Raw genomic sequence first — 115,343 nt, 5'->3', positions numbered from 1 at the left:
GAGTATATTTTGAGCATTTTGAGCAGAGCTGCTGACCGATTGCTCACTTATGCGCTGGGTAACTTCAGCGACTATCACCAATCTGGTAGCAGCGTTGCTTACACCCGATGGCAATGGCGGCGCTAGATGGCGGCCAGGCGATAGCCGACGCCGGTTTCTGTCAGCAGGTAGCGGGGTTCTGTCGGGTTGTCTTCGATTTTTGCACGCAGTTGTGCCATGTAGAGTCGCAGGTAATGCGTGTGGTCGATGAATTCTTCGCCCCAGACATCCACCAGCAGTTGGCGGTGCGTGACGACTTTGCCGCTGCTGCGCACCAGGCGTGCGAGCAAGCTGAATTCGGTTTTGGTCAGATGCAGAACCTGGCCGTGGCGTTCGACAAGGCGGGTGGTCAGATCGATGTGTAAGCCATCCAGCGTGTATTCGGTCGTGGCGGCGGGCACGTTGGTTCCCCGGTGACGCAAGGCGACTCTGATACGCGCCAGCATTTCGCCGACGCTGAATGGTTTCGTCAGATAGTCGTCTGCGCCTGCATCCAGCAGGGCAATTTTTTCGGTTTCCTGATGTCTGGCTGAAACGATCAGGATAGGCAGATTGCTTTGCTTGCGCACCTGGCGCACCAGGTCTGCACCGTTACCATCGGGCAGGCCCAGATCGAGCACCATCACATCCGGTAACGCATGTTTTAAGATGGCGCTGGCTTCGCTGATGGAGACGGCGGTTTGCACAGTAAAACCTTCGACAGACAACGATGCCTGTATCAGTGAGCGTATCTCTTTGTCGTCTTCCACCACTAACACGCGGATGCTCATGACAACTCTCCTGCAAGTGCGGGTGGTTGCGCATCTAATGACAACTGCAAGCTGAATTCGCTGCCGCCTTCCTGCGGCTGGTTCAGCACCAGATTGCCGCCATGCACGGTTGCGATGGCCTTGCAAACGGCGAGCCCGAGTCCTGAACCGCGCTGGCTGCTGCGATCGGTGTGGTCGCCACGCACATAGGGTTCAAAAATGCTGAGTTGTTCGTGTTCCGGTATGCCTTTGCCGCTGTCTTTCACCGAGATCCGCATCCATTGCTGATGGTGATCGGCATTGTGTTCATCAGAACCTTGTGTGCTCTGTATGCTGACGTGCAGTTGTATGTCGCCATCGGTATATTTCAGGGCGTTTTCCAGCAAATTCGCCAGCAGTTGCGAAATCAAAACCGGATCGACCCTGACTAATGGCAGTTCTTTCGGCAGTTGAAAGTGTATGCGTTTGTCTGTGTCATGTTGACGCACCCGTGCCAGCACGCTGCCGATGATTTCTTCTATGGATTCCCAATCCCGCACCAGTGATTGCGGCGTGTTTTCCAGCCGCACCAGTTGCAGGGTGTTTTCTGTCAGCGCTGATAAATATCCGGCTTCTTTGATGATGCTGTCGAGCAGGTGTTCTTGTTCGGCTGTGCTGAGTTTGGCATGCTGAAGTTGCAGCGCCGATGCGGCACCAACGACGACGGCTAAGGGTGTTCGTAAATCATGCGAGACCGCCGCTAAGAATATGCCCTGTAATTGCTGGCGCTCTGTTTCGCGTTGCGCAGCCAGAATGCTGGCGTTCAGCCGCAAACGCAACAGCGCCTGCGCCAGTATCGTACAAAGGGCTTCGGCATGCTGGCGGCCGCTGCTGTCATCGCGCGCAACGGCTTGTATGCATACCGCGCCCAGCATTTGCCCGTGCGGATGTTGATCGCCTATGGGTAAATACCATGCATCCAGATCAGACCAGCGGTTGGTGCCTGCGCCGATCACGCTGCCTTCTTTCATGCAGCACACCATGCCATCATGTATGGTCGCCGGTAGCTCATTGCGGCAATGTAGTTTTCCGCTGGCGTCGTTCAGACCAAGCAGGTTGACGCCGGAAAAAGAATCGTCGAATGCTTGTTGCCCTAAGCTGGAAATATCGTCAGCGGTATTACATGCGGCGAGTCGCACCGCCAGATGTTGCAATTGTCGTGCGCGTTGCTCATTCAGGTGCGCAATCTCAGTTTCGCGGCGCAGACCGGATGTCAGGCGGTGAATCACCAAGGCCAGCACCAGCATCGTTATCAGGGCAATGAAATGTTCCGACTGATCTATTCGGAACGTCCAACGGGGCGGGACAAAAAAGAAATTCAGCGCAGCCACCGCGGCGAGGGCGCAGGTGACAGAGTAAATCCAGCTTAGACTGTATGCAGCGATAACGACCGCCAGCACATAGATCATGGATTGACTGGTGAGTGAGACATAAGGGTCAATCAATGCGTTGACGCCGCTGGCTAGTGCCAGCAGTAAAAAGATAGAAAAGCTATCTCTTAACGGGGAGTGCGGTCGCTGCAGGAGTTCAGTGATTTTGTTCATCTGAGCAGCGTACCATAGACGATATTAAGAACGCATCAGGATTTTCTGACTGATTCAATCACGGAAATGTCAGCGCCAGTTGATCGCATCACTGGCGCTGTTATTGCAACTTATGGTTTGTACTGTGGGCCGCTCAGAATGAAGCCGCCACCCTGATAAGTGCTGCCGACATCATCCGCGTCTGGATAGCGACCTGTATCCGGGAATAAATGCGCAAATTTATCTGAGCTGTCTTTTGGTTCGTAGCCCAGATGCGATGCCGCGTGATTGCTCCACCATTTTTCACGATTGTCGGAGACACCGAATACGATGGTATAGCCAACGCGCGGGGTGAAGGCTGCGCAACGCAGTAATTCAACTAAATCGTCATAACTCAGGTAGGTCGTCAGCATGCGGCGATTGGCCGGTGCAGGGAAGGCGGAACCTATGCGTACGCACACGGTTTCGATGCCAACGCGGTCGTAATAATAGCGGGACAGGCTTTCACCAAAACATTTACTGACACCATAGATGCCATCCGGACGCGGTGGCATCGTCGCATCAATGAAATCAGTGGTTTTGTAAAAACCGATAGTGTGGTTAGAGCTGGCGAAAATCACGCGACGGACTTTATGGTGATGCGCCGCCTCGTAAATGTTGTAGGTGCCTTGAATATTGGCACGCATGATGTCTTCAAAACTGGCTTCAACAGAGATGCCGCCGAAATGCAGAATCAGTTCTACATCTTTCACCAGATCCATTACCGCTGCTTTGTCGGCAAGGTCGCACTGGACGACTTCTTCGCCTTCTTGCGCAGCACCAAGATCAGCCAGATCGCTGACACGTAAAATATCCGTCCAGTCTTTCAGTTTTTCGCGCAGAATTTTTCCCAGACCGCCAGCGGCGCCGGTCAATAAGATGCGGTGAAAAGGTTTTGCTGCAACTTGTTGGTTCATAGGGGTCCTCGTTTTTATTTTGTGTAGTGAATCGGGTCAGTAATTGCTTAATTTGATTAACTTGATCCGTTGCAATTGCCGCTGACAGGTAATTGAAATCGGTCTGTCAGCAGCATAGATTGCGATCAGCGATCAACAATCAGGTAATTGGTGCCGGATTGAACAAGACCAGAGCGTTATGCAGTTTCCATTCTTCAGCCCAGGTTTTTTTACCGCTGGCGACATCAAGCATCATATGGAAAAGTTCCCAGCCTATGTCTTCTATCGTGGAGCTACCAGTTGCAATCTTACCGGCATTAATATCCATCAGATCATGCCAGCGCCGCGCCAGATCATCGCGTGTCGCCACCTTAATCACTGGTACAGGAGCCAGACCGTAAGGGGTGCCGCGGCCTGTGGTGAAGATATGCAGATTCATTCCGGCTGCGACTTGCAAGGTGCCGCAAATAAAATCACTGGCAGGCGTTGCTGCGTAAATCAGGCCGCGCTGCTGAAGTTTTTCGCCGGGCGATAACACACCTGAAATTGGCGATGAGCCTGATTTGACGATGGACCCCATGGCTTTTTCAACGATGTTGGAGAGCCCACCTTTTTTGTTTCCCGGGGTCGTGTTGGCGCTGCGGTCAGCTCCGCCACGTTTGAGATAATCGTCATACCATTGCATTTCCCTGATCATGGCATTGGCGACTTCCGGGCTCGTGGCGCGTGAAGTGAGTTGATCGATGCCGTCGCGCACTTCTGTCACTTCGGAAAACATCACGCTGGCACCAGCACGTACTAATAAGTCCGTCGCAAAACCGACCGCAGGGTTTGCGGTCACGCCGGAAAAAGCATCGCTGCCACCGCATTGCACACCAACGACCAGATCAGAAGCAGGGCATACCACGCGCTGACGTTGATTCAGTATCGTCAACTGCGCTTTGGCTTGCCCCATGATGGATTGAATCATCGATTGAAAGCCAACGTGCGCAGCGTCTTGCAGGCAAACAACGGGAGGCTGCGCTTCATTCTTAATCGGGAAACTACCGGCAGGGAATAGTTTGGCTGGTTGTAATTTCTCACAACCGAGGCTGACGACCATTGCCTGTCCGCCGAAATTCGGGTTGCGTGCGATGTTTCTGATGGTACGAATCGGGATTTCTGCACCCGGCGCATCAATCGCAACACCGCAACCATAGGTGTGTTCAATCCCAATAACGTCATCGACGTTTGGGAAGTCCGGCAGCAATTCTGCCTTGATGCGTTTGACTGCATGTTCGACCACGCCTGATACACATTGCACAGTCGTGGTGATGGCGAGGATATTACGTGTCCCGACGCTGCCATCGTCATTCCGATAGCCCATGAAAGTATGACCCTCAAGCGGCGGCAATGGCTTTGGCGATACAGTTGCAATCGGCAGGTTATCCAGTGCACGGGCATCCGGCATGCGTATTAATGTTTCGTTGAGCCACTGACCACGCTTTACATCGGTGTTGGTATAGCCAATCGTCACGTTATAACGCCGGATGGCGCTGCCTTCGGGTAAGTCTGTTAACGCGACTTTATGTCCCTGAGGAACATGATCCACAAGTTCCAGAGCGCAGGGGAACACGGTATGTGCCGGCAGCCCGCCATCATTGACGACGATGGCGACGTTGTCATTGTCGTGCATCTTGATATACAAGGGTTTTTGCTCGGAAGTAAGCTGCATGAAATATCCTTTGCCTGGTTTTGCGTTGGTGTTATTTTTTGACTAGCGCAAAATTTTAAAAAATTGGTCAGGCCAGATGATAACTGGATAGACCGAAATGCGCCGATGTCACAAAATATTTTTATTGGAACAGGTATGCGTAATTTTGTAGATTAGTTGAATTTTTAGAGTTAATTTCATTTAAATTCAATGGTTTATCGCATTTTAACTGGGAGTGCTGCGGCCGTTTCGTTATAATCTTTGGTGCCGAATTTGTGGTGAGTATGCCACTATGATAAATTTTTGGCTAGTCCAGATTGATGTTTTGGTCAGACCAAATTAGAATGGCCTGACCGAACAAAAAATGACTGGCTGTTCTGTTGAATAAGGTCGTCAAAAAATGAATAAAAAAAATAATGTGGGACAGAGCGAGACAATTTCTCATGAGCCGCGCCTGTATCGCGTCGTGGCAGACAAGATTAAGGGATTGATTGCTGAAGAAGAAATCAAACCTGGTGAGCGTCTTCCATCCGAGCGAGATCTGGCAACAAAGCTCAGCGTATCACGCGCGTCCTTACGTGAAGCACTTATTGCACTTGAACTGAGCGGTACGGTTGAAGTGCGTGGCGGTTCTGGTGTGTATGTCAGTCAGGTTGTTGAATCAGAGGCGCATTTGCCTGAAGTCGGTGCCGGGCCATTTGAAGTGTTATCGGCACGGCGCTTGATTGAATCAGAAGTCGCAGCGATTGCGGCACGTGTGGCGACTGATTCGGCGATTGATGACATTTTAAAAGCGGTACTGGAGATGGAAGCGCATCACGCGAATTACGCCAGCAATGAAAGTGCGGACAGGAATTTTCATCTGTCCATCGCCAGAGCAACGGGTAATAGCGCGTTAGTCGGTGCTGTCGAATATTTATGGAATCAACGTGGCCGCTTATGGCACAAATTGAAGGAGCATTTTCAGACAGAAGAATTACGTCATGAAACATTGACGGACCATAGAAACATTCTGGAGGCGATTGCCTCACATGATCCGGCGGCTGCCCGCAAAGCGATGCGGGCGCATCTGGAACGTGTAACCAGAACTTTTTCTCGCGGCTGAAACACTGATAAGGCAAAGACACATTTGCCAGTTTTAGCGGTAGAGACTACCGATTTTTCGACCGGCTGAGACCCCGGTGAGACACTGATATTTTTTGTGTACTCATCTTCGTCGCAGCGGCACGGAGTACGCGAGGTGCTCCAGACAAGTCACTCACCACCAAAACCGGGAGTGACATCGTTGATGAAAAATAGGAGTTTGAGGAGACATTAGAATGAAAAAGAAAGTAACGAGCCGTTCCGCATTTATGCTGAGCAGCGTCAGTATTGCTGTTCTGACGCTGGTCAATCAGGTGCAGGCAGAAGAAATACAAAAGGTAGAAGTCACGGGGTCTTCTATCCGTCGCCTGGCTACCGAGGCATCGTTGCCTGTCACGATGGTGACTGGTGAAGAGCTGGAAAAACGTGGTATGACCACACTTGCCGATCTGATGATGGCATTGCCGGAATCAGCATCGCTGGCACCTTCAAATGCAGGCTCAGGTACAAACATCAATCTGCGTGGTTTGGGTGTTAACCGCACGCTGGTGTTGTTGAATGGCCGTCGTCTGGCGAACGAAGCGATTGCCGATGGCTATGCCAATCTGGACGTGATTCCTATGAGTGCGATTGCACGCGTAGAGATATTGCGTGATGGCGCTTCCTCGATTTACGGTTCGGATGCGATCGGTGGCGTAGTTAACTTCATCACCAAACGCACATTTGAAGGTAAATCGATATCTGCGCAATTGGTACAGCCGCAAAAAAATGGTGGTGCAGATGAGCAGCGTATCAGCGGAACTGTCGGTTTCGGCAACCTGGCACAAGATGGCTGGAACTGGTATGCCACTGTTGACGCGCATCGTCGCAGTCGTCTGGCGGCATCAGATCGCGCCGAATTAAGTACAAATGATATTCTGACGAGTATTGGTCGTGCACCCGCATTGGGTAGTGGCGGGTATTCGATGCCTGCCAACTTCACGACCGCAACAAATAAAAACGCACAAAATCCTTACTACGCTTCAGGTTGCCAATCACCATATTCGATGCAAGGTGCAAAAAATACTTGTATTTTGAATGACGCTGCATACGGTAGTGCTTTGTATGGCAATGAGCAGGTGACGTTCTACACCAAATTCACAAAACGCTTCAATGAAGATCACACCTTGACGGTGGATTACATGCGCGGACAGGAATACATCCTAGGCACTAAAAATCCAACAACAAGTCTGGCTGCGAATGGTGTGACGGCGCAATTACCGTCAAGCAGTAAATGGTATCCGGGCGGCAGTGGTGGGGTACCTGCGGTCGCTGGTCTGAAGGGCGAACCTCTGACTGTCACCTGGAGTGTTGCAGATCTGGGGCTGGCAACAACCAAAGATAAACAAGTGAACCAACGTATCGCCGTGAACGACGAAGGGCGTATCGCCTCATGGGACTACAAACTTGGTTTTGTTTATGGTCACAGTCTGCGTGAAAACTACTATGACTCTGGTTATGTAAGCGGGGCTGATTTACTGAAAGGTATTAGCAACGGCACCCTGAATCCATTTGGTTTACAAGATTCGGCCGGGCTGGCATATCTGAAAAGTATCTCAGTCGATGGCGCCTTGAACCGGCATTCTGTCAGTACATTTACTGGCGTCGATCTGACGGTGTCGCGTGAGTTGTCAAATCTGGCCGGCGGCCCGATGATGCTGGCGCTGGGTACGGACTATCACCGTGATACGACGGAAGATCAAAAGACGGACATCACTAATATTGCAACATATGCAGGCGCTTCGCCATCGTTTGCGAAATCCAGCCGGAATGTCGCTGCGGCTTACGCTGAGTTAGAAGTACCATTGACCAAAGAACTGAATCTGAACTTTGCAGTACGTGACGATCATTTCAGCGATTTCGGCAATACGATCAACCCTAAAGCTAGTTTCCGCTACCAACCGACCAAAGAACTGATGTTCCGTGGTTCTGCTAACACGGGTTTCCGTGCACCGACTTTGTTCGACCGCTATGGTTATCGTTTGCCAGGTGCAACGACAAAAACCGCAGCGAAATGGGATGATCCAGTGCAATGTCCGGGCGGCACGCCAGGCGTCGCGGGCACGGGTAAAGCCTTACCCGGTCTGGTGGCTTCCACGGTCTGTAATACGACCTTGCCTAAGCAAACCGGTAGCAACGCTGATTTGCAGCCAGAAAAATCCAAAGGTTATACCTTCGGTCTCGTGGTTGAACCGCTGAAAAATCTGACAGTATCGGCTGATTACTGGCATATAGAAATGACCGACATGCTGGCGAACTTGCCAGAACAGGTCTATTTCACGAATCCGCAAAAATATGCTGATCTGTTTGTGCGTAATGCAGATGGTTCACTGGCGTTCATCAAAAATGTCACGATGAATCTGGGTGGTCAAAAAGCGTCTGGTATCGACGTTTCACTGGCATATGCTTTCCCGAAAACATCCGCAGGCAATTTTAAGGTGAAACTTGACGGTACTTATCTGACGCAGTTTGATAATCAGCTGGAAAAAGATAGCCCGTATGTGTCGAATATCGGTCGTTTTGGTGCAGCAAGCAATGGCACCACTTCCAGTATGCCTATCATCACTTTCCGTTGGAAGCACACACTGAGTTTATCCTGGGATCGTGGCGACTGGGCATCACAGTTGACGCAAAACTTCAACACTGGTTATCACGATCAGAACCTGGTTGCACCAGAGTATTTCCGTGATATCGAGTCGTATTCCATCTGGAACTGGACAGTGAATTACCGTGGCTTTAAAAACATGGCAATTTCCGCAGGCATTTCGAATCTTCTGAATGCCCGTCCTCCTGTCACTAATCATAACGCTTACACCTACGGTTATCTGAGCAGCGCCGCGAGCCCTGTTGGCCGTGCTTTAAATGTTCGCTTGTCTTACGACTTCTGATAGTGCTTAGTCCCTGGCCTTGCAGGTCAGGGACATTTTAAAAGATGGAAAAATTATGAGTGTTGTGATTAACGAAAAACGCAGAAGCCTGTTGCAAGCAGCATCCAGTGTCGGACTGTTGATGGGCAGTGGTCTGGCCAGCGAAGCCATCGCTGCGACAACGAAACAAGATCCATGGAAACAGGCGCAGGCGATTATTGATCGCTTTGCCAAACCTATCCATTTTCGCAAAGAAGATTTTCTGGTCACCAGTTATGGTGCCAAAACCTGTGAAGTAAAACCGGTAGAAGCATGGGTTTCTTTCGTCGAACGTAAAACCTTGCAGACGCCTGTTGCTGAAGCGACCGATTGCTATCCAGCGATTGCTGCTGCGATTGCTGCCTGCCATGCGGCCGGAGGCGGGCGTGTGGTGATCCCGGCGGGGAATTGGTACTGTGCCGGACCTATCGTTTTGCTCTCCAATGTGAATGTGCATCTGAATGCCGGTGCACACGTTTATTTCAGTAATAATCCGGCGGATTACGCCAAATACGGTAAGTATGACTGCGGCAAAAACGGCAAGCTCTCAATGACGCGCTGGGAAGGCAATGATTGTCTGAATTTCTCGTCTATGGTGTATGCGTACGGTCAGCGAAATATCGCGTTGACGGGTGATGACTGGACGTCGATTCTGGATGGACAGGCAGGTGTTAATTTCACCGACAGTCCGTATTGCTGGTGGTCCTGGAAGGGGCGTGAAAAGCCAAGTTCGGTCGGTGATATTGCACCTGGCAGTGGCGACTGGATCAAGCATCAGAAAGGCGAGACAGAAGTATCTTTGAATCCGCAGAATCCTGTATCGCTGGCGGAAGTCGCGCCGCATCTGACGGAAGAAAAACGCCTGTTCATTCAGGGCGAGGGTGATAAATGGCGTCGTGACTCGAATTATCTGCGGGCGCTGGCGGAAGCCGGAGTCGCCGCTGATAGACGTGTTTTTGGTTTAGGCCATTTCCTCCGTCCACACATGGTGCAGTTCATCAATTGCAGCAATGTTTTGTTTCAGGGTTATCAGGTAACGAATACGCCATTCTGGCAACATAATCCGGTCGGATGCCGCAATATTCATGTCAAAAATATTTACGCCAATAGCGTGGGCCCTAACAGCGATGGCTTCGATCCTGAATCCTGCAACTATGTTCTGATCGAAGATTCGACGTTTGATACTGGCGATGATTGCATCGCTGTCGATGCTGGCAAAGGACCGGATGTCCAGTATGGTCCGTCACAAAATATCGTCGTGCAAAACTGCAAGATGCACAGCGGGCATGGCGCGATGACATTTGGCAGCATTATGTCGGCAGGTATTCAGAACGTGTTTGCGCAGAATCTGGTATTTGAAAACAGCCATTGGAAGACTGATCCATTGAATATTGCGATTCGTTTTAAGTGCAATATGAGTCGCGGTGGTTTCCTGAAAAACCTGCACATCAGGAATATCAGTATTCCGAATGGTATTCGTACGACACCGGCGTTTTACTCAACCTTGCCGGGCTCAGTAATCCCGACGAAATCGGTGGCAACTTCTGCCGGTGCCGTTATTACCATCGACTGCGGTTACGATCCGATCAACGACAATGTCCGTACACGTCCACCTGTGGTGTCCGATATTCACATTTCTAACGTTAATGTAGGTAACGTTGACACCGGTGCAGGGCAATTCTCCAGCTATCAGGCTATCGTTATTCTGGGGCCTGTACCCAGCGATTACAACGGCCCTGCATCACCTGCGCCCAAAATTGTGCCGGTAAAGAATGTCACTATTTCTGACTGCGATCTCGGTAATCCGGTGAATAAAGAGAATCCTATGTATCTCTTTAATGTCAAAGACCTGGTACTGAAAAATGTCCGTGTCGGCGGCACAGTCTACAACAAAACATTGTCTGTCTGACCACTTCCCTGTAGTCAGTTTGGAGCCTCCTCGTGAGGCTCTTTTTTTAAATTGGATGACATCATGAAGACATTACTTCGTGTCGTTTTGCTCGCTTGCTCTGCCCCACTGTGGATTGCTTGTCAGGGGATGGCTCCGGTGGTGAAAGATAGCCCCCCACTTGAAATTATTCTTGTCGGCGACTCCACTATGGCGCCGAATAGCGGATATGGAAATGCATTGTGTGAACGTTTTTTGAAAGAAGTCACGTGCCTGAATCTTGCTAAAGGTGGACGCAGTTCTGGTAGTTACAGGGCAGAAGGTTCCTGGGAGATTGTGATGCAGCAATTGCGCCGTGATACAGATAAGCGTCGCGTGGTGTTGATGCAGTTCGGGCATAACGATCAGCCCGGCAAGCCCGGACGCTCTACCGATCTGGCGACAGAGTTTCCAGTTAATCTCGCACGTTATGTAGACGAGGTCAGGGCTACTGGCGCTGAAATTATTTTACTCACACCACTGACCCGAAGGACATTCAAAGATGGCGTGTTGCCGAATGATTTGCGTCCGTGGGCGGAAGCGAGCCTGCGCATCGCCAGCGAGAAGCAAGTGCCAGCGATAGACCTGAATCAGCAAAGTCATGCACTGGTTGCTGCGATGGGGCAAAGCGAGGCCGACACGCTGGCAATGGTGCCGCCGCCACCTGAAATCGTCGCGCCGACCAGTGGCAGCACACTGGCAACAGTAGAGCGTCAGGGCGCCGCGAAAAGTGCGTTTGACCGTACCCATGTCGGTAAAAAAGGCGCAGCGATTTTTTCTGAGATGGTCGTACAGGCTCTCGTGGCTGTAGATCCTGAAATCGGTAATGGTCTGGACAGGGGGAGTTCAAAATGAGATACAAAATAAAACAGCTGCAGCCACAATTCACAGTAGTTTCCTGCTGTGCCAGTGTGTTGCTGATGATGTCCTGTCTGTTTGCCGCGGATGTCTGCGCGCAGGATAGCAGGCCGTTGAAAGAACCGCTTGCGCCGTCCATCTGTCAATTGTTACCGGCGCAGTTGAACATGAACGAGGTTGATGCGCAGACATTGGCAGCACCTGACACTCAGCGCCTGCAGCAAGCGATCAATCAGTGTCCATCCGGCAAAGCAGTACGTCTGGTCAGACATAGCGATAAAAATTATTTTCTTACCGGCGCATTGCAGATGAAGGCGGGCGTCTCTCTGGTGATTGATGCTGGTGTGGTGCTGGCTGGATCACGCTTGCCTGCTGATTATGATAAAGGTGAGAAAAGTTGTGGCACAGTCGATCAAAAGGGACGTGGTTGTCGCCCGCTGATCAGCGTTACTCAGTCACAGAACGCCGGGCTATTTGGCGATGGTGTGATTGACGGTCAGGGCGGTAAGAAAATCCTTGGCGGTGCAGAGACTTGGTGGGAATTAGCACGTCGTGCCCAGCGTGAAGACTTGCATCAGAACGTGCCGCGCATGTTGGAAATAACGCAGTCGCGTGAGATGGCATTGCAGAGAATATGGCTGAAAAACTCGGCTAATTTTCATGTCACTCTGAATCAGGTGGATGGCTTTACCGCTTGGGGAATCCATATTGATACTCCAGCCACTGCCAGAAACACGGACGGTATCGATCCCATTTCTTCCCGCAATATCACGATCACCAAGAGTTACATTCGCACTGGTGACGATAACGTCGCGATTAAGGCGGGTAATCAGGGGCCGACCGAAAACATTACCATCAGTGATAATCACTTTTACTCTGGGCACGGTATGTCCATCGGTAGTGAAACCAACGGCAATATCCGACACGTGCTGGTCGAAAAACTGAGTATTGATGGTGCTACTTCAGGCTTGCGCATTAAGAGTGACGTGTCGCGTGGGGGGCTGGTGCAGGACGTGACTTATAGGGATATCTGCATACAGAACAGTAAAGCACCGCTGGATTTTGACACGCATTACGGTAAGCGTGCATCGGGTGATCTGATACCGGAATATCGTGATATTCATCTCGAACGTGTGCAAGTGCTGACGCCGGGGAAACTGATATTTCATGGCTACGACGCAACAAGACCGCTCAGAATGAGCGCCAATGATTTAATCGTTCCTGAACAAAGTACGATCGTCAGAGAAAACGCACTGTGGTCATCGGCTGTTGTGCAATCGACGCTGAACCAGAATTTTGCGTGGCAGCCGCTGCAATCAGCGACAAAAAACACTGCCTGCGCCTATGCATTTGTGGCTTATCCTTCGCCATCGCCGACAGATAAACGCCCGCAGTTAAATGAAGCACAGGCTGCTCATTTTTCTTATGACGAAGTTCTTGGTTATGCAGGTTTGCCAGGAAAAGAGCAACGTGATGTATGGGACCCTTTGTCTTCGCCAGTTGTTCATGCGCAGCAGATAACACCCGACTATATTGTCAATGCCAGTGAGCCTGCTGATGGTAAGCACCGTTTTCAGCGCTTACAGGATGCGATCAATCAGATCGTGACAGACGATCTGGCGCATCGCTTACCGGCATCTCGCCGCATCACTGTTCTGGTGGAGCCCGGAGTCTATGATGGACTGGTATATATCCCTGAAACATCCGTCCCTATCAGCGTGATTGGCAGAGATGCTGCCACGACACGTATCCGTGCCAATCTGGATGCCGCGATCACCGGAACACAATATCAAGAGCGTTTCGGGGCGCAGTTTGCACAGGCTCCGGCAGCTATTACTGACATGTTTAACAGCATCCGTATCCGTCCGATTATCGGGACATTTGGTACGGCCGTGCTGTGGGTGAAAAGTCAGGCATTCCAGATGCGTGATATCACCATTGAAAATAGTTATAACAAAACTGGCGCACCGGCACCGCAGGCGTGTGAAGGAGTTGATTGCCCCGGAAATGGCGTGTATGGGAAAAGTCTGATGGTGCATCATCAGGCCTTAGCGATGATGACTGATGGTGTCGACAAAGCTCAGTTTGAACAAGTGCGTCTGCTGGGATTGCAGGATACCTTGTATATGCGCGCCGGCAAATCAGGGCAGACCGCTCGTCACTTCTTCTATCATTCTTATATCGAAGGTGACGTTGATTACATTTTCGGTGATGCGACCGCGTATTTTCTTGAGACGGAGATACGCTCGTTGGGTCCACGCACTAGTTCTTACGTCGCGGCACCAAGTACGAATCTGAATTCACGTTACGGATTTGTATTTAACCGCTGCCGCTTTACCCATGATCAGAGCAGCAATGCGATGGCTGGGAAATTTTATCTGGTCCGTCAATGGTTTCATAATCAGCGTTGCACGCCGTACGGCAAAGTACCTATCGATGGCTATCGTTGCGAAGCAGGAACGACAGATCAGTTTGTCAGTCCGTCTGGCACGATTACCCGTCAGACGATAGAAACGGTCGGAAAAATGATTGTGCTCAATTCTGTGATCGGTGCCCATATACATCCAAGTACCCCGTGGTCCGACTGGAATAAAAATGGCACCTTGCCGTACCGTCCTGCGCAATTTAACAGCGACGACTTCTGGCGAAATTTATCTGCTAGCACCATCAGCCCAACTGCTTTTGGCTATCAGGCTGCACCTGCACCTGCACCCATGCAATTTCTGGGCGAATTCAATAATCAATACGAATAATTTGAGACAAAAAAAGGAAGTACGACATGACCTTGAACACATCATCGGAATCCCTTGCTGACCAGAAGTATCAGGGGCGACGTCGCTTACTGAAGCAACTCGCGGCAATCGGTATCGGTAGCAGTATGCCTTGGGCGGCGGCCAGTGCGGCACAGCGACAAACGCCAGCCGATCCATGGAAAAGAGCTGCAGAAATTATTACGAAGCTGAGTGTTCCATTCCATTTTCGCGAAGTGGATTATCCGATCACACGATACGGTGCAAAAACATGTGAGCTGCAAAAAGTACAGGCATGGAGTTCGTTTGAGGATCAGGGTTTGTTACAGACTCCAGCGGCATCGTCTTTTGACTGTTATTCAGCAATTCGTAATGCGATAGAAACTTGTCACCGCGAAGGCGGCGGCCGCGTGCTGATTCCTGCTGGTGACTGGTTTTGTGCCGGGCCTATCGTCTTGTTATCGAATGTTAACGTTCACTTGCAGGCCGGAGCACATGTTTATTTCAGTCATCAGCCCGACGACTATGCGAAATACGGCGACGTTGATTGCGGAAAAAACGGCAAGTTAAGTATTTCGCGCTGGCAGAGCAATGACTGTCTGAACTATTCGCCCATGATCTATGCGATAGGACAAGAAAATATTGCATTGACGGGTGAAGACTGGACTGCGGTATTAGACGGGCAGGGTGGCGTGCCATTTAATGAATTCGGCGATTGCTGGTGGACCTGGAAAGGCAAGCTGAAAACGCTGAATGCAGTTGCACAGAGTTCCGTGCCGAATTATCGCCCCGGTAAGCCATCCGAAAATGCGGTGAATCCACTCAACGCTAAAACTTTAAAAGAAGTAGCGCCGCAGATCAGCCCGGAACTGCAGGCACTGATACAAGGCAACGACGATAAATGGCGTGCTGACGCCAGCTACCTGCCTGCATTGTCAGAGGCCGGTGTTCCCTTATCCCAGCGTGTATTTGGTAAAGGACATTTCCTGCGTCCGCCAATGATACAGTTTATCGGTTGTCGTAAAGTATTGATGGAGGGGTATGAGGTCAGGAACACGCCATTCTGGCAGCATCATCCGGTGAATTGTCAGCATGTCGTGATTCGACGTGTTCATGCGAAAAGCCACGGACCTAACAGCGATGGTTTTGATCCGGAAGCATGCGATCATGTTCTGGTGGATGGCTGTACTTTTGATTCCGGTGATGACTGCATTGCGATTAAGGCGGGGAAAAATCTGGATACACAATATGGACCATCGCGCCATATCGTGATTCAGAATTGTACGATGCAGAGTGGGCATGGCGCCGTCACGCTTGGCAGTGAAATGGCGGGCGGCATCGAGCATGTTTATGCGCAGAATTTATTGTTTGAAAACGTACACTGGCAAACCAACCCTTTAAATACAGCCATTCGTCTGAAAACGAATCTGAATAGGGGTGGATATCTGAAGCACTTCTATGTGCGTAATATCAAGATTCCCAACGGGGTGCAGACTTCTCCATCGTTTTACACGTCCTTACCGGGCTCACCTATCGCATCGAAGACGGTTGCCACGGCCGCCGGTGCAATTGTTACTTTTGACTGTGACTACACACCAGTCAGTGATAACGTGCGGATACGCCCACCTGTGGTTGAGGATGTGCATATTTCCAATGTCCGGGTGGGGAACGTGAAGACGGCAAAAGGTGAGTATTCCTGTTACCAGTCGGTCGTTATTCTGGGGCCGGTTGCCTCCGACTATAACGGTAGTGCACCGATGCCGGAAGTGTTTCCTGTTCGCGATGTGACGATTACTGATTGTGATTTTGGTACGCCAGCAGCGGGCACGCAGGCAATGTATCTGTATAACGTCAAAGGACTGAAGTTGCGTAATGTGAAGATTGGTAAAGAAGTGATCACGCGCGAGTATTCTGCGTAAAAAAAAGCACATCTGGTTATTTCCCGGATGCGCTTTTAAGAATGGTAGCGGCATTTGTTTTGCCGCTATTTTTTTTGTTGTTGGCTTAACGGCGGATGGCTTTCAAGTTCATCGCTTCTTTTGCCGGATGTATCGTCTTGATTTTTGAAACCTCAGTGACTTCGTCATCCTTGAGTTTAAACACTCTGACCAGTCCTGCCATATCAGCCGCCTGCAATTGCATACTGTCGGCTGCCGCGGCAGCTTGTTCCACCAGTGCTGCATTTTGTTGTGTCACACTGTCCATCTGACGAATCGCTTCAGTAATTTGTATGATGCCAGTGTGCTGTTCTTCACTGGCCATCGTGATATCGCGCATGATAGAGGCAACTTTTTCGATACCGCCGACGATTTGCGTCATTGAGTTTCCTGCCTCTTGTGCCAGTTGGTTACCGCTATTCATATGTGATTGTGAGGCGTCAATCAAACTCTTGATTTCTTTTGCGGCTGAAGCCGAGCGTTGCGCGAGATTTCGTACTTCCGCAGCCACCACGGCAAAGCCACGTCCTTGTTCACCGGCACGTGCTGCTTCGACGGCCGCGTTCAAAGCCAGAATATTCGTCTGAAATGAAATGCCGTCAATCAGACTGACAATATCCACCACCGCTTTTGATGATTGATTGATCGCATCCATAGTTGTCAGCATGTCCTTCATGACCGCGCCGCCACGATTCGCCAGCATCGTTGCATCGATTGTCAGCTGATTCGCATTTCTGGCATTTTCGGTATTTTTTCTGACGGTGCTTTCCAGCTCATGTATCGTCGCCGATGTTTCTTCCAGTGCGCTGGCCTGTTCTTCTGTACGGGAAGATAAATCGAGGTTGCCTGCAGCAATTTCAGAAGATGCGGTGGCAATGTTTTCGGAGCTTTGACGTATGCTGCGCACGGTTGTCGCTAACTGTTCCTGCATGGCGACGATGGCACCAAGCAGGCTGCCAGATTGATTTTTTTCCAGAGCGACGTCGACAGACAGATCATTATTTGCGATCTGACGTGTGATATTGGCGGCATAAGCTGGCTCACCACCAAGGATGGCGCTGATGGAACGGATGATGCGCCAGCCTGAGCCGATCAGAATAATCAGCGCGATCACAAAAATGATCGTTTGTGTGGTGGCTGATTGCCAATAGGTTTGGTTAATATCATCGCTGAAAAAACCGGTTCCTATCCACCAGTTCCATGGCGTGAATTCAACCAGTCCATTTAATTTCGGAGCCAGGCTGCCATCTGGTCGTTGCGATTTCATGCTGACCAGTGCGATGTGGGATTTCGCCAGCTCCTCGCGATAAGCGCTTGCATCGGGGCGACCATCCATGGTCTGCCCTTGGGAAATCGTGCCGACTTTCTTGGTGTCTGGATGCACCAGATTCAAGCCATCCGGTTGCCTGACCCAATAATAACTGCTGCCGTAGCGGAGTTGCGTCAGCGCGGCTTTTGCTTGCTTTTGTGCTTCATCTTGCGTCAGTGTGCCATTCAGTTGCAAGCCATGGTAATGCTTGACGAGGTTTTCACCCATTGCCAGCATGGTCTCGATTTGCATTTCTCTGTCATGCATCAGGGCAGAATATAGCGTACTGAGACTGCTGGCACCGATGGCGGCGATAGCGACAATGGCTGCACCCACCAACATTAATAAACGCGTGGAGATTTTCATATGGGATATCCCTCAAAAAAGTTGGATAGACTGCAAGAATGGCAATGCTGAAAAACGACAAAGGCTGACGCATGCATCGTGTGATGCTGGCGTCAGCCTGATTTATGGCAGAGCCGCTTGTCTGCGGACTACCTGATGTTCAATCGGATTTATTTGTCCCATCCTGAACCGAAAATGTTCGACTGGCCTATGGCTGGGAAGTCGACAAAAGCCTTGCTGCAATCGAGCACCAGATCACCGTCAACCGCCCATGTCGCAACACCATTGACTGTGACGCGATTGTCTGTTGATGCCACGATAGGCAGATTCACACCTTTGATCGTGAGTTGCGCATCAGACATCGTCATACGCATTGCTGATGGTGTATCTGCAACGACGTTGTTCATGCTCATCACCAATGGGAAAGCTGGCAGATTAAAGCCACCGGTGTTCGCCTGGAAACCCTGCAGTTTAATTGCGGAGTCACCCATAATGCGTACATTTTCAAGACGGATGTCATGGAAATTCGGCACCTTAGGACCCGTTGCTGGAAGGCCTTTTGTACTGTAATAAGTAGTGAACAACAGTGCGTTGTCGGCGTCTTTAATACAGATGTTTTTGTAATTAATATTGCTGACTTCACCGCCGCGTGCGTAATCGGATTTTATGCGCAGACCTTCTTCAGAGTGCTGGAAGGAATTGTCGTACACCTCGACATTTTTTACGCCTGCATTGGTTTCACTGCCAATGGAAATGCCATGACCCCAGTAGATGTGGTTATGTGCAATGACTGCACCGGATTTACGGTCGCTACGGACATCACGGCTACCATCAACCGCTGCCAGATTGCTGCCTGCCGGACTTGGGTTAGAAGATCCTTTGATTGCAACGTCGTCGTCACCTGTACTGACATAGTTGTAGACGAAGACGAAGTTTTTCAGGTAGCCATCAAATGCATGCTTTGCACTGGATGTCGTTGATTTTCCTGTTGTCAATGCGACGATAGTCGGACTGGTTGCTGCACCCGGATCAAAGGCATCTGTATTTTTAACATTGTCTTTGGTGTAGGTGTCGCCCGTGTACAAAGGATTGCCGTTACCTGCCGGATTGGCAAATGCCGCCAGCGATGGTGTCTGTACTTTCACGCCCCATACTGTAAAGCCGTCAATACCACTTGGAACAACGTGGAAGTTCGCGCTGTTATTGAGTGTGATGCGATACAGGGTCAGATTTTTCGCATAGTTGAAGACCATCATGCGGAAGTTCGATTGCGAACCTGTACCAGTTGTGCCGTTTTGTACCATATTGCCGAGATACGCCAGATCCCACCATGTCATATTACGGGCTGTGGTTTTCGAGTTGACCGTCGTGCCACCGTTGTCACACGCTGTGCCATCCGCCGCCTGTGTACCTTTTGCATAGTTCGCATAGGTATTGGAGCAGCTCATATCGACCTTCATGATCGGATACAGTTTGTCTGTTGTGACGATCTCTGCATAAGCACGGCTATCAATTGAGCCATCACCGACGACGGCAGAGTTGATCAGATTATTACCATTGATCAACGCAAGACAATTGCTGGAGCTACCGGCTTTGCTTGAGCTGACCGCTGTATTACCGCAGTAAGGGCCTGCCACATTTGGTGCGTAAGCTTTGACGTCACGTGTTGCATACAACGTGGCTCCTTTATCGATCCACAATGTCACGCCAGACGGCAATGTCAATGGGCCTGAAATGAAGCCATTACCCGGGCCTTTACTGTTGACGACCAGTCGTACTGCAAATTTACTGCCGCGATATTGTGGTTTAGCCAGTTCCTCACCGCTGATACCGGCGATGTTTTTATTGGGAACAGCCGCTGCCGTTTGTTGCGCTACCGCGGCGGCATCAGCCGCAGCAATCGCCGCACCGACTTCTTTGTCCACGGCAGCGCCGCAGGCATCAAGTGCACTCTGAATCCGCGCCTGGTCGGGATTAGCGACTGCAGGATCAACCGCAACACCAACACCGGTTTTGGATGGATCTGCTTCTGGCGGCAAGGAACCATCAGGACGGCGCACCAGATTATTGCTCGCTTCCAGAGTCGCGCAAACCTGGGCATCCGTTGGCAATTGTGGTTCTGCCGGTAAGTCTGGATCAAAGGTCGTCGTGCCTACTTTAAAGACCGCGCCGGGTGTGTAGCTGACTGCGGTTGCTGCGTTATCGCTGCCACCACCACCGCATGCTGTCAGAAGGAGAGCTGAAGTGAGTGCCGATAACAGTGCCGTCGTTTTACAGACGCGGCCAGATGTTGTTTCTTGATTTAATTTTTTCATTATTTGGTCTCCGGAAGTGATTTATCAGAAGCGCGCTAACAAACCAACACCGATTGCACGTGGGCTGTTGCCTGGTGCAAAGAAGGCGGTACTGGTTCCCAGATTGTTACTGCGCAGTGAAGACTGACCTAAGTTGGTACTGGCTTGAGCGTTATTGTTGATACGCGTCAGATAGATGTATGGCGTCAGGAATTTATTGAGCTTGTAGGTCGCAGCTAAAGACAGTTGTTTGGATTGGAAATCATCCTCAGCAAAACTGTTGATGCCTTTGAGGCCGTTTAATTTTCCGTATCCGAACAGGAACGATGCGTCACCGTAATCTTGCGCCAGCGTCAGAATGACTGCATCCTGCTTCAGCGTTTTGTCGCGGTTGCCAGTGTAGATCGAGCCGGCCGATGGATTGATAAATTGAGAGTTGCCAAGGCTGCTGCGTTCATAGCCAAAGCCAACCGTCGTTTTTGTTGGCAGCGTGTAGCTGATGACGGCTTTTGCGTAAGATGTGCTGAGTCCTTCCTGTGCATTCAGAATCACACCGTAGCCGCGTTGCAGCATCGTGGAATCGATACCAGTATTGTTCTGACGATCATAAGCAACGCCGATCGCCAGTCTTTCATATTGGTATTTCAGGGCTAAGGAATAACGGCTGCGATCACTGCGACTGGCGCGTGCTTCATCGAAGCCATACGATGCACCCGCCTGAAAGCCAAACAATTCTGGAGATAAATAATGTGCAGAATTTTTCATACGTGATTCACCACGGCTGAAAATGCTGTCCTGATTACCGGTCAGTTGGGCGGATGTGTTGTTGAACACGTCCACACCATGTACTGTCATACCCATATTACCGCCCAGTGCGCTACCGGAGCCAACCAGGCTGCGATAAACAGAGTCACTGTTACCGATCACAAAACGACCGAATTTTTCACTTTGTAAGCCAACGAAGGTATTGCGCGATTCGAGTGTGGCGGTTTGTCCGTTATCGTTGGTTCCTGCTTGTTCAAAGTTGTTCAGGCCGCCTTCAATTTGCCAGATACCTTTGATGTCGCTGTTGACTTCAACGTTGCCTGTGAAACCGATGCGCGAGTTACCATCAGAAATACGACCACGACGCTCATACGGTGTGGCACCACCTTTGGCTTCAACCGACTCAATTTGTCCGTTGATAAAACCATAAATACTGACGAAGTTATTGATTTCCGTCGCAAATGCAGTAGGCGCGGTGCAGGCAATTGCCAGCGCTGCCGCCAGAGTGTTTCGTGTTAGTACAACTTTTTGCATCTTGTTCTCCAGGTGATTACACAAAGTAGGTAAAGTGAATTGATTCGGGTTCGTCAGAACAGATTTGCTGTCTTATTGCGGAAGTGCAGGCGCAGTTGCGCAGCTGATCAGCGGAGGGAAGCCAAGCGTGTTTGAAAATACAACGGACTTTACGGGGGCAATACAGAGATGGATCGAATCTGTATTTCCCGGAAAAAGGAGGGATGTTGAATTCAGAGTTACGACATCGGACAACTATTTGCAATAAAGATAACTAAATCTGGTGTTCTTGGCTAAACTTTCAAATTTCTAATTAAATGTAGTAAAAAAAATAATGCTTTTATGTGAAATAATGTAAGATTTGTTGTATGTTATCGTATCTCATGCCTTTTGGAAACTTTAGTTTTGTATCCGAGGAGCTGAAATATCTGTCAGGTTTGGCGGTAGTTAAAACTGAATACCTGTTTCAGCAATTCCTTGCGCTCCCGGTTTTAGCAGGATAGTTTTTCCCGCCCATTCATCGTTTTGACCCGGCGTCGGGTTGATCGAAGTCACCAGCATCCATTCATAATTCGGACCGCCAAAGCTGCACATCGCCGGTTTTTTCATCGGTAATGCAATCTGTCGATCGACTATGCCTTGCGGTGTGAAACGCAAAATAGCACCGCCATCGTTGGCGCAAATCCAGTAGCAACCATCAGTATCGACTGCGGCTCCATCGGGGCGCCCCGGCAATTCTTTCATATCTGCAAAGAGACGTCGGTTTGACGGTGTTCCGCTATCCGTATCGTAGTTAAATGTCCAGATCAGCTGACTTTGTGGATGAGAATCTGACAAATACATTGTTCTGCCATCAGGCGACCATGCCAGGCCATTTTGCGTCAGTAATCCAGCTATGACGGGCACAGACAATCCGTCGTGGCTGGTGTAGCGATACAGCTTGCCGATATTTCTGGCGGCAGCCATGTCCATCCACATGGTGCCACTCCAGTAACGCCCCTGACGATCACATCTGCCATCGTTAAAGCGTAATCCCGGTTGCGCTTCCGGCAGCGCGACCAGCCGCGTTTCCACTGCATGTATTTCCGCATTCAGTGATAAACGGAATAACCCGGTTTCCATGCCAGCGATCAGATCACCTTGCGCTGAGAACGCAATATTGGCCACCATTTCTGATGTGTTCCAGTAACGGCTCTGCTGCTTGCTGGTGTCGTATTTCCAGACACGTTTCTGGGGGATATCAACCCAGAACCAGGACTGCTGGCTTTCGCACCAGAGCGGGCTTTCGCCTACCACGCAGGATTCGTTGCCGATAACTTCAAGGTTTGCAGATGCTTGCATGTCAATACTCCGGCGTTACAGGTCAGTGATGTCTTTGTGTGCAGGGACTAAGGCTTTCATCACTGCCCACGCCAGCAGATAGGCGACCGCACAGAATGAAAACATGATGGTGTAGCCTGTCTGTATGTGTCCGGCTGCTTTGTAGTAATCAAATAACCAGCCACCTGATTTAGAAATCAACACCCCGCCCAGACCACCAGCCATGCCGCCGATACCGACCACCGAGGCCACGGCTTTTTTCGGGAACATATCAGAAACAGTGGTGAAGATATTTGCTGACCATGCCTGATGCGCAGAAGCACCTATCCCTATCAGTAATACCGGCACCCAGGAGCTGATATAGCCGAATGGTTGCGCCAGCAATACGACCAGCGGAAATACGGCGATCAGCAACATCGCTCGCATCCGGCCTGTGTACGGAGCCATGCCTTGCTTCATGAAATAGCTTGGTAACCAGCCGCCACCAATACTGCCTACCATCGTCATGCTATACAGTACTGCAAGAGGAATGACGATTTCTGTCTTTTGCATTTTGTACTGGACTTCCAGATATTTGGGTAGCCAGAACAGGAAAAACCACCACACGCCATCCGTCATGAATTTACCGAAGACGAATGCCCATGTCTGGCGATAGCTTAACAACTTCAGCCAGGAAGTTTTTTCAGTCGTGACCGCATCACTGACCGGCGCATCATGTTGCTGGATGTAGTCCAGTTCTGCTTTGCTGAGTCGCTTTTGTTTCTCAGGTTTGTCATACAGAATTTCCCAGGCAACCATCCATGCAAAGCCGATTGCGCCGATGACGATGAAGGCTGTTTGCCAGCCGAATTTTTCGGCAATCCAGGGTACGGTCAGCGGCGCCAGAATCGCACCGATATTCGCGCCGGAATTAAAAATACCGGTTGCGAATGAACGTTCATGTTTGGGGAAATATTCAGCGGTCGCTTTGATTGCAGCGGGAAAATTACCTGCTTCACCGAAGGCGAGAACTGCGCGTGACAACATGAAGCCAGCAACCGACACTGGCACGACTGCTAAGCCAAGCGTTGCCAGTAAGTTTGATGTCGCTTCACCGGCGGGAATGGCGTAAGCATGCAATATCGCGCCAATTGACCAGATCGCTATTGCCAGTGTGTAGGCTGCTTTTGTGCCGATTTTATCAATCAGGCGGCCCGCAAAAAGCATGGAAATCGCATAGACGAACTGAAATACAGCGGTGATATTGGCGTAGTCAGTATTTGACCAGCCGAACTCTTTTGATAAATCCGGTGCCAGGAGGCTGAGCACCTGACGATCCAGATAATTCACTGTTGTCGCAAAAAACAGCAGTGCGCAAATAGTCCATCGGTATTTGCCGATTTGATTAGAACTCATCTGAGTGTCTCCTTGTTACTGTATGTCTACGCACATCTGTTTCGTGTGCTTGGTATACCGCAAACTCCCCTAGGCAGCGTTGCAGCAAAGGGGAGCGATCATATTAATTTTTCAGGCTGCCGTCGACCATTCTTGTGAGCTTCCAAGGATTTTCATCACTTAATGCCGGCGGCAAGAGATCAGATGGAATCGCCTGATAGCAGACGGGGCGCAGGAAGCGATCAATTGCCGTGGCACCGACAGACGTACTGCGACTGTTCGATGTTGAAGGGAATGGGCCTCCATGCACCATGGCGTGTGCGACTTCGACACCGGTCGGGAAACCATTAAACAGGATACGGCCGGCTTTCTTCTCCAGACTCGTCAATAATGCACGGGCTGCGACATGATCGTCAGGTGCCGTATGTACGGTTGCAGTTAACTGGCCTTCCAGTTCTTTTGTGACGGCCAGCATTTGCGGCAAATCGTCACACAGGATGATCACGGAAGACGGGCCAAATACTTCTTCCTGCAATGCCGGGGTCTGCAGAAAATCGCTTGCTTCGCACACCGATAACATCGCTTGCGCTGCATTTGGAGTGGCTGCTGGCTGACCTTTGGCTGCGATCTGTACGTTTTTCAAATCTGTAATTTTCACGCAGCCGCTCTGATATGCGCCGTGAATACCAGGCGTCAGCATGGTTGTCGCTGGTTTGCTTTCGAGTGCCAGTGTTGCCGCTGCGATAAATTGTTCTGCTGCTGGTGATTTTTGCATCAGCACCAGCCCTGGGTTAGTGCAGAATTGGCCTGCGCCCATCACCAGTGAATCGACAAACTGACTTGCCAGCGTGCTGGCTTTTTCTTCCAATACAGCAGGTAACAGATACACAGGATTGATGCTGCTCATCTCTGCATAGACTGGAATAGGCTCTTTGCGTTCGTTGGCTGTTTTCACTAATGCGAGGCCGCCACTACGCGAGCCGGTAAACCCGACCGCCTGAATGACAGGATGTGCAACCAGTTTTTGCCCGACAGCCGCACCCGCGCCAATCAGCATGGAGAACACGCCTTCCGGCATTTGTGAGCTGATCGCTGCTTGCTGGATTGCTGAGCCTACGAGTTCTGATGTGCCCAGATGTGCATTGTGTGCTTTAACGATGACCGGGCAACCGGCAGCCAGTGCTGACGCTGTGTCGCCACCGGCAACGGAGAAGGCTAAAGGAAAATTGCTGGCGCCAAAGACTGCAACCGGACCCAATGCGATTTTCTGCATACGTAGGTCTGGGCGCGGCGGTGTCCGTTCTGGCAATGCCGAGTCCAGCGTTGCTTGCAGGTAGTGACCATCACGCAAAACTTTTGCAAACAGCTTCAACTGATTCACGGTGCGACCACGTTCACCTTCGAGGCGTGCGACTGGCAGACCAGTTTCGGCATGCGCTCTTTCAATCAGCGTTGAACCCAGCGCCAGAATGCCATCGGCGATTGCTTCCAGAAATGCAGCGCGTTGTTCCAGCGATGTCAGGCGATAGGCGTCAAATGCTTGTTCAGCCAATTCGCATGCCCGGTTGACCTCAGCTTCTGAGGCGTAACCGAACAATGGTTCCAATTGTTCGTTGGTAGCTGGGTTGATTGCACGGGTGCCGCCAGATTGGCCCATGATGCGCTGACTTCCTATCAGCATTTGTCCTGAAATTTCCATCTTTATTTCTCCGGTGCAGGTGGTCGTTTACCGCAATAACCACCTGAAAACGTTACGTTGACAATACGGGTGATCTTAACGATCGCCGTTTATTGCGCGCCTTGCTTGAGTATCAGTTCGCGCAACATTTCATCTTCGGCTGCGGTCAGGTCAGTCAGTGGTGCGCGGACTGGGCCTGCGCTATGACCGACCAGACGCGCACCTGCTTTAACGATACTGACTGCATAACCTGATTTACGGTTACGGATATCCAGATAAGGCAGGAAGAATTCGTCGATCAGACGATTGGTTGTCGCGTGATCATCTTTGGCGACAGCATGGTAGAAGTCCATCGCCAGTTTCGGTACAAAATTAAAGACGGCAGAAGAATACACTGGCACGCCCAATGCTTTATAGGCGGCTGCATAAACTTCAGCTGTTGGCAAACCACCCAGATAGGTCAGGCGATCACCAAGACGGCGCCAGATAGAAACCATCAGTTCGATATCGCCGATACCGTCTTTGAAACCAATCAGGTTAGGGCAGCGTGCCGCCAGAATTTCAAGCGAGTTCGCCGTTAAGCGGCAGATGCCACGGTTGTACACCACGACACCGAAGCTGACCGATTTACAAACTTCTTCAATATGCGCAATCAGACCATCCTGGCTGGCTTCAGTCAGGTAATGTGGCAATAACAAGATGCCGTCTGCACCCAGACGTTCTGCTTCTTGTGCGTAAGCGATGGCAACGCGGGTAGGGCCGCCGGCACCTGCCAGAATAGGTACTTTGCCACGGCATGTGTCAACCGCGACCTTAATGATGCTGCTGTATTCGGATGAAGTCAGTGAGAAAAATTCGCCAGTACCACCAGCGGCAAACAAAGCACTCGCACCATAAGGAGCCAGCCAGTCCAGACGATCCGCATAAGTTTTTGCGTTGAAGTCGCCATTGGCGTCAAAGTCTGTCAGCGGAAAAGACAGAAGGCCGGAAGAGAGGATTTTTTTCAGTTCTTGTGGGTGCATGATGTCTCCAAAAGTAAGCGTCCGGTGATCGGTTTCACCAGAATCATTAAGTTAAATAAAAGTCTGAAAATTGAAATTTAAAACTACATGTACGACATCGTACAACTGATTTTGTGTTGATGCAATACTGAATATTTATAAATTCAATTCAACTGTTGGTCAGGTGGTTTTTTTGAGGGGGCAGGTGCAGCGCTACGTCAGAGCGCAGAATATCGGAGTTTTATCGTCAGCGTCACTGATTAGCCGTGCGCAAAGATACGACCAGCGTAGGTCGGTCACTTTGACCGGCCTTTATTGTTGGTGCATGGCAGACTGGCGGTTTTTGTATTGCGAAGGATTTACTGCTGATCAGTCTCAAACTTCTGTTGCGCGAGGCGCAAACGTTCGCGGCTATTGCTGAGGTGAGTGCGCATAGCGGCGCGGGCAGCTTCCGAATCTTTGCGTAAGATCGCATCGTGTATATCTTCATGCTCGCGATTGACCCGTTCCAGATAGCTGTTGCTGGCTTCATCGCTCAGCGCCGCGGAGTCCAGGCGTGCACGGGGAATCAGTGTGCTGCCGAGGTCAGAAAGAATATCGACGAAATAGCGGTTGCCGGTTGCTTGCGCAATCAACTGGTGAAAACGCATATCTGCGTTCACGGATTCTGTATCCCGTTGCACATGTCCCAGAATATCTTTTAATGCCAGACTGAGTTCTGCCATTTGCGCGTCGGTACGCCGTAATGCTGCCAGCCATGCCGCTTCGGTTTCAAGGCTGATACGCAATTCCAGAATGTCGAGAACGTCACGCACAGTAACGATGGCTTCTTTATGCAGGCTCAGCGGATTACTTGGCGGTTCCTGAATGAAGGTGCCGATACCATGACGTGTCTGTACTAAGCCTCCGGCCTGTAAGTGGGAAATTGCTTCCCGGACCACAGTGCGGCTGACCTCGTATAATTCCATGATGGCGGATTCAGTCGGTAATTTATCCCCAGGTTTCAAGGCACCGCTACGAATTTTTTCGGTGATATTTTCTGCCAGACTTTGCGAGAGGCTCTTATGTTTTCTTCTGGTGTTATTGGGAAATAAGGCTGATTTTTCCATCGCAGTATCTATTCGCCGTAGAGATGATTTTGGCGCGATTGTATAGGAAAACGTCTGTTAAATGTTATACGATGTCGTATAAATGGCGACGTTGTAAGTGAATTGATCAAAATTAATCAAAATTCATCGATGATGAACAACAATAAAAAAACAAATACAGACTGGATAGCGTTGCATACCAAAAATCATGCGCGATGCAATATCCGTGTTCAAGGCGCACATATCGCCTCCTGGTCACCGGCCGGTCGCGATGAACAGTTATTTATGAGTCGTCTTGCTTCCCCGGATCAGCGTCAGCCTTTGCGTGGCGGCATTCCTGTCATCTTTCCTCAGTTTGCTGACTTGGGGCCGTTGCCCAAGCATGGATTTGCCCGCACGGCAATTTGGCGGCTTGAGGATGTGCAGCAGAACGACGATGCGGCAAGCGCTACACTGGTGCTGACGGATACCCCTGAAAGTATGCAGCTTTGGCCGCATTCATTTACTGCAACGATACGCATCACCTTAACCGACCATGCCTTACAGGTCGATTGGCAAGTGCGGAATGAGGGCGTACAAACAATGTCGTTTCAGGCTGCGTTGCATACCTATTTCCGCGTCGCAGAAGGGCAATTTGCGACGATACTGGGGCTGGCAAATAGCCCCAGTTACGACAAGCTCACGCAGGCAAATGCAGCGGCAAGCGGAATGGATCAATTGATTGTGAAAAATGCGATCGACAGTATTTATGCGCAAACACCAGATCATCTGATTTTGCAGACCGGCCTTGGCGAGCTGCAAATTGACAAGCATGGTTTTCCCGATACGGTCGTATGGACTCCCTGGGATGAGGGCGCGCGACAAATTGCTGATCTTGCAGATGATGAAGGGCGTGCTTTCATCTGTGTGGAGGCAGCTTGTGTAAATGTTCCCATTACTCTATCACCGCAACAAAACTGGAATGGTAGTATGAAGCTGGGATGCTCAGAAGAATAAATCTGCGGTGAGGAACCGCATTACTTAGATGACCCGTACCCGAATTGGGGCACAGTACACAGCAAAACAATGGTGCAAAGAGATGTCAGACACAGCATGTGGAGCATGCCATTGCTCTCGCGACCTAAGCACGGCATAAACTTACGCCATCGATCCATCCCACAATAGTTTGACGCCGGAAAGCCCGAGCGCTGCGGTTGCGAACAGATAAAACGGACGTTCCGGGATGCGCTGTAAAAGACGCATGCCTATCCACACGCCCACTGGTACCAGCGGCAGCAGTAAGGCTGACATTGTCAGTGTGTCGATGCTGAACAGGCCGAGCGCGATGTAAAAAGGCAGTTTCGCCAGGTTGATGACGGAAAAGAAAAAGACCGTGGTCGCGACGAAGGTTTCCCGCGGCTGCCGCCAAGACAGCAGATAGATCATCACCGGTGGCCCGCCGGCATGCGCCAGTGTGCTGGTAAAGCCAGCACCAACGCCGCTGAGCCAGCCAAAAATACGTGGCGGACGCTGTTCTGTCGTTGCCTGCCCGCGATGACGTAGTAGCCGGTCGAGGGTGAAACCGACGGCGATCAGCCCTATCAGTCCTTTCACCAGTTGGTCGGACATGACACCAAAGGCCAGCGTTCCCAGCACGATGCCGACGATGGCGCCCGGTATCAGCACTTTCAGATCACGCCAGTCGGCTTTGCCGCTCCAGGCGCGGATGCCGACCATATCCATCGCGATCAGGATAGGCAGCATCACTGCTGCTGCGTTACGCGGTGAAATCCACAGCGAAAGAAAGGGAACGGCCAGGCCGCCCAATGCACCACCCAGCCCTGATTTAGAAATCCCGGTAATCAGAACCGCAAAGGCGGCAACCAGCCAGCCAGCGGTGTTCATGTGCTCCATGTTGCTTATTTATTTTTTGAAGTTTTGTTGTCGACATTCACTTCTTGTATCGCCTCGGCGAATTCAGAGATGTCTTTAAAACTTTTGTACACCGAAGCAAAACGGATGTAGGCGATTTTATCGAGACGTTTTAATTCGTGCATGACCAGTTCGCCCAGATGGACGGACATGATTTCCCGTTCGCCACTGGAGAGCAATTTTTCTTCTATGCGTTGAATGGCGCTGTCGATGGCTTCGGCGGATACCGGGCGTTTGCGCAGCGCAAGCATGAAGCTGGCGCGCAGCTTATTCGATTCATATTCAGTGCGGCTGCCATTTTTCTTGACGATGACGGGCATCACCAGCTCCACCCGTTCATACGTGGTGAAGCGCTTATCACAATCTGCGCAGCGACGACGACGACGGATAACATTGCCTTCTTCGGAAACACGCGTATCGATGACCTGAGTATCAATATGATGGCAGTAAGGACATTTCATGAATAGAGCCGTAGTGGGTGAGTTTGTCTGTCAGACAGCGACAATTAAAAAAACGCCACTCGGCTGAGTGGCGTTTTGATGGCGACCAGAAATTACTTCGCGTACACAGGGAAAGCGCTGGTCAGTTTTTTTACTTCTGCTTTAACGCGTTCTATGGTTGCGGCATCGTTAGGATTATCCAGCACGTCAGCAATCAGATGACCGACTTTAATTGCTTCCGCTTCTTTGAAACCACGGGTAGTAAATGCCGGGCTACCCAGACGGATACCAGAAGTGACCATCGGTTTTTGCGGATCGTTAGGGATGCCGTTTTTATTGCAAGTCATGTGTGCGGAACCGAGGATTGCTTCGGCTTCTTTGCCTGTCAGACCTTTAGGACGCAGATCCACCAGCATCACATGAGATTCAGTGTGGCCGGAAACGATGCGCAGACCGCGTTCTGTCAGTGTTTGCGCCAGTGCTGCCGCATTTTTGATGACTTGTTGCTGATATTCTTTGAATTCAGGAGACAGCGCTTCTTTAAATGCAACCGCTTTACCTGCGATGACATGCATCAATGGACCACCCTGAATACCAGGGAAAATAGCGGAATTGATTTTCTTGGCGATCGCTTCGTCATTGCTCAGAATGATACCGCCGCGTGGGCCGCGCAGGCTCTTATGCGTTGTGGAAGTGACGACGTCAGCAAACGGCACTGGGTTTGGATACACACCCGCAGCGATCAAACCAGCGTAATGCGCCATATCGACCATGAAATACGCGCCGACTTCTTTGGCGATTTTGCCGAAACGTTCAAAATCAATACGCAGTGCAAATGCAGAAGCACCGGCGATGATCAGTTTTGGTTTGGTTTCGCGCGCCAGTTTTTCCATCGCATCGTAATCGATGTCTTCCTGTGCGTTCAGGCCATAAGACACAACATTGAACCATTTACCCGACATATTCAGCGGCATGCCGTGGGTCAGATGACCACCTTCAGCGAGGCTCATGCCCATGATGGTGTCGCCCGGATTCAGCAGCGCAAAAAACACGCCCTGATTCGCTTGCGAGCCTGAGTTTGGCTGTACGTTAGCAAAGTTGGCACCAAACAATTGCTTCAGACGATCAATCGCCAGTTGTTCGACCACATCAACGTGTTCGCAGCCGCCGTAGTAACGTTTGCCCGGATAGCCTTCGGCATATTTGTTTGTCAGCTGTGAGCCTTGTGCTTCCATCACGGCTGGCGAAGTGTAGTTTTCAGACGCGATCAGCTCAATGTGATCTTCCTGACGCTGGTTTTCTAATTGTATCGTCGCGAACAATTCGGGATCGATATTGGCGAGAGTATGGTTTTTTGCAAACATGGTTTTCCTGACTATCGTGAGAGTGAGTTAAATAAGTGAATTCAACAAGCGCATTAAACTGTTTAAGTAAACGAGATTGGTGATTGACTTCAATGAGGTGTCAGTCTGACGCGGACGAAGAGAGGCAGCCTCACTACTTTTACCATCAGGCTACCCAGGCGCACGGCTGGGATCACGGAACACAGTGACCCCGACATCTCACGCTTCCCGATGGATCTCCATCTTTTGCAGCCGCCCTGATCGGGATCAGCCACAATTTCGCCAGTCACGTGAGACAAAATGGTGCTGAGATTTTACGTGATGCGCTTTGAATGGGCAAGCCACTCATCGGCACATGGCAGATATGGTTATTTTGCTAAAAATTAACTGCTTTCATTTTAGTCGCAGTCTGACTGTTCTGACCTGTATCGCAAAAGCCCTTAGAATAGATATCTGACAGATATTTGTTTCCGGCTACGACAGACGCGGCAAACACGGCAAACAAGCGCATTTTTTTATTCAACGGCATAAAGGATTTCAGCATGATCGTATTAATTACTGGTGCAAGCTCAGGTTTTGGCGAAGAAATGGCGCGTAAATTTGTACGCGAAGGTCATCAGGTCATCGCTGCCGCCCGTCGGCTCGAACGTTTGTCTGCTTTGCACGCAGAGCTGGGAGATAAATTATTGCCGGTCACGATGGATGTGACGCAAAAGTCTTCGATACTGCAGGCGCTGGCGGATTTGCCTGCTGCCTGGAAAAAAATCGATGTGCTGATCAATAATGCCGGTCTGGCATTGGGAACCGAACCCGCTCATCTGGCCTCGCAGGAAGAGTGGGAAACCATGATCGATACCAACACCAAAGGTCTGGTGACCGTGACGCGGGCGGTTCTGCCTGACATGGTGGCGCGTAACAGCGGCATGATCATTAATATCGGCTCGATTGCTGGCTCAACCGCTTATCCGGGCGGCAATGTATATGGTGCGACCAAAGCCTTTGTCGATCAGTTCACCAAAAATCTGCGGGCGGATATGGCAGGTACCGGCGTGCGTACGACGAATATTGCACCGGGCTTATGTGGCGGTACAGAATTTTCAAATGTGCGTTTCCGTGGCAATGACGATGCTGCCGCGAAAGTCTATGAAGGCACGGTGCCATTAACCTCGGTTGATATTGCTGAAACCGCCTACTGGATTGCGACTTTGCCCGCGCATGTCAACATCAACTATATCGAAATGATGCCGACCTGCCAGGGTTTCGGCCCGCTGAACATCAAACGCAACGTCGTTTGAGCAGATTTTTGCTGAAATAATACTGGGGGGAGTATATTTAAAAGCCCTTTGTTTATGCTGACATTAAGGCGAAACAGGCAGATACTCCCCCTGTTTATGAAAAACACCTAGTTAAAAAAGCGAAAATCAGCTGCTCATCATGAATAATTTCAACTGGAATGTGCGTGTGTATTACGAAGACACGGACGCAGGCGGCATCGTCTTTTATGCGAATTACCTGAAGTTTTTTGAACGTGCCCGCACTGAATGGCTGCGCGCCACCGGCATACATCAGCAGGAAATCACGCAGACGCATCAGGTAATGTTTGTCGTCAAAGCAAGCACAGTCGAGTATCATGCACCCGCCAGGCTCGACGATGAACTCCGTATCACCGCCGTGGTCGAAAAGCTCGGACGGGCGTCGATCGTGTTTGCCCAGGAAGCCTGGTGCGGCGAGCGCCTGCTGGCCAGCGGCAAGATTAAAGTCGGCTGCGTCGGCACGGAAAGCTTGCGCCCGGCAGTCATCCCGGATGTGGTCGCGGAAAAAATTTCTGCCTGATCTGCCTGATGTTGCTGGCGCTTGCCAGGCGATCAGAATGTACTTTTTACCCTTTGTTATTTGTTGTTCTCAACTCTGATTCAATATGAACGTTACTCAAGACCTTTCTTTTTTAAGCCTGATCAGCAATGCCTCAGTACTGGTGAAACTGGTCATGTTGATTCTGCTGGGCGTGTCTCTGACCAGCTGGACCTATATCTTCAGCAAAATGTTTGCGATCAAAAAGGCACGTGCGCAGACCGAAATCTTTGAACGGAATTTCTGGTCCGGCGGCAATCTGGTCGAGCTGTATCAGGATGCCACCAGCAACCGTCGCGGTCGCGATAAAACCGGTTCGCTGGAACGTATTTTTGAAGCCGGTATGAGCGAATACCATAAAGTGAAGAACGCCAATAAAGCTTCGCTGGATGCCAGCGCGATGCTCGATGGTGCCCGCCGTGCGATGCGCGCCGCGTATCAGCGCGAGATGGATATGCTGGAAGCGCATTTATCTTTCCTTGCTTCGGTCGGTTCAGTGTCGCCTTACATCGGTTTGTTCGGTACCGTCTGGGGGATTATGAATTCTTTCCGTGGTCTGGCAAATGTGCAGCAAGCGACGCTGGCTGCGGTGGCGCCGGGTATTGCCGAGGCGCTGATTGCGACTGCGATTGGTTTGTTTGCCGCGATTCCTGCGGTGCTGGCGTACAACCATTATTCGCATGACATTGATCGTCTGGCGATTCGTTTTGAAACTTTTATTGAAGAGTTCTCGAACATTCTTCAGCGTCAGTCACGCTAATGCAAAGTGAGTCAGCATGAGTTACCTGCGTGGCGAACGTAAACGCAAATTCAAAGCCGAAATTAACGTTGTTCCCTACATCGACGTGATGCTGGTATTGCTGGTGATTTTCATGGTGTGCGCACCGATGACTAATCCCAGCGTGATCAATTTGCCGACGGCTGGTCAATCGACACAGCCGCCGTCAGAATATATTGAAGTCACTTTGCGACCGAATGAGCTCGCAACTATCAGCGTCAACAGCAAAAACGGCAGCAATGGAAATAATCGTCAGGAAAGCAAAGAACAGGCGAAAAATCGCCAGCAACTGCTGCTGAAATTGCGCGAATATCACGAAGCAAAACCCGATCTGTCGGTACTGGTTTCTGCGGATAAAGGCATTATTTATGACGACGTGGTGCAGGTGATTTCTGAAGCCAAAAAACTGGGTATCAACCGCGTCGGGCTGGCGACAAAATAAATCAGCATGATGCCTACTCGCAAATGTCTGGGTTTTTCCAGCTGGCTGTTATACGCAGCGGTAATACCTGTTTTGGCACAGGAAAAACCAGTGTTGCCGCCAGCTGTGCCGCTGGCGCAGACACAGGCAGCACCAGAATCGGAGAGCGTCGCCGAAGGTGATGCGGACGTCGTCATTCGCCGCACCAGTGGACGTTTCCGTTTGCAGGCCGCGAACACTGACTGGGCCAGTCTGCTGCGCGAGCATATTGCCGAGTTTTCCGGCAGCGCCGAATCCCAGAACGTCACACCGGGTTTAATCCGTCGCTTACGGCAGGACATCAGCGGTATTCTCGCCACTGAAGGTTATTTCTCACCGCAGATAGAATTTCGTAATCTCGATGATGTCGGTACTACGGCCAATTCAAATTCAGCCAATGCGAATGTCGCCGAAAAAGTGATCGAGGTTGTGGTCGATGCCGGGCAACGCACCGGCATAGAAAATGTCACACTGACTTTTCAGGGAGCGTTTGCCGATGCACTTGCGGCGGACGATGCGATCGCAAAACAGCGGCGTATTGGTCTGATCGAAGACTGGGGGCTCGGTGTCGGGCAATTTTTCCGTGAGTCTGACTGGCGCGATGCCAAAACACAGTTGACCGAAACACTGCGTTCCGACGTCTATGCCGCAGCGCGGATTACGGATAGTGCAGCGAACGTCGATGCCGATAATTATCGCGCCGATTTACAGGTCGAAGTCGATAGCGGGCCACCATTTTTTCTGGGCGAATTACGGGTCACCGGTTTGCAACGCTATCCGCAATGGCTGCTCGATCGCTATCAGCCACCGGTGCGCGGCGAAGCCTATTCACGCAGTCGCTTACTCGAATTTCAGCGCAATTTACAAAATTCGCCTTATTTTGGAACAGTGGCGGTATCGATAGATCCCGATCCTGAAAAAGCCAGCGCAGTACCGGTTGAGGTGAACCTGATCGAGCGCAAAGCGCGCGATCTCAGTTTCGGTGTCGGTTACAGCAGCAATACCGGTTTTCGCGGCGAGATCGCTTATCGCGACCGCGACATCCTTGAAAAAGCATGGGATCTGCGCAGCGCGATACGGATAGAACAAAAGCGTCAGTTGGGCTATGCCGATATCTATCTGCCACCGCACGACAATAAACTCGATTCGTTCGGTGTGATCATGGACAGGCAGGACGTTTCCGGTGTGAAGTCCTTACGCAATGCCGTCGGGATCAAGCGCACGAATACCCACGGCCATATCGAACAAAGGCTGGCACTGAAACTGATACGCGAACGAAAAGAGGTTGAAGGCGAAGATGATTCCGTCAGCAAGGCGCTGGTTGCCAGCGTAGGCTGGACCTGGCGTGATGTGGATAATGCGTTTGCGCCGCGCCGTGGCGAGATTTATCAATTCGATCTGGATATTTCCGAAAAAGCTTTGTTGTCTGATCAGCGTTTCATCCGTAGTTACGGTAAATATCAACGCTGGATACCGGTCGGGCGCACCGATAGCGTTATTCTGCGAGCCGAAGCCGGTCAGGTTTTTTCTCCGAAAAATGAAGGCATTCCTGAAGATTATTTATTCCGTACCGGCGGCAGTTCAACGGTGCGTGGCTATGCTTACCAAAGTCTGGGTGTTCAGCATCCGAGCGCCGTTACTGGCGGGCGTGTGATGGGCGTTGCCAGCGCAGAATATGTACACTGGCTCAACAGCATCTGGGGTGTCGCCAGCTTTGTTGATGCCGGTGATGCCGCCGACAGTTGGAAGAAATTCAGTTTGCATAAATCGCTGGGTGTCGGTGGCCGTTATCACACACCGGCCGGGCCGATTGCGCTTGATCTTGCTTACGGTTTGCAAACCAGAAAAGCGCGCCTGGATTTTTCTATCGCGATTGCCTTCTGATATGACCGACATCGAAAAAACAGAGACACCGGCCAACCCTGAACAGACGACTGCAAGTATTCCGCCTGCACGTCAGCGGCGCTCCTGGATATTTCATTTTTTGTGTGTACTGGTTTTGCTGTTACTGTGCTGCGGACTGCTGCTGACCTGGGTCGTTAAAACCGAGAGTGGCAGCCGGAGTTTATTTGCCCTGATTGATTATGTGAGTCTGGGTAGTCTCAAAGCGAATGGCATCCGGGGCAGTATCGGCGATGACATTCAGATTGATGAGTTGCTGCTGAAAACGCCAACGCTGGAAATCAAAGCCAGCGGCGTGCAGTTAAGCTGGCATCCTGCTGCTTTATGGCATAAGCAAGTGCTGGTTGATCGCTTGCAGGCCAGCTCTTTGCTGGTAGCGACCGCATCCAGCAACACGCCTGCAAGTTTGCCCACTGATCTGGGGTTACCGTTTGCATTGCAGGCGCGTGAGCTGGCGCTGGGACGCTTGGTGGTGGCCGATATTCTCGCCGGTGGTAAACAAAAAGAAGTCGTGACGCTGACGGCGTTGAAGGGGTCATTGCAATTCGTCGCGCAGCAGTATCGTGCCCAACTGGCGTTAAGCTCACCATGGGGAAATGCCAACGTAACATCGGCAACGATGGCGGGTCAGCGTCCATTCGCTCTCAAGGGCAATGCGCTGTTGCAGGGGCAAGTCAGAGCCGATGTGCCGCCAGTCGCGGCACAACTTCAGGTTGCTGGCAGCCTGCAGGAACTGCAACTCGCTTTACAGGCGCAACTGCAGGAAAAATTAATCACACCGGCGGTTTCTGCTGAGGTAGAAAAAAAGCCGGTCGCAGATAAAAAAACAGCACACCTGAATGGCACGGCCAGCGCCTTGATTGCACCATTCGACGCGCAGATCTTCAAAAGCGCCCATGTCGATATTCAACATTTCAATCCGGCTGCCTGGGCCAGCGCCGCACCGGAAGCCGATCTGCGGCTGCTGGCAGATTTGCGGCCAAAATCAGAGCAAAACGCACAGCAAAAAGTAGCTCAAAAAACACAACAAAAAGCACCTCAGAATACCGAAAAAAATATTACAAAAAGTACTGCGAAAAATATCATTCAGCCAGCCTCAGCCAACTATGTTGAAGGTGAGATTTCTGTCACGAATGTTGCATCCGGCCCACTCAACAGAAATGCGATACCGCTTCGTTCAGTCAGTGCGAGCCTGAACTGGCAAGCGACGCATCTGGATTTCAGTAATCTGGTAGTGCAAGTTGAAAGTAAAGGTCAGATTCGTGGTGATGCCAGCCTTGATCTGCAGGGAACCGCGACCCGTGCCCATGCGCAACTGAGTTTGACGAACATTGATCTGAACCAGATAGATCAGCGCTTACACACTACGCACATTAATGGTAGTGCCCAAGTGCAGACGGCGGCAAATCAGACAATACTGACGCAGGCGCAACTGAACGATGGCAAAGCACGCCTCAATGCCGAACTCACCTACGATCTGAATAAAGTATTGCTGAGCTTAAGCAAATTTGAATTGCAGGCGGAAGATTCCCGTCTGGACGCGAAGGGGGAGATAGCTTTCAGCGGCAATCAGGTATTTCATTTCAAAGGCAATCTCAGTAATTTTGATCCTGCCCGTTGGATGACGACACCTGCCGGACGTTTGCAGGCGGAATTCAGTACCGATGGACAATTACAGCCACGCCTGCAATTGCAGGCAAAGCTACCCGCGTTACATGGGCAATATGCCGGACAAGCTGTGCAAGGGAATGTCGATCTGCAATGGCGTCAGGATCAGCAATTAATGTTGCGTCAGCTGGATCTGCGTTGGGGTAAAAATGTGCTGAAAGGGCAGGGGGCATGGGGCGCGGTGGGCGACGTGCTGACGCTGAATCTCGATGCGCCGGAACTATCCGAATTAAATACCTTGTTCGGCAGCGGCTCACTGGCCTTCGGCGGCAAGTTGAAAGCCGATGTGCAGTTGCAGGGGCGCTTTAATGACATGGCGGGTAGCCTGACGACGGAGGCGGAACAATTCAGTTTCTCGCAAAATAATAAAACCTATACCGTTGCAAAATTATCCGGCAAGCTCAGCCTGAGTAAAGGTCTGGATGGGCAGATTGACGGCGACATCAGTGCGCAGCAACTGGGTGGCGATTTTCCCGTCCTGAATGATGCCGATCTGTCTAGCGCCGTACAGAAAGAAAAAATACGGCAACTGCATGTGCAACTCAAAGGTAAAAAAGCGGCGCATACCTTGCAGGCGGAAGTTGCATTCAGCAGCAAACAGCAATTGAATCTGGCTGCGGATGGCGCACTCAGTGTCGGTGCAAAAAATGATCTGAGTCATTGGGAATGGAAAGGACAATTGCAGTCACTGGCGCTGACGGGGAAACCTGATCTGCGTTTAGTGAGTCCCGCCAGTTTGCAGATCACGCCAGATTCTTTGCGGCTCGGCAGTCTGCAATTGCAAAGTGAGATGGCCAAGCTGACACTGGACCAGTTTGAGTGGTTACCCGGCACGCTGACTACTAAGGGCAGTATGAGCGATGTGCGTCTGCTGGATGTGGTCAACCTGTTCCGGCCGCAATACACGGTCACCGGAAATCTGAAACTGAATGCCAAATGGGATCTGCAACTGAAAGACAGCGTGCGCGGCGATATTCGTATTGAGCGGCAAAGCGGGGATTTGCGCTTCAATGATCCTGACGGTACCGGCACCCCGGTGCCTCTCGGCATACGTAATGTGTTGATGCAATTGCGCATGGGCGGTCTGGTTGCAGGTACCGATGGCGAACGCATGCAACTGACTGCGACAGCGGATGGCGCCCGTCTGGGACAATGGCAGGTGAATGCGGATTCTTTCCTGAGTAAGCAGGACGGGCGATGGACGATCTTGTCCGGTGCCGGATTAAACGGACGCATCAAGGCATTGATTCCTGATCTTGAATGGCTGGGCCCATTGATTAATCCCGGCGTTGTACTGAAGGGAAAATTAAATGTGGATGGTATGCTGATGGGAACGATAGGCAAGCCACGTTATCGTGCGGATGTCAGCGGCCGTGAGCTGGAACTTGCATTTGCGTCTGAGGGCTTGTTACTGCCAAACGGTATATTGGAAGCGCATGTTGAAGACGATCGACTGACACTCAGTCAATTGCAGTTTTCAAATACGGTGACCATGTTGCCACCACATGCGCAGTTTAAAGGTGTGGACATGCTTGGCAAACGCGGGGAATTCAATGCCAGCGGCGAGATTGATATTGGTAAAGAAACCGGATCGATACAGGCGCAATGGCAGCAATTTCCGATGCTGCAAAGAAAAGATCGCTGGCTGGTGGTATCGGGGCAGGCCAGTATTATTGAGTCGAAAAATATCTGGAGTCTGACCGGAAAAGTGATGGCGGATGGCGCCTATTTTAAATTGCCTAAAATGCCGCCACCTGGTTTATCCAGCGACGTTCATGTCACGCGAAAATCGGATAAACGTGAAACCAGAACGGCAGATGCAGTGCCAGTGAAAAAAGGCTTGAAGACCCGCGTGGATGTCAGCTTTGACATGGGACCCCGTTTTGTTTTTGTTGGTCGCGGACTCGATACCGGGCTAGCCGGCAGTTTGCGTATGCGCTCGATTGATGGCAGTCCGTTGCAGGCAACCGGCACGATCAATACGGTCAGAGGTGTGTACGAAGGGTATGGACAGCAGCTCGCGATTGAGCGCGGCATACTGAATTTTCAGGGGCCACCGGCGAACCCTGGACTGAATATCCGTGCCTTGCGTCAGGGGCTGGCCGTGGAGGCTGGGGTTGAAGTGGTGGGCAGCGTTGCTGCGCCGCAGGTGCGGCTGGTATCAGAGCCAGCGGTGCCTGATGCTGAGAAGTTATCCTGGCTGGTATTGGGGCGGGGTTCTGATCAGTTAGCCGGTGGCGATGCTTCTTTACTGATGTCGGCAGCGACCGCGATCTTCGGCGGCGATGGCAGTCGGAATATTCCGCGCGATATTGTGCAAGGGCTGGGCTTTGATGAATTCTCAATTGGTGCTTCCGGACAGAATTCGTCTTCACATGTTCCGGTACAGACGGTGGCTGGCGCTACTGGTACCAGTAGTTCTTCCGGCAGTGATAAGGTCGTTAGCGTTGGAAAAAGACTGATGCCGGGGCTTGTGCTTTCTGTGGAGCGTGGTCTTGGCGATGCCAGCGGTGCGATTCGTCTGAGTTGGCAATTAACCCGCCGCATCACGGTGATCGGGCGCGCAGGCAATGAGTCGGCAGTGGATGTGACTTACACTTTTTCTTTTAATTAGGACTGATGCAAAACGGCTCCAGCAGCGTTGCGGCTGCTGGTCGTAACAATTTCGCATCAGTCCTGAGTCTCTCAGGCTGATTGGTGACGCAGTCTTCATGCTACTGAACATCTTCGCCTCCAACCCGCCTCCAACATGTCACCTATCTCAGATCAGTTTTTTTTACCATTGCAGATCTTGATCCAGATCTAGTAATCAACAGATGACATTCGACCGCTGTTGTAAATTGTTCTGAGCAAACAGCGTTGCAGCATAAGCTTGCGAATGATCAATGGTGACCAATTTACGCAATGCCATGATGGCGGGCTATTTTTTCCGTCTTCCAGTTTTTATTGCGTTTAAAGGTTTGCTTATGTCTGACAATGTTGCGGCTATTGGTAAAGAGTATGTTTTGCAAGATCATGAAACCATCGTTTCCAAAACAGACATCAAAGGCCGGATTACCTATGTGAGTGATGATTTTGTCCGCATCAGCGGATTTTCTGCCGAGGAATTAATCGGTGCTCCGCATAATATTGTTCGCCATCCCGATATGCCTCCCGCCGCTTTTGCCGATTTATGGGCGACGGTTAAAAGTGGGCGCGCCTGGTCCGGGCTGGTCAAAAATCGTTGTAAAAACGGTGATTATTATTGGGTTGAGGCGACGGCTGCGCCACTGATGCACAACGGTCAGATCGTCGGTTTCACCTCTATACGTGTGAAGCCGGATCGCGAGCAGGTTCGCGCGGCAGAATCTGCCTATCTGGCGATAAAGACTGGCGACAAATCTGTACGCATCAGTGATGGTGCAGTGGTTCCGGTTCCTTTGTTTAAAGGGTCGGCTTATTTCTCCGGCCTCAGTGTGTGTGCCTTGCTGAATTTGTATGCGATCACAATGCTGGTCTTGCTGAGTGTGATTACCGTTCTGAGCCTGGGGCCGGATTTTACCGGTACGGATTATGTGATCGCTGGTTTAAGTTTGTCGGCAGGCGCGGCGACCTTGCTGGTATTGCAGCGTCTGCGACGGCAAGTGGTGCAGCCTTTGCTGATGCTGGATGACTGCATACAAACGATGACGTCCGGCGATTTATCCATCACGATCCGCGCCGGCGGCGCAAATGAAGTCGGACGCGTGACGCAGTCATTACGCGTATTGCAAACGAATATCAAATTGCTCATCGGGCAGATCAAGCAAACCACTGAGCATGTCCGCAACGGTGCCAGCCAGGTGGCGGCTGGTAACGCCGATTTGTCTTCCCGCACCGAAACGCAGGCAAGTTCGCTCGAAGAAACCGCATCGTCCATGGAAGAGCTGACTTCCACCGTCAGACAAAACGCCGACAATTCAAAACAAGCCAGTCACATAGTGATGTCTGCTGCGCAAGTGGCGGAAAAGGGCGGTGTTGCGGTGGCGAATGTGGTTAACACGATGGGTGCGATTAAACAGAGCTCGGGCAAAATTGCGGACATCATTACCGTGATCGACGGCATCGCGTTTCAGACAAATATACTGGCATTGAATGCTGCCGTCGAAGCTGCCCGTGCCGGGGAGCAAGGGCGTGGTTTTGCCGTGGTTGCCAATGAAGTGCGGCAGCTCGCACATCGTAGCGCTGACGCTGCGAAAGAAATCAAAGACCTGATACAAGAGTCCGTCACGCAAATAGAACAAGGCGCACGTTTGGTCGATGAAGCCGGGCATACGATGGAGGAAATCGTCAGTAGCGTGAAGCGTGCCGCCGACATCATGCATGAAATTACCAGCGCCAGTCAGGAACAGAGTGCCGGGATTCATCAGATTAATGATGCGGTGACACAAATGGATGATATGACGCAAAAAAATGCGGCCTTAGTCGAGCAGGCGGCGGCATCTGCTGATGGCTTAAAAGGGCAATCGCTTACCTTAATTTCGCTGGTGAATTCATTTAAACTGGTCAAGACAGTCCAGCGCCGGGGTGCTGCGTGAATCAACTGACTTTTCAGTTTTGCCTGTCAATTCATATATTTAAAGTATGAATATGAATGAAATTTGATATTTGACATATATAACGTTGAAGTGCACTCTCGCTGTTCCACATCTGATTCTGCAGGAGAAAGCTATGCCGCAATACCGTTCACGCACCACCACACATGGCCGCAACATGGCGGGCGCCCGCGCACTCTGGCGCGCGACTGGCATGAAAGACGGCGATTTCGATAAACCTATCATCGCTGTCGTCAATTCATTTACACAGTTCGTGCCAGGGCATGTGCATCTGAAAGATCTGGGGCAACTCGTTGCGCGTGAAATTGAGGCCGCTGGCGGTGTCGCCAAGGAATTCAATACGATCGCCGTGGATGACGGTATTGCGATGGGGCATGGCGGTATGTTGTATTCATTGCCTTCGCGCGATCTGATTGCCGATTCGGTTGAATATATGGTGAACGCGCATTGTGCCGATGCGATGGTTTGCATTTCCAATTGCGACAAAATTACGCCAGGCATGTTGATGGCAGCGATGCGCATCAATATTCCTGTGGTGTTTATTTCCGGCGGCCCGATGGAAGCCGGTAAGGTGCTGAAGGTGGTAGATGGCGCGAAAAAAGTGATCAAGCTCGATCTGATCGATGCCATGATCAAAGCCGGTGACAGCTCTGTCAGCGACGCCGATGTGGCAGAGATCGAACGCTCTGCCTGCCCGACCTGCGGCTCTTGTTCCGGCATGTTTACTGCGAATTCAATGAACTGTCTGACCGAAGCGCTGGGGTTGGCCTTGCCGGGCAATGGCACCATCGTTGCAACCCATTCTGATCGCAAAGAATTATTTTTACATGCTGGTCGTCTGATCGTTGATCTGGCAAAACGCTATTACGAGCAGGATGATGCATCCGTCTTGCCACGCAACATCGCCTCGAAAGCCGCATTTGAAAATGCGATGGCACTTGATGTGTCTATGGGCGGCTCCACCAATACAGTCTTGCATTTGCTGGCAGCAGCGAATGAGGCCGGGGTTGAATTCACCATGGCGGATATCGACCGCATTTCACGCAAAGTACCTTGCCTGTGCAAAGTGGCGCCGATGACGGATAAATTCCACATCGAAGACGTGCATCGTGCCGGTGGCATCATCAGTATTCTGGGGGAATTGGCGCGTGCCGGTTTGCTCGATACGTCGTTGCCGACGATACATAGCAAAACCATGGGCGAAGCGATTGCGAAATACGATATCGCTGTCAGCAACGATGCCGCCGTTCAGCAGTTGTTCCGCGCCGCGCCGGGCGGCGTGCCGACGCAGGTCGCATTTTCGCAATCAGAACGTTTCGATCAGAACGATACCGACCGCAGCACAGGTTGTATCCGCGATAAAGCGCATGCGTATTCTCAAGACGGCGGTCTCGCAGTGTTGTACGGCAATCTGGCTGAAAAAGGATGCATCGTCAAAACGGCGGGTGTCGATGAAAGTATTCTGAAATTCACTGGTAAAGCGCGCGTCTTTGAAAGTCAGGATGCGGCGGTTGAAGCGATCCTCGGTGACACCGTGCATGAAGGCGATGTGGTCGTCATTCGTTACGAAGGACCGAAAGGCGGCCCCGGTATGCAGGAAATGCTGTACCCGACTTCGTATATCAAATCCAAAGGTCTGGGCAAGGCCTGCGCCTTGTTTACCGATGGCCGCTTCTCCGGCGGTTCGTCTGGTCTGGTGATCGGTCATGCCTCACCGGAAGCGGCGGAAGGCGGCGCGATAGGGCTGGTCGAAGAGGGCGATATCATCGAGATCAATATTCCTGAACGCACTATCCATCTGCGTGTCAGCGATGCGGATCTCGCCGCCCGTCGCAGCGCGATGGAAGCGCGTGGTGATGCAGCATGGTTGCCAGTTAATCGTGATCGTTATGTTTCGCAGGCATTGCAGGCGTATGCGGCATTGGCAACGTCAGCGGATCGTGGTGCGGTGCGTGATTTGTCGCAGTTAAAGCGCAAATAAGCTAAAACGGACATTCGCCAGACATCTGTCGGCGGATGCAGGTTTGGCCGGATATGAGCCGGAATACCAACAGGGTGATAGCGTCAGCTGCACCCTGTTTTTTTATGCCGGATAAGGCTTTTATTCGTTGATGATGACGGAACAAAAAAAGGCCATCATCGTGTGTCTGTTTTTCTCTCTGTTTGTTTCGGGTTCGGATAGGCATCGTTGATAGCGCACCATCGTTGTAAATTTTCCTCAGATGGCTTCAGACATAGGCGATTAGAAGAATCGCCCCAAATGTTTTAAAAAATGTTAATCGATAACAAGCTGGAAACAGAGTCAATTCTCTCTGCTCTATGACGCAGCAGATAAACCGCAGGTTTCTTTGTCTGATCGACATTATGCAGAAGATAACGCAATGTCTACATCTGATATTTCTTTGATAAATCAAGTTGCTACGGCAGTCTTTGCGTTCACGTTATCATTCGCTTCAGGCAGCACGCCTGTTTGTCTGAACTATTTTTTACATCATTTGCATCTGCTTTTCTTTTGTGGAAAAGCACGAACGAATAATCGCGATTTCCCGCGATTACACCAACATCTGCAATTGAGTCGATCCGCATCGACGACCTGACCTGAGTTCGCTTTGTCGCACAGCTGGTTTCAGTTCACCGAAATAGTTTTTCTGCATGTCGTGTTTGGTATTCCCATAATAAATTCCGATCGATCGTGATGGCTGACTTCAGACCACTCTGAGGCAGCGCATTGGTGATCGGTCGTCATCATCAGGAGAAAAAATGAAATTTCCTCAATCCACTATGCGCCGTGTTGTGCTCAGCACCGTCTTGTTAGGCGCATCAGGCATTGCTTCGCTTGCGCAGGCGGCAGAAAACAATGAAGTGGCCGTGCCTATGGGGTTCTGGAATCTGGACTCGGCAATTCTGCCTTTATCCGGCACTTACGGGCAAGTGTTGTTGGCGAATTATCGCGCTGACAGCGTGAAAGGCAGCGACGGCAATGACATCGCTTTCCACAAAAATATCAGCGGCATTCCGGTTACCGTGAATGGCACAGTCAATGCAAAAATCAAAGTTGATGGCATTATTCCCAAGCTCAATTACATCAGCGAAGAAGCAATACTCGGCGGCCGTTACGGCGGCTACATCGCGATTCCTTTGCTGAAAAAATCGCGCGACGTGGTGGTGTCGGTCACGACGCCGCTGCCTGCTGCGCTTCAGCAAAAAATCGGTGCACAGGCATCCGCAGCGGCCAGTGGCAGCACCAGCGGTCTGGGTGATATCGAACTCGCTGGTTTCATCGGCTGGAAATATGAAAGCCTGTCGATTGTGGCAGCGATGAATGTCGATTTGCCGACCGGTTCATTTGACAGAAACAGCCAGGTGAATCTGGGTATGAATTCGTATTCATTCCGTCCGTTGGTATCGGCTGCATGGTCAACTGAATCCGGCTTTGATTTTGCGGCATCGCTGGCTTACAACATCAGCACCGCGAATCGCGATACCGACTATAAATCCGGCCAGTATCTGCATCTTGAATATGTCGGCAGCTACCAGTTTTCAAATAACGTCAAAGCAGGTTTGCACGGTTTCTACCTGAAGCAGACAACCTACGATAAAGATCCGAACGGCACCAGTGCGCTGCCGCTGATCAATGGCAATAAAGCGCGTGCGGCGTCGCTGGGCCCGGTGATCAGCTATCAGACTGATGATCTGAAAACACAGGTGGAATTCAAGTATCTGAAAGAGTTTTCAGCACGTTCACGTCCGCAGGGTGATTTGTTTCTGCTGACGCTGAGCCGGATGTTCTGATCGCAGGACATTGCAGCTGATAACAATTAAAAAAATCTGAGGAGATACGCATGAAGGCAGTAAAGCACACAAGGCAGATGATGCACATAATGCAGATGGTGCGCATGATGTTCATCGTTGTTGGTCTGGCTGGCGGTTTATCGCCAGCGCAGGCTGCCAATGAAGCGGTGTCACAAGTATTGGAAGACACAGTACAGGTTGAGGGGCAACGTTTAAACCTGAATGGCAGCGGCACGCACATCATCAAGCGCGTTAAAATTTTCAATATCGGTCTGTACACCACCAAGCCGAGAAATAACACGCCTGATCTGCTGGCGTCGCCGGGGCCGGTACGTCTGAAACTGGTGATGGTGAAAGAGGTCGACAGTGAATTGATGAGCCGGCGTTTTCTCGCCGATATCCGTTCCAGCACCACCAAAGAGGAACGCAATCAACTGGTCTATCAACTGATGGCGCTTGGCGAAGGTTTCGCCAGAATGGGTGATTGGAAAGTCGGCGATGTGATGACGATAGACTGGAGCCAGGGCAAGGGCACCGTCTTTCGCTCGAACAACCGGCAAATCGGCGAAACGCTGAAAGACGATCTGACCATGCACGCGATTCTGAAAATCTGGTTAGGCGATAACGTCGCCGATAACAAACTGAAACGCTTATTGCTGGGCGATAAAGAGTAATAAAAACTAGAAAAGGCGGCGGTCTGGGCATCGCGTCCAGATTGCCAATATCAGGAATGCGTGACGATGACCTTATCGTTGCGCATTCCTGATTTTTTTTGCCATGTGCTGACAGCTTTGCATAACTTGTATTTTTTCACATCATCCCTATTTATTTGGGCAAGCAAAGAGCGTCGCTAACGAGAACCATATCGGGTATGCCGGACGTATCTGCCTCTGGTCGTTTATACTCTTGGTCTTCGCTGTATCAGCTGTATTCAATTTCTCAACTGATCGGCAGACGCATTTACCGCAACAGGATAAGCGCAATAGACGGCTATTGCGTTACCCCGCGAGACGGGAATCCACTCAACAGAATTCGCGAGCACTGTATGTCAAGCAACAATCCGCCTGTAGAACAAGAAAAGCTGGCGCTGGAATACGTCGATTCCTGCAACTTACCGACGACCTGGGCAAATTTCCGCATGCATGCGTTTGTCGAACCTGCGACAGGCAAAGAACACATTGCGCTGACGCTGGGCGATGTCGCCGATGGCAAGCCAGTGCTGGCGCGTATCCATTCCGAATGCCTGACCGGCGACGCCTTATTCAGCCTGCGCTGTGATTGCGGCCCGCAACTCGAAATGGCTCTCAAAAAAATCGCCGACGAAGGCCGTGGTGCCTTGCTGTATCTGCGTCAGGAAGGGCGTGGCATAGGCTTGCTGAATAAAGTCCGTGCTTATCATCTGCAAGACGATGGCGCCGATACCGTCGAAGCCAACCAACGACTGGGCTTTGCCGCCGATCTGCGCAATTACAGTCTGGTTGAACCTATGCTGCAACATCTCGGCATCCATTCCCTGCGCCTGATGACGAACAACCCACGCAAACTGTCAGCGATGGAAGGATTAAAAGTCACGATCGCCGAACACGTGCCGCTGATCATCGAACGCAACCCCTACAACGACCGCTACCTGAACACCAAGGTCAGCAAACTCGGTCACATGCTGTCACCGGAACTCTGACCAGCTGGATAAAAAACACAGCGGCTAAAAAGCAGCTAAAAAGCGCAACTGATCTGCGCTGATTTGACGCTTGCCGACATCGTATTTCCAAAGGCGGAACCGCAACAGGTTCCGCTTTTTTTATGCCTGTAATGCTGGTTACGCGCAAAAATGGCTTCTGGAGCCAGAAATATACTCCCGGGGGTATATTTTAAAGCCCTTTGTTTCTAAGGAGATGAAGGCATTTTTGCCACATACTCCCCTGAAAGTGCTTGTTTCAGAGCGGAATCATCGCAAGCATAGGGTGTGTCGTACGCACCAATTCAGACGACGGTGATTTGGTGGACTCGCAGAATCCCGCCCCGCATAAGACGCGCAATCATCATGTGCGTCGTGGCCAGCTCAGGCTGAGAGGCGAATGAACAGGTGAGCGCAGTTTGATTGATGAGAGTTGTGCGTAGTGCGTATGACGCACCCTACGGAATACGCACGCTACGCTTGCTTATATTGAAACGCTTAGGGAAATTCAGACTTGCAAGCTGAATTCTATGTCTGATGAAATAGTGACTCCTGATAAAAACCTCCTCATACCGCGAACGCTCAGAAAAACTACACATGTCGTTAATAAATGTGAAAAGTAGTGCTCACGGAATTTTGTACCGATAGACTTGATTCAGCGGAATAGCTAACAGCGCAAATATGTGTTGAACGATATCTACAAAAAAACATTGCTTCTGTTTTTTGTTACGGGCTGCTTGTGTTTATTCTAGTTTGTCTGCACTTGTTATTACGCTTTAAATGGATGTGATGGCTGTTGTTTTTCGAAGTGGAGAAGCGGTTTTAGAACGTACTTTTATAAATTTTCTATAGGAGAGAACACGCAAGTGTTCTGTAAAAATCATGAATTTTTCATTTCGCTCTGTAATTTTGTTTGGTACTTTGGTTTCTGGTTTTGCCCATGCAAATGACAATATCACGGTCAGTTTTAATGAGCGTCCTCCGTATTTAACACAAGGTACAGATGGTGCGGCATCGGGCTTAATCGGTACTGCTGCCAGCGAGGCATTCAAGGCCGCCGGAATTGAAGTCACATGGAGTAAAGTCCCTCCTAATCGTCAATTGATCGTGGTGAAAGAAGGCGGCAACAATTGCGCGATAGGCTGGTTTAAGACACCAGAGCGTACGCAATTTGCAAAATTCACCAATCCTATTTATCGCGACAAACCGACCATCATTCTGGCCAACCCGAATTTTGAGGGCAAGGATGGCAGCAAGCTGTCTGATTTGCTCACCGCAAAAGGCGTGCGCGTTTTAGTCAAAGAAAATTTTTCTTATGGTGGTTTCATAGACGGCAAACTGGAGTCACTCAAACCCACTTTAGTTAAATCCAATGGCACGCCCGGCCAAATGCTGCAGTTAATCCATGCGCATACTGCCGATTTCATGTTTGCGTCGGAAGAAGAGTCAAAATATCTGATAGAACAATCAGGCGTTGCCAGCAACAGTTTGAAGCAATTGAAAGCCGCTGATATGCCAAATGGCGAATTTCGCTACATTATGTGTAGCAATCAGGTGCCGGATAGCGTGATTAGCCGTCTCAACAAGGTGATCAAGTTTAAATAAGCATGCATAGACAGTGATCAGTCAGCCGGATTTTGCACAGTTCGTGCCAGCGTCTTTGTAAACCTCAGGGTGTACGCCAGCAAATGGAGTGTCGTGCTGCTCACCCTGATGGCCACTTAGGTCTTGTCCATATTTGCTGATCACATTGTGTGTCCCAAGCTGCGCCGTCGCAAGCGTAGGGTGCTTCTCACGCACCAGTCCGGCGATATTGATGTTCGTCCGCTGGGGTAGCGTCATATTGAGGAAAACGCTACGCCTGCTGTGCCCGACGAAGCAGCTACACAATGCTTGCTAATTCGCACTGATCAGACGCTGGCTGACATCGTATTTCCACAAGCGGAACCGCAACAGGTTCCGCTTTTTTTATGCCTGCAACGCCAGTAGTGCGCAAAAAATGGCTTCTGTAGCTAAAAATATACTCCCGGGAGTATATTTTAAAGCCCTTTGTTTCTAAGGAGATAAAGGCGTTTTTGGCGCATACTCCCATGAAAATGGCTGATTAGATGACTTTTCGTATTGCTGCACCGCGTACCGCTTCGCGCGCAGGCGATGCGTTTGCGTGCAAAAAAAATCAAAAATACCAGCGACATGAGCCGCCCCGATAACGTGAAGATCAACTTATCGGCGGCAGTTCATTGCTGTACAGAGAATTCCCCGATGTTGACGCCTATCTGATCGCGTAACCATCGATGAGCGGGATCGTTATCACTGCGCGGATGCCAGGCAATTGACAGGTCGAATTTGCCTGCTTCAATCGGCAGATCAATCATATCCAGGCGATCGGCATGTGCCGTAAGAAAGTCTTCTGGCATAGTGCAGACGAAATCAGTGTTGGCAATGATCGTTGGCACCAGACTGTACTGCGGTACGGATGCTACGACTTCGCGCTGTAAGCCATGCGTTTTCAGCAGCTCGTCCATAAAACCGCTAAAGCCCCCTTCGTTGGACACAATGACATGACGCATGGCGCAGTATTGCTCCAGCGTGAGTTCGCCCATACCCCGGGGATGTCCTTTACGTTGTCCCAGCTTGTAAGCGCCACTCGTCATCTGTCTGGTCCGTAGGGATTCCGGCACAAAACGACTGGCGCAGGCCAGCAAGTCAATTTCTCCGCGCTCCATCTGGGTAACAATGCGATCAAGGTCATGCGGCACGACAGCCAGCCTCAAGCCTCGGCCACCATGACGGTCAAGCTGTCTGATCACGGCCATCATCACGGTGGTCGTGCAATTATCGTTGCCAGCAATGCGAAAAGTGTGTTTGCTGTTCTTCGGGTCAAACGAGGGGACTGTACTGATCGCCTGTCCGAGTGCCTCGAGCGCGCTGCGTAGCGGTTGTTGCAGATCTAATGCTCTGGGTGTAGGAACCATGCCGCGCCCATTTTCTGCGGTCATCAGTAGCGGGTCGCCAAACAGATCTCGCAAGCGCGCGAGTTGGGCTGACATGGCCGGTTGACTCAGGTGTAACCGGCTGGCCGCACGCGTCACGTTTTTCTCTTCCAGCAGCATGTCTAATGACACCAGCAGCGGCAAATCAGGGCCTCTTATATCCATGAAATTTATACCTTGTATATCAATGATTGATTTTATGTATGCATTGTAAATTGGTTTAATGCGTGTCTGTTTAACTTCACAGATGAAAGATACCCCATGAAATTATTACCCTTTGTTGCGGCCTTATCTGCAGCGCTTTCTTTGCAAGCACCGTCAGCGTATGCAGAAGCGCCTAAGTCCACAACGGCTGCCTCTGGCGTTTATCGCATGCAACTTGGCGAGTTCGAGGTTTCAACGTTGTCGGACGGCACTGTAACTATTCCCATCGATAAACTGCTCACCAATATCAAGCCAGCCGTTCTCGCAGAGTCGCTCAAACAAGCAGATCTGGCACCGATGATGGAAACGTCGATCAATACGTTTTTGATCAATACCGGCAGCAAGCTGATTCTGGTTGACACCGGTGCCGGTGACTCGTTCAAGGCGCCCATAGTGGCAAAAGCAGGGCGTCTTCAGCAGAGCCTGAAAAACGCTGGCTATAAGGCCGAGCAGGTCGACATAGTCTTGCTGACGCACATACATGGCGATCATTCGGGAGGTTTGTCGCTCGATGGTCAACGTTTGTTTCCTAATGCAGACATCTATGTCGATGAACACGATGCGAAGTTCTGGCTGGACCGATCTAACGAGGCAAACGCAGCGCCCGGTCAGCGGCACGGTTTCGCAGAGGCAGAAGCGATGCTCGGCCCCTATGTGAAGGCGGGGCGTCTGAAAACATTTAATGGTGCTGCGCAAATCACAACTGGTGTTCGTTCACGCCCAGCGTATGGGCATACTCCGGGGCACAGTTATTATGAAGTCGAAAGCGGCGGTCAAAAACTGCTGCTCATCGGAGATATGATCCATGCCACTGCGACCCAAATGGCTCATCCGGAAACGACCATTGTGTTCGACGTGGATGCCATGAAAGCCAGGGAACAGCGCACCGCTTTTCTGCCTGAGGTGGTGAAACAAGGGTATTGGATAGGCACAGCACACATTTCTTTTCCTGGCCTGGGACATATCCATCATGCCGGCAAGGGCGCTTACCGCTGGCAGCCAGCCAACTACAGCGCATGGTGAAGATCAGGAGGAACGCAATGAATAACTGATTAAAGCGATTTCCTCTGGAAGTAATTCAGATAAACGTGTGAAACGGCGATGTATCTGAATTACTTCTGGTCGCTATAGAGTTGGTTTGCGGGGCATACAAAGCGAAAGCAACACCAAATAAATGATAGGGTGACTCTGCTACGTTTGCTAACCTGCGCTGATTTGACGCTTGCCAACATCGTATTCCAACAAGCGGAACCGCAACAGGTTCCGCTTTTTTTATACCTGCAACGCCAGTAGTGCGCAACAATGGTTTCTGGAGCAAAAAATATACTCCCGGGAGTATATTTAAAAGCCCTTTGTTTCTAAGGAGATGAAGGCGTTTTTGGCGCATACTCCCGTGAATGTACCTGATTGGACGTGCATCAGTAGGCTGGAGTGCTTGTCGACAATAGCTGTATTTACGGATGGACGATGCTCACGCCAATATCCACACAAAAAATTCGCGTTTATGAAGATGGATTACATACGGGAGAAATCATGCAATTGAACGGATGGCAGAAGCTCGGAATCGCATTGTCGATTATATGGGCTCTCGCGGCAGGCATCACTACACATTACGATGATGTCGAGCGGACAGATAACTTCGTACAGTTCGCGTATAAGATCTGTTCAAATGTCAAAATGCTGGATGGAGACCCCGATCTCTCGCAATGCGAGAAAGAGAAATCGGCCAATACCGAAACGTGGATGAAGAACTCCGGCAAAAATGTCGCCTTCGCTGCATTGGCTCCGATTCCTTTTGGCTGGCTTGCCGGGTTCATCCTTTTGTATATAGTGCGTATTCAGGTAGCGGGGATCAAAGCCACTGTGCCGTGGTCTGAGTTGACGCGTCCGAAAAAAGGGTTTGTCATCTTCTGTGGTGCAAGCTTAGTGGCAGGACTGTTGTCTGTATCAGTGATCATCATGAACCTCTATGTGGGCACCCAAGTGCCCGTCGCCTTGTCGCCTTTTGTGGATGTGATCAAGACGGGTGGCGACATGGTGATCGTCAAAGGAACGTGGACGCGGCACGGCGCTACTGCGGGGGCGGCCATGGCAGACCCCTTGCAAACGTCGACGATCAACTGCTATCGGCCTGAAAAACAATGTGTCGAAGCTCGCGCCTCGGTGACGGGTAACGTCCTGAGATCTGATGTAGTCCAGCATGATGTGCAGAGTTGGACCGATGCAGCCATCTTGATCAAAAACACCGACCTCTGCGTGGAAGAGGTCTACACGATCGACCTGAACACCAAAAGCGTGAGTGGTGCGGGTCGTCGAATCAACAGCAACACACCTTTTTGCAAACTATCGCCGTTATCCAAAGCAGAATCAAAGTGGACCTATCGTATGGAAAATGGCTTTTCGGTCTATTGGGAGATAAGGAACAAGGCTAGGCCGTGGCTTTTAGGTGTCATTCACTCCTTGTTCGGCCACTGATCGCGCAGGTATTTGACTTCGGAAATGAAGCAAACCCAGGGCGCGTCCCATACCGAATTCGGCGATGTTGATGTTCGTCGGCTGGCAGTAACCCGCGCTTTTCGGAGTGCGCAAGCTCTGCTTACTGAGGTTCACCTTTGACATAGGTGCATAAGCAAGTCAGCGCTCCAATTTTATATAGGCACCAGCTTTTCCTTCTAACGTGTTTATTGATAAAACGACGCTTAGAAAAATATCAGGCTGTACGCAGGCAACACGATACTTGAACATATTAAATAATCTAATGTTCTCTTTTTTTACTATGGTGCATTTCTTTCTATGGGCAGGTACATCAGAACTCCACTCAACTTCGTTAATGTCATCTGCATGAGACTCATTGACGAGATGTAAAATTTGATTATCCCAATGTTGTGTAATTTCATCTCCTGCATGAGCTGCTATTTTTATTAGCAATCCCAGAACGACAAACCACGATACAACCAATACGGTTATATGTGAGCCATTTGTATTCACCTTGATCAGGTTGCTAAACGCCATAACTGCAAGAACGATTGTGATTAAAAATTCGATTCCAGCAGTTAATTCCAAATGCGTTAATGCAGCAAAGCTCGGCACTCCAACAGATGCGCACATAAAATCAATGAATGCTATCGTTGCAATAAGAAGATAGATTATTGGGCGAATCATTTTGTTCTTTAATATTTTTGATGGCTTTTAAGCTTTAAATATACCCCCGGGAGTATATTTAAAAGCCCTTTATTTCTAAGGAGATGAAGGCGTTTTTGGCGCATACTCCCCTGAAATTGCCTTTTCAGAGGAGTATCGCGGTGATCTGACGGCGATATTGTGAGTCGCTGTTTTGTGACTGTTTCGTGCGCTGATGCTGGTGTTATCAAACATCAATCTGCTGTTTCAGTTTGTTAAATTCGTCACCGGCTTCCTGCAGCACCTGATCCAGCACTTCCTGATCCAGCCCGAGGCTGTGCCACGATAGCGCGGTGATTTCGGGTGTGGTGTGATCGGCGCTTTCGGTGACGTTCAGGACGTGGGCGATACCGTTGGCGACGTGGACGATGGTTGCCAGAAAACCCAGCCCCGGTTTATCCGGTTGGTGATGACCGGCAATCGCGTTTTTCATCTGATCAGAAAAATTCCAATAAATCGCCAGCTCTTCGCCGACGGCAGCGTGATCGATGCCGAGAATTTCTCTTTCGGCGTCAAACTGTGTGCACTGGTGTTCGGTTTGCCAGGCGATGACGTGTTCGTATTCGGCGCTGTGGTAAGTGACCAGCACCAGCGTGCCGATATCGTGCAGCAAGCCTGCGGTGAAGGCCACGTCCAGACTCAGGTTCAGGCGTCGCGCGAGAATTTTTGCGACGATGGCGACGGCGTTTGAATGGCGCCAGAAATCTTTGTGACTAAAACCCTGACAATTGTTTTCCGGGAAGCAGCCGGTCAGCGCGGCAGTCACGATGATTTGCTTGACTGTGGTCAGCCCGAGCAGGGCAATTGCCTGCTGTATGGTCGTGACTTTGAATTGGGTGGCGTAATACGCTGAATTGGCCAGCCTCAGGGTTTTGGCGGTCAGGGCGATATCGCGTGTGACTTTGTCGGCTAATTCGTGGGTATCGACATCTTCTTTGTCGATATTATTCAAAATCTCCATAACGACCGCAGGCAGCGTCGGCAAGTCTTTGACTTCTTCAACAATCTGATGAATAGCTATTCGGTTCATGTCTCACTCCTTTGCTTCGAGGGTCTGTTAACATTTAAATGGCGAGATGCGTTCAAACCAAAACGCGGGCTGGCAAGGCGTGCGGTGCAGTCAGGGCTGGTGCCCCTGACAAGACGCGCAACGCAGTCCAGCGCGCGTTTTGGTTTGAACCCGAAGGGAAAGGGGTAAAACAGCCGCATGACTTTGTTGCATCCCGCTGACAGTGATCACACTGCGGCGCGGGTTGCGCCTAGCCCTGCAACTGTTTTACCCCTTTCGCACACGTAATTTAAATGCTAACAGACCCTAATATTACTCAAAAAGACAAGAGGTGGGGTGGCCGTTGCAAAATTCTATGCGGCTTGATTTGGCTTGCATCAAGTTTGTATGTGGCTTGTATCTGGAACTGAGTATTGCGTATGTCGATGACGAACCCGTGATTCCAATGGCTGAGGATCATGCGCCAAAAAAACATAGAAATGAATTTAATGTAAAACGCAAATGAGAATGATTTGCGTTAACTTATTTGCGTGAGTACAATATTGCCATTCATCTTCCATGCCTATTTTGCTGTCGGGCATGGCCTGCAGGCATTTTTCTACTCAGATCAATTTCAAGGCTATTTATGATTCAGCGCATTTCACATTCTGTCCGGCAAGACTCTGATTCGACTCCCGAAAACGCTTTCCGCCTGCGGCCAATGGCGTGGGCATTATCGATTGCGTTGCTGTCGCCAGCCGCGGTGTTGGCAGATAACGCTGCGACAGCAGGCGAGGACAAAGTGGCGTTGCCGGAAGTGGTGGTGAAGGGCGCTGCGGTGAATGAGCCTACGACAGAAAAAAGTGGCGCTTATTCGACGCGCAAGAGCGCTTCAGCAACGGGGCTGGATATGTCCTTGCGGGAAACGCCGCAATCGGTGTCGGTGGTGACCCGCGCCAAAATGGATGACTTCAGACAGCTCAGTGCCAACGACGTGCTGGCCAATACGACCGGTGTGTCGGTAGAAAAAGTGGAAACAGATCGTACGTATTACATGGCGCGCGGTTTTGACATCATCAATTTTCAGTACGACGGTATCGGTTTGCCGTTCACCTCTGGCTTGTTGTATGGCGATATTGATACGGCGATTTACGACCGGGTGGATATCGTGCGTGGTGCGAATGGCCTGATGTCATCGACTGGCAACCCGTCAGCCACGGTTAATTTTATTCGTAAGCGTCCGGTCTATCAGTTTCAGGCATCGTCCGGGCTGACGCTGGGCTCGTGGAATACGCGCAGGCTGGATGCTGATGTGTCGGGTGCGCTCAATGAAGCTGGGACGGTCGCCGGACGTCTGGTGGTGGCAAAGCAGGCCGGGGATTCTTATCTCGATAGGTATTCTCCGGGAAAAACCGTGGTCTATGGCGTGATCGAAGCCAATCTGGGCGACGCCACCTTGCTGACGCTTGGGCATTCCCATCAAAAGGATGATGTCACTGGTGGCATGTGGGGCGCGCTGCCTTTGTATTACACCGATGGCAGTCCGACTAATTACAAAACATCTGCCAGCACGGCCGCTGACTGGTCAAATGCGCAGACGCGGAATGAACGTAGTTTCATTGAATTGAGTCATCAACTCAATGAAGACTGGCAAATGAAATCAACCATCAGTCGTAACCGGTCGGCATGGGACTCTAAATTGTTTTATGTCTATGGCACGCCAGACCGCGCGACGGGCCTGGGCTTATACAGCTACCCCTCGCTGTACAACAGTGTCAACACACAGACGATGTTCGATCTGTCTGCGAGCGGCAAATTCACATTGGCCGGACGCAAGCATGATCTGAGTGTCGGTGCGAACTGGTCGAAATCGAATATGAATGATATTTCCCATTATGGCGTGGGCATCGGTACCGCGTTACCGGATATCAGCAACTGGACGGGCAATTATCCAGAGCCAGCATTTAACGCTTCGATTGATGGCAGCGACTATGAAGACAAACGCACGACGATCTTTATCGCGTCCCGTTTTAACCTTGCTGATGAATTCAAATTGATTGCCGGTGCCAATCGCACGAAGGCCGAAACCAAGGGTAATTCGTATGGCGTCAGCAGTGCAAAGAATGCCAGCAAAACCACGCCTTATCTGGGTCTGGTGTATGACCTGACACCGTATGTTTCAACATATGCCAGCCATACCGAAATTTTTAATCCGCAAAGTGAAATCGATGCCAGCGGCAAGACGCTCGACCCGGTCAAGGGAAAGGGGGATGAGCTGGGCGTGAAAGCGGAATTGTTTGAACGCAAGCTGAATCTGTCCGCTGCCGTCTTTAAGATCAGGCAAGAGAATGCAGCAGAGCAGGCGGGTTATATTGGTGCCAAAGCTTATTACCGGGGGATAGATGCGACGTCGCAAGGCTTTGAATTCGATGCCAGTGGCGAGCTTGCCAAGGGCTGGAATCTGAGCGCCGGATATACTCAGTTGAGTCTCAAGGGCAGCAATGATAAAGACGTGAAAACCTATGTGCCAAGAAAACTGTTCCGCCTTTCAACGACTTATCAGTTACCGTTTCTGCCGCAGGCAAAAGTGGGTGGCAGCCTGAACTGGCAGTCGGATATTTTCCGTGATGAAGGTTCCGGCAACATTATTCGTCAGGGCAGTTATGCCGTGCTGAATCTGATGGCACGCTATGACGTGACTCCTAAACTCAGCATTGCGTTGAATCTGAATAATGTCAGTGACCAGAAATATCTGACCAGTCTGTACTGGAGCCAGGCTTACTATGCCGCGCCACGCAATGGCAGCGTGACGGTCAACTGGAAATATTAAGCGGCGGCGTGATATATGCAGATGCGACCTGTTTTCGTGTTGCTGCACCGCTGGTTCGGGCTGGCGGTGGCAGTTTTCCTGTTTGTTTCCGGCCTGACCGGTGCGGTCATCTCGTGGGATCATGAACTTGATGCCTGGCTGAATCCGCAACTGTTTCATGCCCGTAGTGCAATGGATGCGGACGAGGCAAAGGCAGACCAGCGTCATGTCTGGTCTGGTCTGGAGCTGGCAAACAAGGTCGAAACAAACGATCCCCGTATCCGTGTGACGTATGTTCTGAACGAGGAGGAACCCGGTCACACCATACAGATGTCGGTGGAGGGAAAGATCGATCCTGCCACGGCGAAGCCTTATGCGCTGGGATTCAATCAGATCGCGGTTGATCCGGTGACGGCAGAAATACAGGGGAAACGGCAATGGGGTGAAATCTCGCTGAGCCGTGAAAATCTGCTGCCGTTTTTGTACAAGCTGCATTACACCATGCATCTTCCTGAAGTGTCCGGCGTCGAGCTGGGTATCTGGTTGATGGGGTTGGTTGCCGTGGTGTGGGTGCTCGATTGTTTTATCGCATTGTGGATTTCCTTTCCCAACTGGCGCAGCTGGCGCAAATCGTTTGCATTTCGCTGGGCACAGGGCGGGCACAAACTGAATTTCGATCTGCATCGATCCAGCGCCGTGTGGCTATGGCTGTTCATGCTGTTGTTGGCTGTCACCTCGGTGTCGATGAATCTGAATACACAAATAGTGCGTCCTGTGGTCGCATGGTTTTCACCTTTAAGTGAGGATGTGTTTGCCAGCCGTGTGCCGCGAGCGCTGGAGCAACCCATCATTCCGGCGATCAGTCGTGAGAGCATCTTTATTCTGGCCAAACAGGAAGCGCAGCAACGGGGCTGGAGTCTGCCTGCTGGCGGCATCTTTTATTCGTCTGCGTTTGGTGTGTATGGGGTGGGATTTTTTGAAGCCGGTAATGATCACGGCGATGTTGGTCTTGGCAATGCCTGGCTGTATTTTGATGGCAAAGACGGCCGCGCTCTTGGTGGAAAAATTCCCGGTACTGGCAGTGCGGGAGATATTTTTCTGCAAGCGCAGTTCCCACTGCATTCAGGACGCATCCTCGGCCTGACCGGGCGCATACTGATTTCATTGATGGGGCTGGTGGTGGCGATGCTGAGCGTGACCGGCGTCATCATCTGGGTCAAAAAGCGACGGGCAAAAATGGTAGCGAAAATGGCGGCAGAAATTAAGAAAAATAATGTTCCGAAAGTCATGCCAAACGCTACGTCAAAGCCGATCACAAAAGACGTGGCAAGTGTGAGCTGATTGGGTTGAACATGCTGATCGGGCTGATGCAGGCATTTCTGTTTTCAACAGTTTCTGCTATCGGCGTTGACAGGGCTCATTTCTTTACAGGAGTGAGCCCATTTTTCTGACTTACTAAACTATTCTGCCCGCTATATTTAGCCAGCTTTAGGCACCAAACGTTTTTCACTGATGCTGGCTTTGGCCCGTTCCAGCATATCAATCGCAGCGGGGCCGCGCAGTAAAGTGACAGCCACCGCCAGTGCATCGATATAGGTCAGATGAGCGAGGCGGGATGTCATTGGCGTATAGATATCCGGGTCTTCTTCCACGTCCACGCTGATGTGCACATCGGCCAACTCCGCCAGCGGGCCACCACTGGCGCACAAGACCAAAATCTTTGCCCCCGCCTGTTTGGCGAGTTGCACGCTATTGATCAGATCGCGTGTGCGGCCTGTGCGGGAAAAAGCGACCACGACGCAATCGCTATTCAATAATGTTGCTGATTGCGCCTGCAGATGGGCATCGCAAAAAACCGTGGTGGGAATACCGAAACGGAAAAACTTCAGTTGCGCATCAATTGCCAGCGCACCCGAATAACCGAGTCCGTAACACTCAATCCGGCGGGCTCTGGCAAGTAATTGTACGGCGGCTTCAAAGCTGGTGACGTTCGCATTATTTCTGGCTTCCATCAATGCAGCGATGGTGCGGTCAAAGACTTTTGGCAACACATCACGCACATGATCAGCCTGATTCACATCCAGATGCAGATACGGAATGCCGGTGGCCAGACTTTTGGCAAACGCGAGTTTGAATGATTTGAACCCATCGAAACCCAGACTTTGCGAGAAACGGGCGACTGTCGGTTCGCTGACATCGCAGGCTTGTGCCAGCACGCGTATCGACATTTCCAGCGCATCATGCGGCTTTTGCAGTAAGAACTCAGCGACCTGACGCTCGGCGCGACTCAGCGCGGTGCTGGCGATGCGAATACGAGCCAGCAAACCTTTTTCAGTTGGCGTTATTCTGGTAGGAGTGGAATGCGAATTTGCCATATTTTTTTTATTCAGGGACACCAGAAAACATCAATCGGGCAGCCCGCATCACGTAATAGCGCGCTGATCGGCAACTGCTGTTGGTCGGCCTCTTCCAATACGCGACGTTTTTCTGCACCAGTCATCAGCAACCAGATCCGCTCGGTATTGAGCAGGCGGGGCAGCGACAATGACATGCGACTTTGCTGCGTTTGCGGATGATTCGCAGCGAGGCAGGTGCGCTGATCCTGCTGTACTGGCGCGCCGGGAAACAGCGAGGCGATATGACCATCCGCCCCCATGCCCAGCAATACCGCACTGAAAGCCTGTGGCAATTGTTCACGCAGGCGGGCATCAATCGCGGCAGTTGCTGCGGCTGGAGTCGGCGCTGTATTTTTCAGTGACAACAGTTGCCAGTGCTGCTTTGCTGCGGATAAAGGCAGACAGCGCCGGAACAAGCCTTCATTACTTTGCGCATCGTCGTCATCGACCCAGCGCTCATCGGTGGCGACCAGCGTGACGGGCTGGTGTGGCGTTGTGCTTGCATTCAGCAAAGCATCGAGTTGCCGGTACACCGGTGCAGGCGTGGTGCCGCCGGCCAGCGCAAAACTAACGGGCGCCGTGGCGCTGTGGATGACGTCCAGCCACTGCTGGCTCAGATCGGCACTTAGCGTGTCGATGTCGTCGAAATCATGGTAACGGATGGTGCTCATGGCATCAGCTTTCAACGTATTCTTCGCCCCACGCAGCGCCGTGCTGCGCCAGCAGATAACTCGCCGCTGCCGGGCCCCAGCTACCGGCGATATACGATTTCAAGCCTTCGCTATCGTTTTGCCAGGCGTTCATAATCGGGTCTATCCATGACCATGCGGCATTGAGTTCATCATCGCGGACAAACAGCGTCAGGTCGCCATGCATGGCATCGAGCAGCAAACGTTCATACGATTCGACGCGGCGTAAATTCGATGCTTCGGCAAAATCCAGATTCAGTGCCACATCAGATAAGCGTATGCCTTCGCCGGGTTCTTTTGCCTTCATGAACAACTGCACGCTTTCTTCCGGCTGCAAGGTAATCACCAGACGATTCGAGCGCATAGGCCCTTGCGACTGACCAAAAATCGAATACGGTATCGGTTTGAAATTGATCGTGATTTCAGCGCTGCGGCTTGCCATGCGTTTACCGGTGCGCAGATAAAACGGCACGCCAGCCCAGCGCCAGTTATCAATTTCAGCGCGGATCGCGACAAAAGTTTCTGTGCGTGATGCAGGCGGTACGCCGGGTTCTGCCTGATAAGCGATGACAGGTTTGCCATCGACCGCACCGGCGCGATATTGCCCGCGTACGGTTTTTTTGTTGACTTCTTCCGTTGTGAATTTACGCAATGCGCGCAAGACTTTAACTTTTTCATCGCGGATTGCATCCGGATTCGCATTGACTGGCGGCTCCATCGCGACGATAGATACCAGTTGCAGCAAATGGTTTTGCACCATGTCGCGCAGTGCGCCGGTATGGTCGTAAAAATCACCACGCGATTCAACGCCGACTTGCTCTGAAATCGAAATCTGTACGTCCTGTATCCACTTGCGGTTCCACAAAGGTTCGAGGAAAGAATTGGCAAAACGCAGTGCGAGCAGGTTTTGCACCATTTCTTTACCGAGATAATGGTCGATACGGTAAATCTGATGTTCATCCAGATAATTACGCAGCGACTGGTTAATTTCTTTGGCTGATTGCGCATCGCGTCCCAGCGGTTTCTCGACCACGACGCGGGCATTGCCCTTGACCAGACCGTGTTTCGATAATTGCTCAACCACCGGGATGAAAATGTCCGGGCCGGTCGCCAGATAGAACAGCGTGGCATTGCTTGCCGAGGTGTGCAAACTGCTTTTCAGGACGGCGAAATCTTCAGGCACCCGCGCATCGATTTTGGCGTAATCCGTGCAAGCGAGGAACGCGGCGAGTTTTTCGGCGCTGCCACCGATCACTTTTCCGGCGTACTGGCTGATGCTGTCACTGACACGCTGACGGAATTCCTCATGTGTTAAGGCTTCACGCGCCGCACCGATAAATTTGAATTCGTTGTCGAGCCGGCCATTCACAAAAGCGCTGTACAGCGCTGGAATGATTTTGCGTTTGGCGAGATCGCCGGTGCCGCCAAATAAGACAAAAGTGGTCATGCTGACTCCGTGAGGTGTTCTGATTAGTTGCCTGAATTAATTGCCCGAAATGTGTTGACGCATACTTCGTTGTTCTCATTGTTACCGGTGATGCTGATAAGTTGATGAATGCAGTATGGACAGTCTGATTATGCCAGAAAAGATACAAAAATGTAGTTTCATTACGTTAATAAAGAACATTTTTCATTAAAAATTGCTTTAAAAATGAAATTATGAAAGTTTGTTACAGAAATTTCTGATTCATGGTATCTTTCTGCTCATTGTATTCAGGCGGATTTCTGATCGTCCGGTAAGCGTATCTGAGGCTGGTGCGCGTGATGAACTGCCTGTTGCCACCGCTTTACTATTACGCCCTCAGGGCATCAGGTGAGTTAAATGACGACATCCTCTTCATCAACATCGATTGCGTTGCACCCGGTTATCGCTCAGGTGACACAACGCATTATTGAACGCAGCAAACCTCTGCGCACTGCCTATCTTGAACAATTGGAAAAAATGCGTGGACGTGGTCCGCGCCGCGCCAGTTTGTCGTGTGCGAATCAGGCGCATGCAAATGCAGCGATGGGCAATGGCACCAAGATCTGGCTGAATCAGGCACAGAAGCCGAACATCGGTATCGTGACGGCATACAACGATATGCTGTCGGCGCATCAGCCGTATGAAACTTACCCGCAGCAGATTCGTGATGCCGCGTTGCGTTATGGTGGCACGGCGCAGGTGGCTGGTGCCGTACCGGCGATGTGCGATGGCGTGACGCAGGGGCGTCCGGGTATGGAATTGTCGTTGTTTTCGCGTGATGTGATCGCGCAGGCGACGGCGGTGGCCTTGTCGCACGATGCGTTTGATGCGACGTTGTGTCTCGGTATCTGCGACAAAATTGTGCCGGGGCTGCTGATCGGTGCGCTGGCTTTTGGTCACTTGCCGACGATTTTTGTGCCAGCCGGGCCTATGGGTTCAGGCTTATCGAATAAAGAAAAAGCGGCGGTGCGCGAACGTTATGCGCAAGGCCAGGCGACGAAAGAAGAATTGCTGGCCGCTGAAAGTGCGGCGTATCACAGCGCTGGCACCTGCACGTTTTATGGCACCGCGAACAGCAATCAGATGTTGCTCGAAGCAATGGGCTTGCATCTTCCGGGTGCAGCTTTTGTTCATCCGGCTGACCACTTGCGCAGCGCACTGACCGAGGCTGCGGTCGAACGTGTACTGCAACTGACCGAACAAAGCGGCAACTACAAACCTATCGGTCAACTGGTCAATGAAAAAACCATCGTCAATGCCGTCATCGCTTTGCTGGCGACCGGTGGTTCGACGAATCACACCATACACTGGATCGCGGTGGCACGCGCCGCTGGCATCCTGATCGACTGGCAGGATTTTGATGAGTTGTCTTCCGTCATTCCTTTGTTGACGCGGGTCTATCCGAACGGCACGGCAGATGTGAATGCATTTGAAGATGCCGGTGGCCCGACGTTTGTGATCCGCGAATTATTATCGGCGGGTCTGATGCATGGCGACGTGATGACAGTCTATGGTGATGAGGGCCTGCATTCACATACAGTGCGCCCGGTGCTGAACGATGCGGGGCAACTCGCATGGCAGGCGCAGCCTGCATTATCGACCGATACATCAGTGGTCAGAAATGTCACCGATCCGTTCGCCACAACCGGTGGTCTGCGTCTGCTGCAAGGCAATCTGGGGCGGGCAATTGTGAAAGCATCCGCAGTGCCGGAAGAGGCGTGGATCACCACAGCACCAGCCAAAGTATTTGAATCGCAAGAGGCGCTGGTCAGCGCGTATAAGGCGGGCGAGCTGAATATGGATTTTGTGGCCGTCGTTATATTTCAAGGGCCACAGGCCAATGGTATGCCTGAGTTGCATCATTTCACGCCTGTGCTGGGTAGCCTGATGTCGGCCGGTTATAAGGTGGCGCTGGTGACCGATGGCCGCATGTCGGGTGCTTCCGGCAAAGTTCCGGCGGCTCTGCATGTAAGCCCGGAAGTGGCGCAGGGCGGGCCATTGGGTAAAGTGCGTGACGGTGACCTGATCGAGCTGAATGTGCATACCGGCGAATTGCGTGCACTGGTGAGCGAAGACGAGTGGTCGCAACGTTCTGCACGTGGCTTGAGCAAAGAAAATATGGCGGGCTATGGTCGCGACCTGTTTGCCGCACAACGCCGTGTGGTGACGGCACCAGAGCACGGCGCATCGACCTTATTTATCGACTGACATCGATGGAAACCTGTAGTCAATCCTATGAGGAATAAACAGCGGTAATACACAGCGGTGTGCGTCGCGGTACGCAAGCGATGTGATATGTACACCATCAGGACAACGTCAACACAGCAGCGCTGCATCAGCGCCAATGACATTCAGCAGAGGACAACATGAGTTTAACCAGACAAAACATCATTACCCAACTCGCCCAGGTGCGCGTTTTACCGATACTGGTTGCCGATGATGTGGAACAGGCAATCCGTTGCGTGACGACGCTGGCAGAAAACGGTTTGCCCGCCGTTGAAATTACCTTGCGCACGCCGAATGCGCTGAACGTGTTGCGCGAAGTGGTGAAAGCCTGTCCGCAAGTCACCGTCGGCGCTGGCACGATACTGACAGCAGCGCAACTCGATGTAGTGAAAGAGGCCGGTGCCGCTTTTGGCATCAGCCCTGGCATTACACCGGCACTGGCCAAAGCCGCAGCAGAATCCGGTCTGCCATACTTTCCCGGTACTGGTGGTGCCAGTGATGTGATGCTGGCGCTGGAACACGGTTTTGATGTCGTTAAACTGTTTCCGTCGGATGTCGTCGGCAGCACCAAAATGGCGAAAGCACTCGGCGGCCCGTTTCCCGATGTCCGCTTCTGCCTGACCGGTGGCGTCACGCTGGAAACCACGCCGGTGCTGTTGCAGCAGCCGAATGTTTTATGCGTCGGTGGTTCCTGGATGTGTCCGGCGAATCTGATTCAGGCTGGTGACTGGGCGGCGATTGCGCAGCTTGCTGCAGCCGCGGCGAAAGCTGCCGAGGCTGGAAAGTCCGGCAGCTTCTGATTGCTCCGTCACATTCTGCCACGTCGCTGTGCCGCAGAAGGTGAGATCAGATGCGGCTGTAGCGCTGAATTTGGGCTGCATTTGGTCAAAATATACTGGGGGGAGTATTTTTTAAGCGCCTTTGTTTTCAAGGAGATGAAGGCGAAAATGAGGCATACCCCCTCATTTCTTTGTTTTTTCGGTATCCGATAAGGTAAAAAAGCACGCTCATGGCCACTTCTGTTTCCCGCACGCCGATCTGGTGTCTGTTGCAGCAACGCGCAACGAATCTGCCCAGCCTGAAAGAATTGTTCCGCGCTGATCCGCAACGATTCAGCCATTTTTCCGCTTCCGCCTGCGGCATTCTGCTCGACTATTCCAAACAGCGTATCGACACCACGGCGAAGCTGAATCTGCTGGCACTGGCGCGGCAGCAGGATGTCGAAGCGCGGCGCGATGCCATGCTGCGCGGCGAGGCGATTAATCTGACTGAAAACCGCGCAGTGCTGCACACGGTCTTACGTTTGCCGAAAGGTGAAAGTTTTTATCTGCATGGCGACAATATTGCTGCCGACGTGCATAAAGTGCTGGCGCAGATGCGCAGTTTCAGCGATGCCGTGCGCGAAGGGCGCTGGCTGGGCTATAGCGGCAAGGCGATCCGCACGATTGTGAATATCGGCATAGGCGGTTCTGATCTGGGGCCACAGATGGCGTGTATCGCGCTCGCGCCGTGGTCGCAGAAAAATCTGTCGCTGCATTTTGTCTCGAATGTCGATGGCCGCCATGTCGCTGATGCGCTGGCGAATGCCGATCCGGAAACCACTTTGTTCGTGGTCGCCTCAAAAACTTTCTCAACCATGGAAACCCTGACGAATGCCCGCACCGCACGTGAATGGATGCTGGCGCATGGTTGTCCGGCAGAGCAGATTCGTCAGCATTTCGTTGCCTTGAGTACGAATGTGAAAGCGGCAGTCGATTTCGGGATCGCCGAAGAAAACGTCTTTCCGTTCTGGAACTGGGCAGGTGGGCGTTATTCGATGTGGAGCGCGATCGGCTTGTCGATTGCCTTGTATGTCGGCATGGACAGGTTTGAAGAAATGCTGGCTGGCGCGCATGAAATGGATCTGCATTTTGCGCAGGCACCGCTGGAGCAGAATCTGCCGGTGCTGATGGCGCTGATTGGCGTCTGGAATATTAATTTCCTCGGTTTGCATGCCTTGTCGATTGCGCCTTACCACCAGCGCATGACGCGCGTGCCAGCCTATCTGCAACAGCTGGAAATGGAAAGTAATGGCAAATCGGTCACGCGTGAAGGTCAGCGTGTCGATTACACGACCTCGCCGATTTTGTTTGGCGAAGCGGGCACCAACGGGCAGCACGCGTATTTTCAATTGCTGCATCAGGGAGCGACGATTATCCCAACGGACTTCATTGTTGTGGCCGATGATGATGCCGGTTTACCCGGACATAATCAGGCCTTGCTGGCAAATTGTTTCGCGCAGTCGAAAGCGATGGCAATCGGTAAAAGCAGGGAAGAAGTGCGCGCCGAACTCGGTGATTTGCCGGAAAAAATGTTGGCGCCGCGCGTGTTTGAAGGCAATCGCCCGACATCGACGTTGCTGCTGGATAGCCTCACGCCGCGCTCACTGGGCGCGCTGATTGCGCTGTACGAACACAAAGTATTCGTGCAATCGGTGATCTGGGATATCAATGCATTCGACCAATGGGGTGTAGAGCTGGGAAAGTCGCTCGCGCAGCAATTGATCAGCCTCGATCCGGCGGCAGTCAAGGAAGATTACGACAGTTCGACCAAAGGCTTGTTACACGCAGTGAAACGCAGTCAGAAGCTCAAAAAAGCTGCCTGAAATCAGTTGCAAACGATTTACTTAAGCAGGCGGGAGGCGCTGCAGCCGTGTTTTTCGACTGTATGAGCACCGGCAGACATAGCTACGCTGTAAGTCTGTCGTCAACCTTGCTGGGTATGCTCGGTTTAACTGATCATTTTCTGAGGTGGGTTGAAATTTTCTGAATGTCACCGGAATCCGGTGGAAATCCTCAGAAAAAATGACTGCATAGACTATCGGACGCTGCGAATGACTTCGCACAAAGCTTGCAAGATTTTTCATCAATCCGCTGACCCGGCTAACGTACAATTTTCCCAGCACGTATTTTCACTTCCATTACTAACTCAACATGACCGATAAAGACGATGATAAAGACCAGAGCCTGCGTGAAGATATTCGCCGGCTGGGGCGCCTGTTAGGCGATACGGTAAGAAATCAGCATGGGGACGACGCTTTCGACCTGATAGAGCGGGTGCGTCAGAACTCGATACGCTTTCGTCGTGATGCCGATCAGGCCGCACGCGTCGAGCTGGAATCTACCCTGAATACGCTGACCAACGACCAGACCACGCAAGTAATCCGGGCGTTCAGCTATTTTTCACATCTGGTAAATCTGGCCGAGGATCAGCATCATATTCGCCGTTCGCGCGCGCATCAGATCGCCGGTTCGGCGCCGCGTCAGGGCAGTCTTGCGTTCACGATCGACGCTTTGTACAACACCGGTCACAGCACGCAGCAGTTGCTGGATTTTTTTGAGCATGCGCAGGTGGCACCGGTGCTGACCGCGCATCCGACTGAGGTGCAACGCAAGAGCATACTGAATTGCCAGATGGTGATTACCCGTTTGCTGGATGAACGTGATCGCATGCAACTGACGCCGGAAGAATCGAGCGCGAATGAGGAAGCGCTGGCGCGCGCCGTGCTCACGCTCTGGCAGACGCGCATGTTGCGTATGTCGAAGCTGTCGGTGCTCGACGAAGTGGAAAACGGCCTGAGTTTTTACGACTACACTTTCCTGCGCGAATTGCCGCATCTGTATGCGGGGCTGGAAGATCTGCTGGCGTCTAAAGATCCGTCATTACAGCAAATGGAATTGCCGAGTTTTATGAAAATGGGCAGCTGGATCGGTGGCGACCGCGACGGCAATCCTTTCGTGACCGCCCCCATTCTGGAAAAAACACTGGCAATGCAGGCGACGCGTGCATTCAAGTTTTATCTTGAAGAGATACACACGCTGGGTTCGCAGTTGTCGATGGCAACTTTGCTGGTGAAAGTGTCCGACGATTTGCTGGCGCTGGCCCAGCGTTCGCCCGATCATTCGCCGCATCGTGCCGATGAACCGTATCGCCTCGCGATCAGCGGTATTTACGCGCGTCTGGCAGCGACTTATACACAATTGCTCGGTTTGTTGCCGACGATACCGCCCAGTGGTGACGCGACGCCGTATGCGTATGCCGAAGAGCTGGCAGCCGATCTCGATATCATTCACCAATCCTTAATCAGCAATGGTTCTGCGGCGATCACCCGTGGCCGCTTGCGCCATCTGCGTCGTGCGGTGCGAGTGTTCGGTTTCTATCTGGCGCCGCTCGATTTGCGCCAGAATTCCGATGTGCATGAACGTGTGGTTGCCGAGCTGTTGCAAGCCGCGAATCCGGAAATCGATTACCTGTCTTTGAATGAAGATCAGCGGATTGAGGTGCTGGTCAAAGAGATCAGTTCGGCGCGACCTTTGGCATCGCCGTATCTGACTTATTCTGAAGAAACGCAATCGGAACTCGCCATCTACCGCGCTGCTGCGACGGCGAAACAACGCTACGGTGATGGCGCGGTACCGAATTGCATCATCTCAAAAACGGATGGCGTTTCTGATATGCTGGAACTGGCTTTGCTGCTGAAAGAGGCGGGTTTGCTGCATCCGGCAGAAGGGCGTCTCGATGTGAATATCATTCCTCTGTTTGAAACCATCGAGGATTTGCAGAACAGTGCGCCGGTGATGGACAGGCTGTTTGCGATTCCTGCTTATGCGCGTTTGCTCGCCAGTCGTCAACAAGCACAGGAAGTGATGCTCGGTTATTCGGATAGTAATAAAGATGGCGGCTTCCTGACTTCCGGCTGGGAATTGTATAAAGCTGAACTTGATCTGATTCAGGTGTTCGCGCGACATCAGGTGCGTTTGCGTTTGTTTCATGGCCGCGGTGGTTCTGTCGGTCGTGGCGGTGGCCCTAGCTATCAGGCAATACTGGCGCAGCCTGCCGGTGCAGTGCAGGGGCAGATTCGTCTGACGGAACAAGGTGAGGTGATCACTGCGAAATATGGTAATCCGGAAGTCGGTCGCCGCAATTTGGAGGTGCTGGCCGCCGCGACGATGGAAGCGAGTTTGCTGGCGCATCAAGAAGCGCCGCCACGTCCGGAGTTTTTATCGGCAATGGAAGAGTTATCTGCGCATGCCTTTAAAGCCTACCGTCATCTGGTCTATGAGACCGAAGGTTTTGAGCAGTATTTTTGGGAATCGACGGTGATTTCTGAAATTGCTGGTCTGAACATCGGCAGTCGGCCGGCGTCACGCAAAAAATCGACAGCGATTGAAGATTTACGTGCGATTCCGTGGGTCTTCAGTTGGGCGCAATGCCGTCTGATGCTGCCGGGCTGGTTTGGTTTCGGTGCTGCCGTGCAGGCCTATTTGCAGGCACATCCGGACCATGGTTTACAGACCTTGCAAGCGATGTTCCGCGACTGGTCTTTCTTCAGTACCGTGCTGTCGAATATGGAAATGGTGTTGGCAAAAAGTGATATCGGCATTGCCAGCCGCTATGCTGAACTGGTGAAGGATGACAGCTTGCGCCAACGGATTTTCCCACGCATTCAGGCTGAACATGCATTAACGATAGAGGTATTGAAGTCGATTTCCGGGCAGGACGAATTATTGGCAGCGAACCCTTTGCTGGCGCGTTCGATAAGGAATCGTTTCCCTTATCTGTCGCCACTGAATCACGTACAGGTCGAGTTGCTCGAACGTTTCCGGCAGGGCGATACGGACGAACGGGTGCGCCGTGGCATACATTTATCGATTAATGGTATTGCAGCTGGTTTGAGAAACAGCGGCTGATCCGTTGATCGATGCGGAATAATGGATGCAAAAAAAAGCCTCTCGATTTGAGAGGCTTTTTTTATGCGAACTGGCGGCAGAGCATCAGAGTATCAGAACATAAGGCCGCCGCCTTTGCGGAATAAGGCAATGTCAACGTAACTCGACATCCGGTAGCTGCCTTCGTGCGGGGTCAGCAGTATACCTCCCAGATCCATCGTCGATTTCTGGTTGGCGATGGCTTGCAAACCGTCTTTACCTGATTTCGATAACTGAATCGCTTTTGCGAGGGTCTTGGCGACGACGAAACCCTCAAATGTCAGTGAGGATAAATCTTCGTCACGGAATTTTTTCATCATATTGCTGTGCTCGATCTGCACGATGGATTTCTTGCCTTGAGGATTTGGTATGACCTGTGAAAACACGGTCCATTCCAGTGATTTGGCACCGGCGACTTCTGCCAGCGTATCGAGGTTGGTCAGTGACATCCCGGCGACAAATGTTCTTGGCGCATATTTACGGAATTCTTTTAAGAACAAACCCGTACTCAAGGTATCTGCGACGACGATGACGATATTTGGATTTGCTTTCGACAATGCGGCTGATTCACGCTCAATATCGGCAGGAGAACTATTGATGTGCACAATGCCGCTCATCTGCATTTTGCGTTTTTTCACTTCGTTACTCACGTATTGAAACATGTCCTGATTGACGCTGTTTTCCTGCACAGCGATGCCGACGCTTTTGATGCCGAGTTTGTCAAAGTAAGAGAAAATATATTGCATTTCCTGCTCAGGGCTGGGACGCCAGAATAAGACACGATTGCCATAGCTTTTGACAGAGCCTATCAATGGTGCAAACAAGGTTTGTCCACTTTGCACAAATTTAGGCGAGCTGACAACGGCGTCTGTCACTGGTGCCCCGATGCCGCCCAGCATGTATTCTGCTTTATCTTTTTCCAGCAGTTCGGCGACTGCTTTGACCGATTGTGCCGGGATGCCCTGATCGTCTCTGGCGAGATACTTCACTTTTCGTCCATTAATGCCGCCGCTGGTATTCAGACTATCGAAATAGGTGGTGATACCTGCCACATAGTCGCGGCCGATACTGCCATTCGGGCCAGATAAATCAATGGCCTGTCCGATAATAATCTGGTTGTCCTGAGCATAAACCACAGAACTGAGCAGATTGCTGATGAAAACGAGAATGATGGCAAGCTTGCTTGAGAGGACTCTCATATTGAATTTTTGTCGATTGTTGCGGTGCACAGAAGTTTGCCATTGAATTGTTACTACATGACTACATTGCAATTTCACAATCAAACAGGGAGGGCGCTGACTCTGCTTTTGTTTGCGACAGATATGTTTATACTGGCGCTACTATTATTTTAGGGTGCCGCAGATGGCTCAGAACATACTTGGTGTGGTTGGATGGTCAGGCAGCGGAAAAACGACGCTGCTGGAATTTCTGGTGAAGGAGTTGTGTACTCTTGGTCATAGTGTCAATGTGGTAAAGCATAGTCACCATGACATCATTATTGAGCCACCCCAAAAAGATAGTGCGCGCTTTCGCACCGCCGGCGCGGCAGAGGTTTTATTGGTTTCGCCTTATCGCTATGTTATGACACGCGAACTGCGTGGAGAGAGTGAGCCAGCGCTGATGGATATTTTGCCAAGATTGTCGGCATCTGATCTGATTTTTGTTGAAGGGTATAAATGGGAAGCCATTCCCAAAATCGAAGTGTATCGCCCGGCGCTTGGCAAACCTGCCATTTTTCCTGATGATCCGCATATTGTTGCAGTTGCTTCGGATGTGGCCGCCCCAGAGAATCTTCGCCCTGGCCTGGCCTGGCTGGATTTAAACAAGACGACAGATGTGCTGAAATGGATACTTGCTGAATTGCACGAGAAAAATTTTTCGACATCTTTAAAATAAAATTAAAGTAAACCTTATCTTCAGCCGTTAATAGAAACGTTTGATAAGGAGAATTGTCATGGATGTTACAGGTATAGCAAATGTTGCAACGACGCTCGCAGATGTTGGTACCAGCCAGGCAGTGAGTATTGCTGTGTTAAAAAAAGCAATGGATCTCCAGACTGAAAACGCTACCGCATTAATTCAGGCGATTCCGAATGCGAATCAGGTGCAAAATCTTCCGCCGCATCTTGGACAGAACATCAATACCACAGCTTAACTGGTCGTATTGCCGCTCAGCAGCGAAGTAGTTAATACGTTTCTCAAAACAGCGCACTTTTAAGTGCGCTGTTTTTATTTGTCAGATGATCTTTCGCAAGCAATCTTTGAACTGATCAGCCATAATCTCGCTACTTCATTGCACAGGAAAAAACATGACACAAAATACCTGGGGTTGGTCAGACCGGCTGAATTTAAGTTACGCACCGATGGACGATATTCATCATGAATTCGTCGAATTATGCGCGGCATTGTCTGAAAATAATCCTGATACATTTATTCAGCGTCTGGATGCACTGATCGCGCACTCGATTGAACATTTTGAACAGGAAAATCGCTGGATGGAAGAAACGGCATTTCCACCTGCGGGTTGTCACCGGCAAGAACACGAAGCGGTGCTGGAAGTGATGCGCGAGGTGCGTCGCCGTGTTGAAGAGGAGGGCGATAATGAATTGGCGGCGCGTCTTGCTGAAGAGTTGCCGCACTGGTTTGAACATCATGTTGATACGATGGACAATATGCTTGCCCGTTTTATGGCGAATCTGACGGCAGATTCAATCTCTGGTGATGTGCAGGAAAAAGCGTCTGCCTGATTAATATCAGTCAGCGAGGACGCGTATTTCTACATCACCAAGGCGGACAACCTGACCTGCACGGATCTTGGCTGTTTTACGCAATTCCTGTTGCCCGTCAACGCTGACATCGCCGCTGGCAACGATGACTTTGCCAGCGCCGCCGCTTTCGCAGATGCCGACTAATTTCAGTAACTGGTTTAATTCTACAAATTCGCCATTCAGGCTAAAACTCAGTTTTTGCATAGGATCTCCGTTCAGGCATTCAAAAAAGGGCGCAGCATACACCAATTCAAGCTGAGTCGGGAATTTGCCTGATCTGACTGCGCGTTTCATACACAACTGATATTTTGCCAGCATACAGACGATAAAATTCATCGCTGAGTAAAACATTGTCGCCACCCCGATTTGATTTTACTATTACTCGATATGGCGAGCCGGGCTGACTTTTTATTTGCACCCGATGATGTCCTTTGTTATTTTTGTTGTGGTCAGATGTCGTTATCAGAGATTGTAGTGTGCCATCTTTACATCAGACTATGTTACTTTTCAGGATATACAAATGAAGAATAAAGCAATAATTACCGCCGCGCTTGCAGGCTTGATCGGCTCATCCCATGCGTCTGCAGCTGAGCCTGTGAAGAAAGAGAAGTGTTACGGTATCGCGAAAGCGGGGCAGAACGATTGTTCGTCAAAATCAGGCTCGCATTCCTGCGCGGGTCAGGCCAAGAAAGACAATGATCCTGATGAATGGAAAAAAGTACCGGCAGGCACGTGCGAAAAAATGGGTGGAAAAACTGATGCGCCTAAGAGCTCTTAATTAGTCGTTACATCTATTCAGTTGATCCTGCAGATATGCACGGAAAATTTTCCGAGTCCATGAATCCTCATCCTGTCGGTGCCGGTGTCGGCCTGCGTACGCAGCACTATCAGGATTTTCTGACTGCGCCGGTAAATATTCAATGGCTGGAGGTGCATGCGGAAAATTACTTTGGCGACGGCGGGTACGATCTTCATGTTTTACAGCAGTTGCGTAAAAACTATCCTGTCAGCTTGCATGGCGTTGGCCTTGGGCTGGGCTCCGCAAATGGATTTCAAAAAGAACACATTGCAAAGCTGAAACGACTGATCGGATATATCCAGCCTTGTCTGGTTTCGGAACATCTGTGCTGGGGCGCGGTAGCAGGACGAAGTTTGAACGACTTATTACCCATGCCTTTGACCCGGGAATCATTGCACTTGTTTTGCGATCGGGTTGATCATTTACAAAATCAGTTGCAGCAGCGTGTGTTGATTGAAAACGTTTCTACTTATGTTCGTTTTCTGCATGACGAGATGAGTGAGGCTGAGTTCTTATGCCAACTGGTGCAATCTACGGGATGCGGCATTTTGCTTGATATTAATAATTTATACGTGAATCAGGTAAATCACCACGAGAGTGCACTCTCGGCCCTTGACTGCATTACTTCACTACCCGCAGGTTCTGTGGGAGAGATACATTTAGCCGGTCATTTACAGGTGGATGACTGTCTGATTGATAATCATGGTTGTTGTATTGCGGAACCAGTGTGGCAGTTATACGCGCAGGTATGTGAAAGCTTAGGCTCTGATGTCCCGGTACTGATCGAATGGGACACCGATATTCCTGCGCTATCTGTTTTGCTCGGTGAAGCTGAAAAAGCAATGCAAATTCAGACTGGGTCAGTCAGGTCATTTCAGGTTAAAGGACTCGTATGACGGCGCGTGACCTTGCGAGCGTACAGGCGCAATTTGCGGCGGCACTGTTGCAACGACAAAGCACGGTCAACGAGGATTTGCCGTTAACCGAATTGTCACTAAGCAGGTTTTCATATTGCCGCAATAATCTGGCGGCCATATGGTATGCCACGTTAAAAAATGCTTATCCGGTTTTACATCAACTTGTCGGGAATGATTTTTTTTGGCAAATGGCAAGTGAGTATGGATATGCCTATCCTTCGAAGTCTGGTGAATTGAATGAGTTTGGCGCAGATTTACCTTTGTACCTGACAATGTCGGAAAGCAATACTGATTATCCGTATTTTGCAGACGTCGCAAGATTAGAGTGGCAACTGCATCGTTCGTATTATGCGGCGAACTCTCCGGCTTTGAGCTTACCGGTGTTTATCGAAGCAACAGTGTCGCGTGGCCTGAATTTATCCTCTGCAATTTTGCAAAATCATCCGGCGGTGAGTTTGTATGCATCGTCCCTGCGCGGGCTTGATATCTGGCTTGCGCACCAACAATCCGACGTTATTGCTTTTCCATTGCTGGCGGGGCCGCCAAACTATGGATTAATCGTAAGACAGAACTGGAAACCACAAGTCCATCGATTGGAAAAGACGGAGTGGGCAGTGTTAAGTAAATTGTTTCAGGGAGAGAGTCTTGAAAGTGCACTGGACTACGCCCTGCATCAAGACTGTGAATTTCCGATTCAGGCCAGTCTGAACCGTTGGTTTCATTTGGAAATATTTTCAGATGTGGTTCGCTTTTGCGAAGATTAACGGCCAAGCCCCTTTGCCGAAAACAATTGTGAATTTATACTGTCAATTCATCTACATCTATTATTCCATTTAGGGTGTAAACATTTTAAGAATGTTTCCTCTAGATTTATCAATGTAGCTATTAATACATCTGCGCAGGTGACATACTACGCGGTAAGTTTTTAGAACGCTCGTTCCTTTATCTTTTAAGTCAGCGTTTTTAGTAACTTACATACAAATTCTTATAGGAGAGAGACACTCATGCGTCATTATCAAATCGCGCTCAGCCTGTTGTCCGCAGCCGTTTTATCGGCTTGTGGTGGCAGTGGCAGCGAAGGCCCGGCTATTAATACTTCGGTTGCTCGCGGAACCTTATATGCAAACCCACCTAATCTTGTGCCAATTCCACAAGCAAGTGGTCCAGCGCTCACGAAATTAGATCCAGTCGTCTTTAAAGCAATGCTGGAAGCCAAAAAACCAGGTTTGACGCAGGTGACTGGTACTCCTAAGTGTGAAATTTCCACTTACTACATGAAATATGCAACTGTTGGCGGTGCAAACGAAGCAACTGATGCAACAGGCGCGATTATGGTTCCTTCTGGCAGCGACCCGGCATGTACTGGTCCACGTCCAGTATTGTTATATGCTCACGGCACAACAGTTGAGAAGTCTTTCAACATGGCTAATTTGAGAGATAACTCGGAAGCATCCCTGGTTGCTGCAATGTATGCAGCGCAAGGCTTTATCGTTGTTGCTTCAAATTTTGCCGGTTACGACGTATCTTCACTGACGTATCATCCTTATCTGAACGCGGATCAACAAGCTGACGATATGGTGGATTCATTACGTGCTGCCCGTGCTGCATTTCCAAGAATTAATGCGCAGGACTCAGGTAAGTTAGTCATCGCTGGTTATTCACAGGGCGGTCACGTGGCGATGGCAACGCAACGTGCTATGCAGCAAAAATATGCATCCGAGTTTAAAGTCACAGCTTTAGCCGGTATGTCTGGTCCGTATGCGATGGCTTTATTGGGTGATGCGGTTTTTGCGGGTAGTCCGAATGCAGGTGGCACCGTATTTTTGCCAATGATAACAACAGCATGGCAGAAATCTTATGGCAACATCTACGCGTCGGCGAATGAGATTTATGAAGATAAATATGCCACAGGAATTGAAACCCTGATTCCAGGTGGATTGACAATGACCGATTTGTTCACCACAGGTAAATTGCCTTCTTTAGCTATGTTTGCTAAAGACTCTTTGCCAGGTCCTTCAACACCGGCATTCAGTGGATTTTTTGGTGATGGTAACCTGATTAAAACGAGCTATCGCAATGCCTACCTTGCAGATGCTCAGAAAAATCCATGTGGTACAAATCCAGCGGATCCGTTGAATTGTTCACCAGCTAACGCTTTCCGTAAAGCCGGAGTCAAAAACGACTTGCGTAATTACGTTCCAAACGTCCCTGTCATGTTATGCGGTGGTGGCAGCGATCCTACAGTGTTTTTTGCCAGCACACAGGCTACAGCGGGATTCTTCCTCGCCAAGGGTTTCCCAAGCGCATATCTGACAACGCTTGATGTGGATACAAATCCAACCAGCGCAGCGGATCCTTTTGCTGCCGCAAAAGTTGGTTTTGCTCAGTCTAAAGCAGGTGTTATTGCTGCTGCGGTTGCAGCAAAACAAGATCCTGCTACTGCTGTTGCCAGTGTGTATCACGGCACTTTGGTTCCTCCGTTCTGTAATGCTGCAGCACGTGGTTTCTTCCAACAAGTTCTGGCTAAATAATCGGGAGAATGACCATGAAAAAAACTAAAATGATTGCAGCACTGGCGTTAGCTTTGTCAGCTTCTTCCGCTTTTGCTTACGACAACACAGTGAAAGCTGGCGTCATCGGACTTTGGATTCATTCCGACTCGCCGGATTTTACAAGTAATGGCCCAGCTTATTTGACGCCACAGCCTGCCGGCTTAACCGTTGGTGATGGCAAGACCTTGATGTTTGGTTTTACACGTAAATTGAACGATCACTTCGATCTCGATTTTACTGCTGGCTTACCTCCTGAGCATAAAGTGTATGGTCGCGGCACGATGGGGCCGTACGGAGTCATTGCGAAAGTTAAGCAACGGGCGCCGACGCTGTTCGTGAACTACAACTTTGGTGCGCCATCTGAAAAGATACGTCCATTTGTTGGTCTCGGTCTTAACTACACACAGTTTTTTGACGCAACTACAACACCATCGAATGATATCGCTACCGGTGGTCCGACAAAGTTGAGTTTGAAAGAGTCGTTTGGTCTTGCTGGTCAAGTCGGTATCAAATATCAATTTGATGATCGCTGGTCTGTCACTGGTGCTATTGTTGCAGCGAAAGTGAAGACCGATCTGACGGCGATTACTGGCAGTATTGAGCGCAAAACGACAATTGATTTCAGACCTGTAGTTGTGACGCTCGGTGTCGGTTACAGCTTTTGATAAAAACAGTGGTTTGAAATAAAAAAGGGTTCGATATTCGAACCCTTTTTTTCATCCTGCGTCTGCGAAAAGATCACGCTGCCACTTGATTTCTGCCTGCATCTTTCGCGCGATACAGCGCCGCATCCGCGGTTGAAATCAATTGCAAAAAGTCTTGTTCGGCTTGAAGTGTCGCAACGCCGAAAGAACCCGTGATATGTGGCAGCGGCTTTTTCGCATCAGGGAATACTTTGGTCTTGCTCAAGCGGGTACACAAACGCTGAGCTACCCCTATCGCCGCTTTTTGAGTGGTTCCCGGCAAAATGACGATCATTTCTTCACCACCGTAGCGAGCGGCAAAATCGGTTGGCCTTAATCCCGCATTCAATACTTTAGCCGCTGTTTGCAATGCGTCATCGCCCAGCAAGTGGCCGTATTCGTCATTGAAGCGTTTAAAATGATCCAGATCGACCAGAATAATACTGAGTGGATTACCACTCACATGTGCGTGTTCTATCATCGGTGGTAGCTGTGCATTCAACCAGGCGCGGTTATGCAGTCCGGTCAAGCCGTCAACCATGGATAACTGGCGATAGAATTCGCCGACTTTTTGCCTACTGCGGATTTGCGCGTTTGCAGTACGGATTCTGAACGATAAAAGTTGCAACAGGTTACGTGCCACACCGTTAGATTGATCGATCAGTTGCCATAAGGTTTCAGCTTCAATGACAAGCAGGTCACTATCGGATAATGCAGAAATTGTTGCTGAATGAATTTCCTCATCCAGTACGGATATTTCACCGACACATTCCCCCGGCAGATACTGGGTGATGGAATTTTCTATGTGATTATTGTCTTCATTGAGTTTGGTTATGCCGAGAGCGCCATTCAGTACGATGAACAGACGGGAGCCAGAGCTGTTTGCATCCAGTACGATTTGTCCGGCTCTTGCTTTTACGATCGGACAATCTTTGATGATATTCCGGATGAGCTGAAGATTTTCATCAGTTATATCGCGAAATAAATGAATATCTTCGATCCGGTATTTCGCATCTTTAAAATACATCAATTGTTCCAAAATCGTTTTATCCAGATACATGAGTCAATAATCGTGTTCAAATTAAAATCTGATTCAGTGCCTCAACCCGCATTTCAGTTTCACGGAATATGCCAAGGTACTCTGTTTCGCTAAGGGCTAGCGTATCCCAAGCATGTGCTGACAGCAAGGGGACAACATCATTTTTTTCATCGGCGAGATCGAGCGCATGCACCACAGCATCTGCGACGTGGACAACAGATGCCAGTGGATGTATGCCGGCTATGTCCGGGCAATGGTGGCCTCTGATCGCATCCTGAATTGCTTCTGCAAAAAACCATTGCTGCGCTAGTGCCAGCCCCGCATCGACATGGTCTATGCCCATGATTTCACGTTCCGCATCAAGCAAATAACAATCCTTGAGTTGCCGATGCTTAATGACTTCTGCATATTTTTCAGGATAATAGGTCACCAGAACCAAGCGACCAATGTCATGCAAAAGTCCTGCCGTAAACGCAAAATCATGTTTCATGTGAAGTGCCCGGGAAATTAATTCAGCACAAATGGCGGTTGCCACGCTGTGTCGCCAGAAAGCCTGAAAATTAAATCCCTCGCAGTACGATGCAGAGCTGCGGTTGGCAAGTATCGTCAGACGAACCAGATTCTTGATCTTTTCAACACCGAGCAAGGCAGTTGCCTGCTGAATCGTCACTACTCTTGAATTAACACCAAAATGTGATGAGTTGACCAGACGCAGTACCTTGGCAGTGATGGCATGGTCCATCGCAATCTTTTCGTTGATTAAATCCAGACTGCTGTTTTCATCTTCCAGAACGGAGACCAGCTCACGCGCAACGGCTGGCAGCATTGGCAGATCTTTCATATGCTTGATCATGTCCTGCAGAAGCGCATTTTTTTCAACATCTGTTTTCATGTTGAGTCTCCTTCGCGGTAATGCTGTATGTATTTTTGTAGCAGATTCAGAGGTCTTTCGGCAGGATACTTCCGAAACAACAATGGAATACGTTCAATTTTATGTTGACGCTCTTCCAGCTCGTCCGGGCTGGGGGTATTGTCTTTCTCTATGCATAGCTGACTGATTCCATGCGTCGCAAGGGAATGCAGCATGTTTTCGCTTAAAGTTGTTCCGGCAGGAAGCAGAATATGACCGACCTTATCAAGCAAATCATCTGCCAGTATCATCCCGGCAGTAACCTTGTTCAGCGATAAGTAATGACTATGTTTGTTCATTTTGCAGGCTCCCGATTCAGGTGCTTATCTCATCACACATATTGCCGGATATTTGGAAACGCGAAATGTTCTTCATTTAAAAAATCTACATTTTGCAACAGAGTGATCATGCTTTCTTTGCATACATCCAAGCGAACTGCTTATCTCAGTGGCTATACTACACCTCATCTTGAAAGTTTCTATTGATACATGTTCACAAATATATATATAAAGGTCGGAAACAGTGAGTAATCTTTTATTGCACAGGCCACGTCTGGTGGCTACTTTTTTGATCGCGACAATAGTGGCAGTATTTTTACCCGAGACCTGGGCATTTTCAACGCGTGCGTTATTTTGCTGGAATATCGGCGTGTGGTCGTATCTCGCTTTGATGGCATGGTTGATGGTTCGTGCAAAAAATTACCATGTCCGCGAGATGGCGATGGAAGAAGATAACAGTGCGGTTGCTGTACTCGCCTTATTATCAATTTCAGCAACGATCAGTCTTGTGGCGATTGTGATAGAACTGACTGGTACCCGTGCATTAGCACCAGACCTGCGGGCGCTTAAATATATATTTGCAGGAGTCACCGTCTTGGGTTCCTGGGCTTTACTGGGTGTGGTGTTCTGCTTCCATTACACGCTGTTGTTTTACAATTCTCCGGAACAGCAGCGAGCATTGCGTTTTCCGGATAATGAACAGATGCCAGACTATTGGGATTTTCTTTACTTCTCGTTCACGATTGCGGTTGCCGCACAGACTTCCGATGTTTCTGTCGCTTCCCATAGCGCGCGTAAAACGGTGTTGGCGCAATCTGTGTTGAGTTTTTTCTTCAATGTTGCCGTGCTGGGGTTTTCTATTAATATTGCGGCCGGACTCGTCGGCAACTAAATCAAGCATTAGTCTTCTCTGTGATGATGTCTGCGTCGCTCTCTCCATTCATGCTCTTCATACCGATCTGCCCGCCAGACCTCACGCTCGCGCCAGGGCCGGCCATAGTTTTGTTCGACGTACTGATGATACACATACGGTTGAGGTGAACTCAGTACGACAGGAATGCCACCGAAACGTGCATCGATATTAATGAAATAAGGGAGTCGGCTATTTGCTTCCCATCTGCGTCCATCTGACCAATACCATGTTTGCGATTGTGGCGAGAAGTACACCTGACGTGACGGGTAATAAATATAATTGTAGTTCCGGACTGGCTCTGCTTCATACCTGTCGTGATGCCAATGGCGCCAGCTGTGATCATGAGCTTCCGCAATCTGCCAGACGCCGGCAGTGAGCACGCAGGCAATGATGGCGGTGACTGTTTTAAATCTGAAATTAGACATGTCATTTTCCTGAAACGGGGTGATCAGATAACGTCTTGTGACTCGCCCTCGCTGACAAAAGAAAATAAATACTCAGGAAAATACTGCAACAAACTGTTACTGCTATACCTCGTACTTATACCTGAATCCGAAAAAATCATTCGGCGGTACTTTGTTTTCATGTTAAAAAGATTCCACTTGTAATCTCATATTCTGGCGCTATGGCACTTAATTATATTTGGATAGGTTTTTTTCTGATCAGCTTTATCGCCGCTTTAGGGCAGTGGATTTATCTCGGCGATGTTGAGGTATTCAAACGGATTATCGATGGTACTTTTGACTCTGCGAAAATAGGTGTGATGGAAATCGCCTTACCCTTGGCCGGTGTCATGACCTTGTGGTTAGGGATCATGAATATTGGTGAGAAAGCGGGCGCCATCAATTTATTAGCGAAAATTATTGGGCCTTTTTTTGCCAGAATTTTTCCGGGCGTTCCGCAGAGTCATCCGGCGAACGGGCATATGGTGATGAATTTTTCGGCGAATTTGCTCGGTCTCGATAATGCTGCGACGCCGTTTGGTCTGAAAGCGATGGAAAGTCTGCAAACGCTCAATCCCAAAAAAGACGAGGCAAGTGACGCGCAAATCATGTTTTTGGTTTTGCATACATCGGGCCTGACGCTGATTCCTCTGGCGATCATGGCGCAGCGCGCGGTTCTCGGAGCGAAAGATCCATCCGATATTTTTATTCCATGTCTGATCGCGACGTACGTCGCAACTGTCGTCGGTCTGATCGCTGTGGCTATCTGCCAGAGAATTAATTTATTTAACCGGGTAGTGATGTCCTGGCTCGGTGGCATCAGTGCTTTTATTATTGGCATGGTCTGGTATCTGAGTCAGCACATGAGCCGCGCAGAAATTGAGGTTTTCTCTAAAGTCAGCAGTAATTTGCTGTTGTTCTCGATTATTGTTGCGTTCATTCTTGGCGCCATGCGTAAAAAGGTGAATGTCTATGAGGCATTTATCGAAGGCGCAAAAGGGGGGATGCAAACGTCGTTGACGATCATCCCTTATCTGGTCGGGATGTTAGTGGCGATTGGAGTACTGCGAAATTCCGGCGTGTTGGGATTTGTTGTCGCCGGTTTTAACTGGTTTTTTACACAGATAGGCGTCAATACGGATTTCACTTCTGCATTACCCACTGCATTAATGAAACCTTTGAGCGGCAGCGGCTCGCGGGCGATGATGGTGGATGCGATGAAAACCTATGGTGTCGATTCTTTTGTCGGGCGTCTGGCTTGTATTTTTCAGGGATCTGCAGACACCACTTTTTATATCGTCGCACTGTATTTTGGTTCTGTCGGCATCCGTAAAACCAGATATGCGATTTCAGTGGGATTGATCGCTGATTTTGCCGGCGTTATCGCTGCGATTTTTGTTGCTTACTTATTTTTCCACTAATTTGATTTACTTCAATGAATGAGGAGGTTTGCTCCTCATTCATTTTATTTGGGAAAAATATTTGTTCTGAAGATCGGGTACTGTTGATATTGCTGATCCCAGGATGAGTGGCGACGGGCAAAGAACTCTAAACGCGCCTGCGGGCTTTTAGCAAAATCGGCATCGTCTTTCAGTTTTTTTTCAAAGATGGATTTGAGTTCAGGGTTAGCCGCCAATTGTTCGCGTGCAACATCTTCCGCGACGTATGCTTCCATGTATTCTTTTTTCTCGAAAGCATTATTGAAAAACCCCCATCTGACGAGTGCATCCGGTGCCTGTGGCTCAAATAGCGCGGCGACCAGCGCAGCTTTAGGTTGAGCAGAGGGAATAAATAAAGAACCTTTGCCAAAAGACGCCTGATCGCCAGTCCATTCCCCTTTTAGTTGCAGTGTTTGATGGCTTTCCGTTGACTGTGGTGACAATATCGCTTTCGTCGCGTTGAAGCGTTCTACTGCGATGTTGTTAAGCGCGTTGCCGAGTGATTGAAATTGTATTCCGTGAGTTCTTAATTTATGAATGACGATTCTGGCGTAGGATGCCGGAACAATATATCCCGCTTGCGGCATCGTGATGTAGGTATCGGGGATAATTTCATCGCGCAGTTTGACTTGCCATATTTGTGGCTTGCTTTCGTCGTATCTCGTCATTAATGCACCGGAAATTTCTGACGGCTTTCTGGTGTATGCATAACCCCGGAAATCAATCAGGTGAGATTTATCCGTCGTCTTGTAAGTAACAGGGACAGGTTTGCCTGCCATTTTTATTGAGCGTAAATCTGCTTCTGAGGCGATTTTTTCCCATTCATTACCGTATCGTGCAACTTGTTCCAGAATGGAGGTGATCGTATTTTTGGTAATTCTGACCCGGGCCGCGTAATTTTTCCAGGAATGGGTTTCTACCAGTATGCCAAAGCGATTTCTTAATTGAAAATAGCCGTGTGAAAAGCGCGGCGCAGGTACTCCGTCAACAAATCCAGACGCTGGATCATCTTCCTTGTCAAACGACATGTAAAACGGTTGAGGCAAAGAGCCCGTCTTGCTGAGATCCGCCAGTACATTTTCCTGCAGTTTTTTTCCTGCTGCTTTTAAGCCTTCATCTCCTGCGTGCAGCGGTTCCACCTGAATTGAAATGTCATGCTCAAATTTTGCCCCGTCAGTAACATGCAGATCAACGTTAACCAAAGGGTCCCAGTGATTGATCAGGCGCAACATAGATTGCATTTCAACGGTATCTGCTTTGACGTAATCACGATTCAGATTGTAGTTCTGTGCCGTGGTACGCCACCCCATTTCTTCAGGCCCGCGCTGGTTTGGTCGATTCCAGCGACCAAACCTTTCATGTCCATCAACGTTGAACACGGGAATAAAAATAAACACCTGTTTATCTAAAATGTCGTTTGTTGCCGTGTTGTCCAGTAACTCTCTTAAAGCAAAAAATCCAGCGTCCTTTCCATCAATTTCGCCTGCGTGAATTCCTCCCTGAATCAAGGTAACGGGAATATGCTTTTCTTTTGCAAGATAGGGGGTGAACGCATTTGTCCTGGTGGCGATGAGCGCCAGCATCGGACGGCCTTCGGGTGTTCGTCCGAATTCCTGACAACGGACTAGCTTAGGGTAATTTTTCTGGAAATTACGGCAGAGGGTTTCGACTTCTTCGTAACGCCCGGTCTTTTGAAAGTTACTCTGTTCGGCAATCGTACTAAGATTTTCCGCTGCCAGGCAGATACTGCTGCTGAATAAAAATGTTAAATAAATTGGTAAACGTTTCATTGTGAACGAGAGTAAAAGATGGTCGGAATGATCTCTGCGCAAATGCATGCAGGTGTCTGTTTCCTGAAAATCGGGCAAACATGATGCTTGTACAGGTCTTTGCCCTTCGCAATCGCAAACCGACACGCAGGCTTCAACTGGCACCAGATACCTGGTCAATCATTGACAATACGTGCCTGCCACCACTTTGCTTTTGCAAGCAAATTCGGTTCAACTAAAGTTGTTAACTGGCGATTTTCCATTAAGCATTGCCCATTGACCCAGACATGACTGACTTGTTCCCGGCCCGCTGCATAAATAACCTGAGATACGGGATCGAAAACAGGTTGAGTTTCAATGGCGAAAAGGTCGATAGCAATAATATCGGCCTGTTTTCCTGCAATCAGGCTACCTATCCGATCTTCCAGCCCCAGCGCTCTGGCACCTGACAACGTTGCCATCTCTAATGCTGAGTGCGCATCCAGCGCGGTGGGGTCATTTGACTGCGCTTTTGCGAGCAAAGCTGCTAAACGAAGATCACCCAGTAAGTCCAGTTTGTTATTACTTGCGGCACCATCAGTGCCTATACCGACATTGATGCCCGCCGCCTGCATTGCATGGATACGGGCGAAGCCTGAAGCGAGCTTCAAATTGCTGGCTGGATTGTGCGCAATGTGTACGCCGGTACGGGACAGGAGGGAAATGTCGTCATCGTCAGCATGCACCATATGCGCGGCGATCAGGCGATTGCTTAATAATCCTAGTTGATGCAGACGTTGCAGCGGCCTCATGCCGTGTTGTTTCAGGCTGTCACTCACTTCCTCTGCGGTTTCATGAATATGGCAGTGAATTCCCATGCCATGTTTTTCTGATAGTTCAATAATTTTTCTGAACGTATCATCTGCAACGGTATAAGGCGCATGGGGTGCGAGTCTGAATCCAACACCGTCCTGATTCGCAAATGCGGTTGATGCTTCAATCGCTTTATCCAGATATTCGCCAGCATTTTGTGCGAATCCGGTCGGAAATTCCAGAATACTGCAACCGACTATTGTGCGCATTCCTGCTTGCAGGCCAGCTTTTGCCACCGCCTGATGATGAAAATACATATCATTGACTGTGGTTGTTCCGCCACGGATCATCTCAGCCATTGCATACAGCGTTCCATCGAGTACAAATTCATCTGACACATGTTTCTTTTCTGCTGGCCAGATGTGGTGATTCAGCCAATCCATCAGAGCCAAATCATCTGCCAGACCACGCAACAGGCTCATGGCAGAATGGGCATGGAGATTGATAAAGCCAGGGGTCAGCGCATGCTCTTTCAATTCAATGTGTGTGGCGTCCTGATAACGCAAGCGTACATCTGATTCTGGGAGAACTGCTATGATTTTTCCGTTCTGCATTACCAGTGAATGAGCAAGCAACACAGTCGCTTTGGGTTCAACGGGAATCAGATATTTGGGATGTAGGCAGGTAATTGATTTCATGGCATTCCTCTGGACGGGAAGGCCATTATATCGGGCGGATGAGCTTCGCTCAATTTACCGAGAGACGATCTGTTTTAGCTGCGTAAATAATGCAGTGAATGCCACTATGGCAGTTCATAAAAAATACCGTCAGCAGAGCGGTATTTTTACTATCAGCATGTTTAATTCGGTAATTGTTTCGACAGCGCCTTCGCATTCGTCAGCGTATCGTTCAACACAGAAATCAGAAGCGAACGGGTTAATTGTGATTTAGTCGTGTAGCCATCTATTGCAAACTGGCTGCTGACTTTTTCTTCAGGCGCGTAGCCCGGTTGACCAGTGCGTAAGATAATCCGGATGTCATTTTTTCCTAATTTACCACGAACAACTTTGACCAGTTCCAGTCCCGCATCCACTGTCTCCATGACGACATCGAGTAAGATCAGAGACAGGTCATCATTCTGTACAATCAGTTCTTCAGCTTCTTTGGCAGAGTAAGCATGCAGGAATTCCAGTGGACGACCATGAATACGAACACCATTTAACGCAAGTACGGTTGTTTCGTGAACGTTACTATCGTCGTCTGTAATCAGGATTTTCCAAGGATGAACAGCAGTTCCCAGAGAAAAATTCGGTTCATCTTCTTCGAGAAAGTCGATGATGTCGTCTTGCGACTCATCTGGAGATGAGGCATTTTTTCGACGGCAATAAGAAATAAAAAAATCAATATTGCATAGCGAGAGACGATCTGGCGTCTGTCTGTTGCCCATACCGTAATCGGTGCTTTCTTTTCGCAAGCCGGGCATGTGACTGTGTTGTTGTTCCATCAGTGCTCTCCCTAGTGCTTGAAAATATTTGTTTTCAGTTCTTATCTTATGTGAAGTGCCGATCTTTATCAATACTCTGATTGGCTGATGTTATTTCAGCCGAAACTTGTTGTAATAAGTCATTTATTTTTCTGATGTTGTTTGGCAAATGTTAGTATTCAATAGATTTAATACTGATTGAATGCAGGAATCATGACACGCTGCTGCGGTCATCGGGAAGCGAAAAATCCACCTTCTTGATTTGTATTAAAGGGGCGTGACGATTTCGGGGGATATTTAGTATTTTATGTTGCCGACAAACATGTTCTCCTTCAATGGCTTTTCAATTATTTTGTTTTTGTTGACGTCGCTGACCCTGATTCTCCTGAAGCCACCTTTTAAATTGCCACACTCCTTACCGCATTGGTGTGCAGCATTTCTGTGTCTGGCTTGTGCTCAGGCGCTGAGTTTCTCTCGCGCCTGGCCAGTGCTCACCGTCGTACTTGAGAAAATTTTTCTGTTCGGTTTTTCATTTCTTTTTTATCTTGGTCTGCGTACTTTTACGCAGAAAAAAAATGATCAGAAACCGCTCTTGATTGTATTTTTCTTTGCCAGCTTCTGTCTGTTTTTCACGCATTTCAATCCGTCATCGCCATTGTTGGTATCACTGTCAGAAACGATTTTCCCTGCTTTGCTAATGTGTTTGTCAGCATTATCGGTACTGTCAATGCGCTTCCGGTTCGAGCAAGAGTATTGTCAGGGAAAGCACATTGCCTATTTGCTGTCTGGATTGTTATTTGCAGAGGCAATGTTGTTGCTCGGTTCTGTTTTTTATTCCGGACGGGCAGCAGAGCGGCTTGTTGTTGACAATGTATTGCTTTGCATTCAGCTAGTATTAGCGTTTTCGACGATGCTGCTGATGTTGCATCAATCAAACCATGCCAGCAGCGGTCTCACAGGTTCGCAGCCTGAAACACAAAACCGTTTCAAAGAAGTGGCAGGATCTGAGGATCGTGTCGCTTTGTTTGAAACGGTATTTCAATTGGTTCCCGATACCGTAACAATTACCAGACTCGATACCGGTCAATATCTCGATGTGAATCGTAATTGGGAGCCAATGTCAGGGTATTCACGCGAGGAGGCCATTGGGCGTACCTCGACTGAATTGAATTTGTGGGTCAATCCGGAACAAAGAAGAGAACTCGTCGCACGCGTAGCACATGAGGCAGAAGTGAGAAATATGCAAGCGGCATTTCGCCACAAGGACGGGCGCATATTTCAGTGCCGTATTTCAGGTACGCGTTTCAGCTTAAACGGATGCGAATATCTGATGCTGACTTCACGCAATATTGATATGGAAATAGCGACAGAAAATGCGCGCCAGATAGCTGAGACAATGTTGCGGGAGAATGAAAAAAAATATACCACGCTGTTTCAGTTGTCACCCCTGCCTTTGGGGTTAATTGATGTCAGTTCGCATCGAATGATAGAAGTCAATGACGCATGGTTGACGCAGTTTAAATTTGATCATCGTCACGTCATCACAGATGTGCAGATGTGTGATTTCTGGGTGACTCCGGAGCAGCCTGATGCCGCTATCCGGTCTTTGTTGAATCATAAAGAGATAAATCAGATCGAAGTTGTGGTGAGAAACAGCGTTGGCGTTGATGTCATTTGCCTCATGTCTGCACGCCTGCTGGATATGAATTCAAAGACTGTATTTATTTTTTCTTTAATGGATGTGACGCGGCAATATCAGGTGGAGAAAGAAATTCGGGAGATGTCAGCAGAGTTAGAAATTCGCGTCAGGCAGAGGACTCAGAATCTGGAGGATGCGAACGCGGAATTGGCTTCCGTAGTGGAGTCATTGCGTCGGGCACAGGAAAAATTGATACGCTCAGAAAAAATGGCGGCATTAGGCTCGTTAGTCGCAGGCATTGCGCATGAACTGAATACGCCCTTAGGGAATAGTGTGACGGTCGCCAGTACCTTGCAAGATCAGACCACGGAGTTTTCACAGACGCTGACTAATGGGCAATTGAAGCGCTCGGCACTGAATCAGTACATTGAGGTAGCGACGCATGGAACTGAATTATTGATGCGGAATTTAAGTATTGCGCGCGACCTGATCGCCAGTTTTAAGCAGGTTGCCGTTGATCAATCCAGCAGCCAGCGCAGGATTTTTGATCTTGCCACGGTACTCAATGAGATCATCGCGACGCTGTCTCCTATGTATAAAAAGGGACCGTACATTTTAAAAACGAATTTTGCTGAAAAAATCGAAATGGATAGTTACCCGGGGCCCTTAGGACAGATTCTGACTAATTTCGTGACAAATGCATTGATACACGCGTTTGACGGCAGAGATGATGGCGAAATGTCGGCGAATAGTCGCTTGCTGAATGAAAAACAGGTTGAGATTGTTTTTTCGGATAACGGCGTGGGTATTACCGATGCGGACCAAAAGCGAGTTTTTGATCCATTTTTTACTACCAGACTCGGACAAGGCGGATCAGGTCTGGGTATGCACATTGTCTATAATCTCGTGACGGACGTCTTAGGGGGAGAAATTCGCCTGCAAAGCATACCTGGTGCCGGTACCAGTTTTACTTTATTGTTGCCTCTGGTCGCTCCTCACATATCACTTGAAAGTGATGCCATCGCAATCCAATAGAGTCAGTCTTCCATTCTTATCAGTCCACCGGGCAAGGTTGCGGCTGGATTTTTCTTTCTGGTGAACTTTATTTATTGTTATCGGTCTGAGGGAGGCCATTTTTATTAATCGCTTCATCTTTTCATTCCCTTATTTCTATGCGTACACCTGGCTTTCCATTAAGTGTCATTGCTCTTTCTATTCTGCTTGGATTCAATACCGTCGCCATTGCTCAGGAGAGTAAAAATGCGTCTTCTGAGTCTGACTCCTCTAAGCTGCCCAAAAAAGCACCAGTAAAAGCTTTGGATACACCGATGCAGAAGGTGGAAGTGCAGGGGGCCAAAAATTATGATGAACGTCGTCAGGACACTGCAACCAAGATCGTCGTGACACAGGAAGACATCGTTCGTTACGGCGATACTACGGTCGGTGACGTATTGAAGCGATTGCCGGGTATTACCATGGGCGGTGTGCAGGGGCGTGGTGGCGAGATCCGCATGCGTGGCCTGGGATCAGGTTATACGCAGATTATGCTAAACGGTGAGCCGAGTCCGCCGGGCTTTTCTCTGGATTCTATCTCGCCAGATCTGATTGAACGCATAGAGATTATCCGTGCCGCAACAGCAGAGCTAAGCACGCAGGCGATTGCGGGGGCAATCAACATTGTGCTGAAGCGCGCAGTGCAGACTGCACAGCGCGAGGTCAAAGTTGGCGCATCTGAAGACGGCGGTAAGTTTTCCGAGAATGTGAATCTGCAAATTTCAGATAAAGCAGGGCGTTATTCTTATTCTGTCTCCGGTAACTTCAATCATGGTCAATATGAACGGCCATCGACGATAGTTGAATCAGGGGCAGATGTCAGCGGCAAGCCGAATAAGCAAACCAGAACCGATCAGTTGGGCTGGGGGACATTTAACGGCATAGGCCTGTCACCGAGAGTGAATATCTCTTTGGCGAACGGTGATACGTTGACCAGCCAGAGCTTTGTGAATGCCAATCGCTTTGCCGGCTATACGAGCGAGACAAGCCTGCCATTACTCGAAAAATTACCGACCTATTTCAGTGATTTGCAGCGCATAGAATCTGATTTTGCGATGGTGCGTAGCGATCTTAATTGGATACATAAACTGGCTGACAGTGCCAAACTGGAAGTCAAATTCGGCCTGAATTTTAATCGCCGTAATTCAGATGTTGGCTTGCTGGGGTACGGTAAGGAAAAGAATCAGATATTGGACAGGAAAAGCACATCTGACGCATCTGATAAAGGCTTTACCTCGACGGGTAAGTATTCAGCTCCGTTCGTAGAAGACCATGCCTTTGTTTTTGGTTGGGATGGCTCTTACAGCAAGCGTAATGAGCATCGCCTGCAGACGGATATCGTGGCTCCAGGCAGCAATCTGATTGCTTTGCCGCTCAATGAAACTTATGACGCAGACGTGACACGCGTCGCTTTGTTTGCGCAGGATGAATGGAATGTGACTAAGCAATGGTCCGTCTATGCCGGTTTGCGCTGGGAGGCAATTGAAACACGTAATCAGGGAACGGGCTATGATGAAGTCACCAATAAATCGAGTGTGCTGAGTCCGATATTACAGACGCTCTGGAAGATTCCTGGTAGTAAAAATGATCAGGTACGTCTTGGTCTGACACGAACTTACAAGGCACCAAGCAGCGGGCAGTTAATTCCTCGTCGCTACCAGTCGAATAATAACAGCGAGACGAGTCCTGACAGCATCGGTAACCCGAATCTGAAACCTGAGCTGGCATGGGGTATTGATGCGGCATTTGAACATTATCTTGCTGATGGTGGAACGCTGAGCGCCAGCGTTTACGTGAGAAAAATTGACGATATCATCCGTACGAAACTGGATCAGATCAACGGCATCTGGTTTACTTCGCCAGCCAATGATGGTCAGGCGACGACAAAAGGGATAGAGCTGGATGGAAAGTTTCCGTTGCGTTCAATCATGAGTGATGCGCCAGCGATCGATTTTCGTGCCAATCTCTCGTTGAACTGGTCTGATCTGAAAACGGTGCTGGGACCGAATAATCGCCTGGATTCACAAACACCAGTCAGTGCAAATATCGGGATGGATTACAAATTATCGCAAGTTCCCCTGACCATCGGTGGCAATGCCAGTTATCAGAGTGGCGGTTTAGTAAGGATATCTGCTGAACAAACCACGTATTCTGTTCCGAAACGGGTGTTGGATTTGTACGCACTGTGGAAATTTGATCCTAAGACCAATTTAAGAATTTCAGTGGCGAATTTGCTGCATCAGGATAATGTCTCATCCAATACCGTGGTTAACCAGTTGAATGGAACATCTCAGCAAATTCGTTATACCCCAACCACGGTGGCTGTCAGGGCGATGCTGGAACATAAATTCTGAGGGCGCTAAAGACCTGAATTTGCTTTTGTGAAGAAAAACGCCGGCGTTATCAGTCGGCGTTTTTTATTTCGCTTTACTGCGGCAAATGAAGGGCAGGTACTGGGTAGGCAGCGTTGTTTTATCTGCGCCTTTGATTGTCATTTTGTCCGGTGCCTGCGCATTAGCGCAGACCCAGGTTACCGGGACAACATGCGCATCTTCAACGACGGCCGGACGTAAAGAAAGCACTTTGCCTTTTATCGAATTACTGGCGCGATTACCGAAGGTAATATGAACGACACCTTCTTCCACGCTGACGTCGCTGACGAAATTATTGACGATTTTGTCGGAAGAGGGTAATCCTGCAGCAGCATTGTCCGTCGGGAATTTCTGCCCTGCGAGCCAGGCCATTTCTACCGGCTTCTTCGCCACATCAGCCAACGGCATCGCCGCTTCGATTTGTTCGCGGATGACTTTGTATAAATACGATGGGGCAGCCATCGCAGCAAGTATGCCGATGATTGCAATAACTGCCAGAATTTCTAATAGAGTGAAGCCAGATTGTTTTTTCATATTGCACGAAGACGACGGGGAATTTTCAGCAATATAAAGGAAAAACGCAGGATCGCGTAACGAATTCATGTGCGGCATCGGTTTTTTCCTGTTTTCAACTGATCTGCATGACACAATTTTTCCTATCGTTGATAATGCGTGCACTCTTTAATTGCACTGATTTTTGCGCCTGCTTATGAATGATACCGTTCAATTTTTCGGTTTTACGACGACCTTGCTCGAATTACTGTCGTTTATTTTGTCGGTGGTAACCGTTGCGCTGAACATTCGCCAGATACATTGGGCCTGGTTATTCTCGATATTGTCTTCCGGTCTGTATGCCAGCGTATTTTTTGAGGCGCGGTTATATGGTGATATGGGACTGCAATGGGTCTTTATTATCGTTTCTGTGTGGGGCTGGTTTCTGTGGTGGCGAGGCATTGATGGAAGCAGCCAATTGCCAGTATCTGCACTCGGCTTTCGCGAGAGGGTGCTTGCCGTCATCGCATGGGGTCTGGGATTTGCGGCGTTGGCATGGTTTTTAAAGAGTTATACCGATACTGATGTTCCTCTGGCTGATGGCTTTTTGACAGCTGGCAGCTTGCTTGGGCAGGTTTTGTTGTCCAGAAAGAAAATTGAAAACTGGCTTATCTGGATTGTCGTTGATGTCCTGTACGTCGGTTTGTATGTATATAAAAACCTGATGCTGACAGCGGCCTTGTATGCGGTGTTTGTCCTCATGGCGATCGTGGGGCTGCGCGCCTGGAGTAAAACATGTCAGCAGTAAAGTCGAATACACAGCGTATCGCAATTTTAGGTGCAGAATCATCAGGTAAGTCTGCGCTTGCAGAGGCGCTGGCGCAGCGCTATCAGACCGTATGGGTACCCGAGTATTTGCGTGAATTTGTCGAAACACAACAGCGTGTTCCGCGTGAAAGTGAGCAAGTGATGATTGCACGCACGCAGCTAGAGCGTGAGGATGCAATGGCGCCGAAGGCGAATGAATGGTTATTTTGCGATACCACACCATTGATGACTGCAATTTATAGCGACTATTATTTTTCTTCAGCTGGTGATGAGTTGATGGCGTTGGCAGATCAGCATCATTATGACTTCACCGTGGTGACGGCACCTGATCTGCCTTGGGTTGCAGATGACCTGCAAAGAGAATCGCCTGCAGTGCGACAGGCAATTCATGAGCGCGTGTTGGCGGAACTTGAAGAGCGTGAAATTCCTCATTTACTGATAGAGGGAAGTCTTGCACAGCGAGTAGAACAGGTAGAGTTTGCCTTAACATTTCTGATGACATAAAAAATGCCGCTGAGACCAGCGGCATTTTTCTGTGTGATGCAAACAGCATCGGCATCGAAGCTTGATTCTGCTTACTGATTTTCCATCAGGCCTTTCAGATGATCAGCTTTACCCGGATGGCGTAATTTCTTCATTGCTTTCGCTTCGATCTGGCGTATCCTTTCGCGCGTGACTTCAAATTGCTTGCCAACTTCTTCCAGTGTAAATTCGCTCGCGGTTTCAAGACCGAAACGCATGCGCAATACTTTCGCTTCGCGCGGGCTTAATGAGTCGAGTGCTTCTTTCAGTTTTTGCTGAACCGAGGCTTGCATCGCGGCAGCCATCGGCGACATTGTCATGCTGTCTTCAATGAAATCACCGAGTTGCGAGTCACCATCGTCACCGATAGGCACATCCAGAGAAACAGGCTCTTTTGCGATCTTCAGAATCTCGCGTACTTTCACTTCCGGTAAACCCATTTTTTCGGCAATCGCGGCTGGCTCAGGCTCGAGACCACTTGCCTGCAGGAGTTGGCGCTTGACGCGGTTCATCTTGTTGATGGTTTCTATCATGTGTACCGGCACGCGTATCGTACGCGCCTGATCCGCGATAGCGCGGGCAATCGCCTGACGTATCCACCATGTTGCGTAGGTAGAGAATTTATAGCCGCGACGGTATTCGAATTTATCTACCGCTTTCAGCAGGCCGATATTACCTTCCTGAATCAGATCCAGGAATTGTAAGCCACGGTTCACATATTTCTTTGCAATGGAAATCACCAGACGCAAGTTCGCTTCCGTCATCGCGCGCTTTGCTTCGCTGGAACGTTTTTCACCGGCGATCATTTGCTTATTGATGTCGCGTAAAGCACTTAACGGCAGCTCAACACGTTCTTCCAGCTGGACGAATTTCTGTTGTAGTTCCCGTGCCGCGTGAATCTGACGTGACAGGACCGCAGCATAAGGCTGAACCGATTGCATTTCATGTTCCAGCCACGCCGTATTGGTTGCATGTGTGCGCAGCATATCCACGAAATAGGCGCGTGGCATACCGCATTTATTCACCAATAGTTCCAGCATTTGCTTTTCAGTGTTGCGCAAATCTTTCATTTGTTTGCGCAAAGTATCGCAGAGCTTTTCCGCCGTCTTTACCGTGAAACGCATGCCTTGCAATTCGCGGGAAATCGCTTGTTGTGCGGCCACATAGGCGGTTGAGCCATAGCCATCCTTGGCTCGTGCAGCTTGCATGTCATCAAAACGCTTGGCGACAACCGCAAATTTTTGCAGCGACCCTGCCTTTAACTGCTGTAATTGCTCATCACTGATGCCGCCGACGTTATCGCTGACAGCGTCGTCATCATCGTCAACCTCATCCGTGTCGTCACCTTCGCTTAGCAACAATGCCGACACATCATTTTCTTCAGGATTGAGCAGACCATCGATGATGTCATCAATGCGTACTTCATCTTTTTCAATTTTTTCTGCGATCAGCAGAATTTCCCTGATCGTACCAGGACATGCGGAGATCGCTTGTACCATGTCTTTCAGGCCGTCTTCTATGCGTTTGGCGATTTCGATTTCACCAGATCTGGTCAGCAGTTCGACGCCACCCATTTCACGCATATACATGCGCACAGGGTCGGTCGTGCGACCGAAATCAGAGTCAACAGTTGCCAGTGCCGCCGCCGCAACGGATTCAGCCTCATCATCGCTGACGACAATCGTGACATTATCTGTCAGTAACATCATTTCAGCATCGGGCGCTTTATCGTACACCGCAATGCCCATGTCATTGAGCGTGCTGATAACGTCCTGAATCATTTCCGGGTCAGCGACTTCTTCCGGCAAGTGATCGTTAATTTCAGCATGGGTCAGATACGAACGGTCTTTGCCGAGGCGGATTAACTTTGTTAATTGCTTGCGATATTGTTCCAGTTGCTCTTCATTAAGCGCGCCACCTGATTTTTTACTTTTTGCTCTGGCTGCCCGTTTCAGTTCTGCAGATTCAGCGGCATTCAGCGCTTGTATTTCGTCGTTTTCAAACTGAAATTCCGATGGTTTCCGGCCACGTTTTGCAGGTTCCTTGCTACCGGATAAGACATAGTTTGACGTATCGATATTGCTGAATGCGGCTGCAGTATTCGCTACCGGCTCTGACTTAACCGGCGTTGCAACGGTCGTTGTGGCTTTTGCCTGAACCGGAGTGGTTGACGCTGGCGTCACATGTGTTGACAGCGCTGGTGCTCGCGGCGCGTCTGCAAATGCAGGTTTGTCGGCAATGCTGGACGGGCGCAACGAAGCACTCACTGGAGCAGCAACTGGCGCGACGGGCTTCAGTGTTGTGACGGGTGCTGCCGGTGCAAATTTACCTGAGCCTATGCGTGCTTCGCGTTTTACTGTCGTCGGTGCCGGTTTCGCGCCAGGTTGATCTGACAGAAGCAATTTTTTTGCGACTTTGGGTTCTGTTTTACGGATAACGGCGGCACGCGGCTTTGCAATGTCTGCGCCGGATAAAGTTTGCAATCCGGCTTTCAGATCAGCGCGAATTTCTGTTTTTACTTCTGGCTTTGCAGGCACTTCAGCTGTTTGCTCGGCGTGTGCTTCTGCATTGTCAGTGGGCGGCAGTGTTTCTGCCGCGATGCCGGAGCTATCGACGACTACCAGTTCGGTTTCATCAAAAGGCATACTGCTCATTGCTTCGATGTCTTCCGCTGTTAAGGCTTTTGCCGGGGCAATGATCGCTTCAGCCATGACGGGCTGCATGCGTGAACGGCGTTTCGTCACGACCATGACGGGTGCTGCTGGTGTGCTAATTTGAGGTTCTTCCATTTTTTCCGCTGTTGGCGTTGTAGGCGTTTCTGCGTTGGATGGCGCAGCTGCCGCAGCACGATTCAACTGCAGGGTTTTTTTACCCAGAGTGAGTGTGGCGCCAGTTTTTTGAGCGGGAATAGTTGAGTCAGTTAAGCTGGTTTTCATGTAACAAAGTCGAGTGCGACAACAAAGTCTTGTCAATAGTGTATGGCGATGGCAATGGTGATAATCTGTTGGTCGTCTGCACTGGCGATCAACGGTATCACGGATGAAAAAGCCCGCTGGTAAAAGCGGGCTACGCTGGTGAAAGCGATTCAATCATTTTTTGCTCAAACTGGTTCTCGGAAAGAGACGCGAGGGCGAGATTATCCTCGGCTTGGCACCGCTTGACAAGTTTTGTATGCGTTTCCTGAAAATAAAAATGAGGTGAGCATTGTAGCGTTTAATTCGCACCTCATGGGAGAACCTTGTGTTTAAAGGTTTTGCGGGCGGACGAGTAAAATCGGAATAGAAAAATTACGCATATTTTTTAATTAATACCGATAATAGATGGAGAGAGAACCGCGCAGTGCTTGAGCTGAAATGAGATGTCGCAGGCATTCGGCTTTTATAAAAAAGATGGCTAATTTATTCTGAGACGCACCATGCTCAATCATCGTAATTTTTTAAACTGTATTTTGCTGGCGGGGGGAATATTTGCTTTGCCTTCGCTGGCGCAGAATATTCCCGATACGCTGGCGCAGCGTTTGAAAGCATGCACCTCATGTCATGGGGCGCAGGGCAGGGCGGCGAGCGATGGCTATTACCCTCGCCTCGCCGGAAAACCAGAAGGATACTTATTACATCAGCTGAAAAACTTCAGGGACGGTCAACGCCGGTATCCACTGATGAATTCTCTGCTCAGTAACTTGAGTGATGCCTACCTTCAGGAAATTGCGGCTTTCTTTGCTGATCAGCACCCCCCTTATGCATCTCCACAGCCGACTGAGGCTAGTCTGACAATAATGGCGCGTGGGCGTGAGCTGGTGATGGAGGGGGATCAGCAGAAAAAAATACCGGCATGTATTTCTTGTCACGGTGAAAAAATGACCGGAGTTGCTCCCTTTATTCCGGGCGTACTCGGCTTACCACGAGACTATATTGTTGCACAGCTGGGTGCCTGGCAGACCGGCAGCCGGCGCGCGCATGCGCCTGACTGTATGCGGCAGGTCGCGCAAAAGCTGGCACCTGCGGATATTGCTGCCGTATCCGCCTGGCTGGCCTCACAAACGGTGCCGGACAACGGGATTGCTGCCAGCGCTAAGGATATCCCTCGCTTTCGCTTACCTCTGCAATGCGGCAGCGTTTCTGAGGATAAGTAAATTAAATAGATAACAGAACCTGGTTATCCGGGCTTGTGGATTTTGATGGCTATCGGTCAGGCTATTTCATACATCATTGAAATGGCACAAGTAAAGTTTTACCACTTTGAACATCACAAGATGCGACAAGCTGCTCGAAAAATGATGAATGCGATGCGAGTTGTTCTGGAGAAGACCTCTGTATGAAGAAAATGCTTATCCGTTTTTTTGTTGTCGTGCTGATGCTGCTGACGGGTATCAGCGTGTACGCTTACTTTGTCGGTTACAGGGTTGATGAGAATGCGTCTTTGGTGTCTGTCGGTACGTCGTCCGACACAACGCTACTCATCCGTCGCGGTGAGTATCTGACAAGGGCGGGTAACTGTTTTGGATGCCATACAGTAAAGGGCGGTGCTGCCTACGCTGGCGGCAGGATATTGCGGTCGGAATATGGCAATTTTGTTTCACCAAACATTACCCCGGATAGTGTTACCGGTATTGGGAGCTGGACTTTCAATGATTTCTGGCTTGCCTTGCATTTTGGTAAGGCAAAGGACGGACGGCTCTTATATCCTGCTTTTCCGTATCCTAATTACACTCAGATAAGCAGAGCGGATGCAGAGGCGATGTTTGCCTTTTTGAAGACGATACCAGCGATTTCTCAGAAAAATCCGGATCATGAATTACGCTTTCCTTATAACCAGCGGCGTTTGCTGGCATTCTGGCGCGCCATTTATTTTAAACCTGTCGTATTTGCAGAAGACAAAACAAAATCTCCTGAGTGGAATCGTGGCGCATATCTGGTAAAGGGTTTGGGACATTGCAGTGCGTGTCATAGTCAGCGTAATGTTTTCGGTGCGAATGATGGGGTAAGTGATTTTTCTGGCGGGGAACTTGCGCAGATTCAATGGTATGCGCCGTCCTTGTTGCATGCCAATGAAGCGCACTTACAGAACTGGACGCAAAATGAGGCCGCGACTTTGCTCAAAACGGGTGTTAACCACAAGTCTGTCATGAGCGGGCCGATGGCAGAAGTGGTCTTTGATAGCCTGCAATATCTGACCGATGCTGATATCAACGCAATGACCACCTATTTGCAGGCTATTCCAGTAACGAAAGCGGATAGCGTCAGTGCGCTTGATCAGGCGTTGACCGACCCTGACCGTAATGAACAAACGAAAAAGCAAATGATGCAGCAAGGCGCTGCGCTGTATAGAACTCATTGCATGGATTGCCACGGTACTCAGGGCGAAGGATTTGCCTCTGTATACCCGGCTCTCAAAGGGAATCCTGGCTTGCAGATGAATTCAATTGCTAATCCTTTGCGGATAATACTCGCAGGAGGTTTTGCTCCTGCAACCCAATTAAATCCCCGACCTTACAGCATGCCACCATTTGGACCTGTATTAAGTGACAGCGAGGTTGCTATCTTGCTTAGCTACATTAGAAACAGTTGGGGGAACAAAGCTGCATTCGTGACTGCTGCAGAGGTCAATCATTACAGAACTGTGCCGATGGATTGACGTATGCCAAGCACCTTATCAACCTTAATATCTGGTCATGTAAAAAAATGAATCTTGTATTTTCGCCTGTAATCTTGACTGAAAAATGAGTATGCGGCGTTCATTGTTTACCCCGGCAATAGTGATGATCGTGGCGACCAGCTTCAGCCCCTGTCTGCACGCGGAAAGCGCTGATCAGGTCGGCGTAATGCATTCCAGTGCTAGCGGTAAGGAAATCAGACTTGATGCAACGCTGAATGCACGCCAGATTGTCAGTGCGATTCCTGCAGAATTTCTGCGCGAACGCTTTGAAGCCAATGATACGAAAGGCCGTACCATTGCATATATGGCTTTCACCGAAGGTGATATCGGCGGTTTGATTTTTGTCGAAAATAAACTGACTGCACAAGTGTCAAAACAAGATGCGATGGCATTTTACAGTTGCCGAGGTTATGCAACTGCGGTGCAGCATCATTGGGCCAAGGATGCTGATATCTGGACAGAAACCTTGTTGGACACCAGTGTTCCGATAAGCGACGTTGATCTGCACTTCACTGGTAAGTCTGGTTTGCGTAGCATTGTTGAAGTGGTCAATGATCCTACGCTGTCGCAAGTCAGTTCTCTGGTCGATATGGGGACCAACCCTTTGAATATTTTTAGAAAACTGAGTTCTGCCTGGGATTCTTCGGTTGACCGGGATCATTTCCAAAAAACCTTGTTACGTTTAAAGAATGTGCTGACTGGCGCAAGTGAAGCTGAGGTTGCAGAGATTATCAAGCCAGAAGACGTGTCATTTGTGAGTGGTGGATTGGTGATGGCTTATCCACGATTTTCTCTGGAATATTTTGTCAGTAACGGTGTGGTGAAGGTGGTTCAGCAACCATCTTTTTATCATCTGTCCAGAACTCAGGCGGCTTTGTTTTATGCGCCGAATGTCAGATGGGAGTTGTGTACACCGTCAGAATGGCGGAAGGCCATGCCCGAGGTGATCATGCCGGATAGCCCTACGAAGAAATAGCCAGACAATTCCTGGAGAATTCTCTTTTCTGCCTGAATCTGCATTCTCAATAAATTAGAATTGGCCTGATATCGACAGAATTGATTTAACGCAGTTGATTGTGGTGATCGATTAAAAAGAATAGGGCGGATGTATGCTTTGTTGCGTATTGGTAATGCCCTTGTCATGTCTTGAAGTTATTCTTTACCTTTGTTGTTTAACGATATATTGTTTATATTATTTCTAAGTTTTTAATTGGGGGCTGAAATGGCTACGGTTACACCTAAAAAAGTAGTAAGTACTCCGCGAACGTCTGTTACTAAGAAAGTCCCGGTACAAAAGGTCGCTGCTGCATCAACAGCAAAGAAAACGGTGGGTGTAAAAACAGTCACCAAAGTAGACGCGGCAGTAACACCATCTGCAAGAAAACAGTCGACTGCGAAATCGCTTCCGCAGTCGGAAGAAAAGTTGAAAAAGCCGAAATTGGTACGTGACAGCTTTACCATGCCTGAAGCGGAATATGCCGTGCTTGGTCAGGTAAAAAAAGCTTGCCTGAAGGCTGGTATCGAAGTCAAAAAGAGTCAGTTATTGAGAATAGGCCTGGTTTTGCTCAATAACACAGATATTCCCAATCTCAGAAAGCTGATTAACGATTTATCTCCGCTGAAGGCTGGACGACCTAAAAAAGAGAAGTAATTTCTGCTCCAGGCAGACGATTTCCCCTTCGTTCTGACTTATTGCGGCGCTGAAGACCATTTCCGGATCTTCAGCGCCGTTGTATTTTTGTCTGTCATAAAACCGACATCTAACTGTCATCTTGCTGAAGTAATCGTCCTCTATTCTTCGTTCGTCGAATGAATGACATCTTGAGACTACACAAGGACGAGGAATGCGATTACTCACGATACCAGCGGATGCTAATCCCAGTTTTTCTAAACTCAATCTGAGTTTGGCGACGACCGCAGAAGAGGTCAAAGAAGTTCAACGTTTGCGTTATAAGGTGTTCATAGAAAGTATGGGACTGTCGGCGCTGTCCAATCCTGAGGGGCTGGATAAAGATGAGTTCGACACCTATTGTGATCACCTGATTGTTCGTGACAGCAAGACGCTGAAAGTCGTCGGTACATACAGAATTCTTGGCCCAAATGCTGCCCGCGAGATGGGACGTTATTACTCTGAGACTGAATTTGATTTATCCCGGTTACAGAATATTCGCGGTAGTGTTGCCGAAGCTGGACGTGCCTGTATCCATCCCGATTATCGCAGTGGTGCCGTCATTATGCTGTTGTGGGCTGGGCTGGCTGCTTACATGCGTCGTGAACGCTGTTCGCATCTGATCGGTTGCGCCAGTATCAGCCTGACTGATGGTGGTCAGAACGCTGCTGCAATCTACCGTGGCTTATCTGATAGTGATTTTTGTCCACTGGAATATCGTGTGACACCACACGTACCTTTTCCCTTAGACGAAATCGATACCAGCAATGTTGTTGCCAGAATTCCTCCTTTGCTCAAAGGGTATCTGCGGGCTGGGGCGTGGGTGTGCGGAGACCCAGCCTGGGATCCTGATTTTCATAGTGCGGATTTGTTTGTGATGCTGCCGTTGTCCAATCTGGATAATCGCTATGCACGTCATTACGGCACTGAGGAGTAAGCAGATTGAAGCCCGCTGACCAGTTCCTGAATAAGAAATTACATCATACGAAAAAGCGTGATATCACGCATTTTCGGACGATATGGATTTCAGATCTGCATTTGGGAACCAGCGGCTGCCAGGCTGCAAAACTGTTGGAATTTTTAAAAGCGACAGAATCGGAAACACTCTATCTGGTTGGCGATATTATCGACGGCTGGCAGCTTAAACGACGCTGGTACTGGGATCAGACGCACAATAATGTAGTACAGACAGTATTGAAAAAAGCGCGCAAGGGTACAAATGTCATTTTTGTTCCCGGGAATCATGACGAATCGATCCGCCAGTTCATCGACCTCGATTTTGGCGGCATCAAAGTGCGCGACGAACTGGTACATACAACCGCAAACGGTAAACGTATGCTGGTATTGCATGGTGACAGATTTGATGGTGTGATCGCCTGCGCCAAATGGCTAGCCTATGTTGGGGATAGTTTGTACACCGTGATTTTGAAATTCAATCAGGTGTTTAATAACTGGCGCGCCAGAGCCGGATTGCCATATTGGTCGCTGTCGCAATACCTGAAATTAAAGGTAAAAAATGCGGTCAGTTATATCACTCAGTTTGAAGATGCGCTGGCCGAAGAGGCGCGTAGAAACGGGGTTGATGGCATTATTTGCGGGCATATTCACAAACCAGAAATACGTGATATCGGCGGTATCCTGTATTGCAATGACGGTGATTGGGTTGAGAGCTTATCGGCTTTAGTCGAAGATGCAAAAGGTGAATTACGTCTGATCACCTGGCATGACGTGATGCATCCGACTGATAATGATGCGGCTGATAATATCGCTGATATTCAACTTGATGTCAGCGCAACGAGCGTCACGGTTTGATTTTTGCGAAGTCCGGCTTTGCTGATCGCTCCTGGACTTTATAGCTGCGAGCCGGGCTTTACTGGAAATGTTATTTCCTTCGTAATTGCCGTTATCTGACAACCAGATCAGGTGACATCACCGCTTTAAGATAGGTTGTTACCTCTTCCGCCTCGCGTTGTTTCTGCGATAGCCACCATACATTTCCTTTTCGTATGCTGTATCCCTGCGAGACGTGACCCAGTAAGTGTCCGGCGACCTGTCCCAGGCATGGCTGATGACCTACGATGACGACCGGCTCGCGGTTATTTGGCCAGTTAGCAATCCGCAGAATGTCTTGCGCTGATGCCTGTGGTCCCAGTTCAGGAACAATTTTGACTTTTCTGCCGCAAGCAACAAGGGCATCGGCAGTATCTCTGGTGCGTATCGTCGGGCTGACAAGAATACGGCATGTTTCAGGCAGCGTACTATCCAGCCAGTACGCTATCTTGCCAGCCTGTTTAACTCCTTTGCCTGTCAGCTTTCTGAATTCATCTGTTATTTCTTCGGTTGCCGGTTCAGCTTCCGCATGGCGCCAGAGTATTAAATCCATTATTCGTCTTCCGAAGCTGACAATGATCCAAGTTGTTGCATCAGATATTGTTGCGCACAGAAGCTGGCTTGTTTGCTACGTGCTTTTTTGCGTTCATATTGACCATCAGAGCCAAGTACCCAGGCATTGACATTGTCTTTCAAATAGGGATCCAGCCCTTCAGAAATGATGCGTTTCTTGAGGGATTTCTCCAATACCGGAAAAGCAACTTCGATCCGTCGGAATAAATTGCGATTCATCCAATCGGCGCTGGCGAGATGCACGTCATGTGCGAGGTCGTTGCGGAAATAATAAATCCGGCTATGTTCGAGAAAACGACCAATGACCGAGCGGACGCGTATGTTTTCTGATAAGCCGGGTACGCCGGGACGCAAGGCACATGCACCACGGATAATCAGATCAATTTTTACGCCATCTGCAGACGCTGCATACAGAGCGCGAATCACCGATTCATCCAGTAGTGCATTCATTTTTGCAATAATGCGGCCTGGCCGGCCTTCGCGTGCAATACGAGCCTCGTTACGAATGGCTTTGATGATTTGCGGTTGCAATGCAAATGGTGCCAGCCACAGGTATTCCAGTTTTTTTGGCTTGGTCAGACCTGTCAGGTGAATAAAGACTTCGTTCACCTCCGCCGCGATACCGGGATGAGCGGTTAACAGGCCGAAATCTGTATAAAAACGGGTAGTGGACGGATGGTAATTGCCTGTTCCCAAGTGGGCATAATGTCTGAGAACGCCCGCTTCTTCACGCCGTATCACCAATGCAAGCTTTGCGTGAGTTTTTAATCCCACTACGCCATAGACGACTTGTGCGCCGGCACGTTGCAGTTTATCTGCCCAGTTGATGTTGGCTTCTTCGTCAAAACGCGCCATTAACTCGACGATGACGGTGACTTCCTTACCTAAGCGGGCAGCGGTAATCAGTGACTCCATCAGATCAGAGTTCATGCCGGTGCGGTAAATGGTTTGCTTGATCGCAACCACGTTTGGATCCAGCGACGCTGAGCGGATAAAGTCGATGACGGTCTGGAAAGGCTGAAACGGATGGTGCAGCAAGATATCTTGCTTGCGTAACAAGGTGAAAATATCGGTGTGTGAATATTTGCCAATCGCTTTTGCTGAGAATGGCGGGAAGCGCAGACTCGGCTGTTTAACATGGTCGACAATTTCGCTGAGGCGCACCATATTGACGGGGCCATCTACGGGATACAGTCTGTCCTGATCGAGAGAAAATTGCTCCAATAAGAAGCGCGACAAATCTTCTGGACAGTTCTTTGCGACCTCCAGCCGTACTGCGGCTCCGAATTGTCTTGTTTGCAATTCACCTTGCAATGCCTGACGCAGGTTTTTTACCTCTTCCTCGTCAACCCACAAATCGCTGTCGCGGGTAACGCGGAATTGCGAATAATTGATGACATCTCTGCCATTAAATAAATCTGCAATATGGGAGTGAATCACCGATGAAAGTAAGCAAAAAGACTGACCGTCTACCGACAATTCATCTGGAAGTTTAATGATGCGGGGTAAAACTCGAGGTGCTTTAACAATCGCGATTGCAGTGCCGCGACCAAACGCATCTTTTCCGGCCAGCGATACGATGAAATTAAGACTCTTATTGACGACTTGGGGGAAAGGATGTGCAGGATCCAAACCGATTGGCGTCAGTAAAGGCCGCACCTCTCGTTCAAAATAAGATTTCACCCAGGCTCTTTGTGCGTCATTACGCTCAGAGTGGCGCAACAGATGTACACCTTTTTTGGATAACTGCGGCAGAATTTCCTGATTCAGCAGTTCATACTGTCGTTGAGTTAACTGGTGGCATTCAGAACTGATACGTTTCAGTGTTGACAGAAAAGCAGGGTGCTGAACCAGCTCTCCGTCAATTGTATTTTGTGCCAATAAGCTGGCGACCCTGACTTCAAAGAACTCATCTAAGTTGCTGCCAACAATACATAAATATTTGAGCCGCTCAAGTAATGGAATGCTTTTGTCTTCAGCCTGAGCCAGCACACGCCAGTTAAATGCGATCTGCGACATTTCCCGGTCAAGAAAAATGGCGGCTCTGGAAGGTTCTGCGGGGCTTGCTTTACTCGAACTGGTGCTTCTGGCCTGCTTTACACCCTGGGCGGCATCTTTAGCCGTGTCGCCTAAGCTGTCCTCTTTGGCGTCACTGTCAGTTGCGGAGTTCATTACATCTTGATTCGGCATATGTGTTTGCGTGTCATAAAGACTGTCATATATATGTAACTCACTATTCTAGTGATGTGGTGTGACAAGTTTATGACAAAAAATCACTATGAAATTAAATATTTCAGGGTTGTCTTGGTAAGTCATTATCTTGTCATAATTCGATTGTAAAGTCCGTCTCGTAGTAACGAATACCTGTTATTTAACCTTAGAGGTGAACATGCAAATCAATCGTGTCATTAAATCCCTGGTCGCAGCAGTTGGTGTGGCTGCTACATTCTCTGTTGCTCACGCAGCAGATATTACTGGTGCTGGCGCTACATTTCCTTACCCAATTTACGCAAAATGGGCTGAAGCTTACAAAAAAGCTACTGGCAACGGTCTGAATTATCAGTCCATCGGTTCCGGTGGTGGTATCAAGCAAATCAAGGCAAAAACTGTTGATTTTGGCGCTTCTGACATGCCTTTGAAGCTTGAAGAGTTGGATGCTGAAGGGTTGATGCAATTTCCTGCGATCATCGGTGGTGTTGTTCCTGTCGTGAATATTGAAGGCATCGCTCCAGGTAAATTGAAGATGACCGGTGATCTTCTCGCAGGCATCTACATGGGTAAGATTACTAAATGGAATGCAGCGGAAATCGTTGCGATTAACCCAGGCGTAAAATTGCCAGCGGAAGATATTACTGTTGTTCATCGCTCTGATGGTTCTGGTACCACATTCTTGTGGACAGACTTCCTGAGTAAAGTGAATGCAGAGTTTAAAACAGCAGTGGGCTCTTCTACTGCGGTTAAATGGCCAGTAGGCTTGGGCGGCAAAGGTAATGAAGGTGTTGCTGCCAACGTTCAACGTATTAAAAACTCAATCGGTTATGTTGAGTATGCTTACGTTAAAAAGAACAAAATGACTTACACCACATTGAAAAATGCGGATGGACAGTTTGCTGAACCAGATGATGAAAACTTCAAAGCAGCGGCTGCTGGCGCTGATTGGAATAAAGCGCCTGGCATGTATCTGGTGTTGACAAATCAACCAGGTAAAATTACATGGCCTATCACTGGTGCATCCTTCATTCTGATGCACAAAACTCAGGCTGACTCTGCAAAGGGTAAAGAAGTTCTGAAATTCTTCGACTGGTCATTTAAAAATGGCGGTGCAATGGCTGCTGAGTTGGAATACGTTTCTTTGCCAGCACCGGTTGTTAAGTTGATTGAGGAAAGCTGGAAAGCAAAAATCAAAGACGCGTCTGCAAAAGCGATCTGGTAATTGAAGTAATAAATGAAGTAAATGCGAAGTAAATACGGTTCACTGATTCGATTGATGAATTAGCAGAGCTATTTTAAGTGAGGCGATTCAGGTGTGTCCTGAGTCGCCTTTCGGTGGAAAGACACCTATGCCTACACCAACGTTTTCCGTCAATATGACAGCACCATCATCAAGCCAGAATATATCTAACGCTGAGAACACTCAGCCCGCACAACTGAGCGCCGCAAGAATGGCGGCAGTGATGCGTCGTCAACGCTGGCAAGATTTTTTCTTTCACAAGCTGACTCTGAGTTTCGCGGCACTTGTTTTAGTTGTGCTACTGGGTATTATTGCCTCGTTATTCCTGCGTGCGATTCCTGCGATGCAAGAATTTGGTTTTGCATTCATTACCACAATAGAGTGGGATCCGGTGAATGATAAATACGGCGGTCTGATCGCGATCGTCGGAACGCTCGCTACTTCTGTGATTGCTTTGCTGATTGCTTTTCCCGTCAGTTTTGGCATTGCCCTGTTTCTTACTGAAATTTGCCCGGCTTGGCTGAAGCGTCCGTTGGGAACTTCCATCGAGCTTTTGGCGGGGGTGCCAAGCATTATTTACGGCATGTGGGGTTTGTTTGTTTTTGCTCCGTTATTTTCCGAATATATCCAACCGGCTCTGGCCTCTACACTGGGTAAATTGCCAATGATAGGCATTTTGTTTTCCGGTCCTATGATAGGGCTGGGCATTTTATCGGCGGGTGTGATTCTCGCGATCATGATTATTCCTTTCATTTCTTCCGTGATGCGGGATGTTTTTGAAGTCGTGCCGCCAGTGCTGAAAGAGTCGGCGTATGGTCTGGGATGTACTAAGTGGGAAGTTGTCAGAAAAATCGTTTTGCCATACACAAAAATCGGCGTCGTTGGTGGTGTTATGTTGGGCCTGGGGCGTGCATTGGGTGAGACGATGGCGGTGACCTTTCTGATTGGTAACGCACATAAACTGTCTTGGTCCTTATTTGCTGCGGGTAATAGTATTGCCTCCACGCTTGCGAACGAATTCGCGGAAGCTGAAACAGTTTTGCATACATCATCTTTATTCCTGTTAGGTTTAATTTTGTTTGTGATCACCTTCATAGTGTTATCTGCCGCTAAATTGATGTTGCTCGGTTTGAGCAGAAAAGAAGGTACAAAATAATGGATATATCTAAAGCTCAGGCAGCGCAAAATCCAGTGTATCGCCGCCGTTTGCTGGTACACCGGCTTGGTATCGCCTTATCCTCTATTGCAATGGTGTTTGGCGTATTTTTTCTGATGTGGATCCTCTTTACCTTGTTAATTAAAGGGTTTTCTGCGATTAATCTTGCCATGTTTGTTGAATCAACGCCGGCTCCGGGTAGTGATGGCGGCGGTTTGATGAATGCGATCGTCGGTAGTTTTCTGATGGTTGGTTCCGCAACATTGATTTCTACTCCGGTCGGGATTCTGGCGGGCATTTATCTTGCTGAATACGGTGATAAGAGCTGGTTCGGCGGTATCACCCGGTTTGTGACGGACATTATGCTGTCCGCACCTTCTATCGTGATCGGCTTGTTTGTGTATGCCATTTATGTGGCTAACGTCAAACATTTTTCCGGTTGGGCAGGCAGCGTGGCGATTTCATTAATTGCGATTCCTGTCGTTGTCCGTACTACCGATAATATGTTGGGACTGGTTCCTGCAAGTCTGCGCGAAGCTGCATTTGCATTGGGCGCACCTCGCTGGAAAGTTGCACTGCTGGTGAGATTGCGCGCAGTCAAAGCCGGTGTGGTGACAGGTATTTTGCTTGCTGTGGCCAGGATTTCCGGTGAGACTGCACCTTTGCTTTTCACTGCATTGAACAACCAGTTTTTCAGTGCCAACATGAATAGTCCGATGGCAAATCTTCCTGTCGTCATTTATTCGTATGCGATGAGTCCTTACGATAACTGGCGTGAACTGGCATGGGGCGGTGCATTACTGATTACTTTCAGTGTTCTGCTTCTGAATATTTTGTCGCGTACCTTGTTTAACCAAAAAACACAGCATTAATTCGAGCATCGATATGACTACTACTCCAGCAAATACACAGAAAAAAGCGATCGAGATCGACGGGCTGAATTTTTTCTACGGTACTACCCGTAGCCTGCGCGATATCAAATTGAATATTTTCGATAAAAAGGTCACCGCTTTTATTGGTCCTTCAGGTTGTGGTAAATCAACCTTGTTGCGTACCTTAAATCGTATGTACGATTTATATCCTGGCCAACGTGCAGAAGGTAAGATCATTTACAACGGCAAAAATATTCTCGATGCCGATCAGGATATTAATTTACTGCGTGCCAAAGTCGGTATGGTATTTCAGAAGCCGACGCCTTTCCCTATGTCCGTTTATGACAACATCGCATTTGGTGTGCGTTTGTATGAAAATCTTTCTAAGGGCGAGATGGATGAGCGCGTTGAATGGGCTCTGAAAAAAGCGGCGATCTGGACTGAAGTCAAAGATAAACTAAATAAAAGTGGCTTAAGTTTGTCTGGTGGTCAGCAACAGCGCCTCTGTATCGCTCGCGGTGTCTCAGTGAAGCCGGATGTGCTTTTGCTGGATGAGCCAACTTCTGCGCTGGATCCGATTTCAACCGTAAAAATCGAAGAGCTGATTAATGAATTGAAAGAGGAATACACGATCGCCATCGTTACGCATAACATGCAACAGGCGGCACGTTGTTCCGACTATACCGCCTATATGTATCTTGGTGAGTTGGTCGAGTTTGGCGAGACGGATCATATTTTCATGAATCCGGTCAAAAAAGAAACACAAGACTACATTACCGGTCGTTTCGGTTAATTATATTTATCGCGATTACAAGAATTCAGGAGAAACCTGTGACAGGCGAACACTCTTCAAAACAATACGACAGTGATCTGGAAACGATACGTTCCAAGGTCTTGTTGATGGGCGGTTTGGTAGAAAGCCATTTCCATGATGCGATGTCCTGTTTTCGTACAGGCAATGCAGAACAGGCTGAAATCGTCATTCAGTCTGATCTGGAAGTGAACCGGTTAGAGGTTGCACTCGATGACATGTGCAGCCAGTTGATTGTGAAACGTCAGCCAGCCGCAAATGATTTGCGTACCGTTGTCGCGACCGGCAAAGTGATTACCGATCTTGAGCGTATTGGTGATGAATCAACCAAAATTGCCCGTATTGCGAAAGAAGGTCAACTCAATCGGCGCAGCATCCCTATGTTTAATGGCCACGACACCGTTCGTGTATTGGCCGCCAGCGTTGCTGATATGCTGCACCAGGCATTGGATGTTTTTGCCCGGCTCGATGGTGAACGAGCTGTTCAGCTGATTGCCCAGGACGAAATTATTGACAATGATTTCCGCTCCATTATGCGCAATCTGATTACCTTTATGATGGAAGATCCGAGTACGATTTCTTCAGCGCTCGACACCTTATGGGTCGCAAAAGCGATAGAACGAATAGCTGATCACGCGAAAAATATTGCCGAATATACGGTTTACATTGTTGAAGGCAAAGATATCCGTCATTCGGATTATGTCGCTGTCAAACAAGATCAGAAACACTAAAAAATCAAATACAGATAATGGCTGCTGATACCACAATATTAATTGTCGAAGACGAACCAGCGATTGTTGAATTAGTCAGTTTTACCCTGCGTGCTGCAGGTTGGAATACTTTCGCTGTCAATAATACTGCCGAGGCGTGGGATTTTATTCAACGTCGCACTCCGCAGTTGATTCTGCTCGACTGGATGCTGCCTGACCAGAGCGGATTACGATTGCTTTCCAAAATCCGCTCTGACCGCCAGTTCAATGAAATTCCTGTCATTATGCTGACCGCGAAAAGTATGGAGGAAGATAAAATTGCTGGTCTGGATCATGGAGCAGATGATTACATCACAAAGCCATTTTCTCCTCGTGAATTGACTGCGCGGATGAAGGCTTTACTCCGCCGCAAGAGTCCTGAACACGCACAGACCGCACTGGCGGCAGGTAATGTCGTACTTGATCCGATTAGCTGTACCGTCAAAATTGATGATCAGAAGGTCGATATTGGCCATGCAGAATATAAATTACTGAAGTTTTTCATGGCACACCCCGAGCGCGTTTTTTCACGTAGCCAATTGCTTGATAAAGTCTGGGGTGATCACGTCGTGATTGAGGAGCGTACCGTTGACGTGCACGTTCTGCGTCTGCGTAAAGTCTTGAAATCTGCAGAGTCGCTGATTAAAACAGTGCGTAGCGTTGGTTATATGCTGTCTGAAAAGTAATGGGCTCTCGTTGTGGGCAGCCAGACTGAAATATGAAAAACAACCACATTCAACATAGTATGAATGTGGTTGTTTTTTATATTTGAAAGTAGTGTTATCAGTATCGGTACTTGTTTTGATCGGCATTGTATATTGTTTCTCAGTCGATCCGGTTTTGTGTACCATCACTTCTACCCAAAATTAAAAAAATATCAGGGATTTTCATGTCTCCACGTCTTGTTTTCTGGGTTTCCAGCTCTATTCGCGCCTTGCTTATTATCATTGCTACCGGTATCGCCGCGTATCTGTGGGGGGCTGTAATCGGACTATTGCTTGGTTTTATTGCGATGTCGGGGCTGGTTCTGTTACAGCTTTTTTATTTGCAAAGACTGGCGGACTGGCTGGATAATCCCGCCAGTTCACGCTTGCCGGATGGCTGGGGCGCATGGACGGATATTTTTTCCCGGCTTTATAAATCGCGCAGGGGAGATGAAAAAAATCAGGCAGAGCTGACTGAATGGCTGGCACGCTTTCGTCAGGCAATGACATTGTTACCTGATGGCGTCGTCATCATGGATGACGTCCTATTTCTTGAATGGTGTAATCCCGCAGCTGAAAGTCATCTGGGGCTGAGTCTGGCAAAAGACAAAGGAATGCGCGTCACAAACCTGGTGCGCACGCCCGAGTTTATGGACTACATTATTCTGGGGCGCTATGAAACGCCACTGACGCTGTCATTTCGTGACCGTAAGCTGATCGCACATATTATTCCGTTTGAAAACCGGCGTCAGATTCTGGTGACGCACGACATTACAGAATCTGAACGTATTGATATGATGCGTCGCGACTTTATCGCGAATGCATCCCATGAGTTACGCACTCCTTTGACGGTCATTAACGGCTTTTTGGAAATTGCTTCTTTACAACCGGATTTGGATATCACAATCCGCCATTCGCATCTGAAACTGATGACGGAGCAGGGCGAGCGTATGCAGCGCCTGGTGGAGGATATGCTGACATTGACACGCCTTGAATCCATGGATCACTTGTTACGTGTTGAAACCATTGATATGCGCGGCTTGCTGGAGCAAATTTTGCAGGAAGCAGAGGCGCTTTCCGCCGGACGCCACCTGATTACACTGGAAATCGATGGTCCCGACATCCGTGGCAGCAAGGATGAAATACGCAGTGCACTGACTAATCTGGTGACAAACGCTATCCGCTATACACCAGAAGAAGGAAAAATTCATATCAGCTGGATCAACACTCCTCAAGGGGCAAAATTTTTTGTCACGGATAACGGTATAGGCATCAGTCCTGAGCACATCTCCCGTCTGACGGAGCGTTTTTACCGGGTCGATAAAAGTCGCTCGCGTGAAACACAGGGAACCGGCTTGGGATTGGCGATTGTTAAACATGTACTGTTGCGACATAAAGCGCAACTGCTGATCGAATCGACCCCCGGCGTTGGCAGCAAATTCACCGTGCAATTCCCCGCAAATATCGCTATCGAAGAGTAGTGTTCTGCTTGCTTTTGTCTATGGCATTATTTATCCGGTGAAAGGATAAATTTTGTTATTCCCTATTTCTCCTGAATACAGATAAGTTAAACTCAAAACCATTGCTGCTGACAGAAGTTGTGCAGAGGTTTTGCTGACCAGATGTACTCTGGGGGGATGTTTAATGGAAATGAACGTATTGGTGCTGGATGACGCACAAATCAACGTTACATTGCTGTGTTTGCTATTAAAGAAAATAGATAAATGTAAGTCGGTAAGTTTCAGTGAGCCGGGGGCAGCGCTCGCATGGTGCGCCAACAATGTACCCGACCTGATTATGGTCGACTACATGATGCCGGCAATGAATGGCATTGAATTTATCCGGCGTTTTCGTGAGCTGGAAGGGTGTCACGACATTCCCGTCCTGATGATCACCGCCAACAATGAACTCGAATTACGTTACCAGGCACTTGATGCCGGGGTGAATGATTTTCTGATCAAGCCTATCGATAAAATTGAGTTTCTCGCAAGAACCCGGAATATGCTGGCTTTGCGTAAAAGCCAGCGTTTTCTCGAGGACAAGGCGATGTGGCTTGATGAATCAGTAAAAAAGGCGACTACTGAAATTTTAGAGCGGGAAAGAGAAACTGTTTTTCGCTTGTCAAAAGCCGCCGAGTCACGAGATCCGGAAACCGGTGCCCATATTCTCCGCATGGCCAACTATTCGAAGATTATCGCCGAGCAATTAGGTTTATCGTCAGAGGATCAACACTTAATTCTGGAGGCAGCACCGATGCACGATGTCGGTAAAGTGGGCATCCCGGACAGCATTTTATTAAAGCCTGGCAAGCTGACACCAGATGAATTTTCTGTGATGAAGCAGCATACCTTGCTTGGCTATGAAATCCTGGCGGGTAGTTCGTCCAATCTGCTGACGACTGGTGCGGAGATCGCGTTGGCACACCATGAAAAATTCGATGGTAGCGGTTATCCGAACGGGTTGGCTGGTGAAAAAATTCCCTTGTTTGCGAGAATCGTCGCCGTTGCTGACGTTTTTGATGCCCTGACATCTGAACGTCCATATAAAAAAGCATGGAATAACGAAGATGCGCTTGCCCATTTACGTGATGGATCTGGTCAGCACTTTGACCCCTTATGCGTCGATGCCTTCTTTGCCGGGTTGGATAGGATATTGGCGGTCAAAAATCTGTACAAGGATGATTACAATTAATAAAAAATGATTTTTTTCATAGCGGTCTGGCCATGTTTGCGTACAAAAAACAGATATTATTTTTCGTATGAAACGTGCTGCTGTTCCCCTTCAATCAAAACCCTGCCGATAGATAATCAGATCATGATCAATACCGCGACTGCAAAGAGTATTTGATGCGACATATATTATCTTTGCTTCAAAACAGTAACTCGCTTGGTATACACAGTGAGGGGCAGCTAGAAACTGTGCTGGG

At 49.6% G+C, this 115,343-nt stretch carries 91 protein-coding genes and 1 riboswitch (1 of these 92 only partly in view); of the genes, 56 read left to right on the top strand and 35 right to left on the bottom strand.

Going from position 1 to position 115,343, the window contains the following annotated elements; translation table 11 throughout:
* Nucleotides 1-122: 122 nt before the first annotated feature.
* From Undi14_RS10800 to garD, 4 genes are all read right to left on the bottom strand, one after another.
* Entirely contained in the window at nt 123-809 is a 687-nt protein-coding gene (locus tag Undi14_RS10800) for a response regulator (RefSeq protein ID WP_200180147.1), read from the bottom strand.
* Entirely contained in the window at nt 806-2,371 is a 1,566-nt protein-coding gene (locus tag Undi14_RS10795) for an ATP-binding protein (protein ID WP_200180145.1), read from the bottom strand. Before Undi14_RS10795 ends, Undi14_RS10800 begins: the two co-directional genes overlap by 4 nt.
* A 110-nt stretch (nt 2,372-2,481) precedes the next feature.
* Nucleotides 2,482-3,306 carry an NAD(P)-dependent oxidoreductase gene (locus Undi14_RS10790; protein WP_190479938.1) on the bottom strand — a complete coding sequence of 275 codons (825 nt, stop codon included), beginning with the start codon at nt 3,304-3,306 and terminating at the stop codon, nt 2,482-2,484.
* Nucleotides 3,307-3,445: 139 nt separating this feature from the next.
* A complete protein-coding gene (garD, locus tag Undi14_RS10785) occupies nt 3,446-4,999 on the bottom strand; it encodes a galactarate dehydratase (RefSeq protein WP_200180143.1) in 1,554 nt (517 codons plus the stop codon).
* 379 nt (nt 5,000-5,378) lie between these two features.
* Here garD and Undi14_RS10780 point away from each other — a divergent pair, with 379 nt between their 5' ends.
* The 6 genes from Undi14_RS10780 to Undi14_RS10755 all read left to right on the top strand — a co-directional run bounded on the left by Undi14_RS10780 (nt 5,379) and on the right by Undi14_RS10755 (nt 16,460).
* A complete protein-coding gene (locus Undi14_RS10780) occupies nt 5,379-6,083 on the top strand; it encodes a FadR/GntR family transcriptional regulator (protein ID WP_200180142.1) in 705 nt (234 codons plus the stop codon).
* A gap of 214 nt (nt 6,084-6,297) precedes the next feature.
* Nucleotides 6,298-8,988, top strand: a complete 2,691-nt coding sequence (locus tag Undi14_RS10775) for a TonB-dependent siderophore receptor (RefSeq protein ID WP_190479945.1) — start codon at nt 6,298-6,300, stop codon at nt 8,986-8,988.
* A 55-nt stretch (nt 8,989-9,043) separates the two neighbouring features.
* Complete coding sequence (locus tag Undi14_RS10770; protein WP_200180141.1) at nt 9,044-10,915, top strand: glycoside hydrolase family 28 protein; 1,872 nt, start codon at nt 9,044-9,046, stop codon at nt 10,913-10,915.
* Nucleotides 10,916-10,978: 63 nt separating this feature from the next.
* Nucleotides 10,979-11,788, top strand: coding sequence for a rhamnogalacturonan acetylesterase (locus Undi14_RS10765; RefSeq protein WP_234030534.1), 810 nt, complete (start codon nt 10,979-10,981; stop codon nt 11,786-11,788).
* A 65-nt stretch (nt 11,789-11,853) separates the two neighbouring features.
* Nucleotides 11,854-14,544: a pectinesterase family protein gene (locus Undi14_RS10760; RefSeq protein ID WP_200180453.1), complete on the top strand. Its 2,691-nt coding sequence runs from the start codon at nt 11,854-11,856 to the stop codon at nt 14,542-14,544.
* Nucleotides 14,545-14,570: 26 nt separating this feature from the next.
* Nucleotides 14,571-16,460, top strand: coding sequence for a glycoside hydrolase family 28 protein (locus Undi14_RS10755; protein WP_200180140.1), 1,890 nt, complete (start codon nt 14,571-14,573; stop codon nt 16,458-16,460).
* A gap of 85 nt (nt 16,461-16,545) precedes the next feature.
* Here Undi14_RS10755 and Undi14_RS10750 read toward each other — a convergent pair whose 3' ends face one another.
* The 8 genes from Undi14_RS10750 to Undi14_RS10715 form a co-directional block, all read right to left on the bottom strand.
* Complete coding sequence (locus tag Undi14_RS10750) at nt 16,546-18,153, bottom strand: methyl-accepting chemotaxis protein (protein ID WP_200180139.1); 1,608 nt, start codon at nt 18,151-18,153, stop codon at nt 16,546-16,548.
* Between the two features lie 149 nt (nt 18,154-18,302).
* Nucleotides 18,303-20,447: a glycoside hydrolase family 28 protein gene (locus Undi14_RS10745; RefSeq protein ID WP_200180138.1), complete on the bottom strand. Its 2,145-nt coding sequence runs from the start codon at nt 20,445-20,447 to the stop codon at nt 18,303-18,305.
* 24 nt (nt 20,448-20,471) lie between these two features.
* Nucleotides 20,472-21,725 carry a porin gene (locus Undi14_RS10740; RefSeq protein ID WP_200180136.1) on the bottom strand — a complete coding sequence of 418 codons (1,254 nt, stop codon included), beginning with the start codon at nt 21,723-21,725 and terminating at the stop codon, nt 20,472-20,474.
* 426 nt (nt 21,726-22,151) lie between these two features.
* Complete coding sequence (locus Undi14_RS10735) at nt 22,152-23,045, bottom strand: SMP-30/gluconolactonase/LRE family protein (RefSeq protein ID WP_200180135.1); 894 nt, start codon at nt 23,043-23,045, stop codon at nt 22,152-22,154.
* Nucleotides 23,046-23,060: 15 nt separating this feature from the next.
* On the bottom strand, nt 23,061-24,419 hold the full coding sequence (locus tag Undi14_RS10730) for an MFS transporter (protein ID WP_186885166.1): 1,359 nt from the start codon (nt 24,417-24,419) through the stop codon (nt 23,061-23,063).
* A gap of 103 nt (nt 24,420-24,522) precedes the next feature.
* Nucleotides 24,523-26,097, bottom strand: a complete 1,575-nt coding sequence (locus Undi14_RS10725; protein ID WP_200180134.1) for an aldehyde dehydrogenase (NADP(+)) — start codon at nt 26,095-26,097, stop codon at nt 24,523-24,525.
* A gap of 89 nt (nt 26,098-26,186) precedes the next feature.
* Nucleotides 26,187-27,098, bottom strand: coding sequence for a 5-dehydro-4-deoxyglucarate dehydratase (gene kdgD / locus Undi14_RS10720; protein ID WP_186885168.1), 912 nt, complete (start codon nt 27,096-27,098; stop codon nt 26,187-26,189).
* Nucleotides 27,099-27,436: 338 nt separating this feature from the next.
* Nucleotides 27,437-28,186, bottom strand: coding sequence for a FadR/GntR family transcriptional regulator (locus tag Undi14_RS10715; RefSeq protein ID WP_190479962.1), 750 nt, complete (start codon nt 28,184-28,186; stop codon nt 27,437-27,439).
* A 129-nt stretch (nt 28,187-28,315) separates the two neighbouring features.
* Between Undi14_RS10715 and Undi14_RS10710 the strand changes: the two genes are divergently transcribed.
* Entirely contained in the window at nt 28,316-29,161 is an 846-nt protein-coding gene (locus Undi14_RS10710) for a D-hexose-6-phosphate mutarotase (protein ID WP_200180133.1), read from the top strand.
* Between the two features lie 141 nt (nt 29,162-29,302).
* Here the strand turns inward: Undi14_RS10710 and Undi14_RS10705 are convergent, their stop codons facing one another.
* The 3 genes from Undi14_RS10705 to glyA all read right to left on the bottom strand — a co-directional run bounded on the left by Undi14_RS10705 (nt 29,303) and on the right by glyA (nt 31,880).
* Nucleotides 29,303-30,049: a sulfite exporter TauE/SafE family protein gene (locus tag Undi14_RS10705; RefSeq protein WP_200180132.1), complete on the bottom strand. Its 747-nt coding sequence runs from the start codon at nt 30,047-30,049 to the stop codon at nt 29,303-29,305.
* A gap of 14 nt (nt 30,050-30,063) precedes the next feature.
* Complete coding sequence (nrdR, locus tag Undi14_RS10700; protein ID WP_186885172.1) at nt 30,064-30,537, bottom strand: transcriptional regulator NrdR; 474 nt, start codon at nt 30,535-30,537, stop codon at nt 30,064-30,066.
* Between the two features lie 92 nt (nt 30,538-30,629).
* Complete coding sequence (gene glyA / locus Undi14_RS10695) at nt 30,630-31,880, bottom strand: serine hydroxymethyltransferase (RefSeq protein WP_200180131.1); 1,251 nt, start codon at nt 31,878-31,880, stop codon at nt 30,630-30,632.
* Between the two features lie 145 nt (nt 31,881-32,025).
* A riboswitch (ZMP/ZTP riboswitch) is annotated at nt 32,026-32,159 on the bottom strand.
* Between the two features lie 242 nt (nt 32,160-32,401).
* Between glyA and Undi14_RS10690 the strand changes: the two genes are divergently transcribed.
* The 12 genes from Undi14_RS10690 (at nt 32,402) to Undi14_RS10635 (ending at nt 50,164) form a co-directional block, all read left to right on the top strand.
* Nucleotides 32,402-33,154 (top strand): SDR family NAD(P)-dependent oxidoreductase, encoded by a 753-nt coding sequence (locus Undi14_RS10690; RefSeq protein ID WP_200180129.1) that lies wholly within the window; start codon nt 32,402-32,404, stop codon nt 33,152-33,154.
* 136 nt (nt 33,155-33,290) lie between these two features.
* A complete protein-coding gene (gene ybgC / locus Undi14_RS10685; protein WP_200180451.1) occupies nt 33,291-33,692 on the top strand; it encodes a tol-pal system-associated acyl-CoA thioesterase in 402 nt (133 codons plus the stop codon).
* 85 nt (nt 33,693-33,777) lie between these two features.
* Nucleotides 33,778-34,470, top strand: coding sequence for a protein TolQ (gene tolQ, locus Undi14_RS10680; RefSeq protein WP_200180127.1), 693 nt, complete (start codon nt 33,778-33,780; stop codon nt 34,468-34,470).
* Nucleotides 34,471-34,486: 16 nt separating this feature from the next.
* Nucleotides 34,487-34,930: a biopolymer transporter ExbD gene (locus Undi14_RS10675; RefSeq protein ID WP_200180125.1), complete on the top strand. Its 444-nt coding sequence runs from the start codon at nt 34,487-34,489 to the stop codon at nt 34,928-34,930.
* A 6-nt stretch (nt 34,931-34,936) separates the two neighbouring features.
* Nucleotides 34,937-36,832 carry an autotransporter assembly complex family protein gene (locus tag Undi14_RS10670; RefSeq protein WP_200180118.1) on the top strand — a complete coding sequence of 632 codons (1,896 nt, stop codon included), beginning with the start codon at nt 34,937-34,939 and terminating at the stop codon, nt 36,830-36,832.
* 1 nt (nt 36,833) lies between these two features.
* The gene (locus Undi14_RS10665) at nt 36,834-41,132 is read left to right on the top strand and encodes a translocation/assembly module TamB domain-containing protein (protein WP_200180110.1); all 4,299 of its coding nucleotides are present in this window, start codon (nt 36,834-36,836) and stop codon (nt 41,130-41,132) included.
* 352 nt (nt 41,133-41,484) lie between these two features.
* The gene (locus Undi14_RS18465; protein ID WP_200180104.1) at nt 41,485-43,074 is read left to right on the top strand and encodes a PAS domain-containing methyl-accepting chemotaxis protein; all 1,590 of its coding nucleotides are present in this window, start codon (nt 41,485-41,487) and stop codon (nt 43,072-43,074) included.
* A 133-nt stretch (nt 43,075-43,207) separates the two neighbouring features.
* Nucleotides 43,208-45,073, top strand: a complete 1,866-nt coding sequence (gene ilvD / locus Undi14_RS10655) for a dihydroxy-acid dehydratase (RefSeq protein ID WP_200180103.1) — start codon at nt 43,208-43,210, stop codon at nt 45,071-45,073.
* Nucleotides 45,074-45,852: 779 nt separating this feature from the next.
* Nucleotides 45,853-46,884: a transporter gene (locus Undi14_RS10650; RefSeq protein WP_200180102.1), complete on the top strand. Its 1,032-nt coding sequence runs from the start codon at nt 45,853-45,855 to the stop codon at nt 46,882-46,884.
* Nucleotides 46,885-46,934: 50 nt separating this feature from the next.
* Nucleotides 46,935-47,558, top strand: coding sequence for a chalcone isomerase family protein (locus Undi14_RS10645; RefSeq protein ID WP_200180101.1), 624 nt, complete (start codon nt 46,935-46,937; stop codon nt 47,556-47,558).
* Between the two features lie 371 nt (nt 47,559-47,929).
* The gene (gene ribA / locus Undi14_RS10640; RefSeq protein ID WP_186885183.1) at nt 47,930-48,562 is read left to right on the top strand and encodes a GTP cyclohydrolase II; all 633 of its coding nucleotides are present in this window, start codon (nt 47,930-47,932) and stop codon (nt 48,560-48,562) included.
* Nucleotides 48,563-49,441: 879 nt separating this feature from the next.
* A complete protein-coding gene (locus Undi14_RS10635; RefSeq protein WP_200180100.1) occupies nt 49,442-50,164 on the top strand; it encodes an ABC transporter substrate-binding protein in 723 nt (240 codons plus the stop codon).
* Between the two features lie 21 nt (nt 50,165-50,185).
* Here Undi14_RS10635 and Undi14_RS10630 read toward each other — a convergent pair whose 3' ends face one another.
* On the bottom strand, nt 50,186-50,401 hold the full coding sequence (locus tag Undi14_RS10630) for a hypothetical protein (protein ID WP_200180099.1): 216 nt from the start codon (nt 50,399-50,401) through the stop codon (nt 50,186-50,188).
* 395 nt (nt 50,402-50,796) lie between these two features.
* Complete coding sequence (locus Undi14_RS10625) at nt 50,797-51,717, bottom strand: LysR family transcriptional regulator (RefSeq protein ID WP_200180098.1); 921 nt, start codon at nt 51,715-51,717, stop codon at nt 50,797-50,799.
* A gap of 96 nt (nt 51,718-51,813) precedes the next feature.
* Between Undi14_RS10625 and Undi14_RS10620 the strand changes: the two genes are divergently transcribed.
* Together Undi14_RS10620 and Undi14_RS10615 are read left to right on the top strand one after the other, a co-directional pair.
* Nucleotides 51,814-52,779, top strand: a complete 966-nt coding sequence (locus tag Undi14_RS10620) for an MBL fold metallo-hydrolase (RefSeq protein WP_200180097.1) — start codon at nt 51,814-51,816, stop codon at nt 52,777-52,779.
* Between the two features lie 444 nt (nt 52,780-53,223).
* The gene (locus tag Undi14_RS10615) at nt 53,224-54,231 is read left to right on the top strand and encodes a hypothetical protein (protein ID WP_200180096.1); all 1,008 of its coding nucleotides are present in this window, start codon (nt 53,224-53,226) and stop codon (nt 54,229-54,231) included.
* Between the two features lie 159 nt (nt 54,232-54,390).
* Here Undi14_RS10615 and Undi14_RS10610 read toward each other — a convergent pair whose 3' ends face one another.
* Together Undi14_RS10610 and Undi14_RS10605 are read right to left on the bottom strand one after the other, a co-directional pair.
* Complete coding sequence (locus Undi14_RS10610; RefSeq protein WP_200180095.1) at nt 54,391-54,918, bottom strand: hypothetical protein; 528 nt, start codon at nt 54,916-54,918, stop codon at nt 54,391-54,393.
* Between the two features lie 205 nt (nt 54,919-55,123).
* Nucleotides 55,124-55,966: an HDOD domain-containing protein gene (locus Undi14_RS10605; RefSeq protein ID WP_200180094.1), complete on the bottom strand. Its 843-nt coding sequence runs from the start codon at nt 55,964-55,966 to the stop codon at nt 55,124-55,126.
* A 604-nt stretch (nt 55,967-56,570) separates the two neighbouring features.
* On the opposite strand from Undi14_RS10605, the gene Undi14_RS10600 reads away from it, so the two are divergent.
* Together Undi14_RS10600 and Undi14_RS10595 are read left to right on the top strand one after the other, a co-directional pair.
* Nucleotides 56,571-58,754: a TonB-dependent siderophore receptor gene (locus tag Undi14_RS10600; RefSeq protein WP_234030532.1), complete on the top strand. Its 2,184-nt coding sequence runs from the start codon at nt 56,571-56,573 to the stop codon at nt 58,752-58,754.
* A 21-nt stretch (nt 58,755-58,775) separates the two neighbouring features.
* Nucleotides 58,776-60,074 carry a PepSY domain-containing protein gene (locus Undi14_RS10595; RefSeq protein ID WP_200180449.1) on the top strand — a complete coding sequence of 433 codons (1,299 nt, stop codon included), beginning with the start codon at nt 58,776-58,778 and terminating at the stop codon, nt 60,072-60,074.
* A gap of 137 nt (nt 60,075-60,211) precedes the next feature.
* Here the strand turns inward: Undi14_RS10595 and Undi14_RS10590 are convergent, their stop codons facing one another.
* The 3 genes from Undi14_RS10590 to zwf are packed head-to-tail and all read right to left on the bottom strand — an operon-like array spanning nt 60,212 to nt 63,265.
* Nucleotides 60,212-61,108, bottom strand: coding sequence for an SIS domain-containing protein (locus Undi14_RS10590; protein ID WP_200180092.1), 897 nt, complete (start codon nt 61,106-61,108; stop codon nt 60,212-60,214).
* 11 nt (nt 61,109-61,119) lie between these two features.
* Nucleotides 61,120-61,800: a 6-phosphogluconolactonase gene (locus tag Undi14_RS10585; RefSeq protein ID WP_200180090.1), complete on the bottom strand. Its 681-nt coding sequence runs from the start codon at nt 61,798-61,800 to the stop codon at nt 61,120-61,122.
* Between the two features lie 4 nt (nt 61,801-61,804).
* Nucleotides 61,805-63,265: a glucose-6-phosphate dehydrogenase gene (gene zwf / locus Undi14_RS10580; RefSeq protein ID WP_200180088.1), complete on the bottom strand. Its 1,461-nt coding sequence runs from the start codon at nt 63,263-63,265 to the stop codon at nt 61,805-61,807.
* A 375-nt stretch (nt 63,266-63,640) separates the two neighbouring features.
* Between zwf and edd the strand changes: the two genes are divergently transcribed.
* From edd to ppc, 4 genes are all read left to right on the top strand, one after another.
* Complete coding sequence (gene edd / locus Undi14_RS10575) at nt 63,641-65,491, top strand: phosphogluconate dehydratase (protein WP_234030531.1); 1,851 nt, start codon at nt 63,641-63,643, stop codon at nt 65,489-65,491.
* Between the two features lie 158 nt (nt 65,492-65,649).
* Nucleotides 65,650-66,309, top strand: a complete 660-nt coding sequence (gene eda / locus Undi14_RS10570) for a bifunctional 4-hydroxy-2-oxoglutarate aldolase/2-dehydro-3-deoxy-phosphogluconate aldolase (protein WP_200180086.1) — start codon at nt 65,650-65,652, stop codon at nt 66,307-66,309.
* A 209-nt stretch (nt 66,310-66,518) separates the two neighbouring features.
* Nucleotides 66,519-68,153 carry a glucose-6-phosphate isomerase gene (pgi, locus tag Undi14_RS10565; protein ID WP_200180084.1) on the top strand — a complete coding sequence of 545 codons (1,635 nt, stop codon included), beginning with the start codon at nt 66,519-66,521 and terminating at the stop codon, nt 68,151-68,153.
* Nucleotides 68,154-68,481: 328 nt separating this feature from the next.
* Nucleotides 68,482-71,238: a phosphoenolpyruvate carboxylase gene (gene ppc / locus Undi14_RS10560; RefSeq protein ID WP_200180082.1), complete on the top strand. Its 2,757-nt coding sequence runs from the start codon at nt 68,482-68,484 to the stop codon at nt 71,236-71,238.
* Between the two features lie 92 nt (nt 71,239-71,330).
* On the opposite strand, the gene Undi14_RS10555 is transcribed toward ppc, so the two are convergent.
* On the bottom strand, nt 71,331-72,455 hold the full coding sequence (locus tag Undi14_RS10555) for an ABC transporter substrate-binding protein (protein WP_234030530.1): 1,125 nt from the start codon (nt 72,453-72,455) through the stop codon (nt 71,331-71,333).
* Nucleotides 72,456-72,618: 163 nt separating this feature from the next.
* Between Undi14_RS10555 and mobB the strand changes: the two genes are divergently transcribed.
* The 3 genes from mobB to Undi14_RS10540 all read left to right on the top strand — a co-directional run bounded on the left by mobB (nt 72,619) and on the right by Undi14_RS10540 (nt 74,003).
* Entirely contained in the window at nt 72,619-73,152 is a 534-nt protein-coding gene (gene mobB / locus Undi14_RS10550; protein WP_186885195.1) for a molybdopterin-guanine dinucleotide biosynthesis protein B, read from the top strand.
* 58 nt (nt 73,153-73,210) lie between these two features.
* Nucleotides 73,211-73,411 carry a YjfB family protein gene (locus Undi14_RS10545; RefSeq protein ID WP_186885196.1) on the top strand — a complete coding sequence of 67 codons (201 nt, stop codon included), beginning with the start codon at nt 73,211-73,213 and terminating at the stop codon, nt 73,409-73,411.
* A gap of 154 nt (nt 73,412-73,565) precedes the next feature.
* Entirely contained in the window at nt 73,566-74,003 is a 438-nt protein-coding gene (locus Undi14_RS10540; RefSeq protein ID WP_186885197.1) for a hemerythrin domain-containing protein, read from the top strand.
* A 6-nt stretch (nt 74,004-74,009) separates the two neighbouring features.
* Here Undi14_RS10540 and Undi14_RS10535 read toward each other — a convergent pair whose 3' ends face one another.
* Nucleotides 74,010-74,228 (bottom strand): RNA-binding S4 domain-containing protein, encoded by a 219-nt coding sequence (locus Undi14_RS10535; protein WP_190480015.1) that lies wholly within the window; start codon nt 74,226-74,228, stop codon nt 74,010-74,012.
* Nucleotides 74,229-74,544: 316 nt separating this feature from the next.
* On the opposite strand from Undi14_RS10535, the gene Undi14_RS10530 reads away from it, so the two are divergent.
* The 5 genes from Undi14_RS10530 (at nt 74,545) to Undi14_RS10510 (ending at nt 78,957) form a co-directional block, all read left to right on the top strand.
* On the top strand, nt 74,545-74,802 hold the full coding sequence (locus Undi14_RS10530; RefSeq protein ID WP_186897999.1) for a DUF2282 domain-containing protein: 258 nt from the start codon (nt 74,545-74,547) through the stop codon (nt 74,800-74,802).
* Nucleotides 74,803-74,861: 59 nt separating this feature from the next.
* Nucleotides 74,862-75,719 (top strand): DUF692 domain-containing protein, encoded by an 858-nt coding sequence (locus Undi14_RS10525; RefSeq protein WP_234030529.1) that lies wholly within the window; start codon nt 74,862-74,864, stop codon nt 75,717-75,719.
* On the top strand, nt 75,716-76,504 hold the full coding sequence (locus Undi14_RS10520) for a DNA-binding domain-containing protein (protein ID WP_200180078.1): 789 nt from the start codon (nt 75,716-75,718) through the stop codon (nt 76,502-76,504). The genes Undi14_RS10525 and Undi14_RS10520 overlap by 4 nt, the downstream gene beginning before the upstream one ends.
* A gap of 240 nt (nt 76,505-76,744) precedes the next feature.
* Complete coding sequence (locus tag Undi14_RS10515) at nt 76,745-78,271, top strand: S9 family peptidase (protein ID WP_186898002.1); 1,527 nt, start codon at nt 76,745-76,747, stop codon at nt 78,269-78,271.
* 14 nt (nt 78,272-78,285) lie between these two features.
* Nucleotides 78,286-78,957 (top strand): OmpW family protein, encoded by a 672-nt coding sequence (locus Undi14_RS10510; protein WP_186898003.1) that lies wholly within the window; start codon nt 78,286-78,288, stop codon nt 78,955-78,957.
* Nucleotides 78,958-79,030: 73 nt separating this feature from the next.
* Here the strand turns inward: Undi14_RS10510 and Undi14_RS10505 are convergent, their stop codons facing one another.
* The 3 genes from Undi14_RS10505 to Undi14_RS10495 are packed head-to-tail and all read right to left on the bottom strand — an operon-like array spanning nt 79,031 to nt 81,223.
* A complete protein-coding gene (locus Undi14_RS10505; RefSeq protein WP_234030528.1) occupies nt 79,031-80,002 on the bottom strand; it encodes a GGDEF domain-containing protein in 972 nt (323 codons plus the stop codon).
* A 49-nt stretch (nt 80,003-80,051) separates the two neighbouring features.
* Nucleotides 80,052-80,906 carry an HDOD domain-containing protein gene (locus Undi14_RS10500; protein ID WP_186898004.1) on the bottom strand — a complete coding sequence of 285 codons (855 nt, stop codon included), beginning with the start codon at nt 80,904-80,906 and terminating at the stop codon, nt 80,052-80,054.
* Nucleotides 80,903-81,223, bottom strand: a complete 321-nt coding sequence (locus Undi14_RS10495) for a hypothetical protein (RefSeq protein WP_186885204.1) — start codon at nt 81,221-81,223, stop codon at nt 80,903-80,905. Before Undi14_RS10495 ends, Undi14_RS10500 begins: the two co-directional genes overlap by 4 nt.
* A gap of 223 nt (nt 81,224-81,446) precedes the next feature.
* On the opposite strand from Undi14_RS10495, the gene Undi14_RS10490 reads away from it, so the two are divergent.
* Nucleotides 81,447-82,094 (top strand): DUF1345 domain-containing protein, encoded by a 648-nt coding sequence (locus tag Undi14_RS10490; protein ID WP_200180076.1) that lies wholly within the window; start codon nt 81,447-81,449, stop codon nt 82,092-82,094.
* An 8-nt stretch (nt 82,095-82,102) separates the two neighbouring features.
* Here Undi14_RS10490 and Undi14_RS10485 read toward each other — a convergent pair whose 3' ends face one another.
* Complete coding sequence (locus tag Undi14_RS10485) at nt 82,103-82,540, bottom strand: hypothetical protein (protein WP_200180074.1); 438 nt, start codon at nt 82,538-82,540, stop codon at nt 82,103-82,105.
* 200 nt (nt 82,541-82,740) lie between these two features.
* Here Undi14_RS10485 and Undi14_RS10480 point away from each other — a divergent pair, with 200 nt between their 5' ends.
* A complete protein-coding gene (locus Undi14_RS10480) occupies nt 82,741-83,979 on the top strand; it encodes a nucleoside recognition domain-containing protein (RefSeq protein ID WP_200180072.1) in 1,239 nt (412 codons plus the stop codon).
* Between the two features lie 44 nt (nt 83,980-84,023).
* On the opposite strand, the gene Undi14_RS10475 is transcribed toward Undi14_RS10480, so the two are convergent.
* The 3 genes from Undi14_RS10475 to Undi14_RS10465 all read right to left on the bottom strand — a co-directional run bounded on the left by Undi14_RS10475 (nt 84,024) and on the right by Undi14_RS10465 (nt 88,062).
* Nucleotides 84,024-85,787: a M14 family metallopeptidase gene (locus Undi14_RS10475; RefSeq protein WP_200180070.1), complete on the bottom strand. Its 1,764-nt coding sequence runs from the start codon at nt 85,785-85,787 to the stop codon at nt 84,024-84,026.
* A 155-nt stretch (nt 85,788-85,942) separates the two neighbouring features.
* Nucleotides 85,943-87,256 (bottom strand): TRZ/ATZ family hydrolase, encoded by a 1,314-nt coding sequence (locus Undi14_RS10470; RefSeq protein WP_200180068.1) that lies wholly within the window; start codon nt 87,254-87,256, stop codon nt 85,943-85,945.
* Nucleotides 87,257-87,417: 161 nt separating this feature from the next.
* Nucleotides 87,418-88,062: a hypothetical protein gene (locus tag Undi14_RS10465; RefSeq protein ID WP_200180066.1), complete on the bottom strand. Its 645-nt coding sequence runs from the start codon at nt 88,060-88,062 to the stop codon at nt 87,418-87,420.
* Nucleotides 88,063-88,348: 286 nt separating this feature from the next.
* On the opposite strand from Undi14_RS10465, the gene Undi14_RS10460 reads away from it, so the two are divergent.
* A complete protein-coding gene (locus Undi14_RS10460) occupies nt 88,349-90,715 on the top strand; it encodes an ATP-binding protein (protein WP_200180064.1) in 2,367 nt (788 codons plus the stop codon).
* A 137-nt stretch (nt 90,716-90,852) separates the two neighbouring features.
* Nucleotides 90,853-93,087 (top strand): TonB-dependent siderophore receptor, encoded by a 2,235-nt coding sequence (locus Undi14_RS10455; protein WP_200180061.1) that lies wholly within the window; start codon nt 90,853-90,855, stop codon nt 93,085-93,087.
* A 63-nt stretch (nt 93,088-93,150) separates the two neighbouring features.
* Here Undi14_RS10455 and Undi14_RS10450 read toward each other — a convergent pair whose 3' ends face one another.
* Entirely contained in the window at nt 93,151-93,639 is a 489-nt protein-coding gene (locus Undi14_RS10450; protein ID WP_186885213.1) for a pilin, read from the bottom strand.
* A 175-nt stretch (nt 93,640-93,814) separates the two neighbouring features.
* On the opposite strand from Undi14_RS10450, the gene pnuC reads away from it, so the two are divergent.
* Together pnuC and Undi14_RS10440 are read left to right on the top strand one after the other, a co-directional pair.
* Nucleotides 93,815-94,405, top strand: a complete 591-nt coding sequence (gene pnuC, locus Undi14_RS10445) for a nicotinamide riboside transporter PnuC (protein WP_200180059.1) — start codon at nt 93,815-93,817, stop codon at nt 94,403-94,405.
* On the top strand, nt 94,393-94,929 hold the full coding sequence (locus tag Undi14_RS10440; protein WP_200180057.1) for an AAA family ATPase: 537 nt from the start codon (nt 94,393-94,395) through the stop codon (nt 94,927-94,929). Before pnuC ends, Undi14_RS10440 begins: the two co-directional genes overlap by 13 nt.
* 71 nt (nt 94,930-95,000) lie before the next feature.
* On the opposite strand, the gene rpoD is transcribed toward Undi14_RS10440, so the two are convergent.
* On the bottom strand, nt 95,001-97,349 hold the full coding sequence (gene rpoD / locus Undi14_RS10435) for an RNA polymerase sigma factor RpoD (RefSeq protein ID WP_370589945.1): 2,349 nt from the start codon (nt 97,347-97,349) through the stop codon (nt 95,001-95,003).
* Nucleotides 97,350-98,362: 1,013 nt separating this feature from the next.
* Here rpoD and Undi14_RS10430 point away from each other — a divergent pair.
* The 6 genes from Undi14_RS10430 to Undi14_RS10405 all read left to right on the top strand — a co-directional run bounded on the left by Undi14_RS10430 (nt 98,363) and on the right by Undi14_RS10405 (nt 104,083).
* Nucleotides 98,363-99,079, top strand: a complete 717-nt coding sequence (locus Undi14_RS10430; protein WP_200180055.1) for a cytochrome c — start codon at nt 98,363-98,365, stop codon at nt 99,077-99,079.
* 182 nt (nt 99,080-99,261) lie between these two features.
* Entirely contained in the window at nt 99,262-100,581 is a 1,320-nt protein-coding gene (locus Undi14_RS10425) for a cytochrome c (protein ID WP_200180053.1), read from the top strand.
* Between the two features lie 91 nt (nt 100,582-100,672).
* Nucleotides 100,673-101,578: a hypothetical protein gene (locus Undi14_RS10420; RefSeq protein ID WP_200180051.1), complete on the top strand. Its 906-nt coding sequence runs from the start codon at nt 100,673-100,675 to the stop codon at nt 101,576-101,578.
* Between the two features lie 246 nt (nt 101,579-101,824).
* Entirely contained in the window at nt 101,825-102,253 is a 429-nt protein-coding gene (locus Undi14_RS10415; protein WP_200180049.1) for a hypothetical protein, read from the top strand.
* Between the two features lie 193 nt (nt 102,254-102,446).
* Nucleotides 102,447-103,208 (top strand): GNAT family N-acetyltransferase, encoded by a 762-nt coding sequence (locus Undi14_RS10410; protein WP_200180047.1) that lies wholly within the window; start codon nt 102,447-102,449, stop codon nt 103,206-103,208.
* Between the two features lie 26 nt (nt 103,209-103,234).
* Nucleotides 103,235-104,083 (top strand): UDP-2,3-diacylglucosamine diphosphatase, encoded by an 849-nt coding sequence (locus Undi14_RS10405; protein WP_234030556.1) that lies wholly within the window; start codon nt 103,235-103,237, stop codon nt 104,081-104,083.
* 91 nt (nt 104,084-104,174) lie between these two features.
* Here the strand turns inward: Undi14_RS10405 and Undi14_RS10400 are convergent, their stop codons facing one another.
* Nucleotides 104,175-104,654: a histidine phosphatase family protein gene (locus tag Undi14_RS10400; RefSeq protein WP_200180043.1), complete on the bottom strand. Its 480-nt coding sequence runs from the start codon at nt 104,652-104,654 to the stop codon at nt 104,175-104,177.
* Entirely contained in the window at nt 104,654-106,846 is a 2,193-nt protein-coding gene (gene ppk1, locus Undi14_RS10395) for a polyphosphate kinase 1 (protein ID WP_200180041.1), read from the bottom strand. The genes Undi14_RS10400 and ppk1 overlap by 1 nt, the downstream gene beginning before the upstream one ends.
* 217 nt (nt 106,847-107,063) lie before the next feature.
* Here ppk1 and pstS point away from each other — a divergent pair, with 217 nt between their 5' ends.
* The 9 genes from pstS to Undi14_RS10350 all read left to right on the top strand — a co-directional run.
* On the top strand, nt 107,064-108,107 hold the full coding sequence (pstS, locus tag Undi14_RS10390; protein ID WP_190480049.1) for a phosphate ABC transporter substrate-binding protein PstS: 1,044 nt from the start codon (nt 107,064-107,066) through the stop codon (nt 108,105-108,107).
* Nucleotides 108,108-108,261: 154 nt separating this feature from the next.
* Nucleotides 108,262-109,281, top strand: a complete 1,020-nt coding sequence (gene pstC, locus Undi14_RS10385; RefSeq protein ID WP_200180442.1) for a phosphate ABC transporter permease subunit PstC — start codon at nt 108,262-108,264, stop codon at nt 109,279-109,281.
* The gene (gene pstA / locus Undi14_RS10380; RefSeq protein ID WP_186885225.1) at nt 109,281-110,153 is read left to right on the top strand and encodes a phosphate ABC transporter permease PstA; all 873 of its coding nucleotides are present in this window, start codon (nt 109,281-109,283) and stop codon (nt 110,151-110,153) included. Before pstC ends, pstA begins: the two co-directional genes overlap by 1 nt.
* Nucleotides 110,154-110,166: 13 nt before the next feature.
* The gene (gene pstB / locus Undi14_RS10375; protein ID WP_186885226.1) at nt 110,167-110,946 is read left to right on the top strand and encodes a phosphate ABC transporter ATP-binding protein PstB; all 780 of its coding nucleotides are present in this window, start codon (nt 110,167-110,169) and stop codon (nt 110,944-110,946) included.
* A 38-nt stretch (nt 110,947-110,984) separates the two neighbouring features.
* Nucleotides 110,985-111,695, top strand: coding sequence for a phosphate signaling complex protein PhoU (gene phoU / locus Undi14_RS10370; protein ID WP_186885227.1), 711 nt, complete (start codon nt 110,985-110,987; stop codon nt 111,693-111,695).
* Nucleotides 111,696-111,712: 17 nt separating this feature from the next.
* A complete protein-coding gene (phoB, locus tag Undi14_RS10365; protein ID WP_186885228.1) occupies nt 111,713-112,399 on the top strand; it encodes a phosphate regulon transcriptional regulator PhoB in 687 nt (228 codons plus the stop codon).
* Between the two features lie 203 nt (nt 112,400-112,602).
* Nucleotides 112,603-113,898, top strand: a complete 1,296-nt coding sequence (phoR, locus tag Undi14_RS10360) for a phosphate regulon sensor histidine kinase PhoR (protein WP_200180039.1) — start codon at nt 112,603-112,605, stop codon at nt 113,896-113,898.
* Between the two features lie 163 nt (nt 113,899-114,061).
* On the top strand, nt 114,062-115,108 hold the full coding sequence (locus Undi14_RS10355; RefSeq protein ID WP_370589936.1) for an HD domain-containing phosphohydrolase: 1,047 nt from the start codon (nt 114,062-114,064) through the stop codon (nt 115,106-115,108).
* Nucleotides 115,109-115,263: 155 nt separating this feature from the next.
* Nucleotides 115,264-115,343 carry the 5' end (the start) of a PAS domain-containing hybrid sensor histidine kinase/response regulator gene (locus tag Undi14_RS10350; protein WP_200180037.1) on the top strand. 3,448 nt of this gene lie beyond the right edge of the window, so 80 of the gene's 3,528 nt are visible here — the first part of the coding sequence; the start codon lies at nt 115,264-115,266; the stop codon falls past the right edge of the window.

The organism is Undibacterium sp. 14-3-2 (assembly GCF_016595265.1).
Lineage (GTDB): Bacteria > Pseudomonadota > Gammaproteobacteria > Burkholderiales > Burkholderiaceae_D > Undibacterium > Undibacterium aquatile.
Note: the sequence above shows the minus strand (reverse complement) of the source record. Positions and strands in the feature narration are given on the sequence as shown.

Coding starts and splice junctions, on each gene's coding strand:
- Undi14_RS10800 (WP_200180147.1), bottom strand. CDS start 809: ATGAGCATCCGCGTGTTAGTGGTGGAAGACGACAAAGAGATACGCTCA.
- Undi14_RS10795 (WP_200180145.1), bottom strand. CDS start 2,371: ATGAACAAAATCACTGAACTCCTGCAGCGACCGCACTCCCCGTTAAGA.
- Undi14_RS10790 (WP_190479938.1), bottom strand. CDS start 3,306: ATGAACCAACAAGTTGCAGCAAAACCTTTTCACCGCATCTTATTGACC.
- garD (WP_200180143.1), bottom strand. CDS start 4,999: ATGCAGCTTACTTCCGAGCAAAAACCCTTGTATATCAAGATGCACGAC.
- Undi14_RS10780 (WP_200180142.1), top strand. CDS start 5,379: ATGAATAAAAAAAATAATGTGGGACAGAGCGAGACAATTTCTCATGAG.
- Undi14_RS10775 (WP_190479945.1), top strand. CDS start 6,298: ATGAAAAAGAAAGTAACGAGCCGTTCCGCATTTATGCTGAGCAGCGTC.
- Undi14_RS10770 (WP_200180141.1), top strand. CDS start 9,044: ATGAGTGTTGTGATTAACGAAAAACGCAGAAGCCTGTTGCAAGCAGCA.
- Undi14_RS10765 (WP_234030534.1), top strand. CDS start 10,979: ATGAAGACATTACTTCGTGTCGTTTTGCTCGCTTGCTCTGCCCCACTG.
- Undi14_RS10760 (WP_200180453.1), top strand. CDS start 11,854: ATGATGTCCTGTCTGTTTGCCGCGGATGTCTGCGCGCAGGATAGCAGG.
- Undi14_RS10755 (WP_200180140.1), top strand. CDS start 14,571: ATGACCTTGAACACATCATCGGAATCCCTTGCTGACCAGAAGTATCAG.
- Undi14_RS10750 (WP_200180139.1), bottom strand. CDS start 18,153: ATGAAAATCTCCACGCGTTTATTAATGTTGGTGGGTGCAGCCATTGTC.
- Undi14_RS10745 (WP_200180138.1), bottom strand. CDS start 20,447: ATGAAAAAATTAAATCAAGAAACAACATCTGGCCGCGTCTGTAAAACG.
- Undi14_RS10740 (WP_200180136.1), bottom strand. CDS start 21,725: ATGCAAAAAGTTGTACTAACACGAAACACTCTGGCGGCAGCGCTGGCA.
- Undi14_RS10735 (WP_200180135.1), bottom strand. CDS start 23,045: ATGCAAGCATCTGCAAACCTTGAAGTTATCGGCAACGAATCCTGCGTG.
- Undi14_RS10730 (WP_186885166.1), bottom strand. CDS start 24,419: ATGAGTTCTAATCAAATCGGCAAATACCGATGGACTATTTGCGCACTG.
- Undi14_RS10725 (WP_200180134.1), bottom strand. CDS start 26,097: ATGGAAATTTCAGGACAAATGCTGATAGGAAGTCAGCGCATCATGGGC.
- kdgD (WP_186885168.1), bottom strand. CDS start 27,098: ATGCACCCACAAGAACTGAAAAAAATCCTCTCTTCCGGCCTTCTGTCT.
- Undi14_RS10715 (WP_190479962.1), bottom strand. CDS start 28,186: ATGGAAAAATCAGCCTTATTTCCCAATAACACCAGAAGAAAACATAAG.
- Undi14_RS10710 (WP_200180133.1), top strand. CDS start 28,316: ATGATGAACAACAATAAAAAAACAAATACAGACTGGATAGCGTTGCAT.
- Undi14_RS10705 (WP_200180132.1), bottom strand. CDS start 30,049: ATGAACACCGCTGGCTGGCTGGTTGCCGCCTTTGCGGTTCTGATTACC.
- nrdR (WP_186885172.1), bottom strand. CDS start 30,537: ATGAAATGTCCTTACTGCCATCATATTGATACTCAGGTCATCGATACG.
- glyA (WP_200180131.1), bottom strand. CDS start 31,880: ATGTTTGCAAAAAACCATACTCTCGCCAATATCGATCCCGAATTGTTC.
- Undi14_RS10690 (WP_200180129.1), top strand. CDS start 32,402: ATGATCGTATTAATTACTGGTGCAAGCTCAGGTTTTGGCGAAGAAATG.
- tolQ (WP_200180127.1), top strand. CDS start 33,778: ATGAACGTTACTCAAGACCTTTCTTTTTTAAGCCTGATCAGCAATGCC.
- Undi14_RS10675 (WP_200180125.1), top strand. CDS start 34,487: ATGAGTTACCTGCGTGGCGAACGTAAACGCAAATTCAAAGCCGAAATT.
- Undi14_RS10670 (WP_200180118.1), top strand. CDS start 34,937: ATGATGCCTACTCGCAAATGTCTGGGTTTTTCCAGCTGGCTGTTATAC.
- Undi14_RS10665 (WP_200180110.1), top strand. CDS start 36,834: ATGACCGACATCGAAAAAACAGAGACACCGGCCAACCCTGAACAGACG.
- Undi14_RS18465 (WP_200180104.1), top strand. CDS start 41,485: ATGTCTGACAATGTTGCGGCTATTGGTAAAGAGTATGTTTTGCAAGAT.
- ilvD (WP_200180103.1), top strand. CDS start 43,208: ATGCCGCAATACCGTTCACGCACCACCACACATGGCCGCAACATGGCG.
- Undi14_RS10650 (WP_200180102.1), top strand. CDS start 45,853: ATGAAATTTCCTCAATCCACTATGCGCCGTGTTGTGCTCAGCACCGTC.
- Undi14_RS10645 (WP_200180101.1), top strand. CDS start 46,935: ATGAAGGCAGTAAAGCACACAAGGCAGATGATGCACATAATGCAGATG.
- ribA (WP_186885183.1), top strand. CDS start 47,930: ATGTCAAGCAACAATCCGCCTGTAGAACAAGAAAAGCTGGCGCTGGAA.
- Undi14_RS10635 (WP_200180100.1), top strand. CDS start 49,442: ATGAATTTTTCATTTCGCTCTGTAATTTTGTTTGGTACTTTGGTTTCT.
- Undi14_RS10630 (WP_200180099.1), bottom strand. CDS start 50,401: ATGACGCTACCCCAGCGGACGAACATCAATATCGCCGGACTGGTGCGT.
- Undi14_RS10625 (WP_200180098.1), bottom strand. CDS start 51,717: ATGGATATAAGAGGCCCTGATTTGCCGCTGCTGGTGTCATTAGACATG.
- Undi14_RS10620 (WP_200180097.1), top strand. CDS start 51,814: ATGAAATTATTACCCTTTGTTGCGGCCTTATCTGCAGCGCTTTCTTTG.
- Undi14_RS10615 (WP_200180096.1), top strand. CDS start 53,224: ATGCTCACGCCAATATCCACACAAAAAATTCGCGTTTATGAAGATGGA.
- Undi14_RS10610 (WP_200180095.1), bottom strand. CDS start 54,918: ATGATTCGCCCAATAATCTATCTTCTTATTGCAACGATAGCATTCATT.
- Undi14_RS10605 (WP_200180094.1), bottom strand. CDS start 55,966: ATGAACCGAATAGCTATTCATCAGATTGTTGAAGAAGTCAAAGACTTG.
- Undi14_RS10600 (WP_234030532.1), top strand. CDS start 56,571: ATGATTCAGCGCATTTCACATTCTGTCCGGCAAGACTCTGATTCGACT.
- Undi14_RS10595 (WP_200180449.1), top strand. CDS start 58,776: ATGCGACCTGTTTTCGTGTTGCTGCACCGCTGGTTCGGGCTGGCGGTG.
- Undi14_RS10590 (WP_200180092.1), bottom strand. CDS start 61,108: ATGGCAAATTCGCATTCCACTCCTACCAGAATAACGCCAACTGAAAAA.
- Undi14_RS10585 (WP_200180090.1), bottom strand. CDS start 61,800: ATGAGCACCATCCGTTACCATGATTTCGACGACATCGACACGCTAAGT.
- zwf (WP_200180088.1), bottom strand. CDS start 63,265: ATGACCACTTTTGTCTTATTTGGCGGCACCGGCGATCTCGCCAAACGC.
- edd (WP_234030531.1), top strand. CDS start 63,641: ATGACGACATCCTCTTCATCAACATCGATTGCGTTGCACCCGGTTATC.
- eda (WP_200180086.1), top strand. CDS start 65,650: ATGAGTTTAACCAGACAAAACATCATTACCCAACTCGCCCAGGTGCGC.
- pgi (WP_200180084.1), top strand. CDS start 66,519: ATGGCCACTTCTGTTTCCCGCACGCCGATCTGGTGTCTGTTGCAGCAA.
- ppc (WP_200180082.1), top strand. CDS start 68,482: ATGACCGATAAAGACGATGATAAAGACCAGAGCCTGCGTGAAGATATT.
- Undi14_RS10555 (WP_234030530.1), bottom strand. CDS start 72,455: ATGAGAGTCCTCTCAAGCAAGCTTGCCATCATTCTCGTTTTCATCAGC.
- mobB (WP_186885195.1), top strand. CDS start 72,619: ATGGCTCAGAACATACTTGGTGTGGTTGGATGGTCAGGCAGCGGAAAA.
- Undi14_RS10545 (WP_186885196.1), top strand. CDS start 73,211: ATGGATGTTACAGGTATAGCAAATGTTGCAACGACGCTCGCAGATGTT.
- Undi14_RS10540 (WP_186885197.1), top strand. CDS start 73,566: ATGACACAAAATACCTGGGGTTGGTCAGACCGGCTGAATTTAAGTTAC.
- Undi14_RS10535 (WP_190480015.1), bottom strand. CDS start 74,228: ATGCAAAAACTGAGTTTTAGCCTGAATGGCGAATTTGTAGAATTAAAC.
- Undi14_RS10530 (WP_186897999.1), top strand. CDS start 74,545: ATGAAGAATAAAGCAATAATTACCGCCGCGCTTGCAGGCTTGATCGGC.
- Undi14_RS10525 (WP_234030529.1), top strand. CDS start 74,862: ATGAATCCTCATCCTGTCGGTGCCGGTGTCGGCCTGCGTACGCAGCAC.
- Undi14_RS10520 (WP_200180078.1), top strand. CDS start 75,716: ATGACGGCGCGTGACCTTGCGAGCGTACAGGCGCAATTTGCGGCGGCA.
- Undi14_RS10515 (WP_186898002.1), top strand. CDS start 76,745: ATGCGTCATTATCAAATCGCGCTCAGCCTGTTGTCCGCAGCCGTTTTA.
- Undi14_RS10510 (WP_186898003.1), top strand. CDS start 78,286: ATGAAAAAAACTAAAATGATTGCAGCACTGGCGTTAGCTTTGTCAGCT.
- Undi14_RS10505 (WP_234030528.1), bottom strand. CDS start 80,002: ATGTATTTTAAAGATGCGAAATACCGGATCGAAGATATTCATTTATTT.
- Undi14_RS10500 (WP_186898004.1), bottom strand. CDS start 80,906: ATGAAAACAGATGTTGAAAAAAATGCGCTTCTGCAGGACATGATCAAG.
- Undi14_RS10495 (WP_186885204.1), bottom strand. CDS start 81,223: ATGAACAAACATAGTCATTACTTATCGCTGAACAAGGTTACTGCCGGG.
- Undi14_RS10485 (WP_200180074.1), bottom strand. CDS start 82,540: ATGTCTAATTTCAGATTTAAAACAGTCACCGCCATCATTGCCTGCGTG.
- Undi14_RS10480 (WP_200180072.1), top strand. CDS start 82,741: ATGGCACTTAATTATATTTGGATAGGTTTTTTTCTGATCAGCTTTATC.
- Undi14_RS10475 (WP_200180070.1), bottom strand. CDS start 85,787: ATGAAACGTTTACCAATTTATTTAACATTTTTATTCAGCAGCAGTATC.
- Undi14_RS10470 (WP_200180068.1), bottom strand. CDS start 87,256: ATGAAATCAATTACCTGCCTACATCCCAAATATCTGATTCCCGTTGAA.
- Undi14_RS10465 (WP_200180066.1), bottom strand. CDS start 88,062: ATGGAACAACAACACAGTCACATGCCCGGCTTGCGAAAAGAAAGCACC.
- Undi14_RS10460 (WP_200180064.1), top strand. CDS start 88,349: ATGTTGCCGACAAACATGTTCTCCTTCAATGGCTTTTCAATTATTTTG.
- Undi14_RS10455 (WP_200180061.1), top strand. CDS start 90,853: ATGCGTACACCTGGCTTTCCATTAAGTGTCATTGCTCTTTCTATTCTG.
- Undi14_RS10450 (WP_186885213.1), bottom strand. CDS start 93,639: ATGAAAAAACAATCTGGCTTCACTCTATTAGAAATTCTGGCAGTTATT.
- pnuC (WP_200180059.1), top strand. CDS start 93,815: ATGAATGATACCGTTCAATTTTTCGGTTTTACGACGACCTTGCTCGAA.
- Undi14_RS10440 (WP_200180057.1), top strand. CDS start 94,393: ATGTCAGCAGTAAAGTCGAATACACAGCGTATCGCAATTTTAGGTGCA.
- Undi14_RS10430 (WP_200180055.1), top strand. CDS start 98,363: ATGCTCAATCATCGTAATTTTTTAAACTGTATTTTGCTGGCGGGGGGA.
- Undi14_RS10425 (WP_200180053.1), top strand. CDS start 99,262: ATGAAGAAAATGCTTATCCGTTTTTTTGTTGTCGTGCTGATGCTGCTG.
- Undi14_RS10420 (WP_200180051.1), top strand. CDS start 100,673: ATGCGGCGTTCATTGTTTACCCCGGCAATAGTGATGATCGTGGCGACC.
- Undi14_RS10415 (WP_200180049.1), top strand. CDS start 101,825: ATGGCTACGGTTACACCTAAAAAAGTAGTAAGTACTCCGCGAACGTCT.
- Undi14_RS10410 (WP_200180047.1), top strand. CDS start 102,447: ATGCGATTACTCACGATACCAGCGGATGCTAATCCCAGTTTTTCTAAA.
- Undi14_RS10400 (WP_200180043.1), bottom strand. CDS start 104,654: ATGGATTTAATACTCTGGCGCCATGCGGAAGCTGAACCGGCAACCGAA.
- ppk1 (WP_200180041.1), bottom strand. CDS start 106,846: ATGAACTCCGCAACTGACAGTGACGCCAAAGAGGACAGCTTAGGCGAC.
- pstS (WP_190480049.1), top strand. CDS start 107,064: ATGCAAATCAATCGTGTCATTAAATCCCTGGTCGCAGCAGTTGGTGTG.
- pstC (WP_200180442.1), top strand. CDS start 108,262: ATGACAGCACCATCATCAAGCCAGAATATATCTAACGCTGAGAACACT.
- pstA (WP_186885225.1), top strand. CDS start 109,281: ATGGATATATCTAAAGCTCAGGCAGCGCAAAATCCAGTGTATCGCCGC.
- pstB (WP_186885226.1), top strand. CDS start 110,167: ATGACTACTACTCCAGCAAATACACAGAAAAAAGCGATCGAGATCGAC.
- phoB (WP_186885228.1), top strand. CDS start 111,713: ATGGCTGCTGATACCACAATATTAATTGTCGAAGACGAACCAGCGATT.
- phoR (WP_200180039.1), top strand. CDS start 112,603: ATGTCTCCACGTCTTGTTTTCTGGGTTTCCAGCTCTATTCGCGCCTTG.
- Undi14_RS10355 (WP_370589936.1), top strand. CDS start 114,062: ATGGAAATGAACGTATTGGTGCTGGATGACGCACAAATCAACGTTACA.